Genomic DNA, 115,343 nt, shown 5'->3' with positions numbered 1-115,343 from the left:
GTAAGAAAAAAGTTGTCGCTGAAACAGGGGCTGGACAACATGGAGTTGCAACAGCTACTGTATGTGCACTTCTCGGTTTAGAATGCGTCATTTTCATGGGAGAAGAAGATGTAAGACGTCAAAAATTAAATGTGTTCCGAATGGAATTGCTCGGAGCGAAAGTAGAAAGCGTAGCGGCCGGTAGCGGCACATTAAAAGATGCTGTGAACGAGGCGCTTCGTTACTGGGTTTCACACGTGCATGATACGCACTATATTATGGGATCAGTTCTCGGACCACATCCATTCCCGCAAATTGTCCGTGATTTCCAAAGTGTAATTGGAAAAGAAACGAAAAAACAATATGAAGCGCTAGAAGGGAGATTACCAGAAGCAGTCGTTGCTTGTATTGGCGGTGGTAGTAACGCGATGGGAATGTTTTATCCGTTCGTACACGATGAAGAAGTGGCTCTTTACGGCGTAGAAGCAGCTGGAAAAGGGGTCCATACAGAAAAGCACGCAGCGACTTTAACGAAAGGAAGCGTCGGTGTTTTACATGGGTCAATGATGTACCTTCTGCAAAATGAAGAAGGACAAATTCAAGAAGCGCACTCTATTTCGGCAGGACTGGATTACCCGGGTGTTGGACCAGAACATAGTTTACTAAAAGACATCGGCCGCGTTTCTTACCATTCGATCACAGATGATGAAGCGTTAGAAGCGTTTCAATTATTAACGAAAAAAGAAGGCATTATCCCGGCATTAGAAAGTTCACATGCTGTTGCATACGCTTTAAAACTAGCACCGCAAATGAAGCAAGACGAAGGACTTGTCATTTGCTTATCCGGCCGTGGTGATAAAGATGTAGAGAGCATAAAACGTTATATGGAAGAGGTGTAAAAAATGGGAGTAGAAAAAATTAAAGCAGCGTTTGAAAATGGCAAGAAAGCATTTATTCCGTATGTAATGGGTGGAGATGGTGGCCTTGGAAAATTAAAAGAACAAATCCGTTTTCTAGATGAAGCGGGAGCAAGCATTGTTGAAATTGGTATCCCGTTTTCAGATCCAGTCGCAGACGGTCCAACGATTCAAAGAGCAGGAAAAAGAGCGTTAGATAGCGGTGTAACATTAAAAGGTATTTTTCAAGCATTAGCTGAAGTGAGGAAAGAAGTACAAATTCCATTTGTACTCATGACATATTTAAATCCAGTACTCGCATTTGGAAAAGAACGTTTCATCGGGAGTTGTCTTGAAGCAGGTGTGGATGGTATTATCGTTCCAGACTTACCGTATGAAGAACAACATATTATTGCGCCGCTTCTCCGCGATGCGAATATCGCTTTAATTCCACTCGTAACCGTAACGAGCCCAATTGAGCGGATTGAAAAAATTACGAGTGAATCAGAAGGATTCGTCTACGCTGTTACAGTAGCGGGGGTAACGGGAGTACGTCAAAACTTTAAAGACGAGATTCATAGTTACTTAGAAAAAGTAAAATCACACGTCCACTTACCAGTAGTTGCAGGATTCGGTATTTCAACACGAGAACAAATAGAAGAAATGATTACAATATGCGACGGTGTTGTCGTAGGAAGTAAAGTCATTGAGCTGTTAGAAAATGAAAAGCAAGAGGAAATATGTGAGTTAATACATGCAGTAAAACAAAAAGAAGAGGCGTAAGTCTCTTCTTTTTGTTTCCTTTAAGAAATGTTAAAATATACAGAAAATACATATAGTTTAGAGGGTGAGAAGGCATGCTAAGACGTAAACTATTATATCTTCTGCTAACAGTACCACTATACGCTCGGCTCATTAGCATGACGAAAATAGAATTATTGGCTCTATTTCTAGGGTATGTATTCATCTTTTCCAACTTAAAGCGGATTCAAGAGCAATCTATTTTAGAAGTATGTATATTTTCAATTATTATAGAACTATTTAGTATCGTTTCGATTGTATTATTAAACGAATTATTCCGGGGGATTCATTCATTTGCATTAATGAAATTTGGGAATATTGTACTGCAAGTAGTATGCACTTATATTGTGTTTGCTGTTTTAGAAAAGATGCTTGGGCAGCAGACGGTTTTTCAGGATAAATAAGAGGCCTACTGTTAATAGGGGCCTCTTACTATTTTAACCTAATGGGTTCTCGCCGAAACGCTCCCATAACTTTGGAAAGCGCTCCGCTAGTTCATCTTCATCATCTTCCCAATCGAATTCCAGTTCAGGCATAGATGAATCATGCCCTTTTTCATCTAATAGGGATTCAAATTTATTCCACAGATCATCGTCCCATTCTGTATCACCGATTTCTTTTAAAGAGAAGGCTTCAAGTCCGACAGATAGCATTTCCTCGAATTCTGGAATAAGCTCATCTTCTTCATAAAACTCCGGAATTAAGTTTGCTAGGGACTCAGGGTGTTCTACTGCGGATTCAAAGATTTCTTGTCCACATGCAATAAGCCAGCCTCTAAAGTAATCAAACGAATCATCAGAGCATCCACCTAAAATAATATAAGCGCTAGCCCATAGGTTAGACGTATAAGATTGCTTTAAAGCGTTTTGGAGATGAATCTCAAAATCTATAATTTCACTTGTAGGCTTTTTAGATAATTGTTTAATTAACCAATCACTCGTTTCGTCTTTTGTATTCATTTCAGAAATAAATTGCCAAAATTGATCTTTATTCATATGTATAACACCTCGAAAAAATGTATTTCTTAAAGTGTAACATTTTTTCGGTTATTCACTTCATTAACAATAACGAGAAAAACTGTTATAAAATTAATTGAAAATTATAACACCTGTTATATAATAGTTAAAATTGCATTTTTTACGAAATGAGATGATAGCATGGCAATATTGTTGGCACTTATCCCGATTATGATGATTTTCATTTGTTTATTTTTGTTTAAACAAACGTCATTAAGAGCCTCATTAATTTCTTATGCCGTTTCTGTCGGAATCGTTTTACTCTCGCCAACGTTTCAATTAGGGATAAATGAAACTGTACACGCAACGATTAAAGGTTGGTTAATTTGTTTTATTGTCGGATACGTTTTGTTTTTCGGTATTTTTTTATTTCACCTCATGAATAAAATGGGGTATATCGATCAAGTAGCGAGATTTCTAGAACAAGTCACGCATGATCGATTATTGCAAATGCTTTTTATGTGTTTTGGTATTTGTCCACTTATTGAATCAGTAAGTGGGTTCGGAATTGGCTTTATGGTCGCAGCACCTATTTTTCTTTCTCTCGGCTATAAACCATTTCAAGCTGTGCTACTCTCGTTTATCGGCTTACTTGCAAGCTCATGGGGCGCGATGGCGACCGGTACAATTATCGGTTCTCAGCTTATTAACATGCCGCTCACAACTCTTGGCGCAAATACAGCATTATTAAGCATCCCGATTTTTGCATATTTTATCTTCCTTTCTTTATATGTTGTCGGTGGCTTTCAGGCGGTTATAAAAAAGTGGAAGGAAGGAGTAGGTTTCTTTCTATTATTTTCTATAGGAATCTATCTTTCTAACGCGTACGTAAGTGTTGAATTAGCAGGGATATTAAGTTCTATCGTTACAATTACATTTGGATTTCTTATCATTAAATTAAAAGGGAAAAGTGAGCAAAACCTTTTAACGGAACATGCGGCTGCTGCAGAGAGAGAAGTATCCATTATAAAAATTATTAGCCCTTATATCTTTTTAACAGTTTGTATTTTACTTTCTCGCCTCGTTCCAGTATTACATGATTCGCTTAGGTCATATGCGGTTCTCGATTTAAAATCATACTCTTACAAATTAGAAATGCTGTATTCGCCAGGATTTTGGCTCGGTATGACTTGTTTATTTACAATTATTTTCTTCCGCATTCCATCTACTATTATTAAACAATCAATCTCACAAACGATAAAACAATGGATTCCTTTCGCTATTACAACGACGATGTTCATTGCAATTTCAGAACTAATGGGAGCATCTGGTATGCATTCATTACTCGCAAAAACAGCTGGTGAAACATTTGGTACCTTTTTCGTTTTCGTTGCGCCATTCATCGGCGGAATTGGTGGCTTTTTAACAGGTAGTAACGCAGGATCAAATGCGATGTTTATAAAACTGCAAATGCAAACAGCTCAAAACGTAGCACTCCCGTGGCAATACGTCACAACGCTTCAAAATACCGCATCATCAGTAGCGACAATCGCTTGTCCATCACGTATTACACTTGGTGCTTATTTATGTAATATCCCTTATCGTGAAAATGAACTATTAAAGAAAACGACGTTAATGATTTTTGGTGCGGTGTTACTTGTAGTGATAGAAGTTATTTTTTGGTACGTATTGATAAAGTGAAACTTTAATTAGTCGGGAGCGTTTTACATCCCCCACTAATCATTAGTTGAACCAATCGGGCTTTTACGGGCAGTCAGGCTCCCGCTGGATTTTTTTTTGTGGGGGTCTTACTGCCCGTTAATGCGGGATAAAGTGAAAAATCCTCCTAACATAGGAGGATTTTCTTTATGATTGGATAATTTGTAAGTATGTAAAGCTGCTACTAAATGAATAGGAGATGAAAGAGATGCCCTTAAAAAACTACGGTGTGTTAAAAGGTACAGTTATACAATCTAAGATAGGAAAAGGGAAAACACCTCATTATCAAGTTCATTTACAAGGCGAAGTAGGAGTAGATTATCGCATTGCAATTAACGTAAAGTCGCAAAGTTATCCGTCAGAAGTTTTATATTTTGCGAGCGAACATATTGATTCAGAAGCTATTCGAATTTTACCGACATTACCGTTTGGATTTACGGAAGTGAAAAATAACGAGCCGAGAGTTGCCTTAGATTATGTAAGGGGTAATTTATTTCATTCAAAACAAATGATTCCTTTGCCAGCTGAAAAATCGGGATCTGATAATGATTTAAATGAGAAAATAGAACATTATATAAAAAGAGCAATAGATGAGAAAGCAATTATTTATGCGTTTGGTGAAAGGTGGGGACCGGAAGAAAAGGTTCCGGATTCATATTTCCACTTTACACCTGGAAACGGTATACACGATATTCATATGAATCAAGGGAATGTAGAGAAATGGCAAGGTGATGACGGTATATGGCAAGATGGAGGTTTGCTCATTCATTTTGAGAAGAGGGAAGAGTGGATAGGTATTTTCCTTGCCTTTCAGTCACAGTCATGGTGTACCGATGAAGAGGGGCATGCTCGTGTTCCGGTTGAGAATTGTGATTATAGAAGTGAGAGATAGTTTTTTATAAATAGAAAGACCATCGCAAGTTAGATGGTCTTTTTTTGAGGGGATACAATTATTTACAATTAGATTTAATTTGATATGATTGAATAGACTGAAAATTATAGGCGGAGGGGGATAAAATGACAGAAAACAAACCGAAAGTCCTAATACTAGGATCATGCCATATGAGTGAGCATGAAGAATTATTGTCGGACGAGAGACAAGCTGAAATCACAGAACTTGTTTCTATCGTGCAGAAGTTCCAGCCAACAAAAATTGCAGTTGAAAGCATTACAGATAATCAGGATAAATTAAATGAGAATTTTAAGCAGTACAAGTTAGGTACATATGAATTGGCATTAAATGAAATAGATCAAATTGGTTTTAGAATGGCAGCAAACTTAAAACATGAACAAGTATATGCAATTGATTGGATGGGTGGAAGTGATGTTGTTGACTTCTGGGATGTACATAAATGGGTGGAAGAAAATCAGCCAGAACTATTCGCAGAAATATTTAGTTTAGTACCAGAAATGGATTTAACAGATACTAAAAGTGTTCTAGAGTTTTATCAAGAAATGAATAATCAGGTAATATTTAATCAGCTACATAAGTTATATGTAAATATGGCACGTATCGGTGATTTTGGTCATTATGTTGGAATGGAATGGCTAACGTGGTGGTACAAAAGAAACTTAATCATGTATTCGAATATCGTTCGCTTAATTGACTCACTTGAGGAGCGCATTTTATTTATAGTGGGTTTGTCGCATTATTCGATTGTGAGTAGGTTTCTTGAAGAAGGGGAAAATTGCGAAATAGTATCACCAGAAAAGTATCTTTATGAAAAACATGTATTGAAATAAAAAGGTATCCAAATTTTCTTTGGATACCTTTTATATTTAAAATGAACGCCCTCTTGTCATCTTATAAAATATAAGACTCACAAGTGTAGAAATACATGAGAAAAGCAGCGCTACACTAGAAAACGCAATGAGATACATATTATATTTCAATACTTTACCAATTAGTTGGTTACTATCGTACTGAAAGAGTCCCGCTATTATATTGAATAAAAATAATACGATAAACATGACGATGACACCGTCTATTGATCCTTTAATGTCTGGTTTACTTAAAGCGATATGTGCGGAAATACAAATAGCGATAAATAAAAATAACCAAAATGAAGGATTTAATAAATTGTTTAGCGTAAATAAACTTTTCAATAATACAAACGTTGATAGTAGCATGTTTTGGACCATTTCTACATTAATAGAAGTAGAGGCAATCGTTTTTTCGAGAGTTGTATTAAATAGAGAATATGAATCTGGTACGAAATAACGCATTAAAAGGATTAATGCAGTAATACCAGAAATAATAGGGCCGATTCCAATAAAGAAATTCCCAATTCGCTGATATACACTTTTTTGATTGTATTGGTGTTGTACGTAACCTAGAGCACCTTGACTTGTATCTGTTGGGAAGAACTGCGTTGCTACAATTTTATGACGAAATAGTACGCACATAATTGCATGTCCAAGTTCATGAATAGGAACACCAATCCACGCAGTTAATAGGAATCCTTTTCTTCCGAAAGCCCTCGACCAATACATTCGTGTGAGAGATTCTAAATAACCTAATAGAAATCCAATTACAATGATGACTCCAATTAAAGAAAATAGTTGGATCACACTTGTAAGGAGTATTTGAAAAATTGAGTTTACAAATTCCATTGTCTTTCATCCAATCTGTTTAAAGTTTCACTGTATTTGCTATGTTTCATAATAGCATTATTTTTCTAGATTACTAGTACATATATTTTCTTTCGAAGGGAGGATTTCATAATCTTTTTCTTGTAGTCATGTTTTATGTCCAAAGTCATATATTGAATCTGTAACACCCTATAAGGTATATGCTTAAGGAGGGATGAGAGAATGAAATGTCCGGCGTGTAGTACAGAAAATGCAGCGGAGGCAAAGTTTTGTGGGAATTGTGGACATTCGTTAACGGAAGAAGCGGAAGCAAGTGGTACACAGGAAGAAGGGCAACTATCGCATGCAGCGCAAGTAAAGGAAAGTCGGCCGAATGAAACGGTAGAGCAAGCGAAAAAATTTGCAAGTGGTTATTTTCAGTTCTTTCAAAATGCGTTAAAAGCACCGACAGCGATTATGAAAAGTGGAAGTATTGAAGTGCGAAATGGGATAGTGAGTCTTGTGCTTATTTGTTTTTTAGGAGCATGTATATTTTATAGAATAATGAGCGCAGCAACAGCCGTTACGAGAACATTTGCACCAGATATATCTACTCCCACATTTTTTGGAGAATCTGTAACGGTCTTTTTATTTTTATTAATTTTAACTTTATTTGTCGGATTTATTATTTTTGTAAGTGGTAAGATGATGAAATCATCTTTTTCTTTTCTTGAAGTATTCGGTATATGGGGAACGATAGTGACTCCGGCTATTGCTATATTAGTCCTTTCGTTTCTTTTTAGTTTCTTATTAATCTTTTTCTTACCGATATTACTATGGGTAGCTACAACATATATAGGGATTAGTATAATTGTAGCTATATTAAAACTAGACAACGGCGGCTTAGATCCTGTTTACACACTTATTATCGCAAATGTTTTCATTGGGATTGCAACATGGATTGTACTTTGGTCTTACATTAACACGATAATTCAAACCTTTACCAGAGGATTAACTGGCTTCTAATGAAAAGGTGGTTGAACGGATGAATGTATGTACAAAGTGCGGAACTCAGTTTGAAGACGGAGTGCAATTTTGCCAAAACTGCGGGACGAAGAGGGGACGTCCTGTAGTACAAAAGCAGAAAATGGGCAAAGGGACAAAAATTGGAATTATACTTTTAGCACTTTTTGTGATAGTAATGGGCGGGTTGTATATGTATGGTGGGTCATATTATTCGCAATCAGCGCAAGTAGACCGTATGATTACTGTTTTACAAGAGAGGAACGGGGAGCAGCTGGCTGAGATGGTCACGACAGATGATCCAGCGGTTATTGTAACGAGAGAGAGTTTAGCGCCTCTATTTTCATATATAAAAGAAAATCCGTCTTACGTTAATGAATTGAAAGGTTATATGAAGCAAGGACAAAAGCAGGGTGAGGGAATAGAAAGAGTAGATTTTTCTTTAACAAAAGACGGGAAGTATTTCTTTTTATTTGATCGGTATAAATTGAAAGCGAAGACGTATTATGCAACGTTACTTACAAATGAAAAAGATACATTTTTAAAGGTGAACGGAAAAGAGCTTGATAAGACGAATGATAAAAAGTTTGAGAAGCAATATGGACCGTTTCTTCCAGGGGTACAACTGTTTCAATCAGAATATAAAAATGAATATGTGAAACTATCTCGTGAAGAAAAGGTTGTACTTATGAAACAAAGCCAAAATAATGTAACGGTAGATTTAACGTTACAAGGACAATATATTACAGTCCAAACGAATGCGCCTGGTGCGACATTATATGTGAATCAAAAGCCAGTTACAATGTTGACCGGAGAAGAGATTACGTGGGGGCCTATATCTACTGATGGAAGTGCAACGATTTATTTAGAACGAAATGGTGAAAACGGAAGAGAAATGACAAAGGTGGAAACTGTCACCGCACTGTCGACTTATAGTCTTCCATTTCAAAAGAAAGGTGCAGAAAAAACAGTTATTTACAATGTCACCCCGCCAGTTACGACTCAATATGTATATAATGGTTTCATTTTCCCTGATAGTGATATTCGTAAATTAACGAGTGCGGATTTGGGATATTTAACGAAAGAACAATTGAAAATTGCTAGAAATGAAATATACGCAAGACATGGACATATTTTTCAAACGAAAGATATGCAAACGTACTTTTCAAAACAGTCTTGGTACAGAGAAAATCCGTATTTTACAGGAGCGTTAACTAATATTGAATCTTATAATGTTGAACTTATCAAATCAAGAGAATAGAGTGCGTGAAAAAGGTACAGTGCATATTACTGTACCTTTTCTATAGTTATTTAGCTGGATTGGGATCTCTTGAGAAAAAATATGAAAGAGGAATGTGACTCTGCTTGCTTTTCCTGATGTACTAGTCTGTACATTGGATAAAGGACTAGATGTTAAGGCTGCTTCAGAATGGGGTGGTACGACTATTTTAATTGTATCATCTGATCCTGCTGATGTAGTAACCGTTATTGTATCTGGAGATAAGTTAATAATTTTAACAGTACCGACCGGAAATATGGACTTACCGGCGTGTGATGCTGAGGCGAAGCGAGTGGCTTTCCAAATATCTTGTGCCACAAATTTGTAGAGGGAATTCTCTTTCTTTACAATAGAAGTAGGTGTTATTTCTATAAAATATGGAAATCGTAAAGAGTATGTAAAAAGAAGGAGTGGTAAAGTGAACTATGTCATTATTGGCGGAGATGCAGCTGGTATGAGTGCAGCGATGCAAATTGTTAGAAACGATGAAACTGCGAATGTTGTTACGCTAGAAAAAGGTGAAATATATTCATACGCTCAGTGCGGACTACCGTATGTGATTAGCGGTGCTATTGCTTCAACTGAAAAATTAATCGCACGTAATGTAAAGACATTTCGAGATAAATACGGAATAGATGCGAAAGTGCGTCATGAAGTAACGAAAGTGGATACTGAAAATAAAGTTGTGTATGCAGTACATACGAAGACGAAAGATGTCTTTGAATTTCCATATGATCGATTATTAATCGCGACTGGTGTACGACCTGTTATGCCGGATTGGGAAGGAAGGGACTTACAAGGTGTTCATCTTTTAAAAACAATTCCGGATGCTGAGCATATATTAGACACGTTACAAGCAAATAGTGTTGAGCAAGTAACGATTATTGGCGGCGGTGCAATTGGTCTAGAGATGGCAGAAACATTTGTAGAACTAGGAAAGAAAGTAAGAATGATTGAGCGAAACAATCATATTGGCACAATTTATGATGCCGATATGGCGGAATATATACATAAAGAAGCGGATAAACATAATATCGAAATTTTAACAAATGAAAATGTAAAAGCGTTTAAAGGAAAAGAGAGAGTAGAGTTAATTGAGACGGATAAAGGTACGTATAAAACAGATCTCGTTTTAGTATCTGTCGGTGTACAGCCAAATACTGATTTTCTTGAGGGGACAAATATACGTAAAAATTATAAAGGTGCAATTGAAGTAAATGCTTATATGCAAACGAATGTGAAAGATGTATATGCAGCAGGAGATTGTGCAACACATTATCACGTTATAAAAGAGATTCATGATCATATTCCAATTGGAACGACCGCAAATAAACAAGGGCGACTTGCAGGGCTAAATATGGTTGATAAACGAAGAGCCTTTAAAGGTACTTTAGGTACAGGAATTATTAAATTTATGGATCTTACATTAGCGAGAACGGGATTAAATGAAAAAGAAGCGAGCGGATTAAATATTCCGTATAAAACAGTAAAAATAGATTCAACAAATATGGCAGGCTATTATCCGAGTGCTACACCACTTTATTTGAAATTACTATATCGTTCTGATACGAAACAATTATTAGGCGGGCAAGTAATTGGTGAAGAAGGTGTAGATAAGCGTATTGATGTTATCGCAATGGCACTTTTCAATAAAATGAGCATTCACGATTTAGAAGATGTCGACTTAAGTTACGCACCACCATATAACAGCGTTTGGGATCCAATTCAACAAGCGGCAAGGAGAGCGGAATAGCACTTTTTAAGTGCTATTTTTTCGTTAAAGGGGAATGATCATTTTTGTCGAATAAAGAGGATTGGGAAATAGTTACATATAGGGAAGGGGATCATTAAAAATGGCTGTAGCACTTCAACAAGTTCAAGAATCAGAAAAAACGATTTTACGTAATTTGTACTCACTATATCTTCATGACCTCTCTAGGTTCACTACTAATATAACTATTGGAGCGGATGGTTTTTTTGAATACGAAGATTTGGACACGTTTTGGAAAATCGACGGACTCACTCCTTATTTCATAAAAGTTGATAATAGTATCGTAGGGTTTTTATTGTTATTAGAACGTCCATTTTTGAAGAAAGAAAACGACTTTGGTATTAATGATATTTTCATATTGAATCAATATAAAGGAAAAGGAATGGGTAAACAAGTTATTGAGAATTTACTAGAAGAGAAACGAGGACAATATTTCGTTATCGAACTTGTGAAAAATGTACCAGCAGTTTCGTTTTGGAAGAAAGTATATAAAGAATTGAATATTGAATTTGATGAGAGAGAGCAACTAATTGATGATGAAGAATGTCTCGTTCAGACGTTTAAAATATAATGAAATTGGTGCTCTTTACAATTACTTTGAAGTTTAACTTTATCCGCGTTAACGGGCAGCCCGATTGTGGTGAGGGCTAATAATCAGTGGGGGATGGGCAAAATCCTTGCTGATTAAAGTTTCACTTTATTTTGAATATAGCGTTCACCCTTGAAAAGTATAGTAGTTATCGCTTATATTGTCATATAGTATTTGTTTTTTTAACAAGCAATGAACGAACCAGGGGGTACAACATGGCAATAAATATGAAAACAATCGAAGAATGGATTGCTGAATCAAATACAAGACATGAAGAAGACTTTGGACACGTTGTTGAAGAGATGAAAGAAGTATGTGTCGGACTTGATAACGCGACGTTAATTTATACGAAAAATGTATTTTGTTTCGGCAAGAAAGCAGAAGTATTTTTCTTCTTCCAAGATCACGTTGTTATCGGACAAGAGAAGGAAGAGTATGTCGAAGTTGAGAAGTTAAAGTATGCTGATATTACAAATAGTAATTTAAAAACAAATGATAAAAATACTACATTAGAATTGAAGTTTTCTAATGGAAAAGCTATCAATTTAGATAGTTTAAATGATAACTACGGTACGAAAAACTGGTTATTTGCAAGACAAATTAAGAGTATCTTTAAATTAATCTAGTAAAAAAGCAGGCCTTGAACGGCCTGCTTTTTTACTTGTTTCCTATTAAACAAAGGCAACCTCTCTCCTCATAACATTTCACACCTTTAAATCCTGTTTTATAAAAGAGGTTTACTAATTCTTCGGTCGCTTTAAATGTATCCATATGATATTGGATTTTGAAAGTTTCAGCGACTAATAAAAAGGATCCGTTCGGTTTTAAGACGCGAAACACTTCTTTTATATCGTGTTCAACATCAGGCCAAAAGTAGTGGGTTTGAAAAGCGGTAATGAGATCAAAGAAGTCCGGATGATATGGAATAGAGGAGACGCTTGCTTGATGAATAATTACTTTCGCTGCTTTTACATCCTTCATATTTGCTTTCTTTGAGTTTTCAACAGCTTGATTGGAGTAATCAATCCCATATATTTTCCCATGGGGAGTTAATCTTGAAAGTGTATGTATTGTTTTACCACCTCCACAACCAATATCTAAAATAATTGCATCTTCACGTATATGTATTTTTTGTAAAGCCCAATTTGTTAGTCTCGTATGTGCAGCATTCATAATGCAAAGCATAGAGGAACCGATTGTCCCACGAGGATTTTTCGCTTGCTCGATTAATCGTTGTAAAATACTCAATTCAAACTCTCCTTTTATATAAGAATATGTACTTATTTCGCTTCTAATAATTTAACTCCTTTAAAAAAGCACGCCATCAATTGGCGTGCTTCTAATTATGCAAGTATCCTTTTAGCCAATTCCGCGCCCGATACGCTCCAACTGGAATTTGAATGAGCGACGTTTCATTTCTGCCATCTATTCCATACAATTGATTACATAAATTTGTATCGAAACTAAGTAAAGGGTGACCGCCCATTCCCATAGCAGTCGCAGCTAAAACGAGTTTATGAACGAGTATACCAGCTTCCATTTGGTGAATACGGTATCCTCTATATCCTAATTCATTTTTATAGTAATCCTTATTTCCAATTACATGTAGACAAAGTGGTGCTTGAAACAGATTTACGTTATCCATTGTCATACTGGATTGGAGGGGATAACGAAGGTCTCCATGCCGTATTGGCTGTATGGAATGTGTTTGACTGTTATAAGCGTAAGCGCCGTTTTCTATATCTTTTACGTTATAAAAGCATCCATATAATGAGACTCGTGCATTTTCATTTAAGTAATTACCATCAAGATCGTTGTAATAAGGGAAGGAGAGGCTCGCTTCTTGTAGTAAAGTAGCGAGCTCGACTGCATCCCATTTCGTTAAAATGAAGTCGGCATCAGGTGAATATCGTTTTTTACAAAGGTGCAAGAAATCATATGATAAACGTTCTACTTTTGGTAGTTGTAAAGTGTGGGCATTATATTGATGTCGTTCTTCATGAGTTAATGTTTGGAAGTGTTCTGTCGATTCAATCATAGATGTCGCGTTTACTTTTGTTATCATCGGATATTCATCTACATGTTTTGAGCGAACGAAATGCTCATGTGTTAAAGGCGGAATTTGCTGTAGTAAGTCATGAGAAGTAACTGTTTTATTTTCATGATGATCATCGTGAAACCAATCTGTATGTGGTTCTGTACTTAAAGGAACGACCGCGTATACACTTTCTTCATTTTCTGATAGTCCGAGTAAATGATTAATTGCCCGGTCTAGAAACTGAAAATATACCCCATTTGTGTAGCCGAATTGTTTTGCGCATTCAAGCAATTGTCCGATTAGAACACCACTGTCTAATCCTTGGAGACGATATGAAAAGTTATTGTATTTAAAGAAGTTTTTCCAAAACATAGTAGATACAAATGCAGCGCCAAAACAAGAATGTATGTTGCAACGATTGCCGAGTGCTTCTGTAAGATAAGAATCAAAATTTCCTTCACGAAGTAAGATGAGACGATGATGTGCGGCATCATAATGGTAAATTCCATCTGGATAATGATCAATCTTTAAATACATATATAATTCATTTGGATATAAAGCCCCCCCTGAAGGGATGAATCTTCGGAATAGAGTCGTTGTTTTATTATGTTCTAGGCTAGTAGTAGGTTGGCATAATTGTGTTAAACCAAACGAGTACCAAAGATAATGACCGATTTCCTCTAAGTTAGGTTTAGTAGAAGGATTACGTAATGTTAACGGGACTTCTAAAGAGAGAGGGATGACTGGTAAATTTCGATATAATTTATAAGGAAGTGGCGCATCTTCCCAATCAATCTCTTTATCGGGCGGCATAATTTCATTAATAGAGAAATGGAGATGGTGTAAAAAAGTATCTAGTTGCATCAAATTCCCTCCTTACTATAAATTATGGAAACGGATGCGGATGTGGATTTAATCCCTCATTCGTTAAAGGTTCATTTGTATAGCCGAGTGTCATCGGTACGGTATAGACTCTGTCTAGTCCTGTAAGACGAGTGAGGTGGTGACCAAACGTCATCGGTAACATACCTGGAATAATTACTTTTACACAACGTAATCCATTCTTTTCTATGAGGGGGACAGTTTGATCTACAACAATTACTTCAAGCCCAGATTGATGTAGTCGGTTTAAAAGTTGATTCAGGTCAGATGTTAAATCCATATCAAATGATTGTAATGCATTCACTTCTTGGAACGTTTGCACCGGAGCATCGTCACGTAAAAGGAAGTGAAGACGTTCTTCAGCTTCTTTCAATCCGTATAGCATACTATGATCGCCCATTTGCGTAACAAGATAAGGATCGCGTAAACAGTTTTCATATTTTTCTTTGTTTTGATTCAGATCATCATCTGATATAAGTAACATGCCAGCTATTTCATGAATCGCAGTTTTGATTGCTCGAATGGGCTCCATATGAGCACCACCAGCACAGACGAGATTCATCCCATCTTGCCTCGTGTTTTTCGCAATCACCCAAATGCTCGGAATACCGTGTTCCATCGTTGCGTTGAAAACGTGTAATTCATATCCAGTAATCGTACGCAAGCGCTCAATCATTAATTGTAATTCAGTATCCTCTGCGGAACTAAGATCAAGACGAGGAAGAGGTAATTCTGCATACCATGTGAGTAAAAAAGCATCACGCTCTACGATTTCTAATATGCCATGAAAAATGGCCTCTTCTAAACTACCACCAATCGCACATCCATTTGATGTTTCATACACAAAAGCATCTCGATGACCAAGGCTATAATAGGCGATTGATTCTGGGACTAGAAGTGGTCTATCTTGTGATAAAGAATATCCCCATACCCAACTTTGCTGATGATCAGGATCAAACGGTTTAAATGGAAAAGGATCACGATTATAATGTTCATTTGTATGTACACCAAGTGTGAGGGGATTCAGTGCGATATCCTCTAGTTCACGAAAACTACCATGTACATTTGTCTTTTTGCCACGAGGTGACATGCCGCAATATCGTTCTAATCCTTCCAAAATAGCAGTTGATTCACTGAGTGCGAATGAATTAGTTCGGCCCGCGACACCTTCATTCCCAAACATTAACGGCATATTTATAATGACATCAGCGAACGGTAATAAAGAATGCTGCATTTTGCCGTTTAAAATTCCGGTTCGATAATCTAAATAATCTTTCGTTAAAAATGTGTTTAGCTCATGAATCGAACGACAGCGATACGCTTCACTGCTCGTTTTCAAACTCGGTTGTAAAGAAATCTTTGATGCATCGGCTGTATCGTCAGACAAATTGCTACATACTGGACAGAGAGGATCTGGAAGAAAGGAATGCCGGGTACATTGTAATGTTTGTAAGTCTAGTAAAATAAGTTCGTTTTCTAAAGAAGAATGTTCAGTAGATAATATTTTCTCTGTTTCAGCATGAATGAGCTGGCACATTTGTAAAATTCCATTTTGGGTGGCGCGTACATCACGCCTCGTCACATCATTTGCTTTTAACGCATATTTCCGCTGTAATTCCCACATTTCTCGTTGATCAAAGCCAGCTATAAAGCGACGGCCATCAGCGCAGTTGGTACATCCTGTGGCAAGAGGATGAATGTAAGGGCCAATAATCCCTTCACCAAATGAAGTGAACCCCCGAAGCCATGGAATATTACTTGAGCGAAAGATAAGTTCAGCATCATGATGAACGGAAGAAGGAGAGCCGTCATGTAATACAAGAGCGAGATGAATATTTTCAGGGAGAGTTTCTGTAATTGTATGTTGGCGGATGATGGAGTATTGTTTACACAATTGATCATGTACATAGTCTGCGAGTAGGCCATCTCCTATTAGTAGTATGTTTTGAGTCATTTGCTTTCACCCTCCTCAATTAATACCCCATATACACCATCTAAGTTATCTTTTAGAAATGACTCAATTGCTAAATCAAAAACGAATGGATAAAAATTGTTTTCTGCTAAATTTTGCAGGGCAACTTGTAAAGACTGTACGCCTGGAACTTCTTGCTCTTCTTGTATTTCTACCCTAAAAGAATCAGTACTACATAAAATAATGGATGATTCTGGCGAAATATTAGCTCTATAAGGAACCTCTTCATTTTGAATATGAAGGAGTGCTTGTTGCAGAGCGTTTCTTAGTGCCAATGTCATATTAATATTTGCTGCACCATACCATCTATCATTTATACCGACCCAAACGACAGGAAAACCGAGTAATTCCTCACTCATTCCAACTTTAGGCGTTTCATGAATTGTAGAGAGAGCATTGTAGTAAAACCTACAATGGTTATCATGTATTTCGGTTAAATCGAGTTCTGTAATTTCTTCTAGCATATGTGATTGCCGTTCACACAATTTATTATTTAAATGTTTTTGTAGTGCACGGTATACACCTTCTGTCATCGTTTCACCAGCACCAATACCGATATCATTATGTTCAGGAATAAGACGATGAATGATTTCCTCTACATATGTTTCAACCCCTGTTAAACCAGCTTCGCGGCGTGCTTCATTATGAGTTAATCCACCACAAGTTATAGTAGGGAGGAGAGCGCTAGGTCCGTCTGATAATGGATTTGCGACTTGAATATAGCACTGTGATAAAGGTAATTGATATAAATTTTGTTCATCCCACATATGGAATATACCAGCTTCTCTAGAAGTTAATGTATCAAAAAAGCGGAAAATTTCAGTTGAATCAAATTGTTCGGACCGATGTGCAAGGTTTTCAGGAAGATTTTGCACTGTATCAATTGTAAAGCTTTCATCAGTTGCGAGAGGATGCTTTATAAAGGGATGCCACTTTCCCTCAAGTGTTTCAAAGTTTAATAAATAGAATTGCGGGTTATTCTGTCGATGTGAATCGTCAGCGACATGCTTAAATAATTCAAAAACGATAATATTTGCTAACATTGCACCTGTAATTGGTGAGAAAGGCTCTGTTGGATTTTCATTTTGTAAAGTAGTTTCATGTAGCCGATGCCATGCTGATTCCCAGCATTCTTCACGCTCTGCTATTACGACAGGTCCAGCTAAACCGATTCTTGATAAGCATATAGCAGGGATGAAGTTTTTCCCTTCATCTCTACAAATAGCATGTATTGCTCTTAAACTTTCAATATCTCCATTTTGAGAAACGTATAAAATCCAGTCAAAAGGCTCGAATACTTCATGTAAAGGACGATCGATTGTAGTATCTATTTCTTGTATAAGTACATGATCATCATTTGCATAGGCACGTTCTATTAGTTCATGAATTCGATCGTAGTTTGTTTCGGCACGATCTGTAACAAGATAATGAAATGTAGGTAAGCCGGATTCAAGCAAAGAAGAAACTAGGGAAGTAAGCATATCCCCAGAACCAATTATAAGTACATTTGCTGTACGGTACGTTTGGAATTTTAAAGCACCTGAATGGGAATCAGCTTCTAAAAATTCAATTTGCGAAGCATATCTGTCGAGCAGTGCATCGTTTAATTCGTGAGGAGCATCTTGGCTTACATCACGAACGAAACCATTTTCATATAAAATCTCTCCAATTTCAAACACTCGATTTTGATAGGGGAGAGGGAGACCATCCGTCAATTCCTCTAAAGAGTGATTACCATTAAACATAGGCATTAATTTCTCAATCCAGTTATAAATTCCATCACCATCCATACGGAATGAACTGGAGTTATTTCGAAAATAGACACCCCCGTTTGAATCGGGGAGGAAGAAAGTATCTTTATTTATTTTGAGTTTCGTGTGAGTCGGAAGAGTACTCATTTTTATCCCCCTTATGTTTTGTAAACATACATTATTAGTCTATGTAGTGCGATTTGTCCCTTATGAGCATAAAAAAAGGCTGTAGAATGGATTCATTCTACAACCTTTAATAGACTCTTAGTCTATCAACCTTCTAATAATAATGATTTTGGATCTTCAAGCATATCTTTAACAGCAACAAGGAAGCTAACTGCTTCTTTACCATCAACAATACGGTGATCGTAAGATAGTGCAAGGTACATCATTGGACGGTTTTCCATACGCTCGTTATCGATTGCAACTGGGCGTACTTGGATTTTATGCATTCCTAGAATACCTACTTGTGGGCTGTTTAGGATTGGTGTCGACATTAGAGAACCGAACACGCCACCGTTTGTAATTGTAAACGTACCACCTTGTAATTCTTTTAATGAAAGTTTGTTATCGCGTGCTTTTTTACCCAATTCACGAATTTCGCTTTCGATTTCAGCGAAGTTTAATTGGTTAGCATCGCGTACAACTGGAACAACTAATCCATCTGGAGCTGCTACTGCAATACCGATATCATAGAATTTTTTAATGATAAGCTCATCGCCTTGAATTTCAGCATTTAATAATGGGAATTGTTTTAATGCTGCAACAACTGCTTTTGTGAAGAATGACATAAAGCCAAGACGTACATCATGTTTTTTCTCGAAAGCATCTTTGCGTTCTTTACGTAATTCCATGATTGCACTCATATCAACTTCGTTAAATGTTGTTAACATTGCAGATGTTTGTTGAACTTCTACAAGACGTTTTGCAATTGTTTGACGGCGGCGGGACATTTTCACGCGCTCAACTGGTTTTTCGAATTCAGTTTTTACAGCTGGAGCAGGAGCTGGACTTTTTGGAGCAGCTGGTGCTTCTTTTGGCGCTGCAGCATGAGCTTGTACATCATGCGGTCTCACACGTCCAAGTGGATCTGTGCTGCGCACATCGTTTAAGTCGATTCCTAATTCACGAGCCATTTTGCGAGCAGCTGGTGATGCGATAGGACGATTTGTATTTGGTAAACCTTGAAGAGCTTTATTTTGTTCAGCACTTTGCGCTTCAGCTTTTGGTGCTTCAGTAGTTTCTTGTTTTGGTTGCTCAGCAGCTGGAGCAGGTGTGCTTACTGCAACTGCTGCGCCATTAGCATCTAAAATTGCGATAGTAGCGCCAACTTCAACTGTATCTCCAGGTTCGCCTAGTAATTTCGATACAATACCTGAATCTTCTGCAATGATTTCTACATTGACTTTGTCAGTCTCAAGCTCAACAACGCTGCCACCTTTCTCAACTTTGTCGCCTACGTTGATAAGCCATTGTGAAATAGTTCCTTCTGAAATAGATTCTGCAAGCTCAGGTACTTTAATTTCGATCATTTTAAATGTCCTCCCCTTATTTGCCTAACGGTGTGTTTTGTCTTCTTTAATCTTCGGTAATCTCCATTTGTTAGCCCGACTTGGGCAGAATATCTGCCCAAGTCGAGCCTGAAAAATTCATTGTTACTTTCAGTTGCTGTAAACTTCAATTTCTTGTTTATCTTGACGGAAGTTGTACTTCGCGTCTAAAGCGTGCGCAACGATTAGTTCTTGCTCAGCTTTGTGAGCGAATGGATCGCCACCAGATGGACTAGAACGATCAGGGCGTCCAATATAACCTGTTTTCACTTTATCGCCAGCAAGTTCGAACAGAATTGGAGCCATGTAATGCCATGCACCCATATTACGAGGCTCTTCTTGAACCCAAATGATTTCTTCTAAGTTTTTAAAGCGTTTAATAATAGATTGAACTTTTTCAGCAGGGAATGGGTACAACTGCTCGATACGAACCATATGAACTTCATCTAAGCTGTACTCATGCTTACCATTGTCGATCTCTGCTGCTAAGTCAATCGCCATTTTACCTGTGCTTAAAACAAGACGTTTTACTTTGTTTGGTTTCATACCAAGGTTTTCTTGTTCTAAAGCAGGTTGGAAACGTCCTTCACTTAACTCACTACCTGTTGAAAGTGTAAGTGGGTGACGTAATAAACTTTTCGGCGTCATAATTACTAACGGTCGAACAGCTTCTGTTCCTAAGATAGATGCTTGACGACGCAAGATATGGAAGTATTGTGCCGCGCTCGTTAAGTTTGCAACTGTCCAGTTATTTTCAGCAGCTAATTGTAAGAAACGCTCTGGACGTGCACTAGAATGCTCTGGTCCTTGACCTTCATAACCGTGTGGTAATAGAAGAACTAAACCTGATTTTTGACCCCATTTTGCTCTTCCTGCTGAAACATATTGATCAAATAACGCTTGCGCAGTATTTGAGAAGTCACCGTATTGCGCTTCCCACATAACAAGAGTTTCTGGAGCGAATACGTTATAACCATATTCGTAACCAACAACAGCAGCCTCTGATAACGGACTGTTATGAACAGAGAATGAAGCATTGATATTTGGTAAACGATGTAATGGTGAATATGTTTCGTTTGTATCAGTATCGTGTAATACGATATGACGATGCGCGAATGTACCACGCTGTGAATCTTGACCAGTTAAACGAATTGGCGTACCTTCTTGTAAAATAGAAGCGAATGCTAACGACTCAGCAAGTGCCCATTCAATTTTACCGTTCTCTTCAAGAGCATCTTTACGGCGCTCAAGAATTTTCTTCACTTTTGGATATACGTTAAAGCCTTCAGGCCAAGATAATAGACCTTCATTAATTGCACGAAGTGAGTCAAGTTCAACACCAGTGTCAATCGGCTGGATGCCTCTTGCAACAACATCTGGAACTTTAACGTGAATTGTTGCAGCACTTGTATCAGCAGGTGGTACTTGTGCGTATTCAGCTTTTAATTGCTCTTGTATAAACTGAGTAATTGTTTCAACCTCATCTGCATTTAGAACGCCAGCAGCTTGTAATTGATCTGCATAAATTGCTCTTACAGTTGGGTGATTTTTAATCTTTTTGTACACTTGTGGCTGCGTAACTGCTGGATCATCCATTTCGTTATGACCGTAGCGACGGTAACCGATTAAATCGATTAAGAAGTCTTTTTGGAACAGCGTACGATATTGGATCGCAAGGTTAGCAGCAGCAAGACAAGCTTCCGGATCATCAGCGTTCACGTGAACAATCGGAATGTCGAATCCTTTTGCAAGGTCACTCGAATATTTCGTAGAACGAGAATCATAGCTATCAGTCGTAAAGCCGACTGCATTATTTGCGATAACATGGATCGTTCCGCCAGTTTGATATGCGTTCAATCTGCTTAAGTTCAATGTTTCAGATACAATACCTTGACCAGGGAATGCAGCATCACCATGAACTAAAATTACGAATGATTTTGAAGTATCTTGTTCTGGAAGACCAGATTTTTTACGGTTTTCTTGAGCCGCACGTGCGAAACCTTCCACAACAGGATTAACGAACTCAAGATGACTTGGGTTATTTGCTAAAGTAACGCGAGTGCTAACTTCTTCATTACTAACGACTTGTTCTCTACCTAAATGGTATTTCACGTCGCCAGTCCAGCCAGCATTTGCCTTTACGCCCTCTATTTTTGCATGTTTGAACTCAGCAAACATGTGACTATATGGTTTCTCTAATACGTGAGCAAGTACGCTTAGACGACCGCGGTGAGCCATACCAATCATGACATCTTCTACGCCGCCTTTAGCACCTTCTCGAACAATTTCATCTAATACAGGTACAAGCATATCAACGCCCTCGATAGAGAAACGCTTTTGACCAACGAATGTTTTATGCAAGAATTGCTCGAAACCTTCAACAGCTGTTAAACGTTTTAAAAGAGCAGTTCGTTTTTTATTTGATAATGGTTGACGCAATGAATTTGATTCCACCATTTGATGCAACCACGCGCGTTCTTCACTATCTTGTATATGTGAAAATTCATAAGCTAAAGATTTTGTATAAACGTCTTTTAATCTATGAATTACATCAAGTGCAGTGTGAATACCTTCTGGTGCATCTTGCCATACTGTTTTAGCTGGAATCGCTTTCAAATCAGCATCGCTAAGTTCGCTCATTGCTTTCTCGATAAGAGATTGTCCATTTGCAGCATCTTCCATTGGATTAATGTGAGCCAACGTATGCCCGAAAGAACGAATCTGCTCAACAAGTTGAACGACTTTAAGAATTTTTTCAATGTTTCCAGTGTTTTGAGGAGAAAAATTTGTTGCTGTGTTGTCCCCTGTTACGACATCATCTTGGAACGAAGGAGCTCCAAAAATTTCAAAAAGCTCTTGTAATTCCGGATCAACAGAACCTGCTCCAGTTACGTAAAGATCATACTGTTCAATAACATAACCAAGGTTCGGACCATGGAACTTGGCCCAAGGGTTTGTCGTTGTATTCTTCCTCGTCATTTGTTTAAACCTCCCAATGCATATAATCCTTTTCCATACAAAAAGGTGCATTTTGCTCTTTTCAATAATTGATGAACCAATAATCAATGTAAATGTTTTCTTTACTCTTATGTTATTACAATAATTTACATAATACCAAACACTATTACTTATCTGTTTTGTAAAAAAACATTCACAATAACTTATCACCCAAGTTAATCTTTAATGTTATAAAGTAATTTTACAGAAAAAGGGGGTGGATATATTTGGTATACCTACATTAATAACTATAATTGTTGCATTTAAATATAGGTATAATCGTTGGAATGTTTCGATAAAAACGCGTTCGAATTATGTATATTGAAATAATAAGCGCTTTCATTGATATTATACAACAATACAACGGAATATAGTATAAAAAATAAAAAATTATGAATTTAGCATAAACTTTATTTCGATAGTGTTAAATATTAAAAGGAAAATGAAGGATTTCTACAAAAAAAGTGGCTATACATAAAAAATGCTTCATAAACCGTTAGTTTCTATAAATATGGCGAAAAACACCGTAAAAACAACAGCGCATTTCATTGAATAAAGAGAAGAATGAAATGGTTTAAAAAGATAAAACAAATATGGAGATATTAAATTTTTATAAAAGCGGGGAGGAAATATAGTAACGGATATATACATTGTTCCATGTTTCGTTTCAAAATAGACGTGTTGAAATTGAAAAAGTTTCTTCTATATAAATAGAATGCAAAATAATCCATATGCATGTAAAGGAACCTTGACGTAAAGGTTCCTTTACATATATACTCGTTATAAAGAAGGAGGGAGAAATTTCCTTGGAAAATAAAATGGTCGAATACAGAAAGAAACTTGGACTATCTCAAGAAAAATTGGCTGAAAAGCTAGGGGTTTCCAGACAAACCATTATCTCAATTGAAAAGGGAAAATATGATCCATCACTTCCGTTAGCATTTGAAATCGCAAAAGCATTTCAGACAACGATAGAACATGTCTTTATTTATGAAGGAAAAGAAGAGGGGGAGTAGGAATGAATTATTCACAAAAGTACTTTGTTGTTATGGGAATTATTTTTCTAGTTATGAGTGGATTTATGATATTAACAGGTATAATGACGCATTCTGCACCACCAGCTATAACTTATCCATTACTTGCGATGATGATCATGTGTTTTTGCTTAAGCTACTTGCACCCGCAATTTAAAGAAAAAGATGAGCGAATGAAACTCATTCGTTATAAAGGAATGTTCTTCACCTTTTTTGCACTAACGGCATATTATCTTCTTTTCTCTATTGGTTTAAACTTAAAAGTAATTACACCATCTGCAACTGAACTATTGAACATATTAATGGCACTAACGATGAGTACAGTCTTTATCTCATTTGTTGTTTTGTCTAAAAGATATTAAGATGTAAGAGAGAAAGGAAGATTAACAAATGCAAATGATATACGCTTTTGGTATAGGGCTTATTTTATTTTTAGCTGTATTCTTATTTATTCGTAAAGACGTTCAAGGTGGAACGTTAACGAAAAGAGGATTTTATAAATTAATCGGCTGTTTAGTCGTTATGTTTATAGCGATCGTTGTGTTAGTTGTTTTAATTAATAAGTCATTATAGAAATTAAAAATGGGACCTTACATTTAGTAAGGTCTTTCTTTTTGAAATTAAAACTAAAAATTACCATAAGAACTATTTACTGACTATATCGTGTATTATATAATCCAATAAAATGATAGGTAAGGAGAATAGTATATGAATAAAAAAACTATCTTCTTTTTATTAACATGTTTACTACTTGTAGCTAGTATTACTTATATAGTATGTAACAAGAGAGAACAAGTACCACCTATATTAGTATGGGAGGATCAGGAATACTACGTTACAAATGAACCTGCAAAAGCAGAAGAAATTGGGCAAAGGCTTGGCGAAGTTACAAAGAAAATTGAAACAAGTAAAAGACCTACTAAAAATAGTGAATTCAACACATTACAAGAGAAAACAGAAGTATTTACAATGATTGAAAAAGAAAAAGATAATCAATCGTCTTTAATCATAAAGGAACCTTATAAAGATGAAATTGTACTCGCCGCTTTTAATAAAGGTGGAGAAATTATGTGGGGGCATTTTAATGCCGCAATAGAGGGTAAGAAGATGGCGCAAATAACCATTCTACTAAACACTTAAATGATTAAATAACTACTGATACAAATGATGATTCTACTAAAGTTTTGCCTAAAACTGGTGGTAGTAATCAAACTATATGGTTAAATTCATTAGGTGCTCTGTTTACAGCTTTAGGTAGTGTTTTCTTCTTCTCAAATAAACGAAAAAGAAATGCTGCACAAAGGAAGTAATAGTAAATGAAAAAAGTAATAATGAATTGAAAGCACTAGCATGTACTTGGAAATCTATTATTTGGATGACAAGTACATGCAGTGCTTTTTTATTTATATTCTATTATCAATTCTTCATGAGGCATTATTTTGCTTGAGGTTACACTGTTTTAAAAAAGGTTTTTTAAGAGCATATGCTGTATATAGTTATTATTTACTTCGAAAATATTACTAATTTAGGAGGAACAATAATGAAAGCGATTACTGAAGGTGTTTTATTATGGGAACCATCGCAGTATCAAATTGAAAAAGCAGGGGTCAGTTTTTTTATGAAATGGCTCAAACAAGAGAAGGGTTTATCTTTTGGAAATCAAAAGGAGTTATGGGAATGGTCTGTTAAGGAACTTGAATCGTTTTGGGAAAGCATTTGGAGCTATTGCAAGGTCCAATCTAATACGCCTTATAATCAAGTTTTGGAATCAAGAAAGATGCCTGGGGCAAAATGGTTCACTGGTGCTACATTAAATTATGCAGAACATGTCTTTCGAGGTGGTAGAGGAAATAAGCCAGCGGTAATTTTTCAATCAGAAAAGAATCAGAGAACTGAAATAAGCTGGAAAGAACTTCAGGAAAAAACTGCAATGGTTGCAAATTCGTTAAAACGGTTAGGTGTAAAACCAGGGGATCGGGTTGTTGCCTATATGCCTAATATTCCCGAAACCATAATTGCTTTTTTAGCATGTGCTAGTATTGGAGCTATTTGGTCTAGTTGTTCTCCGGATTTTGGGACGGGTACTGTTATTGACCGATTTAAGCAAATTGAACCGACTATTTTATTTGCTGTTGATGGGTATGCTTACAACGGTAAAATTCAGAATAGACTTACAAATGTTTCGGAACTTCAATCAGAACTGTCTACTTTAAAGAAGACAATTTTAATTCCATATATCAACAGTAATGATTTTAAGTTGAATGGTCAGACAATGTATTGGAATGACATCTTATGTGGGGATTCTGAGCTTGTTTTTGAAAACGTTCCATTTGATCATCCTCTTTGGATATTATTTTCTTCTGGAACAACAGGTTTGCCAAAACCAATTGTGCAAAGTCAAGGTGGGATACTATTAGAACAGCTTAAGACATTATTAGTTGAACAGGGTGTTAACCAAGATGATGTGTTCTTTTGGTTTACAACGACAGGATGGATGATGTGGAATCTTTTAGTAGGTGGTCTTCTGGCTGGAGGTACCATTGTTTTATATGACGGTAGCCCATCTTATCCTAGTATACATATATTATGGGATCTTGCAGAAGAAGTTGGTGTTACTTTCTTTGGTACAAGTGCTGGTTTCTTAAGTGCATGTATGAAATTTGGAATTAAGCCAAAAGAAAGACACAGTTTTTCAAAGTTAAGGTCTATTTGTTCAACTGGTTCACCTCTACCTATAGAAGGATTCTTATGGGTATATGAAAATGTGAAAAAAGATGTATGGCTTGTTTCAACGAGTGGAGGAACTGACGTATGTACTGCATTTGTTGGTGGTTCACCTATATTACCTGTTTACGCAGGAGAAATACAAGCTCGTTCTTTAGGTGCTCACGTACAATCATTCGATGATGAGGGAAAAGCAGTTATCAATGAAGTTGGGGAATTGGTTATAACTGCTCCGATGCCATCCATGCCACTTTATTTTTGGGGAGATGACAATAATAAACGTTATCTTGAAAGTTATTTCGATGTATATCCAGGCACTTGGAGACATGGTGATTGGATTAAATTTGATGATAAAGGCAGTTGCGTCATTTTTGGACGATCAGATTCCACTATTAACCGACTGGGGGTACGCCTAGGAACTAGTGAAATCTATCGCGTGGTTGAGGCTCTAAATGATATTATGGAAAGCTTAATAATTGATTTAGAACTCCTTGGGCGGAAATCATATATGCCTCTCTTTGTAGCGTTAAAACCAGGAGTAACTATGTGTGATGACTTAAAAGAAACAATACAAGCTGAAATAAAAGAAAAGGTTTCACCCCGTTTTGTCCCCGACGAGGTGTATGTAGTAGAGCAGATTCCAAAAACATTAAGCGGAAAGAAACTAGAAGTCCCAATTCGTAAGATTTTATTAGGATTTCCGGCGGAAAAGGTAGTTAATCCAGGTTCCATGGCTAATCCTGAATCATTAAGTTTCTTTGTGGATTTAGCACGAATAATCAATGAGTAAGAATAATAGTATTTTTTGATGAAGCAAGTATCTCTGCTCAAATGAGTAGAGATACGAATTTTTTATAAAGACAAACGGGAAGAATAAAAAATATAATAAAACAGCTATATCAAAGATTCGCTTTCATGATTTACGGCATACGTATGCAACCTTGTTGTTGGTGAAAGGTGTGAATGTAAGTTAGGGCACAGTAATATCAAAATCACATTAGATACTTACTCGCATGTGTTGCCAACGATGCAAGAGGAGGTAGTTAATAAAGTAGAAGAGATTTTGTGGGTAATGTGACCGATGGCCCTTATTCTTATAGAGTATGAAAGTAAATAAATAAAAACCGCATCAAATGTTGATTTGACACGGTTTCTACAAATATGACCCCGACTGGTCTCGAACCAGCGACCTCCACCCTGTCAAGGTGGCGCTCTCCCTGCTGAGCTACGGGATCTTCAGAAATACTTATGTAATAGAATCTTTAATTGCGTTAAGGCAATTATAATGAATTAACTGAAATTTTACAATATTTTTATAGTAAGTTTTTAAAGGGGAAGCATGTGCAATCATACTAGTAGTGAATAAAGGAATAATTAATAAGAAGGGAATTTAATAGAAAGTAGGTTTTGAATGTAGCTGTTATATTATTTCCGATACCAATCCAAAGGACTTTCATCACTTAAATCAACAAGAAAAGGGAATAAGAAGTGTAAAGGTAAGCTTATAAGTTCTGGCATAGCGTTCAATGTTTTCTTTGATAGATATTGTCTTCCGAAACAATATGGACAATCTTTTTCAAAAGTCACGAGTATCGACCATACATCTTTTATTTTCCACTTCGTTTTACAATATGTACAACGCGCCATGGAGTTCCTCCTCATTTTAATGTTTTCTAATATATTCCATTTTATTGTACTAAAGTCAAGTGTATTTGGTGTGATAAAATGTAAGTTGTTTTGTTTTTATATGGATGTATTCAGTAATTTATGACCAATTATATATCGGATGAAGGTTATGTAGGATAAGAGATTTTTATTTTTAATATTTAAATTGGCCAATATATCCTTTTTACAATTTTCAAGAAATCATGTATAACAGAAGTACAAGATTATTTTATAAATATACAGGAGTAGAGGGAGAATAGTTGTAATGGTAAGAAAAACGTTTAAGATGCGTGTGTCTAGAAATAGAACGATTTCGATTAATGGTTCGATTCTTGATGTGGATGTTACACATGATGAGTTTTTGCAAGAGTTTGTTGAGTGGGTCGATTCTAAAGGTTGGTCATTTATGGGGATGACGGATGAGATTACGGCCGAGGAAGCTGGACAAAAGTTAATAGACTCGTTGATCGATGAGAAGGATAAGAAAGAGTAATTCCTTCTTATTTTTTATTGTATATTTATGTTCTTTATCGTAAAAATATGATATAGTAAAAAATAGTGAATATTCTTCCAATTTAATACAAATTACATATAGATTGGTAGAGTCATTTGATAGAGTGTGAAAGTAAAGTGAAAAGGGAGAGTCATATGGTTAATTTTAAGAAAATTTCGGCTTTTGTTATAGTTATTTGTTTATTTTTTTTGACACCTATGACGTTATATGCTGAGACGAATGTTGGAGTGAATCCAGAGCAAGTGGCACCACCACCTGCGGAAGGGCCAAATGTATTTAGTCAGTTTGCGACTACGATTGATGCGAAAACAGGAGATGTCCTATATGACAAAAATGCACATCATCGTGCGTTTCCTGCTAGTATGACGAAAGTGTTAACGGCGATTTTGCTGATGGAGCATACGAAGCCAGAGGATCAATTTACGTTTTCACAATTAGCATTAGATCAAGAGAAGAGTAATTATCAAATTGAGTTTCAAGCTGGTGAGACTATTAATAGAGATACTGCACTTATGATTTTAATGGTGTTAAGTGCGAATGATGTATCGTATGCGATTGCGGAGCATATTGGAGGAAGTGTTGAAAATTTCGCCAATATGATGAACGAAAAGGCGAAGCAATTAGGAGCTAAAGATAGTCATTTTGTAACGCCAAACGGGTTGCATGATCCGAATCATTATACGACGCCGTATGATATGGCAATGATTACGAGAGGTGTGCAAAAGTATCCTGAAATTTTGCAAGCGATGAATACGAAAAGAACGACGGTTACGACATCTAGGCAGACAGTATCTATTTTTAATAAGTCTACTTATTTTGAAAATCCATATAGTATTGGTGGTAAGACGGGTTTTACGAATGAAGCGCGTAATACGCTCGTTTTATTAAATGAGAAAGATGGAAATCGCATAATAAATGTAGTGATGGCTTCTCAAAGACCTGAAATTTATGAAGATTTAAAGCAGATGGCTGAATATTCTTTTGGCCAATTTGCGAAACAAACTGTACTAGATAAAAATAATTGGCATCAAAAGACAACGTATTTAAATAAAGATGTTGATAGTGAACTTGAAAAAAGTGTAGATCTTATGCTTAAGAAAGATGAAGGGAAAAATGTGAAAACTACTTTCCGAGCGGCGTCATTAGATAAAGAATCTTTGTATCATAAAGGAATTCATCGTGGTGAGATAGTTGGTGCAGTTGATATTACGAAAAACAATCAAACGATCGCGACTATTAACGTTCTTTCAAAAGAAGATGTTACTTTTGCGATGCCAAAAAAAGATACAGTGGAGCCTGAAGTGAAGGACTCGAATGTAAAAATGATAAGTATTGGAATAGGAAGTATTGTATTATTTGGCGCACTACTGTATGTAATTTTGCGTCGTAATAAACAAAGGGTTAAATCAGATGAAAAGTAAGTTGTTATGAAGACTGCGAAGAAATTTGTTCGCAGTCTTTTTGCTGTAGTCGTATGTATGTAAAAGAACATGATTAATTGGAAGTTACGATTTAACTAATTATTGTAAATTTTCGCATTGCAATTCTTATATGTTCGTTATATTATTTATATATGTTCTTGTTAAAGAACAAATCGAGTGTTAATAATTTCAAAATAATATAAAACAGTAGAGAGGGAGAGATACGATGAAATTAGTTTGGAAGATTATTAGCAACGTTATCTCATTTGTTTTATTTGCATTGATGGTTTTTTTAGCTTTTGTAGTTATTTCGTCAAAAGCGAGTGGCGGGGATCCGACTGTGATGGGATATCAATTTAAAACAGTGTTATCAGGATCGATGGAACCGACATTTTTAACAGGATCAATTATTGCGATAGAGCCAACTAAAGATGGTTCTAAATATAAAAAAGGCGATGTTATTACGTTTAAAGAGAAAGATAACAAAATTATCACTCACCGTATTATCGGTGTGAAAGATATAAATGGAAAAGTAATGTATGAAACAAAAGGGGATAACAACAACGGAGCAGATTTAGAGCCAGTACTTGCAGAGAACGTAATTGGAAAGTACGGAGACATTACAGTACCGTATGTTGGTTATTTACTGAATTATGCGAATTCAAAAGCGGGAGCTGCATTACTTCTTATTATTCCTGGAGTCTTTTTACTTGGCTATTCCGCAATTTCTATTTTTGGTGCTATTCGTAGTATCGATGGAGAAAAGAAAGATAAAAAAGTAGAACAATCCGTATAGTTATTTTGGTTATATCTTCCTATTAGGAAGTTAACAAATATATATTATGGGGGATTTGGACATGACTTTAAAGAAAAAATTAGGAATGGGTATCGCATCAGCAGTACTAGGAGCAGCATTAGTTGGTGGAGGAACATTTGCATTCTTTAGCGACAAAGAAGTGTCAAATAATACATTTGCGGCTGGTACACTTGATTTAGCGGCAAACCCATCGACAGTTGTTGATGTATCGAATTTAAAGCCTGGCGATACAATTAAAAGAGATTTTAAACTAGAAAATAAAGGCTCTTTAGACATTAAAAAAGTTTTACTAAAAACAGATTACAAAGTAATCGATGCGAAGGGCGACAATAAAGATGATTTTGGTAAACATATTAAAGTAACATTCTTAAAAAATGTAGATAAGCATGAAACAATTGTAAAAGAAACAACGCTAGATAAATTGAAGGGTGACACACTTACAGCGGTAGATAATGATTTATCTGCTTGGTTCTGGGATGAAAAAGGTATTTCTGCAGGTAAGTCGGATAAATTTACAGTGAAATTCGAGTTTGTTGATAATAAAAAAGACCAAAATGAATTCCAAGGCGATAAACTAAATTTAACTTGGACGTTTGATGCACAACAAACAGATGGTACAGAAAGATAATATAATATAAAAGGGGCTATCACCTTGATAGCCCCTTTTACAGTTAAATAGCGTGGATTGGAATGTATTTTCTAGGATATGGCTATCATTTTGTACAAGTCTTTATTATAATGAAAGTAACGTTCTGTATAAAGAACGCATTGTTCGATGGGAGAGATTCAGATGCTGAAAACACCTCGCAAATTAAAAAAGATGCTTATATTGCCGTGTATGTGCTCTATTACGTTTTATTTAGGCTCTCAAATGATGACGTATACAGAAGCTGCATTTATTCATGAAACGAAAGTAGAAGCCACTCTTTCTACAGCGATTATATTTCCGAAAACAGTTGATACGTTAAAAGAGCAAGCTGAGCAACATAAACAGTATATTGAACATGAGTATGGAGAAATGAAAGCGAAATTGAAAGTTACTTCTATTGAAGAAATAGAACAGGCAATTGTTGTATGGCAGCAAGGACGTGAGAAAATTGCTTCTGAGAAGGAGGCTTTACAAAAAGTATATACTTTAATAGAAACTCCTTACAATCAAATACAAGAAGAATTAAAAGTGAATAAAAGTGAATCAATTCAGCAAGTATCCTTGTATGTGAACGAAGGTTTTCATAGCATTAAAGAGAAGCGTGATTATGTTGATAAAGAGGCTAGTTTGCCAGCAATTGATGAACAAATTCAGGCTCTACAACAACTATTAAAAGATGAAACGGTAAAGAAACAGAATGAAATAGAAGAACAGAAGAAAGCAGAAGAACAGAAGAAGGTAGAAGAACAGAAGAAAGCAGAAGAACAGAAGAAGGTAGAAGAACAGAAGAAGGTAGAAGAACAGAAGAAGGTAGAAGAGCAGAAGAAAGCAGAAGAACAGAAGAAAGCAGAAGAACAGAAGAAAGCAGAAGAACAGAAGAAAGTAGAAGAACAGAAGAAAGCAGAAGAACAGAAGAAAGTAGAAGAACAGAAAAAGCTAGAAGAACAGAAAAAATAGAAACAGATAAACAGTCTGATCAAATGGAGTATGAAAAGGCTACTGCAACGGCTCCAGTGAAACAGCTGGAAAATAATAATGTGGTGCAAGAGAAAACGAATGAATAAGCTGCAAATAGCTATGAAAATATTAATGTTTATATGAGTGTGAGGGAACGTCAGCCCTCACCTCTTTGTCTTACTCTCTTTTTTTATAAAATGTATTTGAGTGTGGAACAAGTGCTAAATTAGTAAAGTATTAACCTTGTGTTTTCTGAAAAATCAAAACAATATTGAGAAATAAAAATACTTGAAAATATATATTGTGTTTACATAGATTTGTTCGTTATAATGAACTTAAGGTTTTTAAAAAAGAACAAATATTAGCTTAGCTAATATAGTTTTAGTTACACCTCTTATTTATATAAGAGATAGCAATGTAAAAATACAAAAAACAGCTAGGGGGAATTGATTGTGAGTCTGAAAAAGAAATTAGGTATGGGAGTTGCATCAGCAGCATTGGGGTTATCTTTAATTGGTGGAGGAACATTCGCTTACTTTAGCGATAAAGAAGTATCAAACAATACATTTGCAGCTGGGACGTTAGATCTTACATTAAACCCTAAAACGCTTGTAAATATTGATAATTTAAAACCAGGGGATTCTGTTAAGAAAGAGTTCTTATTAAAGAATAGCGGTACTTTAGCGATTAAAGACGTTAAATTAGCGACAAAGTATTCTGTGAAAGATGCAAAAGGCGATAATGCTGGAGAAGACTTTGGTAAGCATATTAAAGTGAAATTCATTTGGAACTGGGATAAACAAAGTGAACCTGTTTATGAAACAACATTAGCAGAATTACAAACGTTAGATCCAGACGTTGTTGCTAAAGATGTTTTTGCTCCTGAATGGAGTGAAAAAGGTGGTTTAGAAGCTGGATCAGAAGACTATCTATGGGTACAGTTTGAATTCGTAGATGATGGTAAAGATCAAAATAAATTCCAAGGCGATTCATTAAACTTAGAATGGACATTCAACGCGAGCCAAACAGATGGCGAAGAAAAATAATAAATCAAAAAGCGGGTATCTCCCGCTTTTTTTTTATAAAGAAAAAAGGAGCGCTAGTCTTATATGCTCCTTCATATATATTATTTTTGATTTTGCTTCCACTGTGTAAATTCTAGAAATTCACGGAATTGTTCTTTTGAGACACCGGAGCTCATTGCATCTTTAACAAGTTGTGTCCATTCGGAGTCCAGGTGGCTTTCCGTTGTTGTTTCATCATGAAGTAAAGTATCAACTGGAATTTGTAGAACTGCTGCAATTTTTTCAAGAAACTGAATGGAAGGGTTTTTTTGTAAATTCCGTTCTATGGAACTAATGTAAGATTTAGCGACACCAGCTTTTTCGGCGAGTTCTGTTAATGAAATCCCTTTTTGTAAACGAAGGCGTTTTATACGTTCTCCAATCATATTTGCGCACCTTTCTATCAATGTGTAGTCGTCTTATGATGTCATTATTATAACATAAACTTCGTTAAAAAGAACGAGGCTATTGTGCTTGGCTCGTTTGCTTCATACGTTGCAAAAAGTATTCGATCTCTTGCAGGGCAATACCAGAATCTAGGGCTTCAAGTATTAAATCAATCCATTCTGGATCTAGTGAGTCCGCCTTATCTTTGTACAAGTGTGATTCCTCCCTAATTATTGGTCATAATTGCAGCTACATAGTAGACGATAATTGAACTGAATTTTATATTTATGTGTCAAATTATCGAATATTGTGTAGATAAAATCCCCATTAAATTCCCTCAGTAAAAATTATAAAGTGTTCGCTATAATTTATCAATATTTTCAGAAAACATTAATAAATTGTGATATATTCGTATACTAACTAAGAAATTTTTACAAATATATTAAAAAAATTACATAATATGACTAAATATTGAAAAAATATTGAATTTTTAATAAAATTTAATATGTAATACATATTTTTTATTAGGGGAGGAAATAAGGGATGAAAAAGAAACCATTTAAAGTGTTATCAACAATTGCTTTGACAGCTGCTTTAGGCCTTTCATTTGGCGCTGGAAGCCAATCTGCGTATGCAGAAACGCCTGTGAATAAGACAGCTACGAGCCCAGTTGATGACCACTTAATCCCAGAAGAAAGATTAGCAAATGCGCTAAAAAAACGTGGGGTAATTGATCAGTCAGCTTCAAGTGAAGAGACAAAAAAAGCGGTCGAAAAGTATGTAGAGAACAAGAAGGGTGAAAATCCTGGCAAAGAACAGGCAAATGGGGACCAACTTACAAAAGAAGCATCTGACTTTTTAAAGAAAGTAAAAGATGCAAAGGCAGAGACGAAAGAAAAATTAGAGCAGCCAGCAAACGGGACTGCAGCAGGAACAGGCCCAGTTAAAGGCGGACTAAATGGTAAAGTACCAACTTCACCAGCAAAACAAAAAGAGTATAACGGTGAAGTTCGTAAAGATAAAGTACTCGTTTTACTTGTAGAGTACGCTGATTTCAAACATAACAATATTGATAAAGAACCTGGCTATATGTATTCGAACGATTTTAATAAAGAACATTATGAAAAAATGTTATTCGGTAACGAGCCGTTTACGTTAGATGATGGAAGTAAAATTGAAACGTTTAAACAATATTATGAAGAACAATCTGGTGGTAGCTACACAGTGGATGGAACAGTTACAAAATGGTTAACAGTTCCAGGTAAAGCAGCTGATTATGGTGCAGATTCTCCAAATGGCGGCCATGATAATAAAGGACCAAAAGGACCACGTGATTTAGTAAAAGATGCACTAAAAGCAGCTGTAGATAGCGGTATTGATTTATCAGAGTTTGATCAATTTGATCAATATGATGTAAATGGAGATGGAAATAAAAATCAACCAGACGGTTTAATCGATCATTTAATGATTATTCATGCGGGTGTTGGACAAGAAGCTGGTGGCGGTAAATTAGGCGACGACGCAATTTGGTCACATCGCTGGACAGTTGGACCAAAGCCATTCGCAATTGAAGGAACAAAAGCGAAAGTTCCGTATTGGGGCGGGAAGATGGCTGCATATGATTACACAATTGAGCCAGAAGATGGCGCAGTTGGTGTATTCGCACATGAATATGGTCATGACTTAGGTCTTCCAGATGAGTATGATACACAATATAGCGGTAATGGTGAGCCGGTTGAAGCTTGGTCTATTATGAGTGGCGGAAGCTGGGCTGGTAAAATCGCAGGAACAACGCCAACAAGTTTTTCACCGCAAAATAAAGAGTTTTTCCAAAAAACAATCGGTGGTAGCTGGGCGAATATCGCAGAAGTAGATTACGATAAGTTAAACAAAGGTATCGGTTTTGCAACGTATTTAGATCAAAGTGTTACGAAGTCGGATCGTCCAGGTCTGATTCGTGTTAACTTACCAGATAAAGATGTAAAAACGATTGAGCCAGCATTCGGTAAACAATATTATTACAGCACAAAAGGTGATGACCTTCACACAAAAATGGAGACACCGCTGTTCGATTTAACGAATGCAACGAATGCGAAATTCGATTTCAAGTCATTATATGAAATTGAAGCAGGTTACGATTTCCTTGAAGTACACGCTGTAACAGAAGACGGTAAACAAACGTTAATTGAACGTCTTGGTGAGAAAGCAAATAGTGGAAATGCAGATACGACAAATGGAAAATGGATTGACAAATCATACGATTTAAGTCAGTTCAAAGGTAAGAAAGTGAAATTAACATTTGATTACATTACTGATGGTGGTCTAGCATTAAATGGATTCGCTCTTGATAATGCGTCATTAACAGTAGACGGTAAAGTTGTATTCTCAGATGATGCAGAAGGTACACCACAATTAAAATTAGATGGTTTCGTTGTATCTAATGGAACAGAGAAGAAAAAACATAACTACTATGTAGAGTGGAGAAACTATGCTGGTGCAGATAAAGCATTGAAATTTGCTCGTGGTCCAGAATATAACACTGGTATGGTGGTATGGTATGCGGATTCAGCGTACACAGATAACTGGGTGGGTGTACATCCAGGACACGGTTTCCTTGGTGTAGTTGATTCTCACCCAGAAGCAATTGTAGGAACTTTAAATGGTAAACCAACAGTTAAGAGTAGTACACGATTCCAAATCGCTGATGCGGCGTTCTCATTCGATAAAACGCCAGCTTGGAAAGTTGTATCTCCAACGCGTGGAACGTTCACGTACAATGGTTTAGCGGGCGTACCGAAGTTTGATGATTCTAAAACGTATATTAATCAGCAGATTCCAGATGCAGGACGTATTTTACCGAATCTTGGTCTGAAGTTTGAAGTAGTAGGACAAGCTGATGATAATTCTGCAGGTGCTGTTCGTTTATATCGTTAATACAGTAAAACTACCGAGGGATTTTCTTTCGGTAGTTTTTTTGAGCAATGAATTTTATATAAAAGAAAAAGTTATATATAATGTAACTTTACGAATAAAAAAGTTTTATATGTTATTTCTATATAAATAATGAAAGAACTGGATAAAAATAGTGGGAGAAGGTGAAGGAATGAGTATTTCTTCTATTGTAAATAAGCAAAAGGAATATTTTTATAAAGGGCATACGAGAAGTGTAGAAATAAGAAAGAGTAATTTACAGAAGCTTTATGATGGGATTCAGCGTTTTGAGGATGAAATTTTTCAAGCACTGAAAGTAGATTTAAATAAGTCAATTCACGAATCGTTTACAACTGAAATCGGATATGTGCTAAAAGAAATTTCTTTTCAAATGCAACATATTTCATCATGGAGTAAACCAAGACGTGTTCGAACAGCTCTTACGCATTTTGGATCAAAGGGGAAAATAGTACCAGAACCGTACGGTGTAACGCTTATTATCGCACCATGGAATTATCCGTTTCAATTAGCAATCGCACCTCTTGTTGGAGCCCTAGCAGCGGGAAACACAGTTATTTTAAAGCCTTCTGAGTTAACGCCAAATGTTTCAAAGGTTCTTGTGAAAATGTTAGAAGAGTTATTTACAGAAGAACTTGTGGCGGTAGTAGAAGGTGGTGTTGAAGAAAGTACGGCTTTGTTAAAGGAACCATTTGACTATATTTTCTTTACAGGTAGTGTTGGTGTGGGGAAAGTTGTCATGGAAGCAGCGGCGAAAAATTTAACGCCTCTTACGCTAGAACTTGGCGGGAAAAGTCCATGCATTGTACATAAAGATGCAAAGCTAGATGTAACGGCAAGACGTATTGTTTGGGGCAAGTTTTTGAATGCTGGGCAGACATGTGTAGCACCTGATTATATGTACGTTCATTCGTCAGTGAAAGAACAGTTAATCAAGGCATTGCGACATGAAATTGCAGAGCAGTATGGAAAAGATGCTTTACAAAATGACAGTTACGTACGAATTGTGAGTGAGCGTCATTTTGAACGTTTATGTACATTTTTACAAGACGGTAATCCAGTGATTGGTGGGAATTATAAGAAAGAAACGTTACATATTGAGCCGACAGTATTAACAAATGTTACATGGCAAGACTCTGTGATGGAAGATGAAATTTTTGGCCCGATTTTACCAATACTAGAATATGACAAAATAGAAGATGTAATTGAAACGATTCAGCAACATCCAAAGCCGTTAGCACTATATGTATTTTCTGAGGATAAAGGTGTACAAGAGAAGGTTACTAGAAATATTTCATATGGCGGAGGATGTATAAATGATGTTGTATATCATCTTGCAACGCCATATTTACCTTTTGGGGGCGTTGGAAGCAGTGGATTAGGAGGATATCATGGTAAAGAAAGTTTTCGAACTTTTTCCCATTATAAAAGCATTTTGTCCCAATCTACAGCGTTCGATATGAAAATTCGTTATTCTTCTACAAAAAGTGCTTTAAAATTTATACGAAAGTTGTTAAAATGATGATGGTGTTTATCAGTAGGCGTAGCCGTATGATAAAAGCCCCTTCGCAATGGAAGGGGTTTTTCTGTTCGACATATGTATCGTGCGAAAATGAATCAAACATACTACATAAAGAATAGAAGAGAACGCTTGCTAAATAACCATTTTTGTTTGGATCGAAACAAAAAATAGTCTATAGAACATAAATATTTATTCATGAATATAAAAATTTAAATTTAAGGTAGATAGGACGGGAAAATGAAAAAGATTATTAAAGTTGAAGCAGTAGAAAAACATTTTGGAAATCAAGTGATTATCCCACCTCTTTCTTTAGACATTAAAGAAGGAGAATTTTTAACGATTTTAGGACCGAGTGGTTGCGGGAAAACGACTTTACTTCGTATGATCGCGGGTTTTGAAACTCCAACTAAAGGGAATCTTTTATTAGACGATGAAAAAATAAATGATTTGCCGCCGTATAAGCGTCATATGAATTTAGTGTTCCAACATTACGCACTATTCCCACATATGAATGTCGAAAAAAATATTTGTTTCGGTATGAAAATGCAAAAAGTACCAGCAGCAGAACAGAAAGAACGTGCTGAAGAGGCAATGCGTTTAACGCAGTTACTTGAGTTCCGTAATCGTAAACCTTCGAAGCTTTCTGGTGGGCAGCAGCAACGTGTAGCAATTGCTAGGGCAATTGTAAACAACCCACGTGTATTACTATTAGATGAGCCACTTGGAGCGCTTGACTTTAAGTTAAGAAAAGATTTGCAACGTGAATTGAAAAACTTACAACGTAATTTAGGAATTACGTTCATATATGTAACGCACGATCAAGAAGAAGCGATGAGCATGAGTGATCGTATTGTCGTTATGAATAAAGGGCATATCGAACAAGTCGGCACGCCTAAAGAAATTTATAATCAACCGAAAACGTTGTTCGTTGCAACGTTCATCGGTGAAAATAATATCGTGAAAAATGGGGAAAACTACGTAGCAGTTCGCCCTGAAAATGTAAAAGTTCGTTCGGTTGAGCAACCAATTTTAAAAGAATACCATCTTGGGCATATTGAAGATATTGAGTTTGTTGGAAATATGGAAAAGCTTTATGTACGTGATGAGAAAACATCGGAATTACTAATGGCATACCAAACTGCTGAAGAAGCAGCGCAGTGGAGCATTGGAGATAATGTATACGTAGGCTGGGAGCAAGAGGACGAGGTGACCTTAAATTGAAAAAAGGGAAATTACTCGCATTACCTACGGTCACGTGGCTGTTAATCTTTTTCTTATTTCCGCTTCTATTCGTATTAGCATTCGCCTTTTTACAGCGCGGAGCATACGGGACAGTGGAAATGCAGTTTACGCTAGATAATATAGTGCGTGTGTTTGATCCGCTGTATATGGGTACGTTATGGGAAACAGTAAAGATAGCTGTTATTACAACAGTACTATGTTTATTAATCGGTTATCCATTTGCGTATACAATTACAATTGTTGATCGTAAATATCGTTCCATTCTATTATTATTAGCAACGATTCCATTCTGGATTAACTTCCTTGTTCGTTCATACGCATGGATTGTTATTTTACGTTCACAAGGTCTTGTAAACACATTGCTATTGAAACTAGGTATTATTAGTGAGCCTTTAAATTTACTATATAATACACCTTCTGTAGTACTAGGGATGGTTTATTCTTTATTACCATTTATGATTTTACCAGTGTATGCGGCTATTGAGCAGCTTGATAAGCGCAAGCTAGAAGCAGCTTATGATTTAGGTGCAACACCAGTAAAGGCGTTTTGGAATGTAACATTACCGATGACAATGTCAGGAGTTGCTACTGGTTCTATTTTAGTATTCGTTTCTTCTATTGGAATGTTTGTTGTATCAGATGTAATGGGCGGATCGAAAGTAGCATTAATCGGAAACGTAATTCAAAACCAATTCTTAGGTGCGCGTGACTGGCCGTTTGGTTCTGCGTTATCAATTATCGTTGTTCTATTCTCTGTTCTGTTAATTTACTTATATTATCGTGCAACGAAGGTATATAAATATGATGAGAACGGAGGGGAATAGGCAACGATGAAGAAGTTTTTAGTTTCTTATTCTTGGTTAATTTTATTATTCTTGTATTTTCCAATGATGGTTTTAATGGTATATTCCTTCAACGATTCCCGTATTAATGCGGAATGGGAAGGCTTTACATTCCATTGGTATACAGATTTATTTCAAAAACAAGATGTTATTGATGCGTTTATAAATAGTATGACAATTGCGATTATAACGACGGTTGTAACGACCATTCTTGGTGTGATTTTTGCGATTGCATTACATCGTTATAAATATCGTTTTGAAGGAGCTATTAACGGCCTTGTATACTTACCAATTTTAATTCCTGATATTTTAATGGGATTATCTTTACTAATCTTATTTAGCCAATTAGGTATCGAACTTGGACAAGTAACGATTATTATTGCGCACATTACATTTAGTATTTCATTTGTTGTTGTTATTTTAGCGGCACGTCTTTCTAGTATGGGACGTGATTTAGAAGAGGCTGCAAATGATTTAGGTGCAACACCGTGGCAAACGTTTCGCTATGTAACATTTCCAGCCATTGCGCCGGGAGTTGTTTCAGCAGCACTATTAACATTCACATTATCAATTGATGATTTTGTAATTAGTTTCTTCGTATCAGGACCAGGATCAACAACATTGCCATTATACATTTATAGTATGGTTAAGCGCGGAGTATCGCCTGAAATTAATGCTCTTTCTACAATTTTAATTGTTGTTATCGTAGGATTAATGGTTTTATCTGAAATCTTCCGTAACAAAGGTGCAGATGGTGAAGAAAACTCTGGAGGACACCTTCCTTTATAATACGAATGATATAGAAAGTACGAGGGGGTAATAAACCGATGAAATTAATGAAGAGATTAGCTGGTGCAGCAATTAGCTTCAGTCTTGTTGCAGGTGTACTTGCTGGTTGCGGCGAGAAGAAAGAAGAATTAAATATTTATAGCTGGGCTGATAATTTTGATGAGCAAGTTCTAAAGGATTTTGAAAAGAAATATAATGTGAAAATTAATTATGATAAATACGCAAGTAACGAAGAAATGCTTGCAAAATTACAAGCTGGCGGTGCGAAATACGATTTAATTCAGCCGTCTGATTACATGGTTAAAACAATGGCGAAAATGGACTTATTAGAGCCGCTAGATAAGAAGAATATTCCAAATATCGAAAATCTAGTTTCTAATTTTAAAACACCTCCATTTGACCCAGAGAATAAATACTCTCTAGTATATACTTGGGGTGTAACAGGAATTGCATACAATAAAAAGTATGTGAAAGAAGCACCTACAAGCTGGGCTGATTTATGGAACGATAAATATAAAGGACATGTTACTTTATTAAATGATTCTCGTGAAGTATTAGGAATGGGACTTAAGAAAAACGGTTTCTCTAATAGTACAAAAGACGATGCGCAGTTAAAGACGGCAGCTACTGATTTACAGAAGTTACTGCCAAACTTATTAGCATTTGATACAGATAACATTAAACAAAAATTCATTACTGAAGATGCGTGGATCGGGACTGTATGGTCTGGAGACGCAGCATTTATCGCAAAAGATAATAAAGATGTAGAATACGTTGTACCAAAAGAAGGCGGTACAATTTGGGCTGATACGTTAGCGATTCCAAAAGGTGCAAAACATAAAGAACTTGCAGAGAAGTTTATGAACTACTTATTAGATGAAAAAGTAAGTGTGAAAAACTACGAGTCAATTGGTTACAGTAATCCAAATGAAAAAGCTCGTTCTCTTCATAGTAAAGAATATCGTGATAACCACATGATCTTCTTATCACCAGAAGAATTAAATCGTACAGAATGGCTTGTTGATGTAGACGATAAGTTAAAAGACTACGATCGCTACTGGACAGAGTTGAAAACAAAAGGTAAATAAGTAAGAAAATGCGGTTTCTGAATAGAAATCGCATTTTTTCATAAGTAGGAGGAAATCGTTTGAAGAAAAAGTTACATCGATATGAGTTCATGTGTATGATTTTATTACTTGCTTTATTCGGCATTATCGCTTGGAGAGTACAAGCATGCGGAGTTACAGCAGTGGATACATATGTCCGCGAGATGGTAAAAGGATTACAAACAGAAGGCTCACTTACATTCTTCACATACGTTACAAAGTTAGGATCTGCAATTGGAGTTATAACGACACTAATTATAAGTTTGCTCGTTTTTTGGAAAAAACGTTATTATGCTGCTATGATTGTGTATCCAATGGCTATATTAACGACACATCTTGTTAATAAAGGGATAAAAGAAATTGTAAAAAGAGACCGTCCGTCATTAAATGAGGCACTTGACGCACTTGGATATAGCTTCCCAAGTGGACATGCAATGCTATCTATTATGACATTTGGTTTTCTTGCCTATATCATTGCTGCCAATTTGAAGAGTGTAGCTGGGAAATGTGGTATTACGATTTTGCTGGGCATATTAATTATATTGATTGGATTAAGTAGAGTTATTTTAAATGTTCATTATCCGACTGATATTTTAGCTGGTTACTGCGTAGGTGGGATTTTGTTGATTATAGCGATTTATTGTCATCGTTTACTTACCGAGAGGCTTCAGCTTAATAAAGAGAGATAGAAAAATGTCTGGAAAAACTATCATTATAGTGTTTCCAGACATTTTTTGTTTATACAAAGATATGATACAGTATAAGTGACAATGGAATTATATAAAGTAGGTGAAAATGTGTGAAGACAAATGTACATAAAATTGATAAGTGGGGGAAGTTAGGGGCTTTTTTGTATAAATTTCGTTATACAGTAATCGTAGCATTAATAGTATTAGCGATAGCGCTCGGTATTTTTGCTCCGAAACTTCCAGGAGTATTAGGGGGTGATGGTTTCCAAACGGAAGGAGATTATCAAAAGACGAAAGAAATTTTAGATAAAGATTTTAAGCAGTCTCAGGATACACTTTTACTCGTCTTTGAGAAGAACAAGGATGCTTCACATGAGCAGTTTCAAAAAGGTATAGAGGGAATTATAAAACATATTCAAGAGAAAGAAACATATGAGTCTTTCCATCATCCAATAGAAAATAAAGAGATGCTACAAGATGATATCGGTTATGCGACGATTTTATTTTCCGGGAAAACAAATAAAGATCGAATGGAAAAGACATTACAATTCGCTGATGAAATCAAGAAAGAAAGTAGTGCGGTATTAAAAGTAACATCGACAGGGTATCCGAAAATTAATCAAGAGATTAATGAAAGAACACAAAATGATTTAAAAGTAGCAGAGATGATCGGTTTACCTATTGCTTTTCTCGTACTATTATTCTCATTTGGGAGTCTGCTTGCGTCTATTTTACCGATTTTAAATGGGCTACTAAGTGTAATTAGTACGATGGGGATTTTATATTTTATCGGTATTGATAAAGAGCTATCTATTTTCGTGTTAAATGTTGCACCGATGATTGGGCTCGCATTATCAATTGATTTTGCACTGTTATTTGTAAATCGCTTTCGAGAGGAAGTTGCGAAGAGAACAGTGAAAGAGGCAATCGCGATTACGTATCAAACCGCGGGACGCGCTATCGTATTTTCAGGGTTATGTGTATTCGTCGGTTTATCCGGTTTATTTTTCTTTAAGATAGACTATATTCAATCTGTTGCCATTAGCGGGATGATTGTTGTCATTATGAGTATTTTATTTTCACTCACACTCCTTCCTGCACTGTTATCTTTAATCGGAAAAAGAATATTAAAAAAGAATCAGGTAGCACCTACTCCATCGAATGTATGGCGTAAATTTGCGCAGTTTGTAATGAAACATCCAATCGTAATGATTGTTGCTGTTACAACATTTATTGTTATTTGCTTATTACCACTACGTACAGCTAATTTGCAGTTTCCTGGTGTCGAAGCATTACCAGAAAAGAGTGATACGAGAGTTGCATTTGAGAAGTATGAAGAAGTCTTTAATAAGACTGTCAAAACACACGCCGATGTTACTTTAGTAGTAGAGACGAAGAATGATATTACAGAAAAAGAAAGCTTACAAAAGGTAGAAAATGTCGTTCAAAAGTTAAAAGATGATAAGCAAGTATATAAGGTGAAAAGTGTATATAACGAGCTAAATGGAATGAAAGCAGATCAAGTTGCGGGAATGTTACAATCACCGGAAGCGGCGAAAATAGCTCCTGTATTTGAAGCGTATGCGAAAGGGAATAAGACGACTATTCAAGTTTTCCTAGATACAAAACCACGTACGGAAAAAGCTAAACAATGGGTTCGTGATTTCAAAAAGAATTATAAAGAAAACGATGTTACTTATTATTTAGGCGGGATGACAACGTTCCAACAAGAGTTAGAAGATGAAATTAAAGATAAAGTTGCAATTGGTATGTCTGTTATATTTGGATCAACCTTTGTTATTTTATTATTCGCATTCCGTTCTATACTCATTCCAATAAAGGCGATTATTATGAATGTACTTAGTTTAAGTGCAACAATTGGAATTGTTATTTGGTTATTTGAAGGTGGTCATTTCGGATTAGATGAGAGTTCAGTTCTATTTGTTTTGCCAATCTTCATTTTCGGTCTCGTATTTGGACTAAGCATGGATTATGAAGTATTTCTTATTTCACGAATCCATGAGTTATATGAGGAAACAGGAGATAACGATCAAGCAACGCTAGAAGGGCTTGTCTCGACAAGCCGCATTATTACGTCCGCTGCTTTAATTATGATTGTTGTTACCGGTGCATTCGCCTTTACTGATATTTTACCAGTAAAGCAGATGGGTATTGGTGTTGCGTTAGCGATATTTCTTGATGCAACAATTATTCGACTTATGCTTGTACCAAGTTTAATGAAATTGTTTGGAGATTGGAACTGGTGGTTACCATTTCGAAAGAAAAGAAAAAAATCATCGTAAAAAATACTCATCTATAAGATGAGTATTTTTTTATGAATAGCAAGGCCTATATTATGCAAATAGTATGTGATAAGAACAATACATACAAGTAGGTGAAGGCAATGTTTCGTTATTTTAAGTTTAAGCTAAATGATACAGTACAGTTTGCTGAAAACGATGGGCATATGTATCGCATTGTCGGTTATCGGTTAGAAAAAGGGTTTTATCCAAAAGATGAATGGACTCATATTATATATGAGTTGCTTAGAGAATTTGACGGGTATACGATGGATGCGGAAGAGGAGGAACTTGTAAAGGTTATTCAAGTAGAAGAAGAATATTACAAAATACAAGAAGTATCGGGGTATCGTTATCCAGTAAAAATGAAGCAAAAGCAGCAAGTTATGAAAGTAGAGAAGATAGACGACTTATTAGATACGTACAACGACTATAAACGATTGGCGGATTTCTTTAAAGATTTATCGTATGAACAAAAAGCTGAAGAAGTGTTGCAGGAAATGAAAAGGATTAGAGCGTAAAGGACAGTCTATTTGTAGGCTGCCCTTTATTTTTGACGGTGCATCATATAGTGTTTTCCGTTACAATAGGGGAATCAATAGAAATAAGGTGATATAGTATGGAAACGAAGAAAAAGGGCGAATGGTGCGAAATTACGGTTCCAGCGATATGGAATGGTATAAGCATTGAGTCGTTGTTAAAAGTAGAATGGGAAGTACCGAAAAAGTTATTACATCAGCTTCGTATGGAAAAAGGCGTTACAATTAACGGCGAACAGAGGAGATGGAGTGAACTTTTAAAAGAAGGAGATAAGTTGCAAGTTCATATGTTTATGGAGGAGGAGTACGGCGTAGAGCCGGAATACGGTGAATTAGATGTAGTGTTTGAAGATGATCACGTAATCATTGTAAATAAGCCGGAGCAAATGGATACGCATCCTTCTGAAAAAAATGGGACGGGAACACTTGCAAATCTTGTTGCTTTTCATTTTCAAATGCAAGGTTTAGAGACGAAGGTTCGTCATATTCATCGGCTAGATAAAGATACGACAGGCGGAGTTGTATTCGCGAAGCATAGAATAGCTGGTGCGATTATGGATCGTCTATTAATGGAACGAAAGATTAAAAGAACGTATACGGCACTTGTTGAAGGGAAAGTAAAAAAGAAGCAGGGCACAATTGACGTGGCCATCGGAAGGGATCGACATCACGCTACAAGGCGCCGCGTATCTGAAAAGGGTGACCAAGCTATAACATATTATAAGGTAGAGAAATATTTTAAGAAGCAAGATATTACCCTTGTAACGTTACAATTAGAAACCGGTAGAACCCATCAAATCCGCGTTCATATGAGCTATAATGGAAATCCATTAGTTGGGGATGTATTATACGGTGGACAAACAAAATATATGTCCCGTCAAGCGTTGCATGCGATGAAAATTAATTTTTTGCATCCAATTACGAAAGAAGAGATCGAAGTTGAAGTACCGTTCCCTACAAGTTTAAACAATAAAATGAAAGAATTTCAAAGAACAAATGCGTAAAATGTAAGTTTTACATTGAGAAAGGTAGATTTTTGCAGGGATTTCTCTAAAAGAGGCGAAGCCGTAAAGAGAAAAGAGAGGTGAGAATCACTTGGTCAAATATAAATATATACTAGGAATATTTTTCGCTTGTCTTTTATTTACTCTATGCCTCTATCCATATTTATCAAGTCGCATGGCAGTACATTGGAACGAGAGTGGTGTGCCAAACGAGTTTATGAGTAAACAAGTTGTTATATTATTTATTCCTTGTCTTATTATTTTCTTACATGGATTAGTGTATATTATTTCACATAATATATATAAGTTTAATAAAGGAGAGCAGTTCATTATAAGTGGATTTATAAAGAGTGTTACTTTATTTATGTTGTTTATCCATATGCTCATTCTCTTGATTAATTTAGGAAGTATTATATCCTTTCAAACAGGACTAACAATTGGAATTAGTATGTTTCTTTTTATGCTTAGCAAAGAGTTTAAAAAGGCGAAGGGTACTGAGAAAGAACCGATTAAATTACAAAAAATTCGTTTAGTTAGTAGACGAATCTTTCAAGTGATGGCATGCAGCATATTGTTGTCGTTATTTTTGAACTTGAAGTGGGGATTTTATCTGTTAATTAGTGTAATAAGCTGTGGGTCTATTTTGTTTATGTTCTACATTTTATACGCATACATATTAGAAAGCTATGAAACATAGAAAAGAGTCTTCTAGGAGAAGACTCTTTTTTTCTATTTACTTCGTAATAAATTGTTGTGTCCAGTAGTTTCCGCTTTCTACATAGCCAACACCGATGTGAGTAAAGCCGCTATTTAAGATATTTGCACGGTGTCCAGCACTGTTCATCCAAGCTTGTACAACTTCTTCTGGTGTACGTTGACCTTGGGCGATGTTTTCGCCCGCAGATTTATAAGAAATACCAAATTTCTTCATCATGTCAAACGGAGACCCGTATGTAGGACTGTTATGATCAAAGTAGTTATTCTTTTGCATATCTTCAGATTTAATACGTGCTACTTTGCTTAATTCAGTATCGATTTTTAATGCTGGTAAGCCTTGTTTTGTACGCTCTGTGTTTGTTAATTCAACAACGCGTTGTTCGAATTCGCTTAAAGATTTTGCTTCTTCAGCAGGCTTTTGCTCAGCAGGTTTTTGAGTTTCGTTTTGATTGTTATTGTTTTGTGTACCGTTATTTTCAGCAGGTTTTTGAGCTTCTGGTTTAGCTGTTTCTTCAGCCGGCTTTTGTTCTACAGGTTTTTGTTCTACAGGTTTTTGAGTTTCTGGTTTAGCTGTTGGTTGTTCAGTAACAACATTTTCAGTAGGCTGTTGACCAGGAATGAAGCAACCTTGTTGGAACTGTCCTTGATTCCATTGTGCTAAAGATTCGATTCCCATAGATTGTAAGAATGCTTGTAATTCTTGTTGGCTCATTTGCTTCATAACAACTTTAGAATGCTGAATATTTTGAACCTTTATGTTAGATGGTTGTACTGTTGCAGCTTGTGCATCTAAAGATGATACTCCTAGAGTAAGAGCTGTTGCAGCAGCTACAGATAATAAAACACGCTTTTTCATGATGTGTGTGTCCCCCTATGTAAAGTTTTAAATTGTTTTCACACGATTTGTTTTTGACAGCCTGTCTGACTGACAAATTCATCGTAGCATATAATTTGCAAGAAAAAAGATGGAAAAAAATTCATAGACTTAAAATTTACCTAATTTATCCTAGAGTAGTAGAGAAGAGGAGAGAGGAGAAAGCTAGAGTATAAAAGGAAATTTCCGCATTTTCATCCTTACTAAAAATGGAGATTTTTTGGATGAAGTTTCCTATATAAAAAAATGAGAATCCTATTGTATCAACGGTTCATGTGTTTTTTTGAGGAATATACTGGATTGTTTTTTACAAAACTGTAATGTTTCTGTTGTTCTTTTTTATTATAAAGTAACATATTCTTAATTTTGTAGCGGACAAAAAAGCGGCTATCTCTTTACATAGACGGAAGAGATAGCCGTTTTCCTATTGTTACGTATGTTACGAGTTGGTTTCAATTGCTTCTAATAATAAGTCTACAATATGAATTCCACGCATTTTATGAGAGAGTTTTTCACGTTCAATACCTAGTTTCATTTGTAATAGACACCCAGGATTTGCAGTAACAATTGTCGCTGCATCTGTTTCATTCACACGGTCCATTTTGTAATCTAGAAATTCCATTGATAACTCTGAATGAACAATATTATAAATACCAGCAGAACCACAGCAACGGTCCGCATCTTTCATTTCACGATATGTTGCGCCTTGGATGGCCTCAAGCAACATACGAGGTTCAGAAGATGTTCGCATAACATTACGTAAATGACAAGAGTCTTGGTACGTAATAATTTGCGGCGAAAGTCGTAAATCAGTTCGCTTATGGAAATCTAGTTCTACTAGTATAGCAGTAATATCTTTAATTTTAGAAACAAACTGCTTTGCGCGCTCTGCCCATTTAGGATCATCTTTTAATAAATAATCATGATCTACGAGATAAGCTCCGCAGCCACCTGCATTCGTAATGATATAATCGATTTGTAAATCTTCGAATGCTTGTATATTTCGTTTTGCTAATTCTTTTGCACCACTTTTTTCACCAGCATGCCCGTGTAATGCCCCGCAGCAACTTTGTGTTTTCGGAATAACGACATCACAACCGGCAAGCTGAAGAAGTTTCATCGTTGCGTTATTTGTTTCTAAAAACATCGTATCCATTAAACAACCAGTGAAGAAAGCAACTTGTTTTTTCTTTGTAATTTCAGCATGTAAAAATTCAGGGCGATTTTTCATTTCTTTCATTTTAGGAGCTTTCGGTAAGACAAAATCCATTGTTGCCAGTGTTTCAGGGAATAGCTTCATAATCCCCGTTTTATGTGAGAGCGTCTGCAAACCAGAGCGTTGATAAAATCCGATGAGTCCAGTTAATGTTCTCATACGGTTTTGATGAGGGAATAACCCTTCAAATACTACTTTACGAACGGCTTTCACTGGCATTGAGAATTTTTTATTTTGATTAATAATGTCGCGAGCTTCTTCTAATAAATGTCCGTAATTCACACCGGATGGACAAACAGGTTCGCAAGCGCGGCAACCAAGGCAGACGTTTAATGTATTTTCAACATCTTCGTCTGGTTCAATTAAGCCATCAACGACTGCTTTCATTAAGGCGATACGTCCGCGTGGTGAGTGTGATTCTTTATATCCAGATTGAATGTAAGTAGGACAAGTAGGTAAACAAAAACCGCATCGCATACAATTTAATAGTTCATCTTCATTTAATCGTTCTTTAAATTCCTTTTGAATTTTCTCCTTATTTAATGTTGTCATCGCTCAACCACCACTCTTTTACGAGAGTCTTTCGCGAACATTTTTCCAGGATTCATAATGTTATTTGGATCAAAGGCTTGTTTAATACCGTACATTGCAGCAATACCTTCTTTACCTAATTTCATTTCTAAATATGGAGCTTTCATCGCACCAACACCATGTTCACCAGTAATCGTGCCACCAAGCTCAATCGCTTTCGCAAATATTTCAGCGAAAGCTTGCTCAGCTCGGTGCATTTCTTCTTCGTTACGGGCATCTGTCATACAAGTTGGATGTAGGTTGCCATCACCAGCATGCCCAAAAGTACAAATAGGAATATTATATTTTTTTGCAATCGTATTAATTGCTTCAACCATTGGAGCGATTTGTGAACGTGGTACAGTTGCATCTTCTAATATTGTTGTAGGTTTTAGTCTTGCAAGTGCAGACAATGCACTACGGCGTGCTGTACGAAGCGCATCTGCTTCTGCTTCATCTTTTGCAACGCGAACATCAACCGCGTTCATGGTGCGGCAAACGTTAGCCATTTTTTCAATATCACGATTGACGACTTCAGGTGGACCGTCTTGTTCAATTAATAAAATTGCTTTTACGTCAGTTGGTAAACCGATTTGTGCAAACTCTTCTACAACTTCAATTGTCGGTTGATCTAAAAACTCAAGTGTCGCTGGAATGATTTTATTTGCAATAATGGAAGAGACAGCACGTGCAGCTTCGTTAATATCCTCATATAGTGCGAGCATAGTTTTCTTCGTTTCAGGCATAGGAACAAGTTTTAATATCGCTTCTGTTACAACACCAAGTGTACCTTCAGAACCAATAAATAAACGAGTTAAATCATAACCAGCTACATCTTTTGCTAATTTACCACCAGTGCGAATGATGTCGCCATTCGGTAAGACCATTTCAAGCCCCATTACATAATCACGTGTTACGCCATATTTTAAACCACGCAATCCGCCCGAGTTTTCATTAATATTACCGCCAATTGTAGAAATTTTCATAGAGCTTGGATCTGGTGGGTAAAATAATCCTTTTTCTTCTACTGCTTTAATAATATCAAGTGTAATAACACCAGCTTGTACAGTAATTGTTAAATTCTCTTCGTCAATTTCCAAAATTTTGTTCATATGGCGGAAAATAAGGACGATACCGCCTTCTAATGGACACGTTCCTGCACAAAGGTTGGTTCCAGAACCACGAATATATACAGGAATCTTATGAGTGTTACACACTTTTAACACTTCGGCTATTTCATTTGTATTGCGAGGAGCAATGACTGCATCAGGCATCGCTTGGAAGTTTGGAGTGGCATCATAACTATAAGTTAAACGCCCCATATTGGATGTATCTACATTATTTTCGCCAACAATGGATACGAATGAATCAATAATTTGCTTTTCTAACATTAGAAATCCCCCTCAAACTGTTAACGTATTTAGTAATAATAAAAAACGTTGTAACAGTGCTTTCATTATAATGATAAAAAAGTAGGGGGATTCTTTCTATGGTTAATCATCTAAAGATTAGTCTGTTTTCTCATTCTTTTTTGTATGATTATCTAATAATAGAAGTGCAAAGTACAAAACGTTTAAATCTTTAAATTGTTTAGGGTCAAGTCCTGTATGTTCCTCGATTTTTTTTAATCTATAATGCAGCGTATTAATGTGTATGTGTAATTTTTCTGCTGTTTGTTTATAAGATTGGTTGTAATCAATAAATAAGTGCAAAGTGTGCATAAGCTCATTAGATGATAATAAGTTTTCAATTGTACGCTGGAGAAATTCTTTCCGAGTTCCAGTAGAAATATCTTGTAAGCACATCTCTAAACGTAAATCTTCATTAAATACAATTCCTTTTGTTTCAAGGGAAACAGAAAGAGCGCGTAATGCTTGTTCATATGATACATTCATATCGCTCGGGATAACTGTTTGTCTAATTCCGATATATAGCGTGATAGAAAATAAAGTTTCACAGTCTTGTTTTAACTGTTTTAAAAATTGAAAGGTTTGCTCTTTAGATTGCATTGTTGTAAATAAAATAAACCGATCATTTCCCCAGCGAACAAATAAATCTTCTTTTGCTAAAATGTTGCGCATGTGTTGCCAAATTTTACGCTGGAGCATCGTATTATCTTGGGCGATTGATAATAAAATAAGTTGTTTCTTTTTATATAAATCAATGCCAAGCGTTTTTGCACGATCAAGAAAACTTGGAGACCAGTCTGTGCTTTGAAGCCAATCAAAAACAAATGCTTCATAAGAACGTTGCTCAAGCTCTAGTTGTTCTAAAAAATAATTTTCGTGAATTAACAATTCGGTCATTTTGCGCAATATTTCTCCGTATTGGGAAATATCCTTAGGTTCCCCTGTAATTCCAATGACACCGATTACTTCGTCATGGAATAGTAACGGGAGATTCATCCCAGCCTTCACGCCTTGCAAACGTCGTTCATCATCTTTTGTAATAATGACAGTTTTCTTTTGTTTCGCACAGCGGAGCGCCCCTTCGTGAAATTGACCGATTCTTTCCGCATCTGTACTTGCGATAATAAATCCTTGTATATTAATGATAATAATATTTTCAGTAATTAGTCTGCGTACTTCACGTACAATTTTATTTGCTAAATCAGGAAAAAGCATAATTTGCACACCTCAAATTCTATTTGTTGTACATTATATATGTAAGTTTATTAATAATGGAAGATTTCACATTTTCCACACATTTATTTGTTATTTTACAATTATAACGAAATCATCCGAAGATGGAGGGAATCTTTTGAGAAAGTATCTTTTTCTTCTCTGTTTTTTATTTCTATTAGTAGGGTGCCAAGGAAGTTCGTATACACCAATTGCTAAAGATAAAAGTGTTATTATAACAACTAATATAAAAGAAGGTAGTATTAGTTTTATTAATAAAAAAACAAAGAAGCTAATAACAACATGGGAATTGAATGAACCGATTACGGGGGTTACACTACTTCGAGATGGTGAGGACATACTTGTTTATGGCAAGCAGTTAGAATATATGTATGTATACTCACTGGCAGAAGGAAGACAAGTAGACAAATACAAGACGGGAAAAGGAATTGCTAATGTTATCGCATCAGAAGATGGAAAACAATTATTTGCTGCCGATCAAAATGAACAAAAGGTAAGGTTCTTTACGGTAAAAGGGAAAGAGATGGGTAGTGTTTCAACAGGAAAAGGACCGTTAACGATGGTAGAGCATAATAAGCAGTTATCTGTATTAAACTTTTATGATACGAAACTAACGACAATTGATACGAAGAAAAAAGAAGTTATACAATCCTTTATGATTCCACCGGCATCAACAGGAGCAACGGTTAGTGCTAATGGGAAAGAAATATGGATTGGCGGACATGGTGATGGAAATCAAGTGAATGAGAAAGTATTAGTGTATTCTTTACAGAGTGGAGAGATGGTACGCTCTTTACACGCTCCGTTTATGCCTGTGAATATAACGAGGGATGATAAGTACGTATATGCATTAAGTCATGGTTCTAATATGCTTAGAAAGTTTGATGCAAGTACGTATCAAGAGGTAGGATCTACAGAAGTAGGATCTAATCCATTTGCATTTTTGAAAAGCGGTGCAGAAGGATATGTAGCTAGTTATGATAGCGATGAAGTATGCGTAATGGATATAAAGAATATGAAAATAAAACAAACAATTAAAGTCGGAAAAGGGCCGTTTCAGCTCATAGAGAGAGAAGGGAAAGGACAATGAGTAAATATAGAGTGCTAGTTGTAGATGACGAAAGTGATATGAGGCAACTTGTCGGTATGTACTTGGATAACTTCGGATACGAGTGGGGAGAAGCTGAAAATGGGAAAGAGGCTCTCCGAAATTTAGAGACGGATCATTATGATTTCGTTGTATTGGATATTATGATGCCAGAGATGGATGGGCTTTCAGTTTGTAAAGAGATTCGAAAAACGTCAGATGTACCTATTATATTTTTAACTGCAAAAGGTGAAGAGTGGAATAGGGTGAACGGCTTACGGATGGGGGCAGATGATTATATTGTAAAGCCATTTAGTCCCGGTGAACTAATTGCTCGTATGGAAGCTGTTTTAAGACGGTATACAAAGCAAGAGCAGCAAGAAGAGATTCAATTTGGACCGATTCTTATAAATGAAAAAAGTAGGAGAATCGAGACGAATGGAGAGTCGATTTCTCTTACGGTAAAAGAGTTTGATTTACTATATTTTCTTTGCCAACATAATGGACAAGTATTTAGTCGTGAGCAATTACTTGAAAAGGTGTGGGGATATGATTATGCAGGAAGTACAAGAACAGTAGATACGCATGTGAAAACGATGCGTTTGAAGCTCGGAGAAAGTGGAAACTACATTCAAACCGTTTGGGGTGTAGGTTATAAATTTGAGGTGTAACGTATGTTTACGATGGTACAAAAGCTTTGGCTTACAGTAGTATGTGCAGTATGTGTAACAGTCTCCTTTCTTTATTTTGTATCTTTATACTCGTATGAAAAGTTATACGTCGATAATTTAAAAGATTCATTAGTAATGGAAGGAAAGCGTCTCGCCACGCAATATGATAAACGGGAAGGAATATCCACTTTTGAAGAGAAAGTAAGGGCATATGATCAAATATCTAGTTCAGACGTCCTTTTTGTGTATAATCCACGTGATTTAAGCGCTTGTTTGCCTTTTGATGTGCACCATCATTCTCTTATAAGTGAAGGAGATAGACAAGCACTATTAGATGGGAAAACTGTGACAAAGATAGGATATGAAGAGCATTTTGATCGTAATATTATGGGTGTTGTCATCCCTGTTTTAGATAATAAAAAATTAGTTGGAATTGTATACTCTTATATTCCTTTAAAAAGTATAAAAGACTTGATATTTGATATGGGTCTTATTTTAGCGCCGTTAGCAATTGCAATGATTTTAATTACGATATGGGTTGGTAGAAAAATTATTATTGCGATTACGAAGCCACTCTCACAAATGGAACGGGTCGCGAATCATCTTGCTACCGGAGATTTCTCAGAGCGGATTACGATTTCTTCAGAAGATGAGATTGGACGATTGGGAAAAGCATTTAATAAAATGGCAAATTCTTTAGAGGCAGAAGACGTAAAGCGTAAGGAGTTTTTAGCTAATGTTTCGCATGAACTTAGAACACCACTTAGTTATATTAAAGGATATAGTGAAGCCATTTTAGACGGTGTAGCAAAAGGGCCGCAGCAGGAAAAAGTAACGCAGCTCATCCATAAAGAAGCAGATCGCATGCAGCGACTCGTTCATGATTTATTAGATTTAGCACAATTAGAAGGTGAACATTTTCCTCTAAAGAAGCAACCTATCGTTTTTTCACAGCTTATTGAAGATGTACTAGATACTTATGAGTTACAATTTATAGAAAAAAAGCTTCGTATTTCAACGGATTTAAATCCTGAAATTATCGTAATGATTGATGAGGATCGTATGCAACAAGTACTTCACAACGTGTTAGACAATGCGATACGGTACACAAATCAAAACGGGGATATCATAATAAGCTTAGATAAGAAAGATGATTATTGTGAGCTGAAAATAAAAGATACGGGAATAGGTATTGATATAGAGCATTTAGAAAATCTTGGTGAGCGTTTTTACCGAGTAGATAAAGCTAGAAGTCGTCAGCATGGTGGAACAGGTTTAGGCCTTGCTATTGTAAGGCAAATTGTTCATATACATGATGGACAGTGGAGAATAGAAAGTGAAAAAGGTAAGGGAACGACAGTTATTATTAAACTAAAAGTACAAGATGAGGAGAGCATGTTCTAACTTTGGGGACATGCTCTCTATATTGAGAGTTAATAATTGCACGGAAAGATATTAATTAATATCCAATAAATATTAAGAATTTGACTATTTTATGAACAAAACATTTGTACTTCTTACTAATTCGTTCTAAAATAGTTATGGATGCTAAATTCTTATAAATCGTTTCAATTGTTGTTTGGAAGATACTGAGGTGATTTAACTGGAGTACAAATCTATTAAACCGAAAAAAATTTACGAAGAAGTATCTGAAGCTATTTTAACAATGATTAAAAATGGCACACTAAAACCTGGTGACAAACTACTTCCTGTTCATCAATTAGCCGAGCAGTTTCAAGTTGGTAGATCTGCTGTTCGTGAAGCGCTAAGTGCGCTAAGGGCAATGGGCTTAATTGAAATGAAGCAAGGAGAAGGTACATATGTGAAGAATTTCGATTCTTCTTCATTAACGAAATCATTAAATAATAGGTTGTTAATGAAGAAAGAGGATATTTTGAACTTATTAGAAGTACGAAAGGTGCTTGAAGTGGGGGCAGTTCGAGCAGCTGCGGCAAAACGTACGGAAGATAATTTACAAAATATGAAGCATTGGTTAGATGAAATGGCAAAGAGCGTTGGAGATGAGAAAGCTGGTGAAAAAGCAGACTTTCAGTTCCACATGGGAATTGCACAATCTTCACATAATAACATCCTACTTGAACTCATGAATCATGTTTCAGAAATGATTGCTGAAACGATTGGTGAATCAAGACGCATTATTTTATATGGTGAACAAACAACAGCAGAACGACTTTTAGAAGAGCATCAAGTTATATATGATGCGGTGTTAAAGCAAGATGTGGAATTAGCACAGCAAGCAATGCTAGATCATTTAACAAATGTAGAACATATTGTCATAGGTAAAAGCGATATAAATTCGTAATTTAATCTTTTAAAATTCCATTTTTCTGATAAAATAGAGAAAGATTGAGTAAGCGTTTTCTTTAGAAGAGGGAGAGTTAGGCTATGGTTGAGCCTATTTCTTCTTCGCAAGTCATCTGATGACCATATGATTGTTGGCGAAGTTGTAATGAGGGGGAATAATAATTATGAAAGTTACTTTATTTGTTACTTGTCTAGTCGATATGTTTGAAACAAATGTCGGTAAGGCAACAGTAGAAGTATTGGAGCGTTTAGGTTGTGAAATTGAATTTCCAGAAGCACAAGTTTGTTGTGGTCAGCCTGCTTATAATAGCGGCCATGTAGAAGCAGCAAAAGAAGCGATGAAACATATGATTGAAACTTTCGAAGATGCAGAATATATCGTTACGCCATCCGGTTCTTGTGCGACAATGTTTCACGAGTATCCACATGTTTTTAAAGATGATCCGAAATGGGCAAAACGTGCACAAAAGATAGCTGATAAAACATATGAATTTACACAATTTATTGTAGATGTTTTAAAAGTTACAGATGTTGGCGCAAGTTTACCTGGGATAGCAACTGTTCATAAATCTTGCCATATGACACGTCTGCTTGGAGTAAAAGAGGCTCCAGGAATTTTATTATCAAATGTAAAAGGATTAACTGTAAGAGAACTACCAAACGTACAAAATTGTTGTGGTTTTGGGGGAACGTTTTCAGTTAAGATGACACCTATCTCTGAGCAAATGGTAGATGAGAAAGTTGATAGTGTTATGGAAACAGGTGCTGATTATTTAATCGGTGCAGATTGTGGGTGTTTGTTAAACATTGGCGGACGTATTGAGCGTTTAGGTAAAGAAGTAAAAGTAATGCATATTGCTGAGGTATTGAATAGCCGCTCATGAAGGGGGAACATAAGCTATGTCTATGAAAATCAGTGAGAAAAAATTTAATGATCGCGTAGGCGATGGAATTCAAGATTCGTTTATGCGCGGGGCTGTATCATCTGCACAAACGCGTTTATATACAAATCGATTAAAAGCAGCGGAAGAATTAGGAAACTGGGAAGAGTGGCGTGAACTTGGTGAACAAATTCGCCAGCATACACTAGAAAATCTTGATTATTACTTAATGCAGTTAAGTGAAAATGTTTCGAAAAGAGGCGGTCATGTTTACTTTGCGAAAACGAAAGAGGAAGCAGCAAAGTATATTCAAGACGTTGCGAAAAAGAAACAAGCGAAGAAAGTTGTAAAATCAAAATCAATGGTAACTGAAGAAATTAGTATGAATCATGCGCTTGAAGAAATCGGTTGTGAAGTGTTAGAGAGTGACTTAGGAGAGTATATCTTGCAAGTAGATAACGATCCGCCTTCACATATTATTGCGCCTGCACTTCATAAAAACAGAACGCAAATTCGTGATGTGTTTAAAGAAAAACTTGGATATGAAAATTCTGATGATCCATACGAAATGACAAAGTTTGTTCGTAAACAACTTCGTGAGAAATTTATGGATGCAGAAATTGGTGTGACAGGTTGTAACTTCGCTGTTGCAAATACTGGCTCTCTTTGTTTAGTAACAAATGAAGGTAATGCCGATCTTGTTATGTCGATTCCGAAAACACAAATTGCAGTAATGGGTATGGAACGTATGGTTCCGACAATGGAAGAATTAGATGTTTTAGTTGGTTTACTATGTCGTAGTGCAGTAGGTCAAAAGTTAACAAGTTATGTAACGGTAGCAGGACCAATTCAAGAGGAAGAGGTAGATGGGCCAGAAGAGTTTCATTTAGTCGTTGTTGATAATGGCCGATCTCAAATTCTTGGATCTGAATTCCGTCAAGTGCTGCAATGTATTCGTTGTGCTGCTTGTGTTAATGTATGTCCTGTATATCGTCACGTTGGTGGACATTCATACGGATCTATTTATTCAGGACCAATTGGTGCAGTATTAACACCACTTCTAGGTGGATATGATGATTACAAAGAACTTCCATATGCATCTAGTTTATGCGGAGCATGTACAGAAGCTTGTCCAGTAAAAATTCCATTGCATGATTTATTGTTAAAACATCGTCAAGTTATCGTTGAACAAGAAGGCCGTGCCCCACTTGCAGAAAAATTAGCAATGAAAATGTTTAGCATGGGTGCTTCTTCAGCAGCTTTATATAAAATGGGATCGAAAATGGCACCGGCAGCAATGAGTCCATTTACATCTGGTAACCGCGTATCAAAAGGTGTTGGACCACTTAAAAACTGGACAGATATTCGTGAATTCCCGGCGCCAAGTAAAGAACGATTCCGTGATTGGTATAAAGATCATAAGAAAGGCGGGGATAAATAATGACAGGATTAATTCAAAACCGTGAGTCCTTTCTAGATAATATCGCAAAAGAACTCGGACGTGGGCGGAAGACAGAAGGTGTAGAACGTCCAGTATGGAAAAATAATGTGAATGAAGAAACGTTAAAAGATTATTCACAAGAAGAATTGTTAGAAGTATTTAAAAATCAATGTACAAACATTCATACAACTGTTGTGGAAACGACAAACGACCGTTTACATGAAGATGTTCAAAAAGTAATCGTTGAAAACGGCGGGGGACCTATTATATTATCAGCAGACGAACGTTTTGATTCATATGGATTGACTTCTTTATTTAAAGAAGAGCTTCCGAAACAAAATGTTGAAGTAAATGTATGGGATCCTGAGAAAAAAGAAGAGAATATGCGTTTAGCGGAAAAAGCGAATATCGGTATCGCATTTAGTGATTATACTTTAGCTGAATCTGGTACGATTGTTGTACAAAGTCATAAAGGACAAGGGCGTTCTTTACACTTTTTACCAACTGTATACTTTGCTATTATTCCACGTGAAACACTTGTACCTCGTATTACGCAAGCAGTTCAACATATGAACTCTCGTGTGGAAAAAGGCGAAGCAGTGGCATCTTGTATCAACTTTATAACAGGACCAAGTAACTCCGCAGATATTGAAATGAATCTTGTTGTCGGGGTACACGGACCATTAAAAGCAGTATATTTCATCGTATAAAATAGGGGAAAGCAGGCCGGAAAACGGCCTGCTTTTTTAATAGAATAAAGATAATATGAAGTAGAAGTTCTTTCCTTTTTTTGCTATGTTCTTTTGGAAAGGAGAGGAAGGGATGTTCACTTATTTATATGCATTGTTAGCAGGGATGGTGTTTGGTTCTTTCTTTATGGTGATTGCGATGAGAGTTCCAGTGGGTGAATCTATTATTACACCACGTTCATATTGTCATTACTGCAAATATACGTTAAAGCCAAAAGAACTTATTCCAATCATTTCATTTTGTATGCAGAAAGGGCGTTGTACGAATTGTAAAAGAAAAATCCCAAGTTTGTACATAACATTTGAATTTGTTACAGGGAGTTTATTTTTTCTTACTGTATATGTAATTGGAATTGAACGAGAGCTCATCATCATTTTATCGCTTCTTTCTTTACTACTTATTATTTCAGTTACAGATTTTGTGTATATGTTAATACCTAATCGTATTTTAATTTGGTTTGCACTTTTGCTTATTTTAGAATGTATTTTTGTACCGTTAGTTACTTGGATAGATAGTATAGCTGGTAGTGGAACTATATTCATTTTGTTATATTGCATGCAAAGGATTTATCCAGATGGTCTTGGTGGAGGTGATGTGAAATTACTTTCGTTGCTCGGATTTATAATAGGAGTGAAAGGTATTTTTATGACTTTATTTTTAGCATCTTTCTTTAGTCTTTGTATTTTTGGAATTGGTATAGCATTAAAGCGCATAAAAGTAAGAACCCCAATTCCATTTGGCCCTTTTATTTGCCTTGGAGCAATATGCTATGTGTTAGTTGTATATGCAAAATAGAAAGGAGCTAGAAAATGAATGTATATATGGATGATCAAAGAAGTTGTCCGTTCGGATATGCTTTGGCAACTACAGTAGAATCTGCGTTACAATTTGTTCGGAGTAATAAGGTAAACATCCTTTCTCTTGACTTTAACATGGGATGGAGGCAAAAGAGCGGGTTAGATTTTGTAGAAGCCTTTTGTACGGAAGGTTTATATGTTAATGAGATTCACCTTCATACGAATGATGTCATCGGTATGCACCAGATGAAGCAGAGAATTGAGAAAGCGAAAGAAAAAGGGGAAATTCATCCTCATATTGTCGTTAAATATGTAGGGAGTTAAAAACTCCAAAGTAAGACTTTGGAGTTTTTAATGTTTCACATGAGCTTGTAAAGGAATGATTTCCTCTGTTTGAGCGGCTACTAATTCAGTTTCTTCTTGCTTAACATCAGGTGCTTTCTTTGTTAAGTAATGATATACCATACCGACAAATACCGATCCGCCAATAATGTTACCAAGTGTAACTGGAATTAAGTTATGAATAGCACCCGCAAAAGAAATTGTATCAGGATGTGGTGAGACTAAAGATAAAGCAAACAGTGATAAGTTTGCAATGCTATGCTCGTAACCAGATAAGAAGAATGTGAAAACAAGTAGCATCATCATCATTATTTTTGCTGTATCACCTTTTACTTGAGAAGGTAAGAAGCAAGCAAGACATACGAGCCAGTTACATAAAATCGCTTTAAAGAATAATTGCATTGTAGGTGTATTCATCTTTCCTTCAACTACTTTATTCATTAAGTGACCATGATCAATTGCTTGGAAAATTCCAGTTGCGTAAAATAGTAAGGCAAAGAATAAAGCGCCAGCTAAGTTACCTGCATAACAAGCAACCCAGTTGCGAAGTGTATCAGAAATAGTTGTTTCTTTTCTTAAAGTTGCCACTGTAAAGTACATTGTATTGCCAGTAAATAACTCAGCACCGCCATATATAATAAGTACGAGAGCAATTCCGAAAAACATGGATTCAGCTAAATAAGTTGCTGGTGAATCTGCAATGTGAAAAAAGTTACCTAATTTAAAACATAGTACAATAATAAAACCGATATAAATGCCAGCAAGTGCAGCGCGAATGAAATATTGCATTGAATTTGTATCTAGCATTTGCTTTTTGCTCTTAGCCAGTTTTACAACGTAGTCTAATCCTTGTTCTAGCATGAGTAATACGCTCCTTTAATACATCGTCTATAAATACTCTTTATATGAATAAAGTACATGGATTTGTTCTCAGTTTCAATAAGTTTGTTCAATGTTTCACAAAAAGGACATACATGATAGAAGGGAAGCGTTTACAAAGGTAGTGTAATGGGATCTTTTCTGAAAATAGAGAGGAGTTTGAAACGAGAGAAAAAGAAAAAGCACTGTAATTACAGCGCTTTTTCATCTAGATTTTTTTCTACTTTTACTTCTACCTCTTTCGAGAAGAACCAACCGCAAACTGCGATTCCGACTAATACGCTCCAGAATGTAAGTTTCCACGGAGTAGATTCTGGGAATGAGTGCGGAAGGACACCTAAAGCAGGGTGTGCTAGCGTATAAACTGCTAATTTTACACCAACCCAGCCTACAATTAAGAATGCTGCCGTTTCAAGTCCTGGTTTACGTTTTAATATTTGTACGAAAGCAGATGCTGCAAATCGCATAATGATTAATCCGATAAGTCCACCTACAAAGATAACGACGAATTGCCCAGTATCAAGACTACCAATCGTACCTAATCCTGTTTTCGGTAATGTCATTGCTAATGCAACAGCCGCTAAAATTGAATCGACTGCGAAGGCGATATCAGCAACTTCGACTTTAAATACAGTCCACCAAAAGTTCTCTTGTTTTTTCTCTGTTTCTTTTTCTTCTGTTTCTTCATGTGTATTCTTTTTAACGTACGTTTTAAATAAGTGATTACCAGCGATAAACATAAGGTAAATTGCACCAATCGCTTGTACTTGCCATACATCGACTAAGAATGAAATCATAAATAGCGATCCGAAGCGGAAAACAAACGCTCCTGCTAATCCGTAAAATAGTGCTTTCTTTCGTTTGTCTTCTGGTAAATGTTTTACCATAATTGCAAGAACGAGGGCGTTATCAGCTGCTAAAATCCCCTCTAGTGCAATTAGGATGAGTAATACCCAACCATACTCCAATAATAATGATACATCCATGTACATTCTCCTCTCATTTCTCTAAATTCTAAACAAGTGAAGAATTTCCCCACTGTTTAGATTCCCCATACTCCCGCGCATCAACGGTGGAAGGAATTGGTAAAAACAAAAAAGACCTCTGCCGTTGATAGGCAAAGGTCTTGCTAGACATATGTAATGAAAATGCCAACAAAGCCGGAAGAACTATGTTCTACGTAATGACGACTTTGTTTCCAAGAAATATTCTTGGACGCTACTCCCCTTTGGAGATATGTTATTGTATTTTCATTATATGGATAATTTATACGGTTGTCAACCTGTTAAAATATCTTCGTTTGGATATTTTATTTTTCTTTGCTTTTTACGTGCAAATGAAAAAGCTAATGTTAAAGGCCCCATTTTTCCAAAAAACATCATAAAGATAATAATTGCTTTACCGATAATTGTTAAGTGTGGCGTCAAATTCATGCTAAGACCGACAGTTCCAAATGCTGAAAATACTTCAAAAGCACTCATTAATAGAGGAACTCGCTCAGTAATACTTAGAATTAAAATAGAAAGGAAAATAAACGAAATTGAAATAATGGTAATGGTTAATGATTTGACAATGAGCGTATCTTTAATGGATTTTTTAAACACGACAATATCATCTTGTTCTTGCAAAAATTTAAATACGCCTAAAAACATAATTAAAAAAGTCGTTAACTTAATTCCGCCACCAGTTGAAGCACTGCCAGCACCAATAAACATAAGAAGCATCATTAATAAAAGAGAAGGCTTTGATAATGCAGAGATATCCACAGTATTAAATCCGGCAGTGCGGGTCGAAATCGCTTGAAAATAAGCAGCCATACCTTCTTCAAATGGGGTAAAACCTCTCATAGAAAGTGAATTATGGAACTCGAATATAAAAATAAAAGCTGTAGCAATAATATTTACGATAAGAGTAGAAGTGAGCATAAGTTTTGAATGTAAAGTAAGGTTTTTAAAGTTTTTCTTTCTTTTTATATCTACGATAACTGTAAAACCGATCCCTCCTAAAATAATGAGTGAAGAAATAACGAGATTGACGAGAATGCTATGGGAGTGGGACGTTAAATTGTCACTCCACACGGAAAAACCAGCATTGTTAAAGGCTGAGATAGAATGAAAAAAGCTGTAATATATTCCTTTGGCAATCCCGTACTTTGGTACCCATTCAAAGGAGAGAAGTAAAGTGGCAATACATTCTACAGTAAAAGAAAATATAAATAATGCTTTTGCAAGGCGAATGATTCCGCCGACATTTGTTTGGTTTAATGCTTGTTGTAATAAAATCCGATTTTGAAGACCGATTTTTCTACCGAGCATAATTGCGATTAAAACGGCGAAGCTCATAATACCAAGTCCGCCAACTTGTATAAGTGTTAAAATGACGCATTGTCCAAACAAGGTAAATACTTTTCCCGTGTCCACAACACCAAGTCCTGTAACAGTACAAGCAGAAACTGTTGTAAATAAGGCATCGAGCCATGAAATAGACGTTGTTGTAGCAATTGGTAATTTTAATAGGCATGTACCGATAATTGATAACATAATAAAAGATAGAGTAAGAACACGTGGAGGACTCATGCTAATGTTAATCCGTTTCATGTTACATATCGTTCCTTTCAATTTGTTCTTACTAGTATGTGAAAAAGCATTATTATGTATGTTAAAAAAGAAAGAGGCAGAGAATATCTGCCTCTAAGCCATATGTTATATGATTATCCACGTAATTGTTGCTGAGCTAAAGCAACAAGACGTTTCGTTACTTCGCCGCCAACTGAGCCGTTAGAACGAGATGCTGTATTTGATCCTAAGCTTACACCGAATTCTTGAGCGATTTCATATTTAAATTGTTCAAGCGCTTGTTCTGCACCTGGAACTAGTAATTTGTTTGTTTTTACCATGTTGATACACATCCTTCTTAGTAGTCCAGTTTATCCCACTATTGGCGGGCTGCCTATAAAAGCTCGATTGGTGAAGGCTAATAATCAGTGGTGATAAACCAATTACACGGATTAAAGCTTCACTTTATTTAAGTGCTATATAAACTGGTACCGTTATTTTATGTGGAAACGACGTACTCATACACGGAAGTAATCGGTGTGATTAGAAGTTCTTGGATAGAAAAAAGAGTAGCAAATTTGCTACTCTTTTTTCAGTATTGTCGCTGTACCTTCCACGACAATATCATCGGATTGATTATATATGTTTGTTTGCAATGTAATGATTTTTTTATCATCACGTTTTTTAATAACTTCTGCCACAACGCGAAGTGTATCTCCGATTTTGACAGGAGCACGGAATGAAACGTTTTGTGATAAATAAATCGTATTTTTGCCAGGGAGTTTCGTGCCAAGAATGGTAGAAATAAAACTTGAAACGAGCATGCCATGGGCAATACGTTCTTTGAACATTGTCGTTTTTGCAAAAGAATCTAAAATATGAATAGGATTTACATCTCCAGTCAATTTTGCAAAATTGATAACATCCTCATCCGTAATTTTTTTTGTTAGTGATGCTTGATCACCGACTTGAATCTCATCGTAACGAAGCTCCGGAACAGTTTGTGCTTCTTGAAATGGATTCATTTTGTCCTCCTTCTTTTCCATATCGAAAAATGTAAGCCATCTTGATGTAGTAGGAGGAAGAAAGAGTTTTGTTTGTGCTGCAGTTAGTTGCCACATTTTTCTTACTTGATGGAAGTAAATAGATTTTTTGAGTTTTCCTCGAACTGCTTTGCGAGTTCTAGTTGTTTGGACTTGAACTCTCCCAAAAAAACTTCTAACTGTTTTTGAACCTCTTCACGTTGCGACTGTTGTTGCTCGATAAAGTGCTTTGTTGTTTCTTCAAATTGACCGCTAGTTTGAGTAAGAATAGACAAAGATGTTTTCGTAGGAGAAACAGTAAGTTGGTGCATTTGAGTAGAAAGTTCATTCCATTTTTCTTGCCACTCGTTAATTTGATCATTTAAGGAGTTTCCAGTTAATTGCTTCACGTAATCTGTATATTGGTTATTGAACTGAGCTGTGAATTGTTGTAATTCTTTTTCTAGTTCATTTACTCCTGATGTTAATTTATGCAAAGCGTCTTGTTGTTGTTTTAACGTTTCTAAAGTAAGTTGCTCTAATTGTTTCCCAGCTGAAGAGAAGAGGGAAAGAGATTGAGACCAGTTTTTCCAAAATGCATCGACCAATTCGTATGGTTTAGTTTCCATTGTTTGACCTCCAAATGTTTTTTTGCATATTGTGAACGCAGATTACTCTGCTGTACCACCAGGTGAAGATGAAGAATCCTTTTCATCCTTTTCTGGAGAAGTAGTGGCAAATGGAAAGAAAGCGTTCGTATATAACGTGAAAAACGTCCGCAGCATATTTTGGTAATGCTCAAAAGAAGTTGCACATGTTGCTAAATATTTCTCTCCATATTCAGTTAAAGAATAAATTCTTTTTGCTGGCCCTCCTTCGCTTGTATCCCAAGTAGAAGAAATAAGGTTTTCTTTTTCTAATTTGCGTAGTGTCCTATATACATTACCTTGGTCCACAGAAGAAAAGCCGATATCCATTAGCATTTGAATAAGTTTGTAACCATGAAGACTCCAGTCTTTTAGACAGAGAAGTAAGAAGGGAACTAAGAAGTTTTTTGGCATGGAGTTTGGTTGTTTCGTTTGGTTGTTTTCCAAACTTTCGCGTTGTTCTGGTTCATTATGTAGCATGATTGTGCATCACCTCATGAATCAGTTAGATGGAATTTTTTGCTTATAAGTGCAATTTACACCTATCTGTTTTTAATGTCAATACATTTGTTGGAAAATAAAGAAAAATAAAATATAGACTTGAAGTTTTTTTCAGAATATTAGAAAATAGTGAATAGGTTGAATTGTTTCAAAAACAAAAAAGGGAGTGTAGGCGAAGTGATTGATCAAAAATTCGATCCATTGCAAGCATGGAAAAATGCTTATGAACAAACCGAAACATTTTGGGGAAAAGCGCTCAATGAAACAATTAAAACAGAAGAATATTCTGCTTGGATGGGCAGCGTTCTAGACTTGAATTTGTTTTATCAAAAAGCATTAAATGATACAACAAAAAGTTATTTAGAACAAGTGAACGTGCCAACAAAAGAGGATATCGCTAGAGTAGCTACGCTTGTTATTAACTTAGAAAATAAAGTTGATAACATCGAGGAAGTTCTAGAAGAGAAAGTGGATTCATTAGGACAAGCTCCTACATTAAAGCGTGATGTTACGAAAGTGAAACAAGATATTCGCACGTTAGAAACGAAAGTTGATCAAATTTTAGAATTGCTAGAAAAGCAAAATGCAGTACTAGCTAAACTACAAGTACCTGTAAAAGAAGAGGTAAAACCTGCGAATAAGCCAGAAAATAAAAAATGATAATAGCGTTTGTTTATAACGTGTAAAAGAGAGAGGGAGAATCTCTTTTTCATGTATAAACAACGAAACATAATTAATATATGGACTCTATTAGTATGAGTACCAAAATGATTTATAACAATCGCTCACAAATTCATTTAAGGGGGAAAAGAAATGGTTCAATTAAATGGCAAAGTAGCAATCGTAACAGGTGGGGCAAAAGGAATTGGAAAAGCAATTACAGTAGCATTAGCACAAGAGGGAGCAAAAGTTGTTATTAACTATAACAGCAGTAAAGAAGCAGCTGAAAACTTAGTAAATGAACTAGGAAAAGAAGGGCATGACGTTTATGCAGTTCAAGCGGATGTTTCTAAAGTAGAAGACGCAAACCGACTTGTAGAAGAAGCTGTGAATCATTTTGGTAAAGTTGATATTCTTGTTAATAATGCTGGTATTACAAGAGATCGTACATTCAAAAAGTTAAATCGTGAAGACTGGGAGCGCGTAATTGACGTGAACTTAAGCAGCGTATTTAATACGACAAGTGCTGTACTTCCATACATAACGGAAGCAGAAGAAGGAAGAATCATTAGTATTTCTTCTATTATTGGTCAAGCTGGTGGATTTGGACAAACAAACTACTCAGCAGCAAAAGCAGGTATGTTAGGATTTACAAAATCATTAGCGTTAGAACTTGCAAAAACAAATGTAACTGTAAACGCAATTTGCCCAGGGTTTATTGATACTGAAATGGTAGCAGAGGTACCAGAAGAAGTACGTCAAAAAATAGTTGCGAAAATCCCGAAAAAACGCTTTGGCCAAGCTGATGAAATTGCAAAAGGTGTAGTATATCTATGCCGTGACGGTGCGTATATCACTGGTCAGCAATTAAACATTAATGGTGGATTATACATGTAATAAGGTAAGAAAAAAGTGCATATCCATAGCAGGAATGCACTTCTTTTTTTAGAAAGAAATCGACCGAAAAGGAGATAAAAAAATGACTACATTCGTAACAGAATGGGAAAAGCAATTGGAGTTGTACCCAGAAGAATATCGCAAAGCATATCGCCGTGTGAAAAGAGCGAGCGAAATTTTATTACGCGAACCAGAACCACAAGTTGGTTTAACACCGAAAGAGGTTATTTGGACGAAGAATAAAACGAAGCTTTATCGTTACATTCCAAAACAAGAAAAAACACAGAGGGTTCCAATCTTATTAATATATGCTCTTATTAATAAACCGTATATTATGGATTTAACTCCAGGAAATAGTTTAGTGGAATATTTAGTAGATCGTGGTTTTGATGTGTATATGCTTGATTGGGGCACATTTGGTTTAGAAGATAGTCATTTGAAATTTGATGATTTCGTGTTCGATTATATTGCAAAAGCAGTGAAAAAAGTAATGAGAACTGCAAAATCGGACGAGATTTCTTTACTTGGTTATTGCATGGGTGGAACGTTAACATCTATTTATGCAGCGCTTCATCCGGACATGCCAATTCGTAACTTGATTTTTATGACAAGTCCTTTTGATTTCTCTGAAACAGGATTATACGGTCCTTTATTAGATGAGAAGTATTTCAATTTAGATAAAGCGGTTGATACATTTGGAAATATTCCACCTGAAATGATTGATTTCGGTAATAAGATGTTAAAACCAATTACAAACTTTGTTGGTCCATATGTTGCTTTAGTCGATCGTTCAGAAAATGAGCGCTTCGTCGAAAGCTGGAAGTTAGTTCAAAAGTGGGTTGGTGACGGCATTCCATTCCCAGGTGAATCATATAGACAATGGATTCGTGATTTTTATCAAAATAATAAATTAGTGAAGGGTGAACTCGTTATTCGCGGACAAAAGGTAGACCTTGCAAATATTAAGGCGAATGTCTTAAATATTTCCGCGAAACGTGATCATATTGCTCTGCCATGTCAAGTAGAGGCTTTACTTGATCATATTTCTAGCACAGATAAACAGTATGTATGTTTACCGACAGGACATATGTCTATTGTGTATGGTGGAACGGCTGTAAAGCAAACATATCCGACGGTTGGAAATTGGCTTGAAGAGCGTTCTAATTAAAGAAAAGAAATCCAACTAGCGTATGTTAGTTGGATTTTTTTATGAAAAATGACGAAACATAGGAAGGTGAAAATTACATTGTAGGAGTATAATTATGAAGCTTATGACTGGTAAGTTGTTTTGGAGTGATGGAGTTTCTGTACCTTGTTATCCAACGTTAGAAAATGATATGATATGTGATGTGCTTGTAATTGGAAGTGGAGAAGCAGGTGCTCAAATAGCGTATTCGTTAGCGAAAATGGGAATGCGTGTTATGCTCATTGAAAAAAGAGCAATTGCATGTGGAAGCACAGCTGCAAATACAGGATTATTACAATTTGTTCATGATAAATCGTTGACCTCTCTTATTCATACATTTGGTGAAGAGAAAGGGGTACGAGCATATAGACTTTGTTATGAAGCGCTGCAAACAATGGAGAAGGTTGTGCCAACTCTCGATATTGATCCCCATTTTATTCCGCGAAAGAGTTTGTATTATGCTAGTAGAGATGAGGATGTTTCATTTTTACAAGAAGAATATAATACGTTACACCATTATGGATTTCCGGTTGAATATTTTACAGAGTCTGATATTAAAAAACGCTATTCATTTGCAAAACAAGCAGCGTTATATACAAGCGGTGATGCAGAAGTGAATCCATATTTATTAGCGCATAGTCTTTTGCATAAAGCGAAACAAATGGGCGCTACTATATATGAACATGCAGAGGCATTACATATTAAACAAATCCAAAATGATTTAATTTGTTACACGAAAACAGGAAATAAAATCGTAGCAAAGAATATTATTATGGCAACAGGTTATGAACCGCTTTTTGGCAAGAAAGAAAAAAACACAACAGTAGAAACATCTTATGCAGTTGTGACAAATAAGATAGATCAATTTGAAGGTTGGCATGAGCAATCATTAATTTGGGAAACTGCACGTCCATACTTGTATTTTCGAACGTATCAAAATCGCATTATTGTAGGCGGATTAGATGAGGCGCTGAAAATTCAAAATATCGGTGATACGAAATTATTGCATAAGCGTGATATCCTTATTAACATTGTAAAAGAAATGTTCCCACAGTTTAATAATATACAGGCAGAATACTATTGGGCAGCGGCATTTGGTGGTAGTCATGACGGTCTTCCTATTTTAAAAGAAGATAAAAAGATACATAATTTATATTACGCACTGCCGTATGGGGGAAATGGAACTGTATACGGAATGGTATTTGCGAAACTATTTCAGCAGTTATTTACAAATAAAGAAAGTGATGATTTTTCTTTATTTAATCGATAGAAAAAAAGGTAGCGAAGTGATGGAATGAGAAAGATAAAAAAGTTTTTACAAAAATTACGTCCCGTGCAGCTTATCGTTTTATTTTATTTACTAGCGGTAGTTGTATCGGTAATTTTGCTTAGTTTACCATTTGTTACGAAGCCTGATGTGAAATGGACATTTATAGATGCGCTGTTTACATCTGTTAGTGCTGTAAGTGTGACAGGGCTTTCTGTTGTTACTATTCCAGATACGTTTACAACGGCAGGAATTATTGTTTTAGCCCTTATTTTACAATTAGGCGGACTAGGAATTATGGCACTTGGTACATTCGTTTGGATTATAACGGGTAAAAAGATTGGTTTGCAAAGAAGAAGATTAATTATGGCAGACCATAACCAAGGAAATTTGGCAGGTCTTGTGGAATTGATGCGTTCCATTTTAATTGTAATTATTTCAATAGAACTTATTGGAGCGTTACTGTTAGGTACAAGATTTCTAATGTATTTTCCGACTTGGCAAGAAGCGTATTTTCACGGTTTTTTTGCCGCTGTTAGTGCAACAACGAACGGAGGATTTGATTTAACTGGACAATCACTGATTCCATACAAAAAAGATTATATTGTTCAGATGATTCATATGTTGCTTATTATTCTAGGAGCTATTGGTTTCCCAGTGTTAATGGAAGTAAAGCAATTCCTGAGTAAGAGGAGACAGCAACTCTTTCGCTTTTCGTTATTTACAAAATTGACGACAACAACATTTTTTGCACTTGTTATTGTTGGAACAATTATGATTTTTCTATTAGAACGAAATCATTTTTTAGTAGGAAAGTCATGGCATGAAACTGTATTTTATACATTATTCCAATCTGTGACGACGCGAAGTGGTGGGCTTGCTACAATGGATATACGTGAATTGTCACAACCAACGCTTTTATTTATGAGTATATTAATGTTCATAGGAGCATCTCCAAGTTCAGTTGGGGGCGGGATACGTACAACGACATTTGCTGTTAGTATATTATCGTTATATACATTTGCAAGGGGCGGGAGAACAGTCCGAGTTTTCAAGCGTCAGCTACATGAAGAAGATGTGTTGAAAGCATCAGTTGTTATGACGATGGGGATTTTATTATGTGCTTCAGCGCTATTTATTTTATCCATTACGGAAAATGTACCACTTATGAGCTTAATAGTTGAAGTTTGTTCTGCTTTCGGGACGACTGGGCTATCAACAGGTATTACTCCAGATTTAACAACTGCTGGTAAACTTGTATTAATCGTACTTATGTTTATCGGACGCGTCGGTATTTTGACATTTATTTTAGCTAGTGGTGGAAGAGAACAACCACCTCGCTATAAGTATCCGAAAGAGCGAATTATTATTGGATAGTATGAAACCATTCTACCTATGTTAGGTAGAATGGTTTTTTAGTCGTTAATTCCAAATTGAGGATGCATAAAAGCATCATTTTTGTTATCAACCTCGTTTTTTAGTAGTTCTTGATTTTCTTCTGAAATCCACCCAATATCATTTGTAGGGTGTATCCATTCTTCCCCAGCCATAATGGCAGGATCTACCTCATCACTCCAATTAGTAAGAGGGCTGTTTTCAGAATTATATTTACTATCACCAATAACAACGTCGTATTGATTTACAAAAGGTTGTTGCATTTGTTTTCCCGTTCCTTTAAATGATGGGAAATTCATTTGATGCGGGAGCGTTTCGTCTAAAATTGGCGATTGGATCGTTTCTTTCTCCTTCAAAGTAATCGCTCCTTTTTGTAATGATTTGTTCGTATGTAGTATTTCCATCTATAAGCTCTTATGTACTTGTTAACACTTCCCAGTAATAATTATTTTAAGTTGTATCAAACTAGAATAGAAAGTTATTTAGTGAGAGCAGGTGAGTACGTTGGTAAAAAGAAAAGTAAAACAAAATGCAGCAATTAATAATAATAAAACTCCGAAAGAAAGCTTACCAGATGCAGAATTTGCGTTAGAGTATGAAGGAGAAAATAGTGCAAAGTATGCTAATCGTAATTCAAAAAAAGGTAAACAAAAATGAGGCGTTTTTTACAAACGCCTCATTTTTTTGTGGGATTATAAAGGTTTTTTTAATTATTTGTAAATTTCGCATTTATTAATGGCAGAAAAATGCGAAAAAACATAGAAGTAGCAACGTATTACACAAAAACAAACAACAAACAAAAGATTAATGTTGGTTTAATACTGCTTTTACACTAGTTGTATATATTTGAGTTGTACATAAGATTTGTAAAAGGAGAGAGAAACAGTGAAAAAAACAATCTTTAAAGCTGTAGCAACTGGAATGGTATTTTCGTTATTAATGGGGTGTGGTGCAAAGAAAGAAGAAAGTGCTGGAGCAAAAGTGAAAGATGATAAATTATCTGGATCATTAACTGTTTACACAGCGATTGAAGAAGAGCTTGTACCAATTTATCTTGATTCCTTCAAAAAGAAATACCCAGATGTGAAGTTGAACATTGTTCGTGATTCAACAGGAGTTATTACAGCGAAATTGCTAGCTGAAGGAAAAAATACACAAGCAGATGTTGTATGGGGAACTGCGGCGTCTAGTCTATTAGCTTTAGAGAAAAAAGATATGTTAAAAGAGTACTCTCCTAAAGGAGCGGATCGTGTTCTTCCGCAATTTAAAGATGATAAGAAACCAGAAAAATGGGTAGGTAATACTGCATTTATGACGGGAATTGCAGTGAATAAAGAAGAGTTAAAGAAGAAAAATTTACCGATGCCAGAATCATATGAAGATTTAACGAAACCAGAATATAAAGGAACGCTTGTTATGCCACATCCAGCTTCTTCTGGAACAGGATTTTTGACGGTTTCTGCATGGCTACAAATTATGGGAGAAGATAAGGGCTGGGATTACATGAAGAAACTTCATGATAATATGGCAACTTATACTCATTCAGGTTCAAAACCAGCGAAATTAGCAGGTGCAGGTGAATATCCAGTTGGCGTATCGATGGTTTATAGTGCTTTGAAAGAGAAACAAAAAGGTGCACCTGTTGAAGTTGTTTTACCGAAAGAAGGATTAGGCTGGGAAGTAGAAGCGAACGCACTTATTAAGAAAGATAATGCAAAAAATGATAAATTAGCTCAAGCATTTTTAGACTGGGCAATTACAGATGATGTAATGAAGTTATACTTCGAGAAAAACGGATTTGCGACAATTAAAAATGATTATAAACTTCCAGATGGATTCCCTAAAGATGTAACAGAAAAGTTATACAAAAAGAATGACTTCAAATGGGCAGCAGAAAATCGTGACAAAATTTTAGAACGTTGGGAAAAAGAGTTTGGCCAAAAAGCAGAACCTAAAAAGTAAGTAAGTGGGAGAGAGAAAAATGAGCGAATATTTATCAATTCAACACATTCAAAAGCAGTTTGATGCGTTTACAGCGTTAAAAGATATTTCTTTTACAGTGAAAAAAAATGAGTTTGTTTGTTTATTAGGCCCGAGTGGTTGTGGGAAAACGACGTTGCTTCGAATTTTAGCGGGGCTAGAAGAGGCAACAACAGGTAGTATAGCTGTGAATGGAACAGATATTACAGCATTGCCGCCTGGAAAGAGGAACTTCGGAATGGTTTTTCAATCATATGCATTATTCCCGAATTTAACAGCACTTGAAAATATTGAATACGGCTTAAAGACAAAAAAATATGGAAAAGCAGAAGTAAAAGAGAAAGCGCTAGCTGCGTTAGAACTTGTTGATTTGCTGAATGTAAAAGATAAATATCCTGCTCAAATGTCTGGTGGACAACAGCAGCGAGTAGCACTTGCACGTGCGCTCGCTCTGTCTCCGGATATTTTGTTACTCGATGAGCCGTTATCTGCTTTAGATGCAAAAGTACGTGAAAAATTGCGTAGAGAAATGCGTGATTTGCAAGAAAAAGTAGGAGTAACAACTATTATGGTAACGCATGATCAAGAAGAGGCATTAACGATGGCTGATAAAATTGTTGTAATGAATCATGCGGAAATTATGCAGATTGGAACACCAGAGGAGATTTATCAAAGACCAGCCAATCCGTTTGTGGCAGATTTTATTGGTTCTATTAATTTCTTTTCGAAAAATAACGAAGAACATGCAATTCGTCCTGAACATGTAACAGTTGTACAAAAGGATGGAATTAAGACAGTTGTGGAAAGTATGGAGTTTCGTGGATCTGTATACCGGACGGAAGTGCGGGTTATAGAAGAGAAAACACATCTTTATAATGAGAAGATTGTAGTGGATATATTGGCATCGGAAGTAGAGGCAAAGGCTATTAGAAAAGGAAAGCCCATTCAAATCTCTTTCTCAGAAAATCATATGTTGTCATATGGAAAGAAGGTCATTGTATAGATGGAGATGTTAGAAAACTATAAGGTAGAAAGTACGAAAAAAAAGATTAAGAGAAGTATAGGAAAAGAGGAATGGATCCAAAGGCTCGTAATTATTGGTATGATTCTTTCCTTTCTTATCATACTTGTATTACCGCTATTACAACTATTTACACAAGCTTTTTATGATAAAGATGGAGCTTTCGTTGGTTTAGCGAATTTCAGTAAATATTTCACAACACCAACTTTAGTTCAGTCATTACAAAATACCGTATGGATTTCGGGCACTACAACAATCATTTCAGTTGCATTAGCTTTCGCTTATGCATATGCAGTTGCTCGTACAAATGTTTTTGGAAAGCGTGTATTTCAATACGTAGCATTATTACCATTGTTCGCGCCAACGATGATGCATGGTATTGCGCTTACCTATTTATTTGGTAATCAAGGGTTAGTAACGAAAGGGATGTTTGGTTTATTTGAAGGTATACAAATCCCTTTATATGGCCCAGTAGGAATTGTAATGGCTGAAGTCATGTATACATTTCCACAAGCATTTCTTATATTATTAATTGCTTTTCAAGGCTCCGATTATCGTTTATATGAAGCTTCTAATATGTTAGGAGCGAGTAAAACAAAGCAGTTTTTCACTGTTACTTTACCTAGTGTAAAGTACGGATTAATTAGTGCAATGTTTGTTGTGTTTACGCTTAGTTTCACTGATTTTGGAGCACCAAAAATTGTTGGTGGGCAATATAATGTACTTGCTACTGACGTATACAAGCAAGTAATTGGACAGCAAAATATGCCGATGGGTGCAACTGTCGGAATGATTTTATTAATCCCAGCTATTTTTGCTTTTGCAGTTGATCGTATTACGCAAAGAAAGCAGGCGAATTTCTTATCTTCAAAAGCAGTGCCATACAGAATAACAGCTAATAAGAAAAGAGATGTAATCTCATTCATATATTGTAGTGTAATTACTCTTATGATTATTCTTTTGTTTGTTGCAGTCGGTATTGCTGCAAGTGTGAAAGTATGGCCATATAATATGAGCTTTACATTTGAGCATTTTAATTTTTCAAGTTTAACAGGAGATGGACTTGAAGCGTTTAAAAATAGCGTAATTGTTTCAGCAATTACAGCGGTTATTGGGGCGATTTTAACATTTGTATTCGCATATGCAATTGAGAAAATAGATCAGCTACAATTTTTCCGGAAAACAGGTTACTTTTTCTCTATCGTACCTTTGGCGATTCCAGGTTTAGTGCTTGGGTTAGGATACGTCTTTTTCTTTAGTCAACCAACGATTCAAATCCTTGGACTTTCAGTAACGAATCCGTTTCATTCCTTATATGGCACAATTGCCGTTTTAGTATTAGTAAATATCATTCATTTTTACTCTGTAACATTCGTTACGGCAACGACCGCTTTAAAGAAACTAGATCGAGAGTTTGAACTTGTTTCGCAGTCTATGGGCATTCCGTTTTATAAAACATTCCTTCGAGTAACAGTCCCGATGTGTTTACCAGCAATTTTAGAAATGGTTATGTACTACTTCGTCAATTCAATGGTAACCGTATCGGCAGTTGTTTTCTTGTACGCAGCTGATTTTAAACTAGCTGCTGTATCAATTGTAAATATGGATGATGCAGGAAATGTGGCACCAGCGGCTGCGATGAGCGTACTCATTGTTGTTACAAATATTGTAGTGAGAGTTTTATATGAATGGGGAACGAAAGCTCTTCGTAACCGAACGTCGCAATGGCAAAAAAGATAAGTAAGAAAGGTGATGGATAAAATGAAAATGGAAGCAGTTATTTTTGATTGGGCAGGTACGACAGTTGATTACGGATGTTTTGCACCACTGGAAGTATTTATGGAGATTTTTCATAAACGTGGTGTTGAAATTACAGCTGAAGAAGCTCGTAAGCCAATGGGATTATTAAAAATAGATCATGTAAGGGCACTAACAGAGATGCCTCGTATTGCGAGTGAGTGGAATCGTGTCTTCGGACAATTACCAACAGAAGCAGACATTCATGAGATGTATGAAGAATTTGAAGAAATTCTCTTCGCCATTTTACCGCGCTATGCGTCGCCGATTAATGGAGTAAAAGAAGTGATTGCTTCATTACGAGAAAAAGGCATTAAAATTGGTTCAACAACTGGTTATACGAGAGAAATGATGGACATTGTAGCAAAGGGAGCAGCATTACAAGGATATAAACCTGATTTTCTCGTTACGCCAGATGATGTTCCAGCAGGTCGTCCATACCCGTGGATGTGCTATAAAAATGCGATGGAACTTGGTGTATATCCAATGAATCATATGATGAAAGTTGGAGACACGGTATCAGATATGAAAGAGGGAAGAAATGCTGGAATGTGGACAGTTGGTGTAATTCTTGGCAGTAGTGAGCTCGGTTTAACGGAAGAGGAAGTTGAAAATATGAATCCGGTAGAGCTTCGCGAAAAAATGACAGTGGTTCGTAATCGTTTCATTGAAAACGGGGCACACTTTACGATCGAAACGATGCAGGAACTCGAAAACGTAATTGAACATATCGAGAAACAAGAACTTATTATTTCATAAAAGGGGCACGGGATCATGAATGAAAATCACTATTTATTACTAACGCCAGGACCATTAACGACAACAAAAACTGTAAAAGAAGTTATGTTATATGATTGGTGTACGTGGGATGTTGAATATAATACGATGGTGCAAGATGTAAGAAATAGACTTGTATCATTGGCAACAAAGGAAGAAGAGAAATATACAACTGTTTTAATGCAAGGAAGCGGTACGTTTTCAGTTGAATCTGTAATTGGTTCTGTCGTTCCTAAAAACGGAAAGCTTCTCGTTTGTACAAATGGTGCGTACGGTAAGCGAATTGTGCAAATGGCAGAGATGTTACATATAGATGTGGTGGTCAGTCAAACAGAAGAGTGGGAGCCAACTAATATTATAGAAGTAGAAAAGTTATTGCAACAAGATAAAGAGATTACTCATATTGCAGTTGTTCATTGTGAAACAACAACAGGTATTATTAATCCAATTGTAGATGTATGTAAATTAGGGAAGCAATACGGAAAAGTTACACTGGTTGATGCAATGAGTAGTTTCGGTGGTATTGAAATAGATATTGCTGATTTGCAAATTGATTTTCTAATTAGTAGTGCGAATAAATGTATTCAAGGTGTTCCTGGATTCGGCTTTGTCATCGCAAAACGTGATGAACTATTGAAATGTAAAGGGCAAGCCCGTTCTTTATCATTGGATTTATATGATCAGTGGGAAACGATGGAAGAACAAAATGGGAAATGGCGTTTTACTTCACCAACTCATATTGTACGTGCTTTTTATCAGGCGTTGCTTGAATTAGAAGAAGAAGGCGGAGTAAGAGCACGTTACAATCGATATTATAATAATCAAAAACTATTAGTGAACAGAATGAAAGAAATCGGCTTTAAGCCATTAGTAGATGAAAAATATCAATCTCCTATTATTACATCTTTCATTTATCCAGAAGGGGAATTCGAGTTTCAACGATTATATAACGAATTAAAGCGTGATGGCTTTGTTATTTACCCTGGGAAAATTTCGAAAGTAGATACGTTCCGCATTGGAAATATCGGTGATGTACATGAAGAAGATATTAATCGTTTAGTTGATAGTATTGCTAAAGGAGTTGTTATAGGTTGAAAGTATTTTGCTTAGGTGGAGCAGGTAAAATATGTCGTGAAGCAATTTTGGATTTAGTTCAATTTTCATCATTTGAGACGATTACAGTAGCCGATTTTAATGAAGAAGAGGGTCGTAAAGTAGTAGAGTGGTTAAATGATCCTCGTGTTGATTTTGTGAAAGTCGATGTGACAAATCATGAGGATACGATCACAAAAATGAAAGGCTATGACATTGTAATGGATGGCACGACGATAAAGTTAAATGGACTGTCTACTCGCTGTATTGCGGAAGCTGGGTGTCACGGTGTGAACTTGAATGGATTTGGTGAAGAAAATGAATCCCATTCTATATTTGTTCAAAATGAAAAAACATGTTTACCTGGTTTTGGTATGACGCCAGGTGTAACGCAAATGATGGCAATGCATGCAGCAAACCAGCTAGATAGTGTAGAGTCAGTTCGTGTAAGTCACGGTTCGTATCGTCCAATTGCTTTTTCAGCATCAATTACAGAGACAACGACATATGAATATGATCCGCATTTACCATCGCGTACAGTGTATGAAGACGGTGAGTTTAAGCAAGTGCCTCCGTTTGCGCGCCCAAGAGAAATTGAATTGCCAGCGCCTTACGGTAAAACAACACAGTATATAATCCCGCATTCTGAAACGATTACGTTAGCAAAAGCACTAGAAAATAAAGGTGTCAAACTGATTGAAACAAGAGGAACTTGGCCAAAGCAAAATATGCAGCTCGTACGTGCCTTATATGATTACGGTATTTTACGTAATGATCAGATTGAAATAGACGGTAAAGAAATTGGTATTATGGATTGTATTTCGAAATATTTACTACAATCGAAAGAAGGACAAGAAACAAAAATTTATGGTTATGCACTTCATGTAGAAGTAATAGGTATGAAAAATAATGAGAAACAGCGACATGTTTTATATCATACACACCCGCTATCTGATGGATCAATCAAAGGATGGGAAGAATTAAGAGCCTATACGAGGAACGTCGGTATTCCATTTGGGATTGCTACAGAGTTAATGGCAAAAGGTGTTGTTAATAAAGTCGGTGTTTTAACGCCCGAAGAAGCTTTCGAAAATCCACAAATAATTTTTGATGAACTAGAAAAGCGCGGTATTCATATTCATGAAGAGGTTTTTACTGAAAAAGAGAATTATAACTTGGTATAAGCAAAGAATTTCATGAGGTAGATATAAATGGGGTGAAGCTATGTCTGTAGTAGGAGAAGAAAGAAAGCGAACCATTCTTGAAAAGGTAGAGTTTAAAGGGAAAGTGAAAGTTTCGGAGTTAGCGAGAGAGTTTGCAGTATCAACAGAAACAATTCGCCGTTATTTAGAAGAATTAGATTGTGAAAAAAAGCTGAAGAAAGTGTATGGAGGAGCTGTTCAACTTCCAGGAGCTGGGGTAGAGGCACCGATGTTAGAAAGAGAGATGCTGCATATAGAAGAGAAGAAAAGAATTGGTTATAAAGCAGCGACATTTGTGGAAGATGGTGATGTCATTGCCATTGATGATGGGAGCACACCACTTCAAATGGTTCCATACCTTGTTCATCGCAAAAACTTAACAATTGTAACAAGTTCATTTCCAGTAGCAACACAATTAATTTCTTCTATTAATAAAAAGATGTTTCATGGTGAAGTTCTATTTATTGGCGGAAAAGTATCTCCAAAGCATTCACGTGTGTCAGGATCTATTTCCCAGCAAGTTATCCATCAATTTCATTTTCATAAAGCGTTCGTTTCGATTGATGGATTGTTACCAAGTTTTGGGGTTTCCAGCTTTGAATTAGAAAAAGCGAAACTGTCAGAAGCGATGATTAAACTAGCTGAGAAAACATATATTTTATGTGATCATACAAAGGTAGGGGTAAAAGGGAATTATAGAATAGCGGGATTTTCTCGTATTCAACATGTCATTTGTGATAAGAAAATGCCATATAGTTTTGAAGAAGAAGCTAAAAAGCATAATATTCAATGGACTGTTTGCTAGCAATCCAGCTTTTATGGATAGTTGGAATCACTTAACATAAATTTTGATATGATTTTGAATAGTGGGAGAAAAGATTTGCATTCGTGCAAAAAGTGGACACATTTTCTCATTTCCTTCATATAATTTACCAATAGAAAAAAAGTTGGCTGGAGGAAAGAGGGGATGGGAATGTCGGAACGGATATATAATAAACTTGTATTGTACACGAATATTTTGCAAAAAATCGGTGTTATTAATGAAAAAGAAAAAAGTGAAATTCTTCATACGATAGGCAAGAAGGCCCTTTGAATAAAGGGCTTTTTATTTTTTATAGCCAGAAATATAAATTTAATGTAATTAAAAAATGTAACATACTTAACTTTAGCAGGTAATCAAATCGATGATATTACACCGTTATACTCATTACATTTAAAAGATTTAGTATTAACACGTAATAACGTTAAAGATTTATCGGGCACTGATCAAATGAATCAATTAGATGAATTATGGATTGGGAAAAATCAAATTGAAGATGTGACACCACTTGCTAAAATCACTCATCTTAAAGTATTAGATTTACCTAATAATGAGAAAAATACGTTATTCTTTAATAAGAAGAATAACGTATTTTTTATATGTACAAGATTAAGTAGGTAATAGACAGGAGTGTTTACATGTGAGTCGCCTATTTTTACGAGGAGTGGTGAAACCGTATTGACAAAAAGGCTTTCTCATGTAATAATTCAATTAAATTTTTAGAATAATCAAAAAATACTCCTTTTACATAGAAAGGATTTGAACATTATATTAATATTACGCCGGGGGTGACGAAATGTTATTTTTTCTGAAGAAATGGAATGAATTAAAAGATGTGAAAGCAGAGTTGGCACTTCGCGATTGGTTTTATGGCACAAAAATTAGTTTATCGATGTGTACGTCAAAAGAGCCATTAACATTTTTAGTGAATGTAGAAGGAAGAGATAAAGGGTTATTTTCGGAAGAGGATTTTATCGTTGTAAATTGCATGTGTGAGCCAGTATTTGAGAACGAAGAAAAACCAGCTTCAGAATCTTTTATGCACGCGGATATTTATAAAAAAAGCAGTGCGGAATGTATTTTACAAGTGCAAACTGTAGATAGCCATTTAATGTCAGAGTTATATGGGAAAGAAGGAGAAGTAACATTCGAGAAACGCAGCGTGGAACGTGTTTTTGGAAAAGAAGGTATTACAGAAATGACAATTCCAATTGTAGAAGATGAAAAAAAGTTCGCTAATTTATTAGAAAGTAATGTTCCGAATTTTGTTGAAGGCGGAGGGGTAGTTCTTGTTCATAATTACGGAATGATTGTGTGGGGGAAAACTCCAGAAGAAGCGAAAAAATGGTTGGAAGGTATAGAGTATTTAATGAACTATCACGTAAAGCTTTTAATGATAAAAGGGGCAAAAAGTTCTGTGATATAAAAATTTATTAACAATGGTTATCATTTCAAATAAATGAAAGCGTTTTAAAAATAATTTTACTCATAAAATATAGGTCTCCTTATTATATATAGATTACATGTTGACATGTAAGGAGGAACATATTTTGCGAGTTAAATATCATTTTCTGCCGAAACAGCAGGTTACCTTTTGCAAAATGAATGATTCCGGTGAACGGGCATTGCAAATTATGAATGAAACGGGATTTCGAGCAATCCCTGTATTAGCAGAAGATGAGAAGAAATTCACAGGGATTATTTATAAAGTAGACCTTTTAGAAAAAAAGTGTAATAGCGGATTAGAACATGTAAGTACGGGAGATGTGCTGGAAGATTCATATGCGTTTATTTTTGAAAAGGATTCTTTTTTCAGAGCTTTTTATGTTATTCGTCGTCTTCCATTTTTAGCGGTTTTAAATGATTATAATGAATTTGTTGGCATTTTAACACATTCTAATGTATTTGATGTTATTGAAGATTCGTTCGGTATGCGAACGGGTGGGTATATATTAACGATTGCAACACAAGATTGTAAGGGAACGATTAAAGAAATTGGGACATTGTTAAAGGCATACAATATCGGTGGAATGTTTACTTTAGATAACGGTGATCAATATATTCGCCGTGTTATCGTAAATATATCAGATGAGTTAAATGAGAAAACATTAAAGCAATTAATTGGAAGAATAGAGAAAAAGGGATTTCGGGTGAGTCACGTAGATTATATTTAAATTGAAAAAGGTACTCATCTACTATGTGTAGATGAGTATCTTTTTTAGTAGGGTATATGAATTTTATTTCGAAACGGGTGGTGGAGATAATGCTAAATCAGATAAAAAGATGAAGTCTGCATGCTCGCGAATTTTAGGAATAGAGGTTTCGATAACACGTGATGTAATTTCCCCTGGAGGGCCAACGTGTCCGATAGCTACCATAATGGGTTTTTCTTGAATTTTTTTTATGAGTAATTGGGCTTGTCTTGAAACATGATCTGCCGTATATACATCATCAAAAAATAGTTGGTTTTCAATAATAGGTACCCCTAATTGTTTACCGACTTTTGGGACAACACTATTAGGGTTTGTTTTACTATCTAAATAAAATAAACCGTGTTTTTTACAGGCAGAAAGTATAAGACGTACAATTCTTTCATCAGCGGTTACTTTTGATCCCATATGATTGTTCATTCCAATTGCATGCGGCACTTCTTGAATTGCTTGTTCGAGTCGATTGTTTATTTCTTCATCACTTAAATCTGTTGTAATCGCTTTTGGTCCAAGCCATTCTTTCTTTCCTTTAATTGGCTCCATTGGCATATGTATAATAACTTCATGCCCTTTTTTATGGGCTGCTATCGCATCTTCTTTAGTGGAAGGCAGAAATGGCATAACAGCAATAGTGAGTGGAATAGGAAGTGATAACATTTTATCCGTTCCTTTCATATTATTGCCGAAATCATCGATGACAATAGCAACTTTATTCGTATGGGCGTTTGCTTGAATAGGAAATAAGAAAAAGGGTACGAACAGGGTAAAAACGAGCAATGTAATAGTATATTTGCGCATATAAATATTTCCTTTCTATTTTATAAATCATCATTATGTTTTGCGTTTTTATATAAATTAAACAAAAAATGTCGAAGAAAAGTATATGGAAAATGGAGAACCCACTGTTTACTTGGTATTTATAAAAAAAGAAGATGAAAAAAATGTCTATTATTGCGAATGTATTTACAAAGATAGAATAATTTGTAATAATTCTCAAAGTGAGGGTAAAGATTTGTAAATTACAGGGAGAAAATGTTTAAATTTCTGATTTTTCAAATTTGAATGTGATTAAGAAGTTGAAAGATCAATGTAGAAGTGAAGTTGAGAGCATGGAAGAATACTAAGGGGGATATGGATGTTTACTGTAAAAAGGAAGTACACATTAGAAAAGCTTTCGCATGATATTCATATGAAACGTGAAGAAATGATTCAATCAGGATTGACAAGTGGATTAAATAGTATGGAGACAATTCAAGTTAGTCAAGAATTGGACAAGCTTATTTTACAGTATCAGCGTTATAAAGAAAAACAAACACCGAAATGGTTTTCAATTATAAAGGCACCTATTTTTCAAATAGGGTATGAAGGAAAATCGAGTAATTTTTGGCGAATGCTTGTGGCTGGTTTTATGAAATAAGTATAATTATCCTTTTGGGATAAGGATAATTATACTCTGTGTAATGGAATCTCGATATGAACTGTCGTTCCTTTGCTTTCTTTACTATCAATAAAAATGTGCCCATTGTACATCTCTACAATTCGTTTACATATGACAAGTCCAAGACCTGTTCCAGTATCTTTATTAGTAAAGAACGGATGAAAGAGGTGTTTTTGAATATGTTTTGGAATTCCTTTTCCGGTATCAATAATTTGCAATTGTGCGTGTTTTTCATTGTTTGTTACTACAATAGTTAATGTATCCCCAGAAGTCATAGCTTCAATTGCATTTTTGGTAATATTTAAAACCACTTGTTTCATATGGTCTTTTGAGCAACGTATATGAACAGGGTGGTCTGGCAAATGTAAATGGAATATAATATTATGCAAATTCGCCTCAGATTGAATAATTACTGCTACCTCATTAAGAATCGTTCTTACATCATATGTTTGTTCAATGATGGCAGTTGGCTTTCCAAGAATAAGAAATTCGCTTACAATCTCATTAATACGTTCTATTTCTTGTTCAATCACTGAAAAGTAGAACTGATCCTGCTCATCTCTATATTTCTCTTTTAATAGAGCAACGAGTCCTTTAATTCCAGTAAGAGGATTACGGATTTCGTGAGCTGTACTAGCCGCAAAAGTTCCAACCAATTCAATTTTTTGTAGTTCATTTTGTTGTCTTTCTAGTTTTGTTTGCCGTTTTAATAACATATATTGAACAAGTAAAAATAAAATAGACATTAAAAATAAAGTAGCTGTACATTCTATTGAAACTAACCGGTATAAGGTTTGCTGATGAATAGGTAACGGAGAAACAGAGACCTTCCAGTTTAATCTTTGGAGTGGGGTAGTAAGCATATTAGAATGCTCATCGCTTGTTTCATTATTATCATCGGTTAGAAAAACTACATCATGTTTATCAGTCACTTCGAAATGATATTGTGGTTTAATAGCATTTAAAGAGGATGAAATGTAGTCAAAGCGTAAACTAGCTAACAATAATCCAGAGAGTTCCTTTTGTTTATTAAATATTGGAGAGGCAATCATAATAGCCTGATGCCCAAGGACGCGATCTGTTATAACTGATGATACAGTTGTTTTCTTAGATTGTAATGCATCTTGAATGTACTTGCGGTCAGAGACATCAACGTGCGTTGATTCACCTTCGGATGCGAGTGTAATTATCCCATCTGTCGTAGCGTAATATAGACCAGAAAAACGTTCATCATTTCCATCTGTATCGTGTACAATCTGTTTAATTCCATTTATGTTTCCTGTTTCTGTTCCTACAACTTTTGCGAGCATTTCTAAGGCAGAAATAGCTTCACCAAGGTGATGGTCCAAATAGTCTCTATATAAAAAGAGAACAGTATGAGCAGATAGTTTGTTTTCCTGTTTCATTTGATAAGTGTGATACGAAAAAAATGTGGCACCGATCCCTATCGTTGGCAATATAACAAGCAGTATGTAACAAACTATGCTTTGTAATTTGACTTTCAAATTTGGTACTCCTTCTTTTTTATTATCATTATATATAAACTATGTTAAAATTGTCATGTTTTTATTTAAGAATCATTTGCATTATATTAGGGAAAGGAAAAGGGATGAGTGAATGTTCATTCGGAAATTGTAATGAAGTACTACATTGCTTTTCTTTTTGTTGCGGAGAATTTAAGTGAAGGGTTGAAATGGTATGACATCAAATAATGAGCGAGAAGATATTTCTCAATCTCTAAAAGTATTTATTGCATTATCCCGTGTACATCGTTCTGTTATGGATATTACAAATAAATCCATTCAAAGTAACGGATTAAATCCAACTGAGTTTGCTGTATTAGAACTCCTATATCATAAAGGAGGCCAACCACTTCAGCAAATTGGTGAGCGTATTTTAATAGCTAGTGGTAGCATTACATACGTTGTAGATAAGCTAGAGAAAAAAGGGCTTGTAAAGCGAATTCCATGTCCAAATGATAGACGTGTAATTTATGCACAATTAACGGAGTCTGGAGAGAACTTTATTGCTTCTATTTTTCCAGGTCATAAGCAAGTTATACATCAGTCTTTTGAAATGTTAACGAAGGATGAGAAGGATGAATTACTTGATCTATTGAAAAAAATCGGAAAGTATGAAAAATGATGTTATGTTCCAAAGGGGCTTTGGATAAAGAAATCCTAAGCTTTTTTGTTTGCATATAATCAAGACAGTAACTGCCGAATTTTGGTGAAGAATAAGAGGAGATTCGCAAGTAAGCATTGAATTATAGTAAAGATACATATAACGGAGAGGGGGGCTCGTTCATGTCATTTAAAGACTATGAATATAAACGGCCAAATATTGAAGAAATAAAAGAGAAATTTACTGTTGCTTTAGAAAAATTCGATAATGCAAAAACGATTGAAGAACAAAAACAAGTAATCAATTCAATTAATGAAATTCGCAATGATTTTGGTACAATGGGGAATCTTTGTTACATTCGTCATTCTGTGGATACGACAGATGCCTTTTATAAGGAAGAACAAGATTTCTTTGATGAATACTCTCCAGTTGTGCAAGGTTATGGAACGAAGTATTATAAAGCGTTAATTAATTCTCCATTCCGTGAAGAATTAGAAGCATATTATGGGAAACAATTATTTGCTTTAGCTGAATGTGATTTAAAAACATATTCAGATGAAGTAGTGAAAGATTTACAATTAGAGAATAAATTGTCTTCACAATATACACAGTTATTAGCATCTGCAAAAATTGACTTTGCAGGAGAAGAAAGAACGTTATCGCAACTTATTCCTTTTATGCAAGGAAAAGAAAGAGGCGAACGTAAAGCAGCAAGTGAAGCATACTACGGATTTTTAGCTGAGAATGAGGGAGAATTAGATCGTATTTATGATGAGCTTGTTAAAGTGAGAACGAAAATCGCGAAATCACTTGGTTTCAAGAACTTTGTTGAATTAGGATATGCAAGAATGTATCGTACAGATTATAATGCTGAAATGGTTGCGAACTATCGTCAGCAAGTATTGGATTACATAGTTCCGGTTGCAACAGAGTTAAGAAATAGACAAAAAGCACGCATCGGTGTAGAAAAGCTCGCTTATTATGATGAAAACTTTGAGTTTGCTACAGGTAACCCAACGCCAAAAGGAGATGCGGATTGGATTATTAATCATGGGAAAACGATGTATAAAGAGTTATCAGCTGAAACAGATGAATTTTTCAATTTTATGCTAGATAACGATTTATTAGATTTAGTTGCGAAAAAAGGAAAAGCTGGTGGCGGATATTGTACATATATCGAGAATTATAAAGCGCCGTTCATTTTCTCAAACTTTAATGGAACGTCTGGTGACATTGATGTACTAACACATGAAGCGGGCCATGCTTTCCAAGTATATGAAAGTCGTAAATATGAAATTCCAGAGTATAATTGGCCAACATATGAAGCGTGTGAAATTCATTCTATGAGTATGGAATTCTTTACATGGCCATGGATGAAGTTATTCTTTGAAGAAGATGCAGATAAATATTATTTCTCACACTTAAGTTCAGCTCTTCTATTTTTACCGTACGGTGTATCTGTTGATGAGTATCAGCATTATGTATATGAAAATCCAGAAGCATCGCCAGCAGAGCGTAAGTCAGCATGGCGTAACATAGAGAAGAAGTATTTACCACATCGTGATTATGAAGATAATGATTATTTAGAGCGCGGTGGTTTCTGGCAACGTCAGGGACATATTTATAGTTCACCGTTCTACTATATTGACTACACGCTAGCTCAAATTTGTGCACTACAATTTTGGAAACGTGCGAGAGATAATAGACAAGAGGCATGGCAAGATTATGTGAATCTTTGTCAACAAGGTGGAAGTAAGTCATTCTTAGAATTAGTAGAAGTTGCAAATTTAACATCGCCATTTGCTGAAGGTTGTGTAAAAAGTGTAATTACAGAAATTGAAGCATGGTTACGCGCAGTAGACGACACAAAATTGTAAAAAAGCATGCGTTTTTTTCACATGTTTAACATCGACATAATGGAAAAATGATGAGATAATAAAAGAAAATTCAGAATTATCAACGGGGTGTTTCTAATAAGGAGCACCTCTTTTCACCAACAAAAGGGGGGAAAGAATTATGCTTCAATCTAATATGGATGTTAGTTTAGAAACTTTAGTGCACTCATTACAGTCTACACGAAGCACACTGTTATCAGAAATTGAAATGTTAAACGATACGGAGGTGAATGTAAAGCCACGCCGTGATAAATGGAGTATTATTCAAATTTTGCATCACTTACATTTAGTTGAACAGTCTGTCACATCTGCCCTTGTATATGCTTTGCAAAAAAAAGAAAGAAAACTTGCTCCATTTAAAGACCTCCAGCTTACGCTTGATCGCACACATAAACGAGAAGCTCCTCAACAAATGAAACCAACAGAAACATTAATGAAAAAACTACAAGGCATTCAATTACTAGAACATTCACGACAAGAATTATTACACGCGCTGCATAGCGTAATAGATGAAAAAGAATTATTTGAAAACGGATTAAAGCATCCTGTTTTTAATGATTTGAATTTATACCAATGGGTTCAATTTCTCGATTTGCATGAGCAAAGACATCTTACACAACTAAAAGAAGCGAAATATGCAATTTTACAGCGTTAAAGTGAAACTTTAATCGGTGGAGAGGCATCCCGCACCAATCGGGTATTTACGGCAGCCTTACATTCGAATTTTGAGGTGGGAGTCTTACTGCCCACAAATAGCGGGATAAAGTGAAAGAAGTGGGGAACCGCTTCTTTTCTTTTTTACTTATGCATAGTTTTCTTTTACATTTTGGAATACTACATGGAGAAAAGAAAAGAAGGAGTTGAAAAACATGTCAAAGAAAAAGAGAGAAGAAGAGCGCGCTTGGAAAGCTCGAAAAGAAAATCAAAAGCCACATGGGAAAGTGAAAGCTTTTGCAGAATTAGTTGAAGGAACAGAAAAAACGTGATGAACTCCATCACGTTTTTTGTATGAGCGGGAAAGTTAATAAGAAGGTTGTACCTGTACCTTTTTCGCTTATAATATCAACTTTTCCATCCATTGCTTGAATGACACTGAAGACGACCATCATTCCGAGTCCGGTCCCTTTCTCTTTCGTTGAGTAGAAAGGTGACCCAAGGCGTTTTACTTGTTCTTGATCCATACCAATTCCTGTATCTTTTATATATAATTGTATATGTTTATGGTCTGGAACTAATGTAAGAATAAGGTCACCACCTGTAGGCATAGCCTCAATACAGTTTTTAAAAATATTTAATAAGCATTGGTTCAGTTTTTGTTTTTCGCCAGCGATAAAGAAAGAGGTACTTTGTTTTATGTAATGTATACGAACATTTGTTAAATTGGCGAGAGGTGTTATCAAAGACAACGCATGAAGTAATTCTTCTTCTACTTGTAATCGTTGTTCTTTTTCAATACTCGGTTTCGCAAAAGTTAAGTAATCGGTAAGAACATGATTTGCTTGTTCGATACCATTGATGGCTATGTCGATATATAATTTTCGCTCTTCCTCAGAACATGTATCCGACTGTAAAAGTTGCAAAAATCCTTTCGTTGAAGTTAAAGGATTGCGAATTTCATGAGAGATGGAAGCTGCCATTTCACCTATTAAATGAAATTTTTCGGCGTTCATAAGTTCATTTTGGAGACGAACTTGCGTCTGTAATATGTGTAGTAAATATAAAATAAGGATTGTGCCAATCATCGTACATAGTTCGTATACAATGATATGTGGTATATAATCTGCCCTATTTGTAACCTCTGAAAGGAAGAAAGGTATCCAACCAAACCCGTATGTGAGACTGTAAAAAATAGCAAGTGTTATTTTTACATGATTAGAACTTCGATTAAAAAGTTTGTATGTCAATAGTAGAACAATAAATAGGAGAATAGAAGCGATAAAGGATGGAAAAACACCTATTCCTCCTAATAAAAAGCGATATATGTTTAATACAACTAAAATAGAACCCCCAGCAATAGGTCCTCCTGTTAATGTGCCGACAATTAATACGATATGACGCATATCAAATTGAAAACCATTATTTGTTTTTGCTGCAAAAGTGATACATAGTATGGTAGCGAGGCAACACAATACAATAAATATAGCTGAATTTAATTTAGGAGATCGTTTCCCTTTCTGATTCCAAAATAAATGATATACAAGCATTGTAACGAGAATGGATAATATATTTAAAAAGAGGTAAATAATAAAGAGCTTCAGTGGGGTGCCTCCTCTCTTCTAACATTAAATTAATCATACTATAAAATGAAAGAAATGAAATATGAAATAGCGGAAAAATCAGAAATTTTTTCTGGTAGTATACAATATGTTACAATAATCTTTGTCAATGAAAGAAGAAATTCCGTGCACTGCATGGGAGAGGTTCGCGAACTCCCTCTATAAAAAACTATGGAAACAACAATATCCTTAGGTATTGTTTTGTTTTTTTATTGTGACAGTTCAAGAACGTTCTTTCTTCTTATTCGTAGTAGAGAAGGAGAATGAGTGAAATGAAAAAAGAAAAAGCAGTTGTTGTTTTTAGTGGTGGACAAGATAGTACAACATGTTTATTTTGGGCAATGCAACAGTTCGCAGAAGTGGAAGCTGTAACGTTTAACTACAATCAACGTCATAAGTTAGAAATTGATTGTGCAGCAGAAATTGCGAAAGAGCTAGGTATTAAACATACGGTACTAGATATGAGCCTATTAAATCAACTTGCTCCAAATGCGTTAACGAGAACGGATATGGAGATTACACATGAAGAAGGTGAATTGCCATCGACATTTGTAGATGGACGAAATTTACTATTCTTATCATTTGCTTCGGTATTAGCAAAACAAGTGGGAGCACGTCATATTGTAACGGGTGTATGTGAAACTGATTTTAGTGGTTATCCAGATTGCCGTGACGTGTTTGTGAAATCATTAAACGTTACATTAAATTTATCTATGGATTATCCGTTTGTTATTCATACACCACTTATGTGGATTGATAAAGCAGAGACATGGAAATTATCAGATGAACTTGGAGCATTCGAGTTTGTTAGAGAAAAAACATTAACGTGTTATAACGGAATCATTGGTGATGGTTGCGGTGAATGTCCAGCATGTCAACTTCGTAAAGCAGGATTAGATACGTATCTACAAGAACGCGAAGGAGCGAACAACTAATGGATAACTTTTTTGGATTTCGCATCGTAGAAAATTTGCAAAAAATGGACAAGGATATTCAGCGTGAACAACTCAAATATCATAATAAAAGAGTAATGGTCAGCAAGGAATTTACATTTGATGCAGCGCACCATTTACACTGTTATGAAGGGAAATGTAAAAATTTACATGGCCACACATATAAAGTCGTGTTTGGAATTAGTGGATATGTAAATGAAATAGGCCTTGCAATTGACTTTGGAGATATAAAAGAAATTTGGAAAAATGAAATAGAAATTTATTTAGATCATCGTTATTTAAACGAAACATTGCCAGCAATGAATACGACTGCTGAAAATATGGTCGTATGGATTTATGAAAAGATGGCAGAAGCATTAATAAAAGATAATCGTGTGAACGAATACAAGAGAGCTCGTGTTGAATTTGTTCGTCTTTTTGAAACACCGACTAGTTATGCGGAAGTAAGACGGGAGTGGATGCTCGATGAGTAAAATCCCCGTCTTAGAAATATTTGGCCCGACCATTCAAGGAGAAGGGATGGTTGTAGGACAAAAGACAATGTTTATCCGTACAGCGGGCTGTGATTATAGCTGCGCTTGGTGTGATTCTGCTTTTACATGGGATGGGTCAGCAAAAGAGCAAATTAGACAAATGACACCGGAAGACATTTGGAGTGAGCTTGTAGCAATTGGTGGAGAGAACTTTTCTCATGTTACGATTTCAGGTGGAAATCCTGTTTTACTGAAAAATATGCAATTTCTTCTTTCTATATTAAAAGAGAATGGTATGCGAACAGCGATAGAAACGCAAGGGAGTAAATGGCAAGATTGGTTACTTCAAATTGATGAGGTAACGATTTCTCCAAAACCACCAAGTTCAACGATGAAAACAGATTTTCAGATGTTAGATTCTATTATTCATAAACTAGCAGGGAAAGATTTTAGTTTAAAAGTAGTAGTATTCGATGATCAAGATTTTGAATATGCAGTCAAGATGCACGAGCGTTATCCGAATGTACCATTTTTCTTACAAGTAGGGAATGATGATACGAAAACAGTGGATGATGCAATGCTTATTAAAAACTTATTAGAAAAATATGAGTGGCTTATTGAAAAAGCTGTGCACTGTAAAGAAATGAATGATGCGAAAGTACTGCCTCAGCTTCATGCGTTAGTATGGGGAAATAAACGAGGAGTATAACGAGAAGGGATGTTTAAAATGGCAGGAAGATTAGATGAAGATTTAAAAGATGTAACATTATTAGGAAATCAAAATACAAAATATTTATTTGAATATAGCCCGGAAATTTTAGAAGTATTTGATAATAATCATCCAAACCGTGATTACTTTGTAAAATTCAATTGTCCTGAATTTACAAGTTTATGTCCAAAAACAGGACAACCAGATTTTGCGACAATTTATATTAGCTATATTCCAGAACAAAAAATGGTAGAGAGTAAATCATTAAAGCTATATTTATTTAGCTTCCGAAATCATGGTGACTTTCATGAGGATTGCATGAACGTTATTATGAATGATTTAATTAAATTAATGGATCCACGTTATATTGAGGTATGGGGGAAATTTACACCACGTGGTGGGATTTCAATCGATCCTTACTGTAACTACGGTCGCCCAGGAACTAAGTATGAGCAAATGGCAGACTACCGCATGATGAATCACGATCTATATCCAGAAACAATTGATAATCGTTAATATATATAGAAAGAAAGGATCTGTATGATATACAGATCCTTTCTTTCTATTATATTATGCATGTTGATTAATAACAGTATAGTTTTTATGGCTTACAACTGTAAGAGGTTCCATATCTAGTTCTCTAAAATTCTCCATAATAGTTATATCAACAATCACGGAGTTTGTATTTACTTTTTGAACACGGCCTTGCATTCCACCTTTAAATTCAATGATATCTCCAGTTTCTGCGATCTGCATAAGCAACTCTCCTTGTTACAGTTTTCCCCAAAAAAGAATAATTTGGGCTTTTTATTTCCTCTTATTTTGAACTATATTTTCTAATTTGTAAATGTTTCCAAAGTAAAAATTCGAAAAATATTCACTTTTGTAAGGGAATATGCACAAAACATGTTGTTAGAAAGAGGAATGATAAAAATGCATACATCTTTATATAGGAGTATAATAAAGATGTACAATGACCTATTAAAGTGGGAGAAACTAGGGGCGGTAAAATGATGTTTGAAGTTGTGGGGAGTTTTATAGCGTTATTTTTATTTTTATTTTCTTATATACAGTTGAAAAAAATTCGTCATCAGGAAACAACTACATATTTTGATGGTCTGGATGGGATACATGCTTCGGTAACGCATGATAGTGGTGGTGATATGTAGCAATGTGTAACTTTCATTTTCAGCATGTTATGATGAATGTAAGAAATTGTACATAATATAGTTCGTAAGTGATGAATGGAGAGTGGAAAGAATGCGGATTTCTTTTATTCGTCATGGTCGTTTGAATAGTGCTATAGAACCGATGACAATTACTTCATTTCATGAATGGCTGAAGAGGTATGATGGAGATAATGGGAGCAGAGAATGTAACATACCAATAGAAACGATTGAGGCAATTGAATCAGCAAAGTTGATTGTATCGAGCGATCAAAGACGTGCTGTGCAGTCAGCAGCGGAATTAATGGATTCCTTGTCTTTTATACAAAGCTCACTTTTTAGAGAAGTAGAAGTGCCATCGACTTTTTTTGCACCATCATGGTTTAAATGTAAAACTGGGACGTGGTTTTTCATTGGACGTGCTTTATGGATGGTTGGATATCATAAAGAAGTTGAGTCTTATAAAGAAGCGAGAGAACGAGCAAGAGAAGCTGCTAACATGTTACATCGCTATGCGCTTGTACACGGGCGTATAGCGCTAGTAAGCCATAGTTATTTTAATACGATGATTGGTACGGAACTGAGGGCAATGGGGTGGTCTGGGCCTCCTATTTTTCATCGTAAGCCGTGGGGATGTACAGCGTATACATTCCGTGAGGCGATGAATGGAAATGTATTAAATACAAAATTAACTTAAAAGAGGCTGTCCAAAAAGTAGCTGAATAGCTACTTTTGGCAGCCTCTTTCTTTTTAAAACATGGAAACTAATATACGTAATGGCTTTATTAGATGGGCATATGGTTCGCCAACGAGCATAACGGTTTTATCTTCTTTGTAACCGAGTTTTTCATATAGTGAAAAAGCGCGTTTGTTTTCTAAGTTAACAAGTAAGGCGATTTTTTCATGACCTTTTTCAGCTGCATGAAGTTCAGCTGCCTCGATTAATTTAGAGCCAATACCACGTCCACTGTACATACTTGAAACTGACAACGTGTCAATATAATACTCATCAAGTTCAGCTTCTTTTTCTAACGTAATGGATTCATCTCCATGTAACTCTCTTAAGTAGCGTACTATTGGTGCATCAAGTTGTTCAGCGTCACTACCGTGATAAACGACAATAACCCCAACTACCTTTCCGCCTTGTTCAGCCACTAAACAGTTTTCATAGCTCAATCGATTATTTTCTTTTGCGAACCATGTTTCAAGTCCTAGTATTACTTTTGCTTCAACTGTGCTACCTGTGATTTTTTCAGCAATTTCGTGCAGAGCGTTATACAGTAAAGGTGCTACTTCTACCGCATCTGTCTTTTTTGCTTTCCGAATCATAGTATCCCTCCTAGTTCTACATATATCATTGTAGCATAAAACAAAATATCAAACAGTGATTTGGAACTTTGTTATACAGGGCGTCAAAAAGTTTGATATAGAGAAGTAGCTATGTTAGTATATGATATTTAGTGAGAAAATAATAAAGTGATATAGCTATAAAAATAATGAAAGTGAATTACATAATAGTAACGGGATAATTTTACCGTTGTCGACCTATAGAAGATGCGATAAAATAAACTATTGCAGAGAGGTGAAATACATGGATGAACAATTAGCAAATACAATTTTGGATCAGCTGAAAAGTGGTGAAATAAAGGAGTATATTGCAACGAAAGATGTATTTTATACGTTCAGGGAAGTTGTTGTAAATCGAGAAGATTTTAAACATATTATTGGGAACGCACAGCGTGGTGGACAGGTGATTTATACATATTCAGAAACGCCACGTTCGTAAATAGAAGATAAGGGAGAGGAGAATTATGGGCGATTTTAAACAAGGCATATTACCACATTGGGATTATATGTGGAAAGATAGAGCTGGGAATAGATTTATGGGAATGGTTATGTATCCAGAGAAACGAAAGTGTTCAGCGAAAATGCTTCAGAAAATAAAACGGGCATATGAGCAAGCGGCAGAGATTAAAGTAACTGTACAAGTTCAGCGTACATACCAGTACGTAGAAGGAATGATCGTATACTTTGATGAAGAAGCTCCTGTATGTACGTTACTTGATAAAGATGAGAATCCCCATCATATATTTGTGAAAGATATTTTGCGTATTGAACATTGTGAATAAACATATAAAATTTTTTCATAAATAAATTGAAGCTCCATAATAATAATCCTTTTCTATAATAGTTATCTTTTAGTATGTAACGAGGAATAAGAGTATATGTATAATATTTAATAAAGTAAATTGGATAAATGTAATCGTTTTTTGGAACAGATTATCGTTTAAAGTCTGTTCTTTTTTGCGTGATGCTGGAGAAATATATTCCTCCAGCATTTACCGTTTTATGACAAAAAATATTGTTAACTTTTTTTAAAATAAGGTTAAATCCGTTGACAACTTTTTCGAAAAGCACTTTATTGACATGAGTTTTAGAATGTTGTTTCATAGTCATTGTATTGAAAAAAATCGGCGGTCATGTCGAAAAGTAAAAGTTAAAAAAAGAAAGAATTTATACATATATCTTGTGTCTTATTTTGAAACGTAATACAATATATAGAGAAATCAAGAAACGACATACAGAGAATATAGATTGGAGAGGGAGGGTCGGAAATGTTAGTTGCATATGATTCTATGACAGGAAACGTGAAGCGTTTCATCCACAAATTAAATATGCCGGCCGTTCAAATTGATGAAGATCTAGTACTAGATGAAGAATTTATTCTTATTACGTATACAACAGGTTTTGGCAATGTACCAGAACGTGTTTTAGACTTTTTAGAACGCAATAATGACAAATTAAAAGGCGTATCTGCAAGCGGCAATCGTAACTGGGGAGACATGTTCGGTGCAAGTGCTGACAAAATTTCTGCTAAATATGAAGTGCCTATTGTATCAAAATTTGAGTTATCTGGAACAAATAATGATGTAGAATATTTTAAAGAAAGGGTGCGGGAGATTGCGACACATTGAACTGAATAATGAAATCACGCAAATGCAGGACGGTTTTTATCAGCTTCATAAAGATAAAGAGGCATTAGAAGTCTTTATGGAAGAAGCTAGAGAGAATACCGTTCATTTTAATAGCGTGGCAGAGCGAATGGAGTATATGAAAGAACACGATTACTATTACAACGTTCTGGACGAGTATAGCTTGGAGGAAGTAGAAGAAGTATATAACATCGCTTATGGTGAAAACTTCGAGTTCCAATCTTATATGGCAGCATCTAAGTTCTACAAAGATTATGCGTTAAAAACGAATGATCAAAAACAATACTTAGAAAGCTATGAAGATCGTGTAGCAATTGTGTCATTATACTTAGGACGCGGTGAGGTTGCGAAGGCAAAACAATTCGCAAGCATGATTGTAAAACAAAACTATCAACCAGCGACACCAACCTTTTTAAATGCGGGAAGAAGCAGAAGAGGAGAAATGGTGTCTTGTTTCTTGTTAGAGATGGACGATAGCTTAAATTCAATCGGCTTTAACATTAATACTGCGATGCAGCTATCGAAAATCGGTGGGGGAGTAGCTTTAAACTTATCTAAGCTACGCGCACGTGGTGAGCAAATTAAAGGTATTGATAACGCAGCAAGTGGTGTAGTACCTGTTATGAAATTGCTTGAAGATTCGTTTTCATATGCGAATCAACTTGGCCAACGAAAAGGTGCCGGGGCTGTATACTTAAACATTTTCCATTGGGATATTATTGAATTCCTTGATACAAAAAAAATAAATGCCGATGAGAAGAGCCGTATTCAGTCTCTATCAATCGGAATTATCGTTCCAAGTAAGTTCTTTGAACTTGCTGAGAAAAACGAACCTTTCCATGTTTTCGCGCCTTATACAGTGTTTAAAGAATATGGCAAGCATTTAGATGATATTGATATTGATGAAATGTACGATGAATTAATGAGCAATCCGAAAGTGAAGAAGAAGCCGCTAGACATTAGTGCGCGTGATATGCTTATTAAAATTGCTATGATTCAACTTGAGTCTGGTTATCCATACTTAATGTTTAAATCAAATGCAAATAATCAACATCCACTGAAGGATATTGGAACTGTGAAGATGTCGAACTTGTGTTAAATATGTAGCACCTTCTAGTAGAAATGCTAGTCGAAAACTCCGTTAAACGGGGAAAGCCTCAATTTCGAGGTAACCTACCGTGCTAAATCTTATCTTAGAATGAAAATATAAAAGTTCAGAATGTATCTTATTATTTTGTATAGCAGAGTTATCGGACAACATAAAGTAATAAGAGACTTTCTGAAAGATTAAGATAAGTAAAAGCCTAACGACTATCCCTTATGGGAGTAGAGCGCAAGCGATTGGCGTTCGAAAAGCGGAGCACCTAATCAGGTAATGCTGTAGGTGATGATATAGTCTGTCCTGTATGGTGACATACAGCAGTTGCATGAGCAACGGACTGAGGAGTAGCGAACTCGGTTGAACATTCGAGACAGAAATCTTCCAGCTTCAAGAAACTTCTGAAATAAATGATTACGGTACGGATGACATTATCCGCCGCGATATTAACTGTAACTTAGGTTCATTAAATATCGTAAACGTAATGGAAAATAAAGAAATTCGTGAAGCGGTTCATGCGGGAATGGAAGCTTTAACAGCTGTTTCTGATATGACGATCATTCCGAATGCACCAACTGTGAAAAAAGCAAATGACGAGCTGCATTCAGTTGGACTTGGCGCAATGAACTTACACGGATATTTAGCGAAAAACAAAATCGCTTATGAAAGTGCAGAAGCGAAAGAGTTCGCTCGTACATTCTTTATGATGTTAAATTACTATTCTATTGAGAAAAGTATGGAGATCGCTAAAGAAAAAGGCGAAACATTTAAAGACTTTGATAAATCGGATTATGCAAAAGGCACATACTTTGCAAAATATGAAACGACAGATTATAGCCCAGTAACTGAGAAAGTTCAGCAACTATTTGAAGGAATTCATATTCCAACAAAAGAAGATTGGACAAGTTTAAAAGAGCAAGTGCAGAAGAATGGATTATATAACTCATATCGTCTTGCTATCGCTCCAACACAATCGATCAGTTACGTTCAAAATGCAACTTCAAGTGTAATGCCGATCGTTAGTCAAATCGAATCAAGAACGTATGCGAATGCGACAACATATTATCCAATGCCATATTTATCAAAAGATACGTTCTGGTACTATAAATCTTCTTATGATATGAATCAATTTAAACTAATTGATTTAATCGCTGAAGTTCAAGAACACATTGACCAAGGAATTAGTACAATTCTTTATGTTAATAGTGATATTTCAACACGTGAGTTAGCACGTTACTACATTTATGCACATAAAAAAGGCTTGAAGAGTCTGTATTATACGAGAACACGTAAATTAAGCGTGGAAGAGTGCGTAGCTTGTACTGTTTAATAAGAAAAAGTGAGACATTGTGAGCAGGGTTTTTCTGAACCCTGCTCATGCTTAGTTATCAATTTTTCATGTTTATTTAGAGAGAAGGGGCGATTTAATGCGTGCGGTAAACTGGAATAAAAAAGAAGATGATTTTAGTTTAATGTTTTGGAAGCAAAACATCGCTCAGTTTTGGACAGAAGAAGAAATCGCAGTGTCTTCTGACAAAAATACTTGGGTGCAATTATCAAAAGAAGAGCAAATTGCTTATAAGCGTGTATTAGGTGGTTTAACACTTTTAGATACGAAACAAGGTGGCGAAGGGATGCCTCTTGTACTTGTTCATCTTGAAAATTTACAAGCGAAAAGTGTATTAGCTTTCATGGGAGCTATGGAAGAAGTACATGCGAAGAGTTACAGTCATATTTTCACAACGTTAGCTACGGAAGAAGAAATTGATGATATTTTTGAATGGGTAGATAATCATCCATTACTTGAGAAAAAGGCTGGTATTATTACTAGTTACTATCGTCGTTTATTAAAGCCTGAAGTAACGAAAAAAGAGTTATACATGGCAATGGTAGCAAGTGTGTTCTTAGAAAGTTACTTATTCTATAGTGGATTCTTCTATCCACTTTACTTAGCAGGGCAAGGAAAATTGACTGCAAGTGGTGAGATTATTAACTTAATAATTCGTGACGAGTCAATTCACGGCGTATTCGTTGGTATTTTAGCACAACAAATCTTCGCGGAACTTTCTGCAGAAGAACAACAAGAAGTGCAAAAAGAAACACAAGAGTTATTAATGGAATTGTATGAAATTGAAATGGCATATACAGAAGAAATTTATACTTCTATCGGTCTTGTGGAAGATGTAAATCGTTTCGTTCGTTACAATGCGAATAAAGGACTTATGAACTTAGGACTTGAGCCGAAGTTTGAGGAAGAAGAAATTAACCCAATCGTTTTAAATGGTTTACGTACAGATACGAAAAACCATGATTTCTTCTCTGTAAAAGGAAATGGTTACGTAAAAGCAACAAACGTTGAAAAGTTATCGGATGATGACTTCGTATTCAATTTTTAATATAGTGTTATAGAAAAAGCTGTCTTTATAAAAAAGACAGCTTTTTTGTATAAGTAGTTTACATAATGTTATTATTTCGTAAAAATATTTTTATCCCATAAAAGCCCAATTTGTGAGGGATTATAATCAGTGGGAATAAAGAAAAAACACGGATTATAGTTATATTTTTTATATTTAGTGGTATGAGAGATTGAATAACTTATGTCAAAATGAATAAAAAATGAGAAGAAATGAGGCCCAATTCCACCTATACGTTCTTTTTCGTATTGAATTTTTATATTCTAGAAATTTTGGCTCGAAAATTGCATGAATATTTAAAAAAACGAAAAAAGGGGGTAATACTTGGTGTGATATATCCAGTGATTTGAAAGCGTTTCCTTTCGACTGTCAATCTTTAAATGGAAATTAGATAGAGAAAGTAGGGGGAATGATAGGTGGGAAAAGTGGTTGGTCTAAAACGTTCATTAGGGCTTTGGTCAATTGTTATGCTAGGGGTCGGGTATATGACACCGATGGTTGGATTTGATACATTTGGGATCGTTTCTGAAAAAACGGGTGGGCATGTTCCAGGAGCTTATCTGATTGCATTAGCAGGGATGTTGTTTACCGCTGCAAGCTACGGCAAAATGGTAAAGGTTTTTCCTACCGCAGGATCTGCTTATACGTATACACAGAAGACAATTAGTGCAAAGCTTGGATTTCTTGTTGGATGGTCAGCATTATTGGATTATTTATTTCTACCGATGGTGAACGCACTATTAACGAGAATTTATATGTCAGCATTTTTCCCGAGTGTTCCTAATTGGATATGGGTCATTGGCTTTGTTCTACTGATTACATTAATAAATATGATTAGCGTAAATGTTACCGCTAACTTCAATACGTTCTTAGTAATATTTCAAGTGCTAGTAATGGCCGTGTTTGTTTTTCTAGTTATAAAAGGTTTACTAGCGGGAGAGGGAACAGGAGAAGTTTTTTCCATTCAGCCGTTTTTTCAATCAGATATACAAATATCACCGTTAGTTGCAGGTGCGACAATTCTTTGTTTTTCATTTTTAGGTTTTGATGCAGTAACTACATTTGCAGAAGAGACACCAAACGCGAAGAAGACAATTCCTCGAGCTATTTTTCTTACTGCTTTAATCGGTGGGATTTTATTCATTACTACTACGTATTTTACACAATCTTTTTTTCCGGATACATCTGTATTTAAAAATCAAGAATCAGCATCTCCAGAAATTGCGTTATATGTTGGTGGAAAACTATTTCAAGCTTTCTTTTTAGTAGGGACGCTTATGGGTACACTTGCGTCCGGTTTAGCTTCTCATACAAGTGTATCCAGATTATTGTACGTAATGGGGCGAGATAATGTAATTCCGAAGAAAATATTCGGATACATTCATCCTCGCTGGCGAACTCCAGTATATAATATTATTTTGGTAGGAGTTATTTCGCTCTCCGCTATATTCATTGATTTAGAAACGGCAGCATCTCTTATTAACTTTGGGGCGCTTATTGCATTTACATTTGTTAATTTATCTGTAATTTCCTACTATATCATTAAGAAAAAAAGATATAAAACGATAAAAGACTGTTTAAATTTCTTAGTTATGCCTATTTTAGGTGCTGGTACTGTAGCAGTACTATGGTTTAACCTCAATATTCATTCACTTATTCTGGGACTTTGCTGGGCTGCTATTGGGATTGGGTACCTTCTATATATTACAAATATGTTCCGTTCAGCTCCTCCGCAAATGCATTTTGAAGAAGTACAGGAAATATAAAAAGCAATATTGCATAAGTCATTCAAAGATTCATAAGTAGGGGGATGACACGATATGATTAACATAGTATTTTCACTTGGCACGATTATTGCTTTGTACAATTAGTAAAAATATAAAGCGGGGTGTTATTGTGCCAATTCAATCAGAAAAACAAACAAATACAGTTGAGCTTGAAAATCCTTTAGAGGAATTTCAAGCTATATTAAAAGAGGCGCTTCATTTTTTACGCTATCCAGACGAAGTATTCGAATTTCTGAAAAAACCGATGCGCTTTTTAGAAGTAAGCATTCCTGTTCGAATGGATGATGGAACAACAAAGGTATTTCAAGGGTATCGCGCTCAGCATAACGACGCAGCAGGGCCAACAAAAGGCGGTATTAGATTCCATCCAGATGTTACGGCAGAAGAAGTAAAAGCGCTTGCCGGCTGGATGAGCCTAAAATGTGGAGTGACAGGACTGCCATATGGAGGTGCAAAGGGCGGGATTATTTGTAATCCGCAGGAGCTGAGTTTTAGAGAGCTAGAGTTACTGAGTCGTGGGTATGTAAGAGCAGTAAGTCAAATTGTAGGACCGACGAAAGATATTCCAGCCCCTGATATGTACACAAATGCACAAATTATGGCTTGGATGCTAGATGAATATGATCATATAAGGGAGTTTGACTCTCCGGGCTTTATTACCGGGAAACCGTTAATGTTAGGAGGATCACAGGGCCGGGAAACAGCAACTTCTAAAGGTGTATTGTATACGCTTCAGTTAGTAAGTGAGTTAAAACAAATTCCGCTGCAAAATATGCGGGTTATTATTCAAGGATTTGGGAATGTTGGAGGGTATTTGGCGAAATATTTATATGATATTGGTGTGAAAGTAGTTGGGGTATCAGATGCTATAGGAGGAATTTATAATCCAGACGGTCTCGATGTTCCTTATTTACTAGAAAACAGAGATTCTTTTGGTGTAGTATCGAATCTCTTTAGTAAAACAATTTCTAATCAGGAGTTGTTAGAAAAAGAATGTGACGTACTCATTCCAGCGGCAATTGGGGGAGTGATTACGAAACATAATGCAGGAAGGCTTGGATGTAAGATTATCATTGAGGCTGCAAATGGTCCAACAACAAAAGAAGCGATAACCATGTTAGAAGAAAAGGGAATTTTGGTTGTTCCAGATATTTTAGCAAACTCTGGTGGCGTTATTGTTTCTTATTTCGAATGGTGTCAAAATAACCAAGGATATTACTGGACAGAGCAATATGTTGATCAATGTTTAAAGGAAAAAATCACCTCTAGTTTTTCTAGCGTACTTGACACTTCTAAACGCTATGGAGTAAATATGAAAATTGCTGCTTACATTGAAGGGGTTCGCAAGATTGTAGAAGTATCTCGCCTAAGAGGTTGGTTGCATTTTTAACCCAAAGGAGGGCTCAAATGAAACTGGATATTTTATTAGAAGAAGTGGAGAGACAACAAATCGGTTATTATTGTATTTTGTCGAATAGTCATCGTTATGATATAGCTGTTACGTATTCACAACAGTTTCTTGGAAAAGCAATGGTTACCTCTATTCAAAATGGGAGAATGATTTTATTAAGTCAAGAAGATATTGGAGAGGAACAATATTGGGCACCAAGGCTAGGAATTGAGGTAGAAGATATAGAAGAGTTTCAAAGCTTTTTCCATATGATTCTTCAGTCACAAAGGTTAGAAGAACAATATTAATAGAATAAAAGAAAGGGATGATTGATTATGTACTATGATATTATTACGAGCCCATGCTATGGAACAATTGAAAAAGTGTCTATTGATAAGGATTCTCGAGTTTATGAATGGGAGCCATTATTTTCTATTAAAGATATGAACGGTAAACTGGAAGTAATTAAGATGGGATGTAGTGGAGAAGTTCAATCTTTAGAAGTAGAGGCAGGAGATAAAGTAATTCCAGGTATGGTATTAGCTTATATTCAAGAAGACCTTTTCGTTAGTGGTAGTGATTAATGATAGAACAATGAGGAAGATGGAAGCGTTCATCTTCCTTTTTTTATTAAACAAAGGAAGAAATGTTTTATTTTCAGATTAATTAAAAAAATATGCATTTAATGATACAATACAAGTTAATTAGTTCAAAGGAGGAATAGCAGAATGTTTTCCATTGCTCATAAAAAAATTAGACCTATTGTTTCTCTACCTATCGATCAATCTGAAAAGGAATGGAATATAGATGTTGAAAATATAAAAGAATCTTTTCTATTTTTAAAAAGAGGAGAGAAATTATTTGCATACGTTCATGTTAAGGATCTGCTATCAAACAGTAAGGGATTAACTTCCAAGGCATTGCTTTCAAATGCTGTTTCGCTAGATACAATATGTCATCTTAGTAAAGATATTTCTTTAACAGCTCTTTTTCAAATTATTGGAGCGCCGATTGCCATAGTGAAAAATGAAATGGATGAGTTAACAGGATATATAAGAAGAGAGGATGTTTTTGCAGAACTATTTAAACAAGAAAATCAGAGTGTTGATATACTGAAAATTATTTTAACGTCTATTCCAATGGGGATTTTTGTAGTAGATCGTGAAAAAAGAATTGTAAATTGCAATGAATCTGGTTTGAAGATGATTAAATCGACGCCTGAAAAAGTTATGAATGTATCAGCAGAACAGATTTTTAATGAAGAACATATTAATAACGTATTTGCAACGGGAAAAACGATTTTGAATCAATTACAAATCACAAATGAGATGGGCGTATTAGTTGACTATAGTCCTATTCCAAACTTTGATCAAAGTATCGAAGGAATGGTTATTATTGTACAAGATTTGCCGATGGTTGAGGACATGGCGATGGAAATTGAATATATAAAGGATTTAAATAAAGATTTACATGCAATCTTGTCTAGTATTTATGATGAAATATTAGTTGTTAATCATAAAGGAGAATTAATTCGTTACAGTGAAACCGTTATCAATGATTTTTGGGGGAGTAATTTGAAAGATCTTTTAGGAAAAAATCTTTTAGACTTAGAGAAGAAAGGATTATTTAGTCCATCTGTTACGCGATTAGTATTGGAACAACAAAAAAAGGTATCAGTTGTACAAGAAACAAAAAGCGGAAGAAAAATATTAGCAGTTGGAAATCCTGTATTTAATGAAAGCGGAGAGCTTCATAGAATTATTATTGCCTCAAGGGATATTACCGAAGCAACGAGATTGAAGACGGAATTACATGAAATAAAGAAGATATCAGAGCAATATAAGAAGGAGTTAGATGACTTTAAAAATAAAGATCGTTTTCTTAAGAAGCTTATTTACTGTAGTCCGAAAATGGAACAAATTATTAACCAAGCTAAAAAAATAGCAGATTTTTCTTCCAATGTTCTTATTTCTGGAGAATCGGGCGTCGGGAAGGAAGTAATTGCCCAAGCAATTCATCAACTTGGAAAACGATCTGCAAAGCCATTTTTAAAATTAAATTGTGGTGCAATTCCAGAAACTTTGTTAGAAAGTGAACTATTTGGTTATACGAAAGGTGCTTTTACAGGAGCAGATAAAAATGGGAAAGAAGGATATTTTAAGCGAGCTGATCAAGGTATTTTATTTTTAGATGAAATTGGAGAAATGCCCTTACATTTGCAAGTGAAATTGCTTAGAGTTCTGCAGGAACAAGAAGTAATTCCTATTGGAAGTACAATACCCACGAAAATAAATGTACAAATTATTGCCGCTACAAATAAGAGTCTTGAAAAAATGGTAGAGGCAGGAACGTTCCGTGAAGATTTATTTTATCGCTTAAATGTAATTCCATTGCAAGTTCCTCCTCTACGAGAGCGAATGGAAGATGTTCCGGTACTTGCCTTTCATTTCTTGCAACAGTTAAATGAAAAATATAATAAAAATTATCATTTAACTCCGGATGCGCTTAACTTACTAGAGTTTTACTCATGGCCAGGAAATGTACGTGAATTACAAAATATGATTGAACGTTTAGTAGTATCAGCAGACGATCCAGTAATTGAAGCGGAGTTTGTTAGTAAGTTTTTAACACCTGGTTATGACTTTAAAAAATCAAAACCAGTTATTACAAGAGTATTACCATTACAAGAAGCACTACATTCTGTAGAAGAACAATTGATTTTACTTGCAATGAAGCAGTATAAAACAACGACTAAGGCTGCAAAAGCCCTTGGAATCAGCCAATCTTCAGTGAGTCGTAAATATCAAAAAATTGTTAGCGAAAAAGGGATGGAGGCTGATATAATCTCTTATTCCTAAAAAAGGAGAAGGTCATATAGACTTCTCCTTTTTGGTAATTTGTAGAGTAATTTTGATATTTGCGGGTAGTAGGAATATCATTTCAAGTTTTAGCAAAATTAAAGATGATAGCGGAAATGATTAATGTTCCGTTTTATGCAAAATGGAATAACGCATGCGAAAATGCATAAATTTTTTGTTGATTTTAAGAAAATAGTCAGTCTGTGTATGATTTTGGTGCACTTTATATATTGGCATGAAAATTGCTTGTAAATATATAAACGATCGATAAAGGGGGATTCAATACAGTGCTAGATTTAAAAATGTATGTAAACGGTGAATGGAGAGAGTCTAGTAATCAAGAAAAAAGAACGATTATTAACCCTGCGAATGGCAAGGGTATAGCATATGCACCTGAGGGAACAATTGAGGATGCAAAATACGCGATCGAAGTGGCAAGAGCGACTTTTGATAGCGGAATTTGGTCAGAAACATCCGCTGCTGAAAGGGCATCATATTTATTTAAAATAGCAGATGAAGTTGATAGAAATATGGAAGAATTAGCGTATCTTGAAACAATGGATAATGGAAAAACATACCGTGAGGCAGAAGGAGATATTGGAGATGCAGCGGCTTGTTTTCGCTATTACGCCGGCTTGATTACAAAGCCAGATGGGCAAACATATCATGTAGCCGATCCGATACAAGCGATGGTTGTAAGAGAGCCAGTTGGTGTTTGTGGATTAATTGTTCCATGGAATTATCCGCTATTGATGAGTGTATGGAAAATTGCACCTGCTTTAGCAGCTGGAAATACAATTGTGTTTAAACCTTCTGAAGTGACACCAATTACTGCAACAAAGCTATTCGAAATTCTTGAAAAAGTAGGGCTACCAAAAGGTGTTGCCAATATGGTAATGGGGGCAGGTCCGATAGTAGGAAATGAAATTGCAGCGAGTCATAAGGTGGATATGATTTCCTTTACGGGTGGAACAAAAACAGGTAAACACATTATGAGAACAGCGGCAGATAATATGAAAAAGATTTCGTTAGAACTTGGAGGGAAATCCCCCAATATTATTTTTGCAGATGCAGATTTTGAGACTGCTATTGATTATGCTTTGTTTGGTATTTATGCAGGTAGCGGACAAGTATGTTCAGCAGGATCAAGAATCCTCGTGGAAGAAAATATTTACGATAAATTTGTTAATAGTTTTGTAGAGCGAGCACAGCAAATTAACGTTGGACCTGGTGATAATCCAGAATCAGAAATGGGTCCACTTGTAAGTCAAGAACATATGGAAAAAGTATTAAGCTACATTGAAATTGGGAAAGACGAAGGCGCAGACATTGCTTGCGGTGGTAGACGGATAACAGAGGATGGAAAAGGCGATGGTTTCTTTATTGAACCAACGGTCTTTGTCAATGTAAAACCGGAGATGCGCATTGTACAAGAAGAAATTTTCGGTCCTGTTGTAGTAATTCAAAAGTTTAAAGGTGAACAGGAAGCAATTGAGTTGGCAAATGGTACAGATTATGGCTTGGCTGGAGGAGTATTTACAGTTGATGGTGCAAAAGCAATGCGCGTGATTCGTAAACTTCGCGCAGGAATTACGTGGATTAATAGTTATCATCCAACATACAATGAGGCACCTTGGGGTGGATATAAGCAAAGTGGTATTGGGCGTAGCTTAGGAACGTTTGGTTTAGAAGAATTCCAAGAAATTAAACAGATTAATATAAATCTAGAAGTAGAACCTATTGGCTGGTTTGCAAATAAAAAAAATGTAGGGGTGAATTAGATGGAAACGAACGTGAAAAATAAATTGAATGAACAAGATGTAAAAGATTCAAATGTAAATGAGTATATTACGAAAGTACTACAGTTAATTGAAAAAGAAAAAGTCTCGGAAGAAGAGGCGAATTGGATTCAAAAAGAAACAGTAGATGGATTTAGAGAGCATGTAAATCCTGGTTTTCTTGCTTATAGAAAAACAGTAACAAAAGATGGACAATTTGCAGCAGTAGAATGGTCTGATGAAGGATCTTGTTTTATGGATATTAATGGTAAAAAGTATATCGACTGTTTAGGTGGATTCGGAATTTACAATGTTGGTCATCGTAATCCGAAAGTAGTAAAAGCTGTGACAGATCAATTAAAACGCCAAGCATTGCACAGTCAGGATTTATTAGATCCGCTTCGAGCAATTCTTGCAAAGATTTTAGCGGACATTACACCTGGTGATTTGAAATACGCCTTCTTTACAAACAGTGGTACAGAAAGTGTGGAGGCAGCGTTAAAACTAGCAAAAATGTATAGTGAAAGAACAACTTTCATTTCTACAACTCGTGCCTTCCATGGTAAGAGTCTTGGTGCCCTATCTGGAACGGCAAAAGGAATGTTCCGTAAGCCATTCTTACCATTAATTCCTGGTTTCCGCCACGTTCCATTTGGCGATATTGATATGATGAGAAAAACATTTGAGACATGTGCATTAGTGGGAGAAGATGTTGCAGCAGTTATTTTAGAACCAATTCAAGGAGAGGGCGGTATTATTTTACCTCCAGAAAATTATTTGAAACAAGTGCGAGAGCTTTGTGATGAGTTTGGATCACTCCTTATTTTTGATGAAGTGCAAACTGGAATGGGACGTACTGGAAAAATGTTTGCTGCAGAATTATATGATGTTGTGCCGGATATTATTTGTCTTGCGAAGGCGTTTGGTGGGGGTGTAATGCCTGCAGGAGCTATCGTTGCGAAAGAGAAAGTATTCCAAAGTTGGTTTGAAAATCCATTTATGCATACAACGACATTTGGAGGAAATCCTCTTGCATGTGCTGCTGCAATTGCAACAATCCATGTATTATTAGAAGAGAAATTACCAGAACGAGCTGCGGAAGTTGGGGAGTATTTCTTAAAAGGATTGAAACAGGCAGCAGAAGGGCACGAAGATAAAATCTTTGAAATCCGTGGTCAAGGTTTAATGATTGGTATTGAATTCCATAAAGACGAGATTGGTTATGAAGTGTCAAAGGCGATGTTTGATCAAGGTATTCTTGTTGCCGGAACATTAATTAACTCAAAAACAATTCGTATTGAACCATCTCTAACAATTAGTTATGAAGAAGTAGATACAGTTATTAATACGTTTAAATCTGTGCTAACTCAAGTGAAAGTAAAATAATTTTCGCATAAGGTTATATGTGAATTCAAACGAGTGAAACTATCATTGAATAGATTTACTGATATTTTATTAAAGGAAGGCAGTGTAACGAAAGTTACACTGCCTTTTTATTACAAATTATATTGTAAGTATTTACATATAATTTGTCTTAGTGTACTATTTAACTAATACACTAAGACAGGAGGGAAGAAATGAAAATAGAGTTTTCTCCAAATACACCAATTTACATTCAAGTAATGGAATACATAAAAAAGGAAATTGTAACAGGACATTTATTGCCTGGTGATAAAATTTCCTCCGTACGTGAATTAGCGAGTGAATTACAAGTGAATCCGAATACGATTCAGCGTACATTTCAAGAGCTGGAACGGGATGGGGTTGTTGTTACACGTAGAGGAATGGGACGATATGTAACGAATGAAGGGGAGAAAATTATGGAGCTGCGCAAAGACATGGCGAAAGAATTGCTTCATTCCTTTATAGATGGAATGGACAATTTAGGTTTTTCAGAAGAAGAAATTCTTTCGATTCTTCGTTCTTCATTAAGTGAGAAAAGGGAGGAGAGCGAATGACAGAGCTATTAAAAATAGAAGACTTATGGAAGAAATATGGATTGAAAGCAGTAATCCGTGAGTTAAACATAGAGATTACAGAAGGGAAAATTATTGGGCTCGTTGGAGATAACGGGAGCGGGAAAACGACGTTATTGAAAATGATTGCGGGCTTACAACATCCTTCTGAAGGTAGCATTACCATTAACGGTAAAAAAGTGGGGTTAGAGACGAAAAAAATCGTTTCATTTTTGCCAGATAAGCCGATATTTGAAGAATGATGACTGTAAAAGATGCTTTATTTTTCTATCGGGATTTTTATAAAGAATTTGATATTCAAAAAGCGGTAGATACGATAGTTGAATTTAAAATACCGCTAGAAGAAAGAATTACAGCATTATCAAAAGGAATAATTGAGAAGCTGCAAATTATATTAACATTTTCACGAAAAGCTAAGTTGTATGTTCTAGACGAGCCACTCGGTGGTATAGATCTTGTTTCTAGAGAACATGTATTGGAACTTATCCTTAAATTTTACAGAGAAGATTGCACGATGCTTATCTCAACTCATTTAATAGAAGAAATCGAGAATATATTCGATGAAGTGATTTTTTTGAAAGATGGAGAAATGATTTTGTATGAAAATGTAGAAGAGCTACGATTTCAAAGGGGTAAGGCGGTACATGAGCTGTTTAAGGAGGTCTATGAGAAATGAGTCAGCTTTTTCGTTATCTGTATAATTGTAATAAGAGAAAAATAGCCATTATTTACTTTGGATTTATTACAGCTTCATTAATTCTTTTATTTAATATGAAGGGAATTTCAGGGGTTAGAATTTCAGAGAGGCAGGATATAATAATTATTATATTTTTGATCGTACTAAGTATAACTGGATTTGCAATTCTTCTAACAGGTATATCGTCTTTTCGGAAAATGCTAAAAAACTCTATGCTTCGTTATACTTCTATTTCAGCACAAAAGTATATATGTGCAAATATTTTATTTTTTGTACTACTCTTTATGATTTTGCTAGGAATAGGAATCATTTTTCTATATTATTTTTCTTTAAATATTTACAAAGGAAAAACAGATTTAGGTGTCCAGCAAGAAATACACAGTTTATATGATTATGGAATATTACAGCATACGATATCTATTTTCTTATGGGGACTAGATTTTGTTAATATGCTAGTTTCTATTTATTTGATTATGGTAATTGTAAAACTGTTCAAAATGAAATCATCAATGAGTAAGATCGTTTGCGTAGTTTTATTCATCGTTTTTGCCGCATTTAATTTGGAAATGATGTCTATCTTTCAGCAAGTAGAAAGGCATGTGTTTGCTATAAATAATATTGGATTTATAGATCAAAACGGCTTTTTAAATACATCATTTTATTCTGGTACAGAGATTACAGTTTTAAATCTATGTTTTAATTGTTTATTAACAATTGTATTAATAGTAGTTACAGGTCGCATCATCGACAAAAAGCTAGAAGTTTAAAGGGGGAATCATCCAAGACGCAATTTATATGGTGCTAATGATGTTTGCGAAAGGTGTAGCGAAATTTGTGGTATTTTTCCATTTGAATTTAAGTGTTTACGACAGCAATAAATTAGTAAGCGTTGGAATAGAACCGCCATTTACAGAATTTACATTTACAACTTCATTATTACTTGTGGTTGCATACTTTGCTGTATTACTTGTAGCATCAACTGTATTATTCCAAAAACGTGACGTATTATAATATAAAAATCCCCATGTTAACGGGGATTTTTATTAACCAGCTCATTCTTTAATCCCCCAGTATTCTGTATATTTCAAGCTAGGTAAAATATCGGGTCTTTTCCAGCCTTCTTTTGGTTTATATAGTCTTTAAGTGCAGCAAATACATATTTATAATTAAAACTAAGTTGAAAAACAGCGATATGGTATATCAAATAAGGTCGTTATTATATAATTTAATAGGTATGTTGTTTGATAGTATTTGAGAAAAATAGGAAGATTTTCAACTATATTCATATTATAATTTAGTTATCCCGCCATTTGTAGGAGATGAGTGCGCATAAAACAATGATTAAAGTTTTACTTTTTACTATCTTTGGAGGTGTTCCATATGCACTATGCATTTTCACGTATAAGACTACGAAGTTTTTTTGGATGGATGATTATAGGAATGTTCCTTACGATGATTCCATTAAATTTGTCAGGAGCTTCTGACAGTACAATAGAATTCATATCACAAATATCTATATTTTTTGTATTTCCACTATTTTGGTTATACGTAAAAACAAATAACAATAATGTTGTTTTTAAAAGTTTTTTTGATAAGCCAGGACGTTTACATTGGGGGTTAATTTTATTAGCAACGATAATGGGAATGATTTTTTCAGTTGGCATATCCCATATTCAATTTTACATATTAGCACATACTTTACCTAATTTCTTAGTTAGTATGTTAGAAGATGGAATTGTAATTAATACGAGTAACATATATATGGCGATATTCAGTTTCATTTCAGCGTGCATTTTAGCACCTATTATGGAAGAAGTTATTTTTAGAGGTTTTTTCTTGCAACGAATGGCTTACAAATGGGGGATTAAACGAGCTGTTATTATATCGTCGCTTATTTTCGGTTTGGGACATTTTGATGTTATCGGTGCTTTTATGTTTGGGGTTATTATGTGTCTTCTTTACATAAAGACAAAGAACATATGGACAAATATTGCGGTACACGCTGTAAACAATCTTATTGCAACTAGTATGCAATTTATAGGCGGAGATGGAAGTGATGCAATTTCGATTAAGGAATTACAGGCACAAAGCAATTTATGGATGGGTATTATTTTAGCTATTATCGGTTTATTATGGTTAATTCCTTTTATTTGGAAAAATTGGCGTACCGTAAAAGAAGTAGGGGTGCCACCGATTCGTTTAATAAATGAGGAAAAAGTGATGAATTCACCGCAAGGAAATGAAATGTATAGCCAAGTTATACTAACAGATAGATTGATGGCGGTGGAACTGCCAGATGAAGCTGTAAACCAACTCAAGTTAGAAGAAAATGAGTATGTAACAGTAGCTGTAGAAGAAGATAAGATTATTATAAAAAAAGCAGATTATAGGCCATAAAAAAAGTAGCTCTCCGGTAAAAAAGGAGAGCTACTTTTTAATTTGTAATAATTTCTACGCGGAAATTATTTCCGTTTTTCACATATTTAATATCTGTAACGATCCGAACCGTTTTTAGAAGTTCAACTTTTTCACCAATTCGAGGGATGGTCGGAACATTGTCCCAAATACCAAGCAAATCATCTAATTGTGTTGTTTTTTCATAAAACCAGATTTTCAATGTAAGGCCCCTTTCTCGATCTTTATGTATTTTAATACATAATAAATCATTTTTATTCTTTTTGTAAGGGGTTTTTTATCTTTTTTATGAATAAAGATGAATTAATCTTCTGGGAAAATATGTTCAATATCAGGAGTAAGAGATACTTCTGATAATACGATATGAGAAACTGTTGTTGCATATGAAGAAACATCATTGATAAATTCTTCAAGTTCAACGAGTGAGGGGACAGAAATTTTAACGATGTAACATAAGCTCCCTGTTACCCGGTAACAAAAACTTGCAGATGGATAAGATTGAATAAATTGTTGCATACGTGTTGTATCACCATTCTTTAAGGTGATTTCTAAAATACAGTCTAATACAAGGCCTGCTTTTTTATAATCAATATCAATTGTATATTTTTGAATGACACCTTCATTTTCCAGCTTGCGAACACGTTCTGTAGTAGAAGGAGCGGATAAGTTTACTCGTTTCGCTAATTCACGCATGGAAAGGCGACTATCATTATATAATTCATTTAAAATTTTACGATCTACACGATCTAGTTGCATTTGTAAGTATACCTCCAGTAAAATGATGATTTTTGTAAAGAAAAGTTATAAATTAAGATTCATATGAAATGTAAAATATCATTTATTTATTTTACAATAAAAAGGAAGGAAATAGGAGGGGAAAATGATGGAGAGAATTTCATTATCAACTGTTGGAGAAACAAAGTTTCAAAGATTATTAGGGCATAATCCGGATATATTACATTCATGGAGTATGCTAGAGGATACATTAAATGAAACAGGTACTCTTTCAAAAGAATTAAAAGAACAGGTGCGAAGAACATTGGCATATGGGAATGAATGTCCGTACTGTATGGCAAAGGGCAGACCAGATGACGTGCAAAAAGTTGAAGAGATAAGTGTAGCAGTTACTTTTGCCCATACATTTGTTCATAATCGTAACGCAATAGATGATCATATGTTTCATGTATTAAAACAATATTGGACGGAAAAAGAAATTGTAGAGCTTTGTGCTTATATTTGTTTTATTACTGCTTCACAACAACTTGGCTTTTTGGCACAATTACAGTCAAATTAAGAAGGGGGGGATGTTATGCTTAATCAAGCAGCACTTATAATGTAGTGTAGTGCTATCCTAAGGGGAAGTAAAAAATTCCTCTTGGTGAATAGCACTATTTTCATACCGTAAACAGTTGTTTTCTATCTTTTAAAACACTTACAGGAAATTAGTATTTTTTTATGTCTTAGTGTAGCTTTGAAATAATACTATTAATATTGATAAATCAACTAAAGAAATTCGCGTTTTGTTGGTGCTACCCCACCGCTATCAAGTTAAGAAATACATTCTTCCCCAAAACGAAAAAAATGAACTAAATTTCTATGGACAACTATGAAAGGATGAAATTTTTGTCATGGGGATACTTCAAAATCCTAGGTTAATGGGCATGGGGCGATACCCCACATCCATCAACTTAAG

115 protein-coding genes, 1 tRNA gene, 9 pseudogenes and 2 riboswitches (1 of these 127 running past the window's edge) are annotated in these 115,343 nt (G+C 35.5%); of the genes and pseudogenes, 92 read left to right on the top strand and 33 right to left on the bottom strand.

The features are described 5' to 3' along the window. From trpB to VK90_RS00585, 3 genes are all read left to right on the top strand, one after another. Positions 1-878 carry the 3' portion of a tryptophan synthase subunit beta gene (gene trpB, locus VK90_RS00595; RefSeq protein WP_048369600.1) on the top strand. 316 nt of this gene lie to the left of the window's left edge, so only the last 878 of its 1,194 coding nucleotides appear in the window; the start codon falls outside the window, past its left edge; its stop codon occupies positions 876-878. Between the two features lie 3 nt (positions 879-881). Continuing rightward, positions 882-1,658 carry a tryptophan synthase subunit alpha gene (trpA, locus tag VK90_RS00590; RefSeq protein WP_048369599.1) on the top strand — a complete coding sequence of 259 codons (777 nt, stop codon included), beginning with the start codon at positions 882-884 and terminating at the stop codon, positions 1,656-1,658. 74 nt (positions 1,659-1,732) lie between these two features. Continuing rightward, positions 1,733-2,080, top strand: a complete 348-nt coding sequence (locus VK90_RS00585; protein ID WP_025149177.1) for a DUF4029 domain-containing protein — start codon at positions 1,733-1,735, stop codon at positions 2,078-2,080. Positions 2,081-2,113: 33 nt separating this feature from the next. Here VK90_RS00585 and VK90_RS00580 read toward each other — a convergent pair whose 3' ends face one another. Next, positions 2,114-2,671 carry a DUF4240 domain-containing protein gene (locus tag VK90_RS00580; RefSeq protein ID WP_048369596.1) on the bottom strand — a complete coding sequence of 186 codons (558 nt, stop codon included), beginning with the start codon at positions 2,669-2,671 and terminating at the stop codon, positions 2,114-2,116. Positions 2,672-2,833: 162 nt separating this feature from the next. Between VK90_RS00580 and VK90_RS00575 the strand changes: the two genes are divergently transcribed. From VK90_RS00575 to VK90_RS00565, 3 genes are all read left to right on the top strand, one after another. Beyond that, positions 2,834-4,333 (top strand): L-lactate permease, encoded by a 1,500-nt coding sequence (locus tag VK90_RS00575; protein ID WP_048369594.1) that lies wholly within the window; start codon positions 2,834-2,836, stop codon positions 4,331-4,333. Between the two features lie 217 nt (positions 4,334-4,550). Beyond that, positions 4,551-5,243 (top strand): DUF2278 family protein, encoded by a 693-nt coding sequence (locus VK90_RS00570; protein WP_197088192.1) that lies wholly within the window; start codon positions 4,551-4,553, stop codon positions 5,241-5,243. Between the two features lie 125 nt (positions 5,244-5,368). Next, complete coding sequence (locus VK90_RS00565; RefSeq protein ID WP_048369591.1) at positions 5,369-6,094, top strand: DUF5694 domain-containing protein; 726 nt, start codon at positions 5,369-5,371, stop codon at positions 6,092-6,094. 36 nt (positions 6,095-6,130) lie between these two features. Here the strand turns inward: VK90_RS00565 and VK90_RS00560 are convergent, their stop codons facing one another. Beyond that, on the bottom strand, positions 6,131-6,964 hold the full coding sequence (locus tag VK90_RS00560; RefSeq protein ID WP_048369589.1) for a hypothetical protein: 834 nt from the start codon (positions 6,962-6,964) through the stop codon (positions 6,131-6,133). Positions 6,965-7,165: 201 nt separating this feature from the next. On the opposite strand from VK90_RS00560, the gene VK90_RS00555 reads away from it, so the two are divergent. After that, positions 7,166-7,948 (top strand): zinc ribbon domain-containing protein, encoded by a 783-nt coding sequence (locus VK90_RS00555; protein ID WP_048369587.1) that lies wholly within the window; start codon positions 7,166-7,168, stop codon positions 7,946-7,948. A gap of 19 nt (positions 7,949-7,967) precedes the next feature. Then, on the top strand, positions 7,968-9,206 hold the full coding sequence (locus VK90_RS00550; protein WP_048369585.1) for a TcaA 3rd/4th domain-containing protein: 1,239 nt from the start codon (positions 7,968-7,970) through the stop codon (positions 9,204-9,206). A gap of 46 nt (positions 9,207-9,252) precedes the next feature. On the opposite strand, the pseudogene VK90_RS30070 reads toward VK90_RS00550, so the two are convergent. Next, a pseudogene (locus VK90_RS30070) lies at positions 9,253-9,539 on the bottom strand (hypothetical protein); the annotation flags it as partial. A 103-nt stretch (positions 9,540-9,642) separates the two neighbouring features. Between VK90_RS30070 and VK90_RS00540 the strand changes: the two are divergent. From VK90_RS00540 to VK90_RS00530, 3 genes are all read left to right on the top strand, one after another. After that, positions 9,643-10,977, top strand: a complete 1,335-nt coding sequence (locus tag VK90_RS00540; RefSeq protein ID WP_048369582.1) for an FAD-dependent oxidoreductase — start codon at positions 9,643-9,645, stop codon at positions 10,975-10,977. Between the two features lie 100 nt (positions 10,978-11,077). Further along, the gene (locus VK90_RS00535; protein ID WP_048369580.1) at positions 11,078-11,566 is read left to right on the top strand and encodes a GNAT family N-acetyltransferase; all 489 of its coding nucleotides are present in this window, start codon (positions 11,078-11,080) and stop codon (positions 11,564-11,566) included. 233 nt (positions 11,567-11,799) lie between these two features. Continuing rightward, complete coding sequence (locus VK90_RS00530) at positions 11,800-12,210, top strand: DUF3908 family protein (protein WP_048369578.1); 411 nt, start codon at positions 11,800-11,802, stop codon at positions 12,208-12,210. 31 nt (positions 12,211-12,241) lie between these two features. Here the strand turns inward: VK90_RS00530 and VK90_RS00525 are convergent, their stop codons facing one another. From VK90_RS00525 to odhA, 6 genes are all read right to left on the bottom strand, one after another. Further along, positions 12,242-12,832, bottom strand: coding sequence for a class I SAM-dependent methyltransferase (locus VK90_RS00525; protein ID WP_048369576.1), 591 nt, complete (start codon positions 12,830-12,832; stop codon positions 12,242-12,244). Between the two features lie 91 nt (positions 12,833-12,923). Beyond that, on the bottom strand, positions 12,924-14,486 hold the full coding sequence (locus tag VK90_RS00520) for a SagB family peptide dehydrogenase (protein WP_048369573.1): 1,563 nt from the start codon (positions 14,484-14,486) through the stop codon (positions 12,924-12,926). 22 nt (positions 14,487-14,508) lie between these two features. After that, entirely contained in the window at positions 14,509-16,458 is a 1,950-nt protein-coding gene (locus tag VK90_RS00515) for a TOMM precursor leader peptide-binding protein (RefSeq protein ID WP_048369571.1), read from the bottom strand. Continuing rightward, the gene (locus tag VK90_RS00510; RefSeq protein ID WP_048369568.1) at positions 16,455-18,374 is read right to left on the bottom strand and encodes a putative thiazole-containing bacteriocin maturation protein; all 1,920 of its coding nucleotides are present in this window, start codon (positions 18,372-18,374) and stop codon (positions 16,455-16,457) included. Before VK90_RS00510 ends, VK90_RS00515 begins: the two co-directional genes overlap by 4 nt. A 125-nt stretch (positions 18,375-18,499) precedes the next feature. Continuing rightward, a complete protein-coding gene (odhB, locus tag VK90_RS00505; protein WP_048369566.1) occupies positions 18,500-19,759 on the bottom strand; it encodes a 2-oxoglutarate dehydrogenase complex dihydrolipoyllysine-residue succinyltransferase in 1,260 nt (419 codons plus the stop codon). A 129-nt stretch (positions 19,760-19,888) separates the two neighbouring features. Then, the gene (gene odhA / locus VK90_RS00500; protein ID WP_048369565.1) at positions 19,889-22,756 is read right to left on the bottom strand and encodes a 2-oxoglutarate dehydrogenase E1 component; all 2,868 of its coding nucleotides are present in this window, start codon (positions 22,754-22,756) and stop codon (positions 19,889-19,891) included. Positions 22,757-23,580: 824 nt separating this feature from the next. Between odhA and VK90_RS00495 the strand changes: the two genes are divergently transcribed. The 8 genes and pseudogenes from VK90_RS00495 to VK90_RS30470 all read left to right on the top strand — a co-directional run. After that, positions 23,581-23,790, top strand: coding sequence for a helix-turn-helix transcriptional regulator (locus tag VK90_RS00495; RefSeq protein ID WP_025149193.1), 210 nt, complete (start codon positions 23,581-23,583; stop codon positions 23,788-23,790). 2 nt (positions 23,791-23,792) lie between these two features. After that, positions 23,793-24,170, top strand: a complete 378-nt coding sequence (locus VK90_RS00490) for a hypothetical protein (RefSeq protein ID WP_048369563.1) — start codon at positions 23,793-23,795, stop codon at positions 24,168-24,170. A gap of 28 nt (positions 24,171-24,198) precedes the next feature. Further along, positions 24,199-24,381, top strand: a complete 183-nt coding sequence (locus tag VK90_RS00485; RefSeq protein ID WP_048369561.1) for a DUF3976 domain-containing protein — start codon at positions 24,199-24,201, stop codon at positions 24,379-24,381. Between the two features lie 135 nt (positions 24,382-24,516). Then, a pseudogene (locus tag VK90_RS00480) lies at positions 24,517-24,840 on the top strand (hypothetical protein); the annotation flags it as partial. Then, positions 24,832-24,936: pseudogene (locus VK90_RS31305) on the top strand (TetR/AcrR family transcriptional regulator); the annotation flags it as partial. The pseudogenes VK90_RS00480 and VK90_RS31305, both read left to right, overlap by 9 nt. Positions 24,937-24,956: 20 nt before the next feature. Further along, the gene (locus VK90_RS31300; protein WP_082147716.1) at positions 24,957-25,118 is read left to right on the top strand and encodes an LPXTG cell wall anchor domain-containing protein; all 162 of its coding nucleotides are present in this window, start codon (positions 24,957-24,959) and stop codon (positions 25,116-25,118) included. 230 nt (positions 25,119-25,348) lie between these two features. Next, entirely contained in the window at positions 25,349-27,322 is a 1,974-nt protein-coding gene (locus tag VK90_RS00475) for an acetoacetate--CoA ligase (RefSeq protein WP_048369558.1), read from the top strand. 103 nt (positions 27,323-27,425) lie between these two features. Further along, a pseudogene (locus VK90_RS30470) lies at positions 27,426-27,610 on the top strand (tyrosine-type recombinase/integrase); the annotation flags it as partial. Between the two features lie 84 nt (positions 27,611-27,694). On the opposite strand, the gene VK90_RS00470 reads toward VK90_RS30470, so the two are convergent. Both VK90_RS00470 and VK90_RS00465 read right to left on the bottom strand, forming a co-directional pair. Next, positions 27,695-27,767: transfer RNA gene (locus VK90_RS00470), tRNA-Val, on the bottom strand. Positions 27,768-27,957: 190 nt separating this feature from the next. Beyond that, a complete protein-coding gene (locus VK90_RS00465) occupies positions 27,958-28,179 on the bottom strand; it encodes a hypothetical protein (RefSeq protein WP_048369557.1) in 222 nt (73 codons plus the stop codon). A 283-nt stretch (positions 28,180-28,462) separates the two neighbouring features. On the opposite strand from VK90_RS00465, the gene VK90_RS00460 reads away from it, so the two are divergent. The 6 genes from VK90_RS00460 (at position 28,463) to calY (ending at position 33,601) form a co-directional block, all read left to right on the top strand. Further along, a complete protein-coding gene (locus VK90_RS00460; RefSeq protein ID WP_000251863.1) occupies positions 28,463-28,690 on the top strand; it encodes a hypothetical protein in 228 nt (75 codons plus the stop codon). A 155-nt stretch (positions 28,691-28,845) separates the two neighbouring features. Then, the gene (locus tag VK90_RS00455; RefSeq protein WP_048369555.1) at positions 28,846-30,132 is read left to right on the top strand and encodes a D-alanyl-D-alanine carboxypeptidase family protein; all 1,287 of its coding nucleotides are present in this window, start codon (positions 28,846-28,848) and stop codon (positions 30,130-30,132) included. 226 nt (positions 30,133-30,358) lie between these two features. Then, on the top strand, positions 30,359-30,928 hold the full coding sequence (sipW, locus tag VK90_RS00450) for a signal peptidase I SipW (protein WP_002170927.1): 570 nt from the start codon (positions 30,359-30,361) through the stop codon (positions 30,926-30,928). A gap of 61 nt (positions 30,929-30,989) precedes the next feature. Next, positions 30,990-31,577 carry a CalY family protein gene (locus tag VK90_RS00445; RefSeq protein ID WP_048369551.1) on the top strand — a complete coding sequence of 196 codons (588 nt, stop codon included), beginning with the start codon at positions 30,990-30,992 and terminating at the stop codon, positions 31,575-31,577. Between the two features lie 162 nt (positions 31,578-31,739). Beyond that, positions 31,740-32,555 (top strand): DUF4047 domain-containing protein, encoded by an 816-nt coding sequence (locus VK90_RS00440; protein WP_048369550.1) that lies wholly within the window; start codon positions 31,740-31,742, stop codon positions 32,553-32,555. Positions 32,556-33,007: 452 nt separating this feature from the next. Beyond that, positions 33,008-33,601, top strand: a complete 594-nt coding sequence (gene calY / locus VK90_RS00435) for a biofilm matrix protein CalY (protein ID WP_048369548.1) — start codon at positions 33,008-33,010, stop codon at positions 33,599-33,601. An 80-nt stretch (positions 33,602-33,681) separates the two neighbouring features. Here calY and VK90_RS00430 read toward each other — a convergent pair whose 3' ends face one another. Both VK90_RS00430 and VK90_RS00425 read right to left on the bottom strand, forming a co-directional pair. Further along, positions 33,682-34,005 carry a helix-turn-helix domain-containing protein gene (locus VK90_RS00430; protein ID WP_002170931.1) on the bottom strand — a complete coding sequence of 108 codons (324 nt, stop codon included), beginning with the start codon at positions 34,003-34,005 and terminating at the stop codon, positions 33,682-33,684. A 79-nt stretch (positions 34,006-34,084) separates the two neighbouring features. Beyond that, on the bottom strand, positions 34,085-34,219 hold the full coding sequence (locus VK90_RS00425; RefSeq protein WP_048369547.1) for an anti-repressor SinI family protein: 135 nt from the start codon (positions 34,217-34,219) through the stop codon (positions 34,085-34,087). Positions 34,220-34,549: 330 nt separating this feature from the next. On the opposite strand from VK90_RS00425, the gene inhA1 reads away from it, so the two are divergent. The 11 genes from inhA1 (at position 34,550) to VK90_RS00370 (ending at position 47,685) form a co-directional block, all read left to right on the top strand. Next, a complete protein-coding gene (gene inhA1 / locus VK90_RS00420) occupies positions 34,550-36,940 on the top strand; it encodes a M6 family metalloprotease immune inhibitor InhA1 (protein ID WP_048369545.1) in 2,391 nt (796 codons plus the stop codon). A 169-nt stretch (positions 36,941-37,109) separates the two neighbouring features. Continuing rightward, complete coding sequence (locus tag VK90_RS00415; protein ID WP_048369543.1) at positions 37,110-38,477, top strand: aldehyde dehydrogenase; 1,368 nt, start codon at positions 37,110-37,112, stop codon at positions 38,475-38,477. Positions 38,478-38,714: 237 nt separating this feature from the next. After that, the gene (gene potA / locus VK90_RS00410; protein WP_025151015.1) at positions 38,715-39,698 is read left to right on the top strand and encodes a spermidine/putrescine ABC transporter ATP-binding protein PotA; all 984 of its coding nucleotides are present in this window, start codon (positions 38,715-38,717) and stop codon (positions 39,696-39,698) included. After that, on the top strand, positions 39,695-40,543 hold the full coding sequence (potB, locus tag VK90_RS00405; RefSeq protein ID WP_025151014.1) for a spermidine/putrescine ABC transporter permease PotB: 849 nt from the start codon (positions 39,695-39,697) through the stop codon (positions 40,541-40,543). Before potA ends, potB begins: the two co-directional genes overlap by 4 nt. A gap of 6 nt (positions 40,544-40,549) precedes the next feature. Then, on the top strand, positions 40,550-41,350 hold the full coding sequence (potC, locus tag VK90_RS00400; protein WP_048369540.1) for a spermidine/putrescine ABC transporter permease PotC: 801 nt from the start codon (positions 40,550-40,552) through the stop codon (positions 41,348-41,350). Between the two features lie 38 nt (positions 41,351-41,388). After that, positions 41,389-42,438, top strand: a complete 1,050-nt coding sequence (gene potD, locus VK90_RS00395) for a spermidine/putrescine ABC transporter substrate-binding protein PotD (protein WP_048369538.1) — start codon at positions 41,389-41,391, stop codon at positions 42,436-42,438. Positions 42,439-42,497: 59 nt separating this feature from the next. Beyond that, on the top strand, positions 42,498-43,145 hold the full coding sequence (locus VK90_RS00390) for a phosphatase PAP2 family protein (protein WP_048369535.1): 648 nt from the start codon (positions 42,498-42,500) through the stop codon (positions 43,143-43,145). Between the two features lie 110 nt (positions 43,146-43,255). Continuing rightward, entirely contained in the window at positions 43,256-45,448 is a 2,193-nt protein-coding gene (locus VK90_RS00385) for an MMPL family transporter (RefSeq protein ID WP_048369533.1), read from the top strand. A gap of 101 nt (positions 45,449-45,549) precedes the next feature. After that, entirely contained in the window at positions 45,550-45,966 is a 417-nt protein-coding gene (locus VK90_RS00380; RefSeq protein ID WP_002170941.1) for a hypothetical protein, read from the top strand. A 98-nt stretch (positions 45,967-46,064) separates the two neighbouring features. Next, the gene (locus tag VK90_RS00375; protein ID WP_048369531.1) at positions 46,065-46,988 is read left to right on the top strand and encodes an RluA family pseudouridine synthase; all 924 of its coding nucleotides are present in this window, start codon (positions 46,065-46,067) and stop codon (positions 46,986-46,988) included. 91 nt (positions 46,989-47,079) lie between these two features. After that, a complete protein-coding gene (locus tag VK90_RS00370) occupies positions 47,080-47,685 on the top strand; it encodes a DUF1648 domain-containing protein (protein WP_002170943.1) in 606 nt (201 codons plus the stop codon). Between the two features lie 36 nt (positions 47,686-47,721). On the opposite strand, the gene VK90_RS00365 is transcribed toward VK90_RS00370, so the two are convergent. The 4 genes from VK90_RS00365 to VK90_RS00350 all read right to left on the bottom strand — a co-directional run bounded on the left by VK90_RS00365 (position 47,722) and on the right by VK90_RS00350 (position 52,989). Next, positions 47,722-48,561, bottom strand: a complete 840-nt coding sequence (locus tag VK90_RS00365; RefSeq protein ID WP_048369528.1) for a CAP domain-containing protein — start codon at positions 48,559-48,561, stop codon at positions 47,722-47,724. A gap of 457 nt (positions 48,562-49,018) precedes the next feature. Then, positions 49,019-50,347, bottom strand: coding sequence for a (Fe-S)-binding protein (locus VK90_RS00360; protein ID WP_048369527.1), 1,329 nt, complete (start codon positions 50,345-50,347; stop codon positions 49,019-49,021). After that, a complete protein-coding gene (gene glcD, locus VK90_RS00355) occupies positions 50,344-51,756 on the bottom strand; it encodes a glycolate oxidase subunit GlcD (RefSeq protein ID WP_048369525.1) in 1,413 nt (470 codons plus the stop codon). Before glcD ends, VK90_RS00360 begins: the two co-directional genes overlap by 4 nt. Before the next feature lie 117 nt (positions 51,757-51,873). Next, on the bottom strand, positions 51,874-52,989 hold the full coding sequence (locus VK90_RS00350; RefSeq protein WP_048369523.1) for a CdaR family transcriptional regulator: 1,116 nt from the start codon (positions 52,987-52,989) through the stop codon (positions 51,874-51,876). Positions 52,990-53,125: 136 nt separating this feature from the next. Here VK90_RS00350 and VK90_RS00345 point away from each other — a divergent pair, with 136 nt between their 5' ends. From VK90_RS00345 to VK90_RS00305, 9 genes are all read left to right on the top strand, one after another. Next, positions 53,126-54,097 carry a YVTN family beta-propeller repeat-containing protein gene (locus VK90_RS00345; RefSeq protein ID WP_048369521.1) on the top strand — a complete coding sequence of 324 codons (972 nt, stop codon included), beginning with the start codon at positions 53,126-53,128 and terminating at the stop codon, positions 54,095-54,097. After that, complete coding sequence (locus VK90_RS00340; protein ID WP_048369519.1) at positions 54,094-54,765, top strand: response regulator transcription factor; 672 nt, start codon at positions 54,094-54,096, stop codon at positions 54,763-54,765. Before VK90_RS00345 ends, VK90_RS00340 begins: the two co-directional genes overlap by 4 nt. Positions 54,766-54,768: 3 nt before the next feature. Beyond that, entirely contained in the window at positions 54,769-56,169 is a 1,401-nt protein-coding gene (locus VK90_RS00335; RefSeq protein ID WP_048369517.1) for a sensor histidine kinase, read from the top strand. Between the two features lie 229 nt (positions 56,170-56,398). After that, positions 56,399-57,088, top strand: coding sequence for a FadR/GntR family transcriptional regulator (locus VK90_RS00330; RefSeq protein ID WP_255300125.1), 690 nt, complete (start codon positions 56,399-56,401; stop codon positions 57,086-57,088). A 166-nt stretch (positions 57,089-57,254) separates the two neighbouring features. Next, a complete protein-coding gene (locus VK90_RS00325; RefSeq protein ID WP_002170952.1) occupies positions 57,255-57,974 on the top strand; it encodes a (Fe-S)-binding protein in 720 nt (239 codons plus the stop codon). Between the two features lie 16 nt (positions 57,975-57,990). Further along, positions 57,991-59,412 (top strand): LutB/LldF family L-lactate oxidation iron-sulfur protein, encoded by a 1,422-nt coding sequence (locus tag VK90_RS00320; RefSeq protein ID WP_002170953.1) that lies wholly within the window; start codon positions 57,991-57,993, stop codon positions 59,410-59,412. Further along, complete coding sequence (locus tag VK90_RS00315) at positions 59,412-60,122, top strand: LutC/YkgG family protein (RefSeq protein ID WP_048369515.1); 711 nt, start codon at positions 59,412-59,414, stop codon at positions 60,120-60,122. Before VK90_RS00320 ends, VK90_RS00315 begins: the two co-directional genes overlap by 1 nt. Before the next feature lie 112 nt (positions 60,123-60,234). Continuing rightward, positions 60,235-60,957, top strand: a complete 723-nt coding sequence (locus tag VK90_RS00310) for a prepilin peptidase (RefSeq protein WP_048369513.1) — start codon at positions 60,235-60,237, stop codon at positions 60,955-60,957. A 14-nt stretch (positions 60,958-60,971) separates the two neighbouring features. Beyond that, positions 60,972-61,283 (top strand): cyclic-phosphate processing receiver domain-containing protein, encoded by a 312-nt coding sequence (locus VK90_RS00305; RefSeq protein ID WP_048369512.1) that lies wholly within the window; start codon positions 60,972-60,974, stop codon positions 61,281-61,283. A 27-nt stretch (positions 61,284-61,310) separates the two neighbouring features. Here the strand turns inward: VK90_RS00305 and VK90_RS00300 are convergent, their stop codons facing one another. The 7 genes from VK90_RS00300 to phaQ all read right to left on the bottom strand — a co-directional run bounded on the left by VK90_RS00300 (position 61,311) and on the right by phaQ (position 66,884). Further along, complete coding sequence (locus VK90_RS00300) at positions 61,311-62,162, bottom strand: formate/nitrite transporter family protein (protein ID WP_048369510.1); 852 nt, start codon at positions 62,160-62,162, stop codon at positions 61,311-61,313. A gap of 209 nt (positions 62,163-62,371) precedes the next feature. After that, positions 62,372-63,166, bottom strand: a complete 795-nt coding sequence (locus VK90_RS00295; protein ID WP_025150995.1) for a TerC family protein — start codon at positions 63,164-63,166, stop codon at positions 62,372-62,374. Positions 63,167-63,245: 79 nt separating this feature from the next. Further along, positions 63,246-63,419: riboswitch (yybP-ykoY riboswitch) on the bottom strand. A 38-nt stretch (positions 63,420-63,457) separates the two neighbouring features. Then, a complete protein-coding gene (locus tag VK90_RS00290) occupies positions 63,458-64,777 on the bottom strand; it encodes a TrkH family potassium uptake protein (RefSeq protein ID WP_048369507.1) in 1,320 nt (439 codons plus the stop codon). Positions 64,778-64,890: 113 nt separating this feature from the next. Next, positions 64,891-65,076 carry an alpha/beta-type small acid-soluble spore protein gene (locus VK90_RS00285; protein ID WP_000241212.1) on the bottom strand — a complete coding sequence of 62 codons (186 nt, stop codon included), beginning with the start codon at positions 65,074-65,076 and terminating at the stop codon, positions 64,891-64,893. Between the two features lie 240 nt (positions 65,077-65,316). Beyond that, entirely contained in the window at positions 65,317-65,760 is a 444-nt protein-coding gene (locus VK90_RS00280; RefSeq protein WP_001067911.1) for a MaoC family dehydratase, read from the bottom strand. 101 nt (positions 65,761-65,861) lie between these two features. After that, positions 65,862-66,386, bottom strand: coding sequence for a polyhydroxyalkanoic acid inclusion protein PhaP (phaP, locus tag VK90_RS00275; protein ID WP_025150993.1), 525 nt, complete (start codon positions 66,384-66,386; stop codon positions 65,862-65,864). A 42-nt stretch (positions 66,387-66,428) separates the two neighbouring features. Beyond that, positions 66,429-66,884 (bottom strand): poly-beta-hydroxybutyrate-responsive repressor, encoded by a 456-nt coding sequence (phaQ, locus tag VK90_RS00270; RefSeq protein WP_025150992.1) that lies wholly within the window; start codon positions 66,882-66,884, stop codon positions 66,429-66,431. Between the two features lie 198 nt (positions 66,885-67,082). On the opposite strand from phaQ, the gene phaR reads away from it, so the two are divergent. The 5 genes from phaR to VK90_RS00245 all read left to right on the top strand — a co-directional run bounded on the left by phaR (position 67,083) and on the right by VK90_RS00245 (position 72,292). After that, the gene (gene phaR, locus VK90_RS00265) at positions 67,083-67,565 is read left to right on the top strand and encodes a polyhydroxyalkanoic acid synthase subunit PhaR (protein ID WP_000566960.1); all 483 of its coding nucleotides are present in this window, start codon (positions 67,083-67,085) and stop codon (positions 67,563-67,565) included. Between the two features lie 153 nt (positions 67,566-67,718). Further along, positions 67,719-68,462, top strand: a complete 744-nt coding sequence (locus VK90_RS00260) for an acetoacetyl-CoA reductase (RefSeq protein ID WP_000250412.1) — start codon at positions 67,719-67,721, stop codon at positions 68,460-68,462. An 82-nt stretch (positions 68,463-68,544) separates the two neighbouring features. Next, positions 68,545-69,630 carry a class III poly(R)-hydroxyalkanoic acid synthase subunit PhaC gene (phaC, locus tag VK90_RS00255; RefSeq protein WP_002170962.1) on the top strand — a complete coding sequence of 362 codons (1,086 nt, stop codon included), beginning with the start codon at positions 68,545-68,547 and terminating at the stop codon, positions 69,628-69,630. A 94-nt stretch (positions 69,631-69,724) separates the two neighbouring features. Beyond that, positions 69,725-70,918 (top strand): NAD(P)/FAD-dependent oxidoreductase, encoded by a 1,194-nt coding sequence (locus tag VK90_RS00250; RefSeq protein ID WP_048369504.1) that lies wholly within the window; start codon positions 69,725-69,727, stop codon positions 70,916-70,918. Between the two features lie 24 nt (positions 70,919-70,942). Then, positions 70,943-72,292, top strand: a complete 1,350-nt coding sequence (locus VK90_RS00245) for a TrkH family potassium uptake protein (protein ID WP_048369502.1) — start codon at positions 70,943-70,945, stop codon at positions 72,290-72,292. Between the two features lie 38 nt (positions 72,293-72,330). Here the strand turns inward: VK90_RS00245 and VK90_RS00240 are convergent, their stop codons facing one another. Continuing rightward, on the bottom strand, positions 72,331-72,714 hold the full coding sequence (locus VK90_RS00240) for a DUF3905 domain-containing protein (RefSeq protein ID WP_002170965.1): 384 nt from the start codon (positions 72,712-72,714) through the stop codon (positions 72,331-72,333). 100 nt (positions 72,715-72,814) lie between these two features. Between VK90_RS00240 and VK90_RS30065 the strand changes: the two genes are divergently transcribed. From VK90_RS30065 to cbpA, 11 genes and pseudogenes are all read left to right on the top strand, one after another. After that, positions 72,815-72,967 (top strand): hypothetical protein, encoded by a 153-nt coding sequence (locus VK90_RS30065; protein WP_000240799.1) that lies wholly within the window; start codon positions 72,815-72,817, stop codon positions 72,965-72,967. 228 nt (positions 72,968-73,195) lie between these two features. Further along, entirely contained in the window at positions 73,196-74,272 is a 1,077-nt protein-coding gene (locus tag VK90_RS00230; RefSeq protein WP_025150987.1) for a putative 2-aminoethylphosphonate ABC transporter substrate-binding protein, read from the top strand. A 19-nt stretch (positions 74,273-74,291) separates the two neighbouring features. Further along, positions 74,292-75,293, top strand: coding sequence for a putative 2-aminoethylphosphonate ABC transporter ATP-binding protein (locus tag VK90_RS00225; RefSeq protein ID WP_002170967.1), 1,002 nt, complete (start codon positions 74,292-74,294; stop codon positions 75,291-75,293). After that, entirely contained in the window at positions 75,294-77,051 is a 1,758-nt protein-coding gene (locus VK90_RS00220) for a putative 2-aminoethylphosphonate ABC transporter permease subunit (RefSeq protein ID WP_048369499.1), read from the top strand. It abuts the gene before it with no gap. 21 nt (positions 77,052-77,072) lie between these two features. Beyond that, on the top strand, positions 77,073-77,867 hold the full coding sequence (gene phnX, locus VK90_RS00215; RefSeq protein ID WP_048369497.1) for a phosphonoacetaldehyde hydrolase: 795 nt from the start codon (positions 77,073-77,075) through the stop codon (positions 77,865-77,867). Between the two features lie 15 nt (positions 77,868-77,882). Further along, positions 77,883-78,980: a 2-aminoethylphosphonate--pyruvate transaminase gene (gene phnW / locus VK90_RS00210; protein ID WP_048369495.1), complete on the top strand. Its 1,098-nt coding sequence runs from the start codon at positions 77,883-77,885 to the stop codon at positions 78,978-78,980. Further along, positions 78,977-80,161 (top strand): saccharopine dehydrogenase family protein, encoded by a 1,185-nt coding sequence (locus VK90_RS00205; RefSeq protein ID WP_048369493.1) that lies wholly within the window; start codon positions 78,977-78,979, stop codon positions 80,159-80,161. Before phnW ends, VK90_RS00205 begins: the two co-directional genes overlap by 4 nt. A gap of 40 nt (positions 80,162-80,201) precedes the next feature. Next, complete coding sequence (locus tag VK90_RS00200) at positions 80,202-80,984, top strand: DeoR/GlpR family DNA-binding transcription regulator (protein ID WP_048369490.1); 783 nt, start codon at positions 80,202-80,204, stop codon at positions 80,982-80,984. A 336-nt stretch (positions 80,985-81,320) separates the two neighbouring features. Then, positions 81,321-81,554: pseudogene (locus VK90_RS27775) on the top strand (leucine-rich repeat domain-containing protein); the annotation flags it as partial. A 241-nt stretch (positions 81,555-81,795) separates the two neighbouring features. Continuing rightward, positions 81,796-82,425 (top strand): class II aldolase/adducin family protein, encoded by a 630-nt coding sequence (locus VK90_RS00195; RefSeq protein WP_002170975.1) that lies wholly within the window; start codon positions 81,796-81,798, stop codon positions 82,423-82,425. A gap of 124 nt (positions 82,426-82,549) precedes the next feature. Further along, positions 82,550-83,173 carry a cyclic di-AMP binding protein CbpA gene (gene cbpA, locus VK90_RS00190; protein ID WP_025150980.1) on the top strand — a complete coding sequence of 208 codons (624 nt, stop codon included), beginning with the start codon at positions 82,550-82,552 and terminating at the stop codon, positions 83,171-83,173. Between the two features lie 63 nt (positions 83,174-83,236). Here the strand turns inward: cbpA and VK90_RS00185 are convergent, their stop codons facing one another. Beyond that, complete coding sequence (locus tag VK90_RS00185; RefSeq protein ID WP_002170977.1) at positions 83,237-84,007, bottom strand: divergent polysaccharide deacetylase family protein; 771 nt, start codon at positions 84,005-84,007, stop codon at positions 83,237-83,239. Positions 84,008-84,344: 337 nt separating this feature from the next. Here VK90_RS00185 and VK90_RS00180 point away from each other — a divergent pair, with 337 nt between their 5' ends. Further along, positions 84,345-84,626 carry an aspartyl-phosphate phosphatase Spo0E family protein gene (locus tag VK90_RS00180; RefSeq protein ID WP_025150978.1) on the top strand — a complete coding sequence of 94 codons (282 nt, stop codon included), beginning with the start codon at positions 84,345-84,347 and terminating at the stop codon, positions 84,624-84,626. A gap of 29 nt (positions 84,627-84,655) precedes the next feature. Here VK90_RS00180 and VK90_RS00175 read toward each other — a convergent pair whose 3' ends face one another. Beyond that, on the bottom strand, positions 84,656-86,152 hold the full coding sequence (locus VK90_RS00175) for a DUF3149 domain-containing protein (RefSeq protein ID WP_048369487.1): 1,497 nt from the start codon (positions 86,150-86,152) through the stop codon (positions 84,656-84,658). Between the two features lie 193 nt (positions 86,153-86,345). On the opposite strand from VK90_RS00175, the gene VK90_RS00170 reads away from it, so the two are divergent. From VK90_RS00170 to VK90_RS30465, 4 genes are all read left to right on the top strand, one after another. Continuing rightward, positions 86,346-86,792 (top strand): MarR family winged helix-turn-helix transcriptional regulator, encoded by a 447-nt coding sequence (locus tag VK90_RS00170; protein ID WP_002170980.1) that lies wholly within the window; start codon positions 86,346-86,348, stop codon positions 86,790-86,792. A 161-nt stretch (positions 86,793-86,953) separates the two neighbouring features. Then, a complete protein-coding gene (locus VK90_RS00165; RefSeq protein ID WP_048369485.1) occupies positions 86,954-88,648 on the top strand; it encodes a M3 family oligoendopeptidase in 1,695 nt (564 codons plus the stop codon). Between the two features lie 139 nt (positions 88,649-88,787). Further along, positions 88,788-89,321, top strand: a complete 534-nt coding sequence (locus VK90_RS00160) for a DinB family protein (RefSeq protein ID WP_048369483.1) — start codon at positions 88,788-88,790, stop codon at positions 89,319-89,321. 214 nt (positions 89,322-89,535) lie between these two features. Beyond that, positions 89,536-89,652 carry a DUF6254 family protein gene (locus tag VK90_RS30465; protein ID WP_000038354.1) on the top strand — a complete coding sequence of 39 codons (117 nt, stop codon included), beginning with the start codon at positions 89,536-89,538 and terminating at the stop codon, positions 89,650-89,652. Between the two features lie 9 nt (positions 89,653-89,661). Here the strand turns inward: VK90_RS30465 and VK90_RS00150 are convergent, their stop codons facing one another. After that, positions 89,662-90,870: an ATP-binding protein gene (locus tag VK90_RS00150; RefSeq protein ID WP_048369482.1), complete on the bottom strand. Its 1,209-nt coding sequence runs from the start codon at positions 90,868-90,870 to the stop codon at positions 89,662-89,664. A gap of 207 nt (positions 90,871-91,077) precedes the next feature. Next, a riboswitch (PreQ1 riboswitch) is annotated at positions 91,078-91,121 on the top strand. Between the two features lie 93 nt (positions 91,122-91,214). Here VK90_RS00150 and queC point away from each other — a divergent pair. From queC to queF, 4 genes are read left to right on the top strand one after another with little or no spacing between them, the layout of a single operon-like run. After that, positions 91,215-91,877, top strand: coding sequence for a 7-cyano-7-deazaguanine synthase QueC (queC, locus tag VK90_RS00145; protein ID WP_048369480.1), 663 nt, complete (start codon positions 91,215-91,217; stop codon positions 91,875-91,877). Continuing rightward, positions 91,877-92,368 carry a 6-carboxytetrahydropterin synthase QueD gene (gene queD / locus VK90_RS00140; RefSeq protein WP_048369478.1) on the top strand — a complete coding sequence of 164 codons (492 nt, stop codon included), beginning with the start codon at positions 91,877-91,879 and terminating at the stop codon, positions 92,366-92,368. Before queC ends, queD begins: the two co-directional genes overlap by 1 nt. Next, positions 92,361-93,077, top strand: a complete 717-nt coding sequence (queE, locus tag VK90_RS00135) for a 7-carboxy-7-deazaguanine synthase QueE (protein WP_002170987.1) — start codon at positions 92,361-92,363, stop codon at positions 93,075-93,077. Before queD ends, queE begins: the two co-directional genes overlap by 8 nt. A gap of 18 nt (positions 93,078-93,095) precedes the next feature. Beyond that, positions 93,096-93,593, top strand: coding sequence for a preQ(1) synthase (gene queF / locus VK90_RS00130; protein WP_002163902.1), 498 nt, complete (start codon positions 93,096-93,098; stop codon positions 93,591-93,593). Positions 93,594-93,647: 54 nt separating this feature from the next. On the opposite strand, the gene VK90_RS00125 is transcribed toward queF, so the two are convergent. Then, positions 93,648-93,833, bottom strand: coding sequence for a YkvS family protein (locus VK90_RS00125; RefSeq protein WP_025150969.1), 186 nt, complete (start codon positions 93,831-93,833; stop codon positions 93,648-93,650). Between the two features lie 230 nt (positions 93,834-94,063). Between VK90_RS00125 and VK90_RS30060 the strand changes: the two genes are divergently transcribed. Both VK90_RS30060 and VK90_RS00115 read left to right on the top strand, forming a co-directional pair. Beyond that, a complete protein-coding gene (locus tag VK90_RS30060; protein ID WP_081806944.1) occupies positions 94,064-94,246 on the top strand; it encodes a hypothetical protein in 183 nt (60 codons plus the stop codon). A 91-nt stretch (positions 94,247-94,337) separates the two neighbouring features. Continuing rightward, positions 94,338-94,940, top strand: a complete 603-nt coding sequence (locus VK90_RS00115) for a histidine phosphatase family protein (RefSeq protein ID WP_002170991.1) — start codon at positions 94,338-94,340, stop codon at positions 94,938-94,940. A gap of 53 nt (positions 94,941-94,993) precedes the next feature. On the opposite strand, the gene VK90_RS00110 is transcribed toward VK90_RS00115, so the two are convergent. Beyond that, positions 94,994-95,572, bottom strand: a complete 579-nt coding sequence (locus VK90_RS00110) for a GNAT family N-acetyltransferase (protein ID WP_048369475.1) — start codon at positions 95,570-95,572, stop codon at positions 94,994-94,996. A 262-nt stretch (positions 95,573-95,834) separates the two neighbouring features. Between VK90_RS00110 and VK90_RS00105 the strand changes: the two genes are divergently transcribed. The 18 genes and pseudogenes from VK90_RS00105 to VK90_RS00025 all read left to right on the top strand — a co-directional run. After that, positions 95,835-96,029, top strand: coding sequence for a hypothetical protein (locus VK90_RS00105; protein ID WP_048369473.1), 195 nt, complete (start codon positions 95,835-95,837; stop codon positions 96,027-96,029). Between the two features lie 25 nt (positions 96,030-96,054). Further along, positions 96,055-96,372: a hypothetical protein gene (locus VK90_RS00100; protein ID WP_002170994.1), complete on the top strand. Its 318-nt coding sequence runs from the start codon at positions 96,055-96,057 to the stop codon at positions 96,370-96,372. Positions 96,373-96,858: 486 nt separating this feature from the next. Then, positions 96,859-97,218, top strand: coding sequence for a class Ib ribonucleoside-diphosphate reductase assembly flavoprotein NrdI (gene nrdI / locus VK90_RS00095; protein ID WP_002170995.1), 360 nt, complete (start codon positions 96,859-96,861; stop codon positions 97,216-97,218). Beyond that, positions 97,205-98,332 (top strand): annotated as a pseudogene (locus tag VK90_RS00090) (ribonucleotide reductase N-terminal alpha domain-containing protein); the annotation flags it as partial. The gene nrdI and the pseudogene VK90_RS00090, both read left to right, overlap by 14 nt. A 382-nt stretch (positions 98,333-98,714) precedes the next feature. Continuing rightward, positions 98,715-99,665 (top strand): ribonucleotide reductase, encoded by a 951-nt coding sequence (locus VK90_RS00085; RefSeq protein WP_308197275.1) that lies wholly within the window; start codon positions 98,715-98,717, stop codon positions 99,663-99,665. A gap of 97 nt (positions 99,666-99,762) precedes the next feature. Then, complete coding sequence (gene nrdF / locus VK90_RS00080; RefSeq protein ID WP_025150964.1) at positions 99,763-100,731, top strand: class 1b ribonucleoside-diphosphate reductase subunit beta; 969 nt, start codon at positions 99,763-99,765, stop codon at positions 100,729-100,731. 434 nt (positions 100,732-101,165) lie between these two features. After that, a complete protein-coding gene (locus VK90_RS00075; RefSeq protein WP_048369471.1) occupies positions 101,166-102,515 on the top strand; it encodes an APC family permease in 1,350 nt (449 codons plus the stop codon). 130 nt (positions 102,516-102,645) lie between these two features. Further along, the gene (locus VK90_RS00070) at positions 102,646-103,926 is read left to right on the top strand and encodes a Glu/Leu/Phe/Val family dehydrogenase (protein ID WP_025150962.1); all 1,281 of its coding nucleotides are present in this window, start codon (positions 102,646-102,648) and stop codon (positions 103,924-103,926) included. A 17-nt stretch (positions 103,927-103,943) separates the two neighbouring features. Next, positions 103,944-104,234: an SAV0927 family protein gene (locus VK90_RS00065; protein ID WP_025150961.1), complete on the top strand. Its 291-nt coding sequence runs from the start codon at positions 103,944-103,946 to the stop codon at positions 104,232-104,234. A 27-nt stretch (positions 104,235-104,261) separates the two neighbouring features. After that, a complete protein-coding gene (locus VK90_RS00060; RefSeq protein ID WP_025150960.1) occupies positions 104,262-104,510 on the top strand; it encodes a hypothetical protein in 249 nt (82 codons plus the stop codon). 144 nt (positions 104,511-104,654) lie between these two features. Beyond that, positions 104,655-106,784: a sigma 54-interacting transcriptional regulator gene (locus tag VK90_RS00055; protein WP_048369469.1), complete on the top strand. Its 2,130-nt coding sequence runs from the start codon at positions 104,655-104,657 to the stop codon at positions 106,782-106,784. Positions 106,785-107,071: 287 nt separating this feature from the next. Further along, on the top strand, positions 107,072-108,565 hold the full coding sequence (locus VK90_RS00050; protein ID WP_048369468.1) for an aldehyde dehydrogenase family protein: 1,494 nt from the start codon (positions 107,072-107,074) through the stop codon (positions 108,563-108,565). Beyond that, positions 108,566-109,948 carry a putrescine aminotransferase gene (locus VK90_RS00045; protein ID WP_002171004.1) on the top strand — a complete coding sequence of 461 codons (1,383 nt, stop codon included), beginning with the start codon at positions 108,566-108,568 and terminating at the stop codon, positions 109,946-109,948. Between the two features lie 191 nt (positions 109,949-110,139). Further along, positions 110,140-110,520 carry a GntR family transcriptional regulator gene (locus VK90_RS00040; RefSeq protein ID WP_048369465.1) on the top strand — a complete coding sequence of 127 codons (381 nt, stop codon included), beginning with the start codon at positions 110,140-110,142 and terminating at the stop codon, positions 110,518-110,520. Continuing rightward, a pseudogene (locus tag VK90_RS31295) lies at positions 110,517-110,702 on the top strand (ATP-binding cassette domain-containing protein); the annotation flags it as partial. The gene VK90_RS00040 and the pseudogene VK90_RS31295, both read left to right, overlap by 4 nt. 74 nt (positions 110,703-110,776) lie before the next feature. Beyond that, positions 110,777-111,214 (top strand): hypothetical protein, encoded by a 438-nt coding sequence (locus VK90_RS31290; RefSeq protein ID WP_442853646.1) that lies wholly within the window; start codon positions 110,777-110,779, stop codon positions 111,212-111,214. Continuing rightward, a complete protein-coding gene (locus tag VK90_RS00030) occupies positions 111,211-112,002 on the top strand; it encodes a hypothetical protein (RefSeq protein ID WP_048369463.1) in 792 nt (263 codons plus the stop codon). Before VK90_RS31290 ends, VK90_RS00030 begins: the two co-directional genes overlap by 4 nt. A 10-nt stretch (positions 112,003-112,012) precedes the next feature. Then, positions 112,013-112,246 (top strand): annotated as a pseudogene (locus VK90_RS00025) (ABC transporter permease); the annotation flags it as partial. Between the two features lie 82 nt (positions 112,247-112,328). On the opposite strand, the pseudogene VK90_RS30460 reads toward VK90_RS00025, so the two are convergent. Beyond that, positions 112,329-112,427: pseudogene (locus VK90_RS30460) on the bottom strand (hypothetical protein); the annotation flags it as partial. A gap of 188 nt (positions 112,428-112,615) precedes the next feature. On the opposite strand from VK90_RS30460, the gene VK90_RS00020 reads away from it, so the two are divergent. Beyond that, positions 112,616-113,632, top strand: coding sequence for a CPBP family intramembrane glutamic endopeptidase (locus tag VK90_RS00020; RefSeq protein WP_048369460.1), 1,017 nt, complete (start codon positions 112,616-112,618; stop codon positions 113,630-113,632). A 37-nt stretch (positions 113,633-113,669) separates the two neighbouring features. On the opposite strand, the gene VK90_RS00015 is transcribed toward VK90_RS00020, so the two are convergent. Together VK90_RS00015 and VK90_RS00010 are read right to left on the bottom strand one after the other, a co-directional pair. After that, on the bottom strand, positions 113,670-113,852 hold the full coding sequence (locus VK90_RS00015; RefSeq protein WP_025150950.1) for a DUF3913 family protein: 183 nt from the start codon (positions 113,850-113,852) through the stop codon (positions 113,670-113,672). A 101-nt stretch (positions 113,853-113,953) separates the two neighbouring features. Next, positions 113,954-114,406 carry an Lrp/AsnC family transcriptional regulator gene (locus VK90_RS00010; RefSeq protein WP_048369457.1) on the bottom strand — a complete coding sequence of 151 codons (453 nt, stop codon included), beginning with the start codon at positions 114,404-114,406 and terminating at the stop codon, positions 113,954-113,956. 124 nt (positions 114,407-114,530) lie between these two features. On the opposite strand from VK90_RS00010, the gene VK90_RS00005 reads away from it, so the two are divergent. After that, positions 114,531-114,944, top strand: a complete 414-nt coding sequence (locus VK90_RS00005; protein ID WP_116500451.1) for a carboxymuconolactone decarboxylase family protein — start codon at positions 114,531-114,533, stop codon at positions 114,942-114,944. Positions 114,945-115,343: the final 399 nt, after the last annotated feature.

It is taken from the genome of Bacillus sp. LK2 (genome assembly GCF_001043575.1).
GTDB lineage: Bacteria > Bacillota > Bacilli > Bacillales > Bacillaceae_G > Bacillus_A > Bacillus_A paramycoides.
Note: the sequence above shows the minus strand (reverse complement) of the source record. Positions and strands in the feature narration are given on the sequence as shown.

Bases quoted from the DNA above. Each gene is read 5' to 3' on its own strand.
- VK90_RS00340 (WP_048369519.1), top strand. From the start codon at position 54,094: ATGAGTAAATATAGAGTGCTAGTTGTAGATGACGAAAGTGATATGAGG.
- VK90_RS00555 (WP_048369587.1), top strand. From the start codon at position 7,166: ATGAAATGTCCGGCGTGTAGTACAGAAAATGCAGCGGAGGCAAAGTTT.
- VK90_RS00565 (WP_048369591.1), top strand. From the start codon at position 5,369: ATGACAGAAAACAAACCGAAAGTCCTAATACTAGGATCATGCCATATG.
- VK90_RS00465 (WP_048369557.1), bottom strand. From the start codon at position 28,179: ATGGCGCGTTGTACATATTGTAAAACGAAGTGGAAAATAAAAGATGTA.
- potD (WP_048369538.1), top strand. From the start codon at position 41,389: ATGAAATTAATGAAGAGATTAGCTGGTGCAGCAATTAGCTTCAGTCTT.
- VK90_RS00350 (WP_048369523.1), bottom strand. From the start codon at position 52,989: ATGCTTTTTCCTGATTTAGCAAATAAAATTGTACGTGAAGTACGCAGA.
- VK90_RS00290 (WP_048369507.1), bottom strand. From the start codon at position 64,777: ATGAAACGGATTAACATTAGCATGAGTCCTCCACGTGTTCTTACTCTA.
- phaP (WP_025150993.1), bottom strand. From the start codon at position 66,386: ATGGAAACTAAACCATACGAATTGGTCGATGCATTTTGGAAAAACTGG.
- VK90_RS30465 (WP_000038354.1), top strand. From the start codon at position 89,536: ATGTCAAAGAAAAAGAGAGAAGAAGAGCGCGCTTGGAAAGCTCGAAAA.
- VK90_RS00560 (WP_048369589.1), bottom strand. From the start codon at position 6,964: ATGGAATTTGTAAACTCAATTTTTCAAATACTCCTTACAAGTGTGATC.
- VK90_RS00150 (WP_048369482.1), bottom strand. From the start codon at position 90,870: ATGCTTGTATATCATTTATTTTGGAATCAGAAAGGGAAACGATCTCCT.
- VK90_RS00160 (WP_048369483.1), top strand. From the start codon at position 88,788: ATGCTTCAATCTAATATGGATGTTAGTTTAGAAACTTTAGTGCACTCA.
- glcD (WP_048369525.1), bottom strand. From the start codon at position 51,756: ATGTTAGAAAAGCAAATTATTGATTCATTCGTATCCATTGTTGGCGAA.
- potC (WP_048369540.1), top strand. From the start codon at position 40,550: ATGAAGAAGTTTTTAGTTTCTTATTCTTGGTTAATTTTATTATTCTTG.
- VK90_RS00045 (WP_002171004.1), top strand. From the start codon at position 108,566: ATGGAAACGAACGTGAAAAATAAATTGAATGAACAAGATGTAAAAGAT.
- VK90_RS00320 (WP_002170953.1), top strand. From the start codon at position 57,991: ATGTCTATGAAAATCAGTGAGAAAAAATTTAATGATCGCGTAGGCGAT.
- potA (WP_025151015.1), top strand. From the start codon at position 38,715: ATGAAAAAGATTATTAAAGTTGAAGCAGTAGAAAAACATTTTGGAAAT.
- VK90_RS00100 (WP_002170994.1), top strand. From the start codon at position 96,055: ATGGGCGATTTTAAACAAGGCATATTACCACATTGGGATTATATGTGG.
- VK90_RS00060 (WP_025150960.1), top strand. From the start codon at position 104,262: ATGTACTATGATATTATTACGAGCCCATGCTATGGAACAATTGAAAAA.
- VK90_RS00305 (WP_048369512.1), top strand. From the start codon at position 60,972: ATGAATGTATATATGGATGATCAAAGAAGTTGTCCGTTCGGATATGCT.
- VK90_RS00195 (WP_002170975.1), top strand. From the start codon at position 81,796: ATGTTATTTTTTCTGAAGAAATGGAATGAATTAAAAGATGTGAAAGCA.
- phaC (WP_002170962.1), top strand. From the start codon at position 68,545: ATGACTACATTCGTAACAGAATGGGAAAAGCAATTGGAGTTGTACCCA.
- queD (WP_048369478.1), top strand. From the start codon at position 91,877: ATGGATAACTTTTTTGGATTTCGCATCGTAGAAAATTTGCAAAAAATG.
- VK90_RS00520 (WP_048369573.1), bottom strand. From the start codon at position 14,486: ATGCAACTAGATACTTTTTTACACCATCTCCATTTCTCTATTAATGAA.
- VK90_RS00530 (WP_048369578.1), top strand. From the start codon at position 11,800: ATGGCAATAAATATGAAAACAATCGAAGAATGGATTGCTGAATCAAAT.
- VK90_RS00575 (WP_048369594.1), top strand. From the start codon at position 2,834: ATGGCAATATTGTTGGCACTTATCCCGATTATGATGATTTTCATTTGT.
- VK90_RS00280 (WP_001067911.1), bottom strand. From the start codon at position 65,760: ATGAATCCATTTCAAGAAGCACAAACTGTTCCGGAGCTTCGTTACGAT.
- phnX (WP_048369497.1), top strand. From the start codon at position 77,073: ATGAAAATGGAAGCAGTTATTTTTGATTGGGCAGGTACGACAGTTGAT.
- VK90_RS00225 (WP_002170967.1), top strand. From the start codon at position 74,292: ATGAGCGAATATTTATCAATTCAACACATTCAAAAGCAGTTTGATGCG.
- VK90_RS00365 (WP_048369528.1), bottom strand. From the start codon at position 48,561: ATGAAAAAGCGTGTTTTATTATCTGTAGCTGCTGCAACAGCTCTTACT.
- VK90_RS00030 (WP_048369463.1), top strand. From the start codon at position 111,211: ATGAGTCAGCTTTTTCGTTATCTGTATAATTGTAATAAGAGAAAAATA.
- VK90_RS00200 (WP_048369490.1), top strand. From the start codon at position 80,202: ATGTCTGTAGTAGGAGAAGAAAGAAAGCGAACCATTCTTGAAAAGGTA.
- sipW (WP_002170927.1), top strand. From the start codon at position 30,359: ATGAAATTAGTTTGGAAGATTATTAGCAACGTTATCTCATTTGTTTTA.
- VK90_RS00115 (WP_002170991.1), top strand. From the start codon at position 94,338: ATGCGGATTTCTTTTATTCGTCATGGTCGTTTGAATAGTGCTATAGAA.
- VK90_RS00040 (WP_048369465.1), top strand. From the start codon at position 110,140: ATGAAAATAGAGTTTTCTCCAAATACACCAATTTACATTCAAGTAATG.
- VK90_RS00240 (WP_002170965.1), bottom strand. From the start codon at position 72,714: ATGGAAATACTACATACGAACAAATCATTACAAAAAGGAGCGATTACT.
- VK90_RS00440 (WP_048369550.1), top strand. From the start codon at position 31,740: ATGCTGAAAACACCTCGCAAATTAAAAAAGATGCTTATATTGCCGTGT.
- VK90_RS00475 (WP_048369558.1), top strand. From the start codon at position 25,349: ATGAAAGCGATTACTGAAGGTGTTTTATTATGGGAACCATCGCAGTAT.
- VK90_RS00460 (WP_000251863.1), top strand. From the start codon at position 28,463: ATGGTAAGAAAAACGTTTAAGATGCGTGTGTCTAGAAATAGAACGATT.
- VK90_RS00005 (WP_116500451.1), top strand. From the start codon at position 114,531: ATGATGGAGAGAATTTCATTATCAACTGTTGGAGAAACAAAGTTTCAA.
- VK90_RS00335 (WP_048369517.1), top strand. From the start codon at position 54,769: ATGTTTACGATGGTACAAAAGCTTTGGCTTACAGTAGTATGTGCAGTA.
- odhA (WP_048369565.1), bottom strand. From the start codon at position 22,756: ATGACGAGGAAGAATACAACGACAAACCCTTGGGCCAAGTTCCATGGT.
- VK90_RS00455 (WP_048369555.1), top strand. From the start codon at position 28,846: ATGGTTAATTTTAAGAAAATTTCGGCTTTTGTTATAGTTATTTGTTTA.
- VK90_RS00220 (WP_048369499.1), top strand. From the start codon at position 75,294: ATGGAGATGTTAGAAAACTATAAGGTAGAAAGTACGAAAAAAAAGATT.
- trpA (WP_048369599.1), top strand. From the start codon at position 882: ATGGGAGTAGAAAAAATTAAAGCAGCGTTTGAAAATGGCAAGAAAGCA.
- VK90_RS00535 (WP_048369580.1), top strand. From the start codon at position 11,078: ATGGCTGTAGCACTTCAACAAGTTCAAGAATCAGAAAAAACGATTTTA.
- VK90_RS00485 (WP_048369561.1), top strand. From the start codon at position 24,199: ATGCAAATGATATACGCTTTTGGTATAGGGCTTATTTTATTTTTAGCT.
- VK90_RS00445 (WP_048369551.1), top strand. From the start codon at position 30,990: ATGACTTTAAAGAAAAAATTAGGAATGGGTATCGCATCAGCAGTACTA.
- VK90_RS00065 (WP_025150961.1), top strand. From the start codon at position 103,944: ATGAAACTGGATATTTTATTAGAAGAAGTGGAGAGACAACAAATCGGT.
- VK90_RS00250 (WP_048369504.1), top strand. From the start codon at position 69,725: ATGAAGCTTATGACTGGTAAGTTGTTTTGGAGTGATGGAGTTTCTGTA.
- queF (WP_002163902.1), top strand. From the start codon at position 93,096: ATGGCAGGAAGATTAGATGAAGATTTAAAAGATGTAACATTATTAGGA.
- VK90_RS00585 (WP_025149177.1), top strand. From the start codon at position 1,733: ATGCTAAGACGTAAACTATTATATCTTCTGCTAACAGTACCACTATAC.
- VK90_RS00185 (WP_002170977.1), bottom strand. From the start codon at position 84,007: ATGCGCAAATATACTATTACATTGCTCGTTTTTACCCTGTTCGTACCC.
- queC (WP_048369480.1), top strand. From the start codon at position 91,215: ATGAAAAAAGAAAAAGCAGTTGTTGTTTTTAGTGGTGGACAAGATAGT.
- VK90_RS00295 (WP_025150995.1), bottom strand. From the start codon at position 63,166: ATGGATGTATCATTATTATTGGAGTATGGTTGGGTATTACTCATCCTA.
- VK90_RS00580 (WP_048369596.1), bottom strand. From the start codon at position 2,671: ATGAATAAAGATCAATTTTGGCAATTTATTTCTGAAATGAATACAAAA.
- VK90_RS00380 (WP_002170941.1), top strand. From the start codon at position 45,550: ATGTTTCGTTATTTTAAGTTTAAGCTAAATGATACAGTACAGTTTGCT.
- VK90_RS31290 (WP_442853646.1), top strand. From the start codon at position 110,777: ATGATGACTGTAAAAGATGCTTTATTTTTCTATCGGGATTTTTATAAA.
- inhA1 (WP_048369545.1), top strand. From the start codon at position 34,550: ATGAAAAAGAAACCATTTAAAGTGTTATCAACAATTGCTTTGACAGCT.
- VK90_RS00510 (WP_048369568.1), bottom strand. From the start codon at position 18,374: ATGAGTACTCTTCCGACTCACACGAAACTCAAAATAAATAAAGATACT.
- VK90_RS00260 (WP_000250412.1), top strand. From the start codon at position 67,719: ATGGTTCAATTAAATGGCAAAGTAGCAATCGTAACAGGTGGGGCAAAA.
- VK90_RS00360 (WP_048369527.1), bottom strand. From the start codon at position 50,347: ATGACAACATTAAATAAGGAGAAAATTCAAAAGGAATTTAAAGAACGA.
- VK90_RS00550 (WP_048369585.1), top strand. From the start codon at position 7,968: ATGAATGTATGTACAAAGTGCGGAACTCAGTTTGAAGACGGAGTGCAA.
- VK90_RS00245 (WP_048369502.1), top strand. From the start codon at position 70,943: ATGAGAAAGATAAAAAAGTTTTTACAAAAATTACGTCCCGTGCAGCTT.
- VK90_RS00415 (WP_048369543.1), top strand. From the start codon at position 37,110: ATGAGTATTTCTTCTATTGTAAATAAGCAAAAGGAATATTTTTATAAA.
- queE (WP_002170987.1), top strand. From the start codon at position 92,361: ATGAGTAAAATCCCCGTCTTAGAAATATTTGGCCCGACCATTCAAGGA.
- VK90_RS00180 (WP_025150978.1), top strand. From the start codon at position 84,345: ATGTTTACTGTAAAAAGGAAGTACACATTAGAAAAGCTTTCGCATGAT.
- nrdF (WP_025150964.1), top strand. From the start codon at position 99,763: ATGCGTGCGGTAAACTGGAATAAAAAAGAAGATGATTTTAGTTTAATG.
- nrdI (WP_002170995.1), top strand. From the start codon at position 96,859: ATGTTAGTTGCATATGATTCTATGACAGGAAACGTGAAGCGTTTCATC.
- VK90_RS00325 (WP_002170952.1), top strand. From the start codon at position 57,255: ATGAAAGTTACTTTATTTGTTACTTGTCTAGTCGATATGTTTGAAACA.
- VK90_RS00020 (WP_048369460.1), top strand. From the start codon at position 112,616: ATGCACTATGCATTTTCACGTATAAGACTACGAAGTTTTTTTGGATGG.
- VK90_RS00490 (WP_048369563.1), top strand. From the start codon at position 23,793: ATGAATTATTCACAAAAGTACTTTGTTGTTATGGGAATTATTTTTCTA.
- VK90_RS00375 (WP_048369531.1), top strand. From the start codon at position 46,065: ATGGAAACGAAGAAAAAGGGCGAATGGTGCGAAATTACGGTTCCAGCG.
- VK90_RS00165 (WP_048369485.1), top strand. From the start codon at position 86,954: ATGTCATTTAAAGACTATGAATATAAACGGCCAAATATTGAAGAAATA.
- phaQ (WP_025150992.1), bottom strand. From the start codon at position 66,884: ATGCTACATAATGAACCAGAACAACGCGAAAGTTTGGAAAACAACCAA.
- VK90_RS00430 (WP_002170931.1), bottom strand. From the start codon at position 34,005: ATGATTGGAGAACGTATAAAACGCCTTCGTTTACAAAAAGGGATTTCA.
- VK90_RS00310 (WP_048369513.1), top strand. From the start codon at position 60,235: ATGTTCACTTATTTATATGCATTGTTAGCAGGGATGGTGTTTGGTTCT.
- phnW (WP_048369495.1), top strand. From the start codon at position 77,883: ATGAATGAAAATCACTATTTATTACTAACGCCAGGACCATTAACGACA.
- VK90_RS00515 (WP_048369571.1), bottom strand. From the start codon at position 16,458: ATGACTCAAAACATACTACTAATAGGAGATGGCCTACTCGCAGACTAT.
- odhB (WP_048369566.1), bottom strand. From the start codon at position 19,759: ATGATCGAAATTAAAGTACCTGAGCTTGCAGAATCTATTTCAGAAGGA.
- VK90_RS00315 (WP_048369515.1), top strand. From the start codon at position 59,412: ATGACAGGATTAATTCAAAACCGTGAGTCCTTTCTAGATAATATCGCA.
- VK90_RS00055 (WP_048369469.1), top strand. From the start codon at position 104,655: ATGTTTTCCATTGCTCATAAAAAAATTAGACCTATTGTTTCTCTACCT.
- VK90_RS00105 (WP_048369473.1), top strand. From the start codon at position 95,835: ATGGATGAACAATTAGCAAATACAATTTTGGATCAGCTGAAAAGTGGT.
- VK90_RS00170 (WP_002170980.1), top strand. From the start codon at position 86,346: ATGACATCAAATAATGAGCGAGAAGATATTTCTCAATCTCTAAAAGTA.
- VK90_RS00300 (WP_048369510.1), bottom strand. From the start codon at position 62,162: ATGCTAGAACAAGGATTAGACTACGTTGTAAAACTGGCTAAGAGCAAA.
- VK90_RS00110 (WP_048369475.1), bottom strand. From the start codon at position 95,572: ATGATTCGGAAAGCAAAAAAGACAGATGCGGTAGAAGTAGCACCTTTA.
- VK90_RS00125 (WP_025150969.1), bottom strand. From the start codon at position 93,833: ATGCAGATCGCAGAAACTGGAGATATCATTGAATTTAAAGGTGGAATG.
- VK90_RS00285 (WP_000241212.1), bottom strand. From the start codon at position 65,076: ATGGTAAAAACAAACAAATTACTAGTTCCAGGTGCAGAACAAGCGCTT.
- VK90_RS00010 (WP_048369457.1), bottom strand. From the start codon at position 114,406: ATGCAACTAGATCGTGTAGATCGTAAAATTTTAAATGAATTATATAAT.
- VK90_RS00570 (WP_197088192.1), top strand. From the start codon at position 4,551: ATGAAAGAGATGCCCTTAAAAAACTACGGTGTGTTAAAAGGTACAGTT.